Below are 82,409 nucleotides of genomic sequence, written 5' to 3' on the forward strand. Positions count from 1 at the left end.
ATATTGATTCACTTGTTGTTTAGACCATTCATAATCTTCACGATTGCATATGACAAATTTAATCTGATCATGTTGAGTTAAATGGTCTAAATTACTCATTAAATTACGTGAGTCTTCACCTGAAGTTGGTGTTTTTAAATCTAAGACTTTAGAAACTCTACGATCCACTTTTGAAACATCTAGCGCTCCACTCGTTTCAAGTGAAACTTCACAGCCTAAATCTGCTAGACGCTCCATGAGCGGTAATGCATTGGGTTGGGCTAATGGTTCACCACCAGTAACACAAATATAAGGTGTTTTAAAATCAAGCGTGGTCTGGATAATATCCTCTAAAGACTGACGTTCACCGCCTTCAAAAGAATAGGTGGTATCACAATAAGTACAACGCAGTGGACAACCTGTTAAGCGTATAAACACTGTAGGTAAGCCTGAAGTGTTGGCTTCACCTTGTAATGAATAGAAGATCTCCGTAATACGTAACCCCGCAGACGGATCAGAAACAGGAATAGCGGAAGATCGCAAATTACTCATATCGACAAAACCAAACTAAAATAGAGATTATATAAAAGAAAAATCTCTACGATTATTACTAACCGTAGAGATGGGGAGTGTAACTCCAAATACTATAAAGTATAAAAAAATTAGTCAGCGCGTAATAAGTCGTTCAAACTTGTTTTAGCACGAGTCTGAGCATCGACTTTTTTCACGATAATTGCAGCATACAAGCTGTATTTACCGCATTTAGAAGGAAGGCTACCAGAAACTACCACTGAACCAGCTGGAACACGACCGTAGTGAATTTCACCTGTTTCACGGTCATAAATCTTAGTTGATTGACCAATGTAAACACCCATTGAAATCACTGAACCTTCTTCAACGATTACACCTTCAACGATTTCAGAACGTGCACCGATAAAACAATTGTCTTCGATGATCGTAGGGTTCGCTTGAAGAGGTTCGAGTACACCGCCAATCCCAACCCCACCAGAAAGGTGAACATTTTTACCAATTTGCGCACATGAACCTACAGTCGCCCATGTATCAACCATTGTACCTTCGTCAACATAAGCTCCAATATTGACATAAGATGGCATAAGCACAACATTCTTAGCTTGATAAGAACCTTTGCGTGCAACTGCAGGCGGTACAACACGTACACCAGCTGCTTTAAATTGCTCTTCAGTCCAACCTGTAAATTTAGTGTCTACTTTGTCATAGAATTGGAGATCGCATGATTCGATTGGTTTATTATCATTGAGTTTGAATGACAATAGAACAGCTTTTTTTAACCATTGATGAACAACCCATTCACCATTAATCTTTTCAGCAACACGTAATGAACCATTATCTAAGCCAGCAATTGCTTCCTCGACTGCTTGGCGGATTTCAGCAGGGCAATCTGTAGCTGTGAAGTTTGCACGATCTTCAAACGCTTGTTCGATGATTGACGAAAGCTGAGACATAATCTTCTCTTCCAAAAAAAATTTCCAAGATTTTACACTAAATTGATTATAAAAATTACAATTAATCCTGAAAAAATGTCCGACAATAATGACTATTCTTTATAAGTATGTTAATAAAAGTTAATAAAAGACTTAAGTGCAAATTATTTATAAAACAACAACTAAATCAAAATTGTATCAAAAAATAACAAAAAAGCATCAATTTGAATATTAACCAGCTTTGAAATCTCCATTAAGATGCTTCCGAGTCGAACACATTAATGATTAAAGAACAACTCATTTCTTTGAGGAGAAAAAAATGAAAGTGTTAAAATTACTCGCTGTTACAACAGCATTATCTGTTTCAGGCTTCGCTATGGCGGACACTCAAGTAGTACGTACAGGTAATGTATTTGAAGCTAATCAATTAATCCCTACTGGTGTTCGTGCTGAAGTTGGTACAACTGGTTACGGTGGTGCATTACTTTGGACTGCTAACCCATACGTTGGTCTTGCTTTAGGTTACAACGGTGGTGATATCTCTTGGTCTGATGATTTATCAATCAACGGTACTAAGTATGATGCTGAAATGGATAATAATGTAGCTTATTTAAACGCTGAAATTCGTCCTTGGGGTGCGAGCGAAAATCCATGGGCTCAAGGCTTATATATGGCAGCGGGTGTGGGTTATGTTGATACAAAATACGATCTAGATAAACGTAATAAAAATGCACAGGGCTCAATCGAGGTTAACAATGTTGCTTACGTTGGTAACGGTGGTGTGAATGGTAAATTATCTTATGATAATGAAATTGCTCCATATGTAGGTTTTGGTTTTGCTCCTAAAATCAACAAAAACTTCGGTGTGTTTGGTGAAGTTGGTGCCTTCTATACTGGTAATCCATCTGTTAACTTAACCTCGTATGGTAATTTGACTGGTGCGGCTGGAGCTCCAACAATTGAGCAATCTATTGCAGCCGAAGAAGATAAAATCCGTAATGATGACAAATACGAATGGCTTCCAGTTGGTAAAGTGGGTGTGAGCTTCCACTGGTAAGATCCATTTAAAAAAACGAGCTTCGGCTCGTTTTTTTATGCAAGTTAATGCAAATAATAAAGGCGCTATAGGCGCCTTTATTATTTGTAGCTTGTTAATCTTCAGGATAAGCCACACGCTTTAACGCTTTGATATCAGCACTAGGTGCACATAGCGAAATAAACTCGTAACCATATCCACGTAACAAATGACCTTTACGTACAGCAATCCAAGTGGTATTCACCCCGAATAAATCAGTATCAATTTGTTTTAAGCGATGATCTCGTTCTGTATCGTAGGCTACATCGTTGACAATCCCAACACCCATACCTAATTCCACATAAGTTTTGATTACATCAGCATCAAGTGCAGACATCACTAAATCAACATCAAGTCCTGAGTCTTCAAAAGCTTTATCAATCTTTGAACGTCCCGTAAAACCACCGTGATAGGTAATAATCGGATACTCTGCCAAATGTTCTAAGGTAATCTCTCGTGATGCTATTTGAGTAAGTGGATGACCTTGAGGCGTAATAATACTGTGTTTCCAGTTATAAAAAGGAACACTTGCTAAATTTTCTTCAGTAGTCAGATTCTCAGTAGCAATACCAATATCAGCATCGCCTAAAAGTAACATTTCAGTGATTTCAGTTGGGCTTGCTTGTTGCAAAATCAAATGAACTTTCGGAAATAATTTTTTGAATGAATTTACAATTGGTGGTAATACATATCGCGCTTGAGTATGAGTGGTTGCGATGGTTAATGTACCTTCATCTACACGATTAAAATCATCGGCTAATCTTTTAATATTGTCTGCATCGACCAGCATGCGCTCTACGATACCGAGCAAAGCTTGACCAGGTTCAGTTAACCCTAATAAGCGTTTACCTTTTCGGATAAATAGTTGAACACCTAATTCATCTTCTAAATCTTTAATATGCTTACTTACGCCTGATTGAGACGTGTAAAGGGCAGCGGAAGCTTCCGTTAAATTAAAATTTTGTCTGACGGTTTCTCGAATAATTCTTAATTGTTGAAAGTTCATAGTCTTTGTTACCTTTAAAATGATGGGGCTATATAAAAGCCCCATCTACACATTTTTATGCGTTTTCTTGTGCAAATAAGTGCAATGTATTAGTCGTTAACCAAACCGATTGATTTGGGCGGAATTGATGCAGTTTAGCTTCATCTGGAGTGAGTAGAATTTCAATGAGATTGCCATCTTGACCTTGAAGTTCGGCAACCACTTTTCCTGCAATCCAAACTTCACGTAAGAACGTTGCTTGAATTGCATTGTCTGTAGGTTGAGCATGAATTTGGAACTCATCTGGTCGAATGAAGGCAATCACTTTACCTTCAGGTGCATCTTTAGCTAAAGGCAGTTGAATGCGATCATTTCCGATCTGTACGATTCCCGCTTGATTATGACCTTCGAACTTATTGGCTTGACCTAAGAAGTCAAATACAAAAGGCGTTGCTGGTTTTTCATAAACTTCACGAGGTGAGCCAATTTGTTCAACATTACCTTTATTCATTACAATGATTTGATCTGCAACTTCAAGCGCTTCTTCTTGATCGTGAGTTACAAAAATCGAGGTGATGTGGAGTTCATCATGTAAAGTTCTCAGCCAGCGACGTAACTCTTTACGAACTTTTGCATCAAGTGCGCCAAATGGCTCATCCAGAAGTAGTACACGAGGTTCAACTGCAAGCGCACGTGCAAGTGCAATACGTTGACGCTGTCCACCAGACAATTGTGCTGGATAACGATCTGCTAAGAATCCTAATTGAACTAAATCCAGTAGTCGTGTAACTCGTTTTTTGATTTCAGATTCTGAAGGGCGTGTTGAACGTGGACGAACACGTAAACCAAAAGCAATATTGTCAAATACTGTCATATGACGGAATAAAGCATAGTGTTGGAATACGAAGCCGACTTGACGTTCGCGAACATGAACATTCGTTGAGTCTTGACCTTCAAGGATCACTTGACCGCTGTCAGCAGATTCAAGACCAGCAATAATGCGAAGTAAAGTCGTTTTACCGCAGCCTGAAGGTCCTAACAATGCAACGAGTTGACCATCAGGAAAATCTAGGGAGATATTATTTAGTGCATGGAAAGCACCAAAGTGTTTTTCAATATTTTTAACTTGAATACTCATCGGATACTTCCTTTAAACTGTAGAATCTTCATTACGTTTGCTTAATTTCTCTTGGCGAATTTCGACCCATGTTTTAAGAATCAATGTCACAATCGCCAATAAAGCCAAGAGGGATGAAACAGCAAATGCTGCACTAAAGGTATATTCGTTGTAGAGAATCTCTACATGCAGTGGCAATGTATTGGTCTCTCCACGAATATGACCCGATACTACAGAGACTGCCCCGAATTCACCCATTGCACGTGCGTTACAAAGAATAACCCCGTATATCAAGCCCCATTTAATATTTGGAATCGTGATTTTCCAAAAAGTTTGCCAGCCTGAAGCACCCAAAACGATTGCCGCTTCCTCTTCTTCTGTACCTTGAGCTTCCATCAGTGGAATGAGCTCACGCGCCACAAAAGGAACTGTAATAAAGATGGTTGCTAGTACAATTGCTGGAACGGCATATAGAATCTTAATGTCGTTATCCATCAGCCATCCGCCGAACCAACCTTGAGTACCAAACATCAATACCAACATCAAACCTGCGATTACAGGTGATACTGAGAAAGGCATATCAATAATCGTGGTTAATATGGATTTACCACGGAAATTAAATTTCGCAACAGACCAAGCCGCCGCTACACCAAATACTACGTTGAGCGGTACAGCAATTGCAGCTGTTAGTAAGGTGAGCTTTACAGCTGACAACGTGTCTGGATGAACTAAAGCTTGCGCATAAACGCCGATACCCTGTTTGAATGCTTCAACAAAAACTAAAATCAAAGGCAGGATTAAGCAACTGAGGAAGAAAATCATGGCAACGACAATGAGTGTATAACGAACCCAAGTCGGTTCTCGCGTCGCATCACGAGATTGCAATTTTTCAGCTAGAGCATTGCTATTTGTATTCAAACTCATTGTGCAGTTCTCCCTGTACGACGACTCGCCCATGCTTGTAACAAGTTAATCAAGAACAAGATAGCGAATGAAATAAGGAGCATGACAACGGCGATCGTCGTTGCACCTGCATAGTCATATTCTTCCAATCGAGAAATAATCATTAATGGCGCAATTTCAGTTTCGAAGGGTTGGTTACCTGCGATAAAGATGACCGAACCATATTCACCCACGCCACGGGCAAATGCGAGAGCAAATCCTGTGATTAATGCAGGGAAAAGAATCGGTAAAATCACTTTGGTTACAATTTGCAGTCGATTCGCACCCAATGCTGACGCTGCTTCTTCAAGTTCAGTCTCTAAGTCACTCAGTACAGGTTGTACTGTACGAACTACAAAAGGTAAGCCAATAAATATCAGGGCTAATGTAATCCCAATAGGACTATAAGCAACTTTAATTCCTAAGGGTTCAAGATATTGACCAATCCAGCCTGTCGGAGCATATAAAGATGTTAATGCAATCCCAGCAACAGCTGTTGGTAACGCAAAGGGTAAATCAACCAATGCATCAACAATTCGTTTACCAGGGAAACTATAGCGCACGAGACACCAAGCAAGTAATAAGCCAAATACCACATTAATGAAGGCAGCAATAAGTGCAGCACTGAAACTTAGTTGTAATGATTTTAAGATACGCTCAGAGCTTAAAATCTCCCATAAACCTTCCCAGCCAATACCTAAAGACTTAATAAAAACAGCCGACAAGGGTATGAGCACAATTAAAGATAAATACGCTAGGGTAAAGCCTAGAGATAGACCAAATCCTGGCAGCACTCGGGATCGCTGCGACATGACTACTCCTCAAATGAGAGAAAAAGCTTACCGAAATCAATAAGCAATTGAATTAAAAAATTTATCAAGAATAAGTGGCGAACTTTAAATTGCAAATTTGTAATACAACTTGCCATTATCAATACTATTGATATAGTTCGACAGCTTATCATGAATCAAAAAATCGAAGATCTCTGGAAATGGTCCAAATCCTGAATCAACATTAATATGACCAACTTGACCTAAGTTAATCGGTTTTACACCCCATGATTTTGCTAGTTTTTTTGCATCCTCAAAACCTAACCACGGATCATTTTCACTGATGAGCATTTTTGTGGGAACGCTAATCTTAATTTGATGAAAGTAAAAACTATAATCAGTCAAACTCAAACGAGCAAAACCATTCTCACCAAAACGACTTGGATTGGCTGGTGCAACTAAAACCAGTTGTTTAACTTTCTGTGCTATTTCTGGGTGCTGATGCAGAGCAGCGACAGACGTTAAACAGCCAAAACTATGTGCAACAATCTGTACGGGTGCATCTATCTGCGAAATTTTTTCTACAAAACGATGGATCCAATCTGAGAGTAAAGGAAAGTTCCAATCATCTAGTTGAACACGTGAGCATGGCATGACTTGACGTTGCAACCATGATTGCCAATGATTTTCATCACTTCCGCCGACGCCGGGTACAATGAGTGTATGTATCATGTCATGCTCCATTGGTTATTTTTTTGTGTTATTTGTTTTGGTAATTTGGTCAAAAATACCATTATTCTCAAAATGAGCTTTTTGTACTTTCGCCCAGCCACCAAACTCTTGATCAATTGTGACCAATTTCAGTGGCTTAAATGTTGATGAATATTGTTTTAATGCAGCTTGATTACGCGGACGATAGAAATTCTTCGCGGCAATATGTTGTCCCTTAGGAGAATAAAGGAAATTCAAATAACCTTGCGCCAAATATTTATTGCCTGATTTTGCTGCATTTTTTTCAACGATCGCTACAGGTGGTTCAGCAAGTATAGAAAGTGTTGGCGTCACAATTTCAAATTTACCTGGTTGTTCACGCAGTGCTAAATGAGCTTCATTTTCCCAAGCAAGCAAAACATCGCCAATACCACGTTCAGCAAAAGTTGTAGTTGAGCCACGAGCGCCCGAATCTAAGACCTTGGTTTGTTTATAAATTTGTTGAACAAATTGTTGCGCTTTGGCGTCATTTCCACCTGGTTGGTGTTTAGCCCACGCCCAAGCCGCTAAATAATTCCAACGTGCACCACCTGACGTCTTAGGGTTTGGTGTAATAATGTCCACACCCGGTTTTACTAAATCACCCCAGTCTTTAATATTTTTTGGATTTCCTTTTTTGACGAGGAAAACAATTGTGGAAGTGTAGGGTGTCGAGTTATGTGGGAATTTCTTCTGCCAATCCTTTGGTAATAAATTGGTTTTTTCAGCAATCGCATCAATGTCAGCTGCAAGTGCGAGAGTCACGACATCTGCATTTAAACCATCAATGACTGCACGCGCTTGTTTACCTGAACCGCCATGTGACTGACGAAAGTTGACGTTTTGCCCAGTCCGAGATTTCCAATACGCACCAAATTCTTTATTTACTTCTACGTAGAGTTCACGAGTAGGATCGTAAGAGACGTTTAATAAATCTTTAGCGGAAGCGCTAAGCGAAGCAGCCAAAACAAAAGCTGCGAGAACCCCAAGTTTTAATTTAGCTGAAAAGCGCATGGCAACCTCAAAAGAAAATATTCTGTTACATGGCGCTAGAATAAATCTAATCTTTATGCATAAAAAATAATTAAAAATGAATTTTATATGAAAAAAAAAGATTTAGATGTGTTGTTAAAAAAATGCCGATCATGAATATGATCGGCACGTCATAAGTTAAAGCTTAAATCTTAATTTTATTTATTACTGTTTGCTTTGACAATTTGATCGAATATCCCGCCATTATCAAAATGTTGTTTTTGGACTTTTGTCCAACCTCCAAACTCTTTATCAATCGTGACTAATTTCAAAGGTTTAAACACGGATTGATATTTTGAAAGTACCGTTGCATTTCGTGGTCGATAAAAGTTTTTGGCAGCAATAGTTTGACCAGCTGGAGAATACAGATAATTCAAATAGGCTTTTGCTACATTGAGGTTGCCATCTTTTTGCGCATTTTTCTCAACAATTGCTACAGGGGGCTCAGCAAGAATGGAAAGTGTTGGTGTAATGATTTCAAATTTTCCAGGTTGTTCACGAAGAGCTAAATGTGCTTCATTCTCCCAAGCCAGGAGTACATCTCCAATGCCACGCTCTGCAAAAGTTGTTGTTGCACCACGTGCACCAGAGTCTAGCACTTTAGTATTTTTATAAATTTTTCGTACAAATTCTTGTGCTTTAGCATCGTTACCGCCGGGTTGGTGTTTTGCCCAAGCCCATGCTGCTAAGTAATTCCAACGCGCACCACCTGATGTCTTAGGGTTTGGCGTAATAATTCCAACATCATTTTTAATCAAGTCTCCCCAGTCTTTGATCCCTTTGGGATTGCCTTTTTTGACTAAAAACACGATGGTTGAGGTATAGGGTGTAGAGTTCTGTGGAAATTTTTTCTGCCAGTCTTTTGGTAATAAATTGGTTTTTTCAGCAATCGCATCAATATCTGCTGCGAGTGCGAGAGTCACGACGTCTCCATCTAGGCCATCAATGACCGCACGCGCTTGTTTACCAGATCCACCATGAGATTGTTTAAAATTCAAATCTTGACCAGTCTGCTTTTTCCAATATGCTCCAAACTCTTTATTAAAGTTGTCATAAAGTTCGCGAGTTGGATCATATGAAACATTTAAAAAATCTTTTGCGAGTGTAGAAACAGAAGTGACTGAAAGTAAAGCTGCAATGACCCCAATTTTAAAAGAACGCATCATTATTCCTATGTGTTTGTCGTTTTTTGATGATTTGAGCATAGGGAAATTTTTTAAAATAAAAAAATAAGAAGAAATGAAAAAGTTATGATCAAAACAGCTATTCATTTTGTGAGTGACTTTTTACACTATGAGAACGGAATGAGGTTGCTTGAAATGATCTGTTTAAAAAATGCCAAGCCAATGGATGCAATATCTATTTTGGATCGTGGCTTCCATTATGGGGATGGCTGTTTTACCACGGCGAGAATTCGAAATAATAAAATTGAATTATTTGAACGTCATTTAAAAAGATTGAATACCGCCATTGAGCGATTGTCACTTCAAGCTAATCTTGACTATATTTCTGAGTCTATCCAGTGTTTACAGCAAAAGTATGATCAATTAAACGGGACCATTAAAATTGTACTGAGTCGAGGCGAGGGGCAACGAGGATACAGTTTACCGCATCATTCAGCAGATCTTTGGCTGTATTATTATCCGCAAAACGTGACTGATCATCACTATGAAGTCATTGCGAGTGGTTTACTTGAGCGAGCAATGGGTTTAACCATGCCACAATTGGTGGGAATTAAATCACTTAATCGGTTAGAACAAGTGTTACTAAAGCAGGAAGCCGATGAGAAGGGTTTTCAAGAAGCCTTAGTTACAGATGTGCAAGGCTATATTGTTGAAGGAATCAGCAGTAACTGCTTTATACGATTGAATGATACGTGGATTTGTCCTGAACTTCGTTATAATGGCATTCATGGGGTGATGCGTGCTGAAATTTTGGAGCGTATGAATCATTATGGTATAACGTTCCAAAAAAGAGTAATTGATTTGAATGAGCTTCCTCACATTCAAAGTGTATTTTATTGTAATGCGCTCCACCCAATGAAAATCGCCTCTTGCCTTGATGATCGTCGATTAGATACACAAGCGTGTATTGATCTTTTTCACCACCTTCAACTTAATCAGATTTAAAGCTTATGTCCTCTCCTCAGAAATCAACAAAGAAAAAGAACAGCAAGACATCCTTTAAACCTAAAGCACTTTTACTCATTATTGCAGGCCTTATGTTGCTTGCAACCATGATTCTATCTACAAGTCTATGGAAGGATTATCCTGTAGAGGGTAAAAAGCAAATGCTCGCGATTAATCATGGTGATACTTACTCACAATTTATTGATCGTTTAGCTCAAAATAAACAAGTTTCATTTCCCATTATTTTAAAGATTTATCAACGATTGATGATTCATGACAGCATGAAAGCTGGAGTTTATGAAGTTAAAGAGGGAATGAGTGTCCGTCAAGTTCTAGACATGATTTCGAATTCTGAAAATGCACAACTGAATCGAATTTTGGTCATTGAGGGTACAACATTTAAGCAGTTAAAAAATGCACTCAAAAATGATGAATTGGTGACGAAAGAGCTGGTTCATTTGAGTGATGCAGAAATATTAAAGGAATTGAATATTCCATTTTCACATCCAGAAGGTTTATTTGCGCCTAATACTTATTTTTTTGCGAAGGGTGAAACAGATCGTAAAATTTTAACTGATTTGTATCAACATCAGATGAAGGCACTAGATAAAGCCTGGGAAAATCGAGCTTCTGATTTGCCTTATAAAAATAAATATGAAGCGCTCATCATGGCATCAATTATTGAGAAAGAAACCAATGTTGATCATGAGTTAGATAAAGTCTCGGGCGTATTCGTTCGTCGATTAAAAATAGGTATGCGTTTACAAACTGATCCAACCGTAATTTATGGCATGGGCGATCAATATACGGGCAACATTACCCGTAAAGATTTAAGAACGCCGACACCATATAACACATATACGATTTACGGATTGCCACCAACACCGATCGCATTACCAAGTGATAAAGCGATCGAAGCGGCAATGCATCCAGATCATTCTGACTATATTTATTTTGTGGCGACTGGAAATGGAGGTCACAAATTCAGTACCAATCTAGATGACCATAATCGCGCTGTTCAAGAATATCTTGCTGTGATTCGATCTAAAAAATAAGGGGTAAAATAGACGTGTTTATTAGCTTTGAAGGCACAGAAGGTGTTGGTAAAACGACATTGATCCATAAAATTCGTGACTACTTCCTTGAGCAATCAAAGCAAGTTGTTCTAACTCGTGAACCAGGTGGTACTCCGCTCGCTGAGCAAATTCGTTCCGTACTTCTGACGGTGAATCATGAAGAAAGAATGAGTAATGATACTGAACTATTATTGATATACGCAGCTCGAGCGCAACATTTGCAACAAGTCATAATACCTGCACTTGAAAATAGTTCGATCGTGTTATGCGACCGTTTCTGTGATAGCAGTTTCGCGTATCAGTGTGCAGGTCGTGGGTTAAGTCGTGAAAAATTAGCACTTTTAAACCAAAACTTTGTCCTAAAAATGCCAGACCTGACATTTTGGTTGGATGCTCCGACTGAACTTGGAATGCAACGAGCACGAGCGCGTGGAGCATTGGATCGGTTTGAACAAGAAAAAGCAGCTTTTTTTGAAAAAGTACGTGCAGGATTTGATGAATTGCATCAGTTAGAGCCGAATCGTGTTAAGCGTATTGATGCAACACAAAGTCCTGAGCAGGTATTTAATGATGCAATTGAACGAATTAATTCATGGAAAGCTGAGCATAAGTGCTAAGTAAAAAAGCAAATTTGATTTATATTGAGTCATTGTTTATGGAAAAACGATTAGACTCAATATGATTAGTAATAAAGAAGAAATACTCAAATTCCTACAAACCGAATTTCCACAAAGTCTCCAAAAATGTGAAATAGTGTCAGTAGAGCCACGTGGTGCTACAGTCATTTATCATGTTGATGAAAATGATTTAAGACCTGGAGGGACAGTTTCAGGTCCGACTATGATGACAGCAGCCGATTATGGATTGTATATCGCAATACTGGGAGAAATTGGTATTGTAGGTCTTACAGTGACGACCAATATGAATATAAACTTTCTTAAAAAACCGAAAGGTGGTTGTGACATCAAGGGTGTTTGTAAATTAATGAAAGTTGGCAAAACTCTGGTTGTCGGAGAGGTTTACTTGTACTCTGTTGGGAATGATGAGCCGATAGCTCACGTTACTGGAACTTACTCAATTCCTCCCAAAAGGGCATAAAAAAAGCGAGTATGAACTCGCTTTTTTTATTTTGAACTTAAACCTCAACTAAAGGTGTTTCCACTTCAAAATTTGGTGGGGTGAGTACGGTTTTTCGTAATTCTTGCGAAGGCTCAGGATAGTCCAAAGTGTAATGTAATCCGCGTGATTCTTTTCTTTGCATCGCACAACGAATAATCATTTCAGAAACGAGCACAAGGTTACGAAGCTCAATTAGATTTTTACTGACATGATAATCTTGATAATATTCGGTAATTTCATGTTTCAGCATTTCAACGCGGTGTAATGCACGTTCTAAACGTTTGGTCGTTCGTACAATACCTACATAGTTCCACATGGTCTGACGTAACTCATCCCAGTTTTGTAAAATGACAACGTCTTCATCAGGATTCATGACTTGAGAAGCATCCCATTCAGGGACTTCATAGTGATCTATAATATTTTGATGTTGATCTTGAATATGCTTTGCTGCACTCATGCCATATACAAAACATTCTAAAAGTGAGTTACTTGCCATACGGTTAGCGCCGTGTAAACCTGTATAAGACGTCTCACCAATCGCATATAGACCTTGAATGTCCGTTTGACTATGTTCATCGACTACGACACCACCACAGGTGTAGTGCGCTGCTGGCACAACTGGGATCATATCTTTGGTAATATCAATACCCAGTTCGAGTAGGCGAGCATACAACGTAGGGAAGTGCTCTTTAATGAACTCAGGGGTTTTGTGGGTAATATCTAGCCATACATGTCGTATACCCAATCGTTTAATTTCGTAGTCGATAGCTCGAGCTACAATATCACGTGGTGCTAACTCTGCACGTTCATCGAAACGAAGCATGAAGCGTTCGCCATCAGGTAAACGAAGATAAGCGCCTTCACCACGCATTGCTTCAGTAATTAAGAAGGAACGTGCTTGAGGATGATATAAACAGGTTGGGTGGAATTGATTAAATTCCATATTGGCGACGCGGCATCCAGCACGATATGCCATTGCAATACCATCGCCTGTAGCGATATCAGGGTTAGAGGTATATAAATATGCTTTCATGGCACCGCCACATGCCAGTGCAGTAAATGGTGCTAAGAAAGTATGCACTTGCTCGGTTTGCTCATCTAAAGCATATAAGCCTAAAGCACGATTTTCCTGATTCAAATGCCCCAGCTTATGCGCTGTAATGAGGTCAATCGCAATGTAATTTTCAAAGATGTGAATATTGTTTTTTTCTTGTGCCCGTTCAACTAAAGTGGTTGAAATTGCTTTCCCTGTTGCATCTGCGGAATGAATAATGCGGCGCTGAGAATGCCCACCTTCACGTGTGAGATGCAAGTTATCTTCATCATCTAGTGTGAATTTAACACCTTGTTTCAGTAAAAAATCAACAGAGGGTTTTCCTCCTTCAACCGTGTGTTGAACAGCTTGTTTTTCACAGAGATAAGCACCTGCAATGAGCGTGTCATCAATATGTTGTTGAATAGAATCAGCCTCATCAAGAACAGCTGCAACGCCTCCTTGTGCATAATACGTGCTGGCATCTTTCAAATGAGATTTTGCTAACACTGCGATATTAAAATGATCAGGTAATGAGAGTGCTAGACTTAAACCCGCACCGCCACTGCCCACAATAATCACATCAAATTGATGCGCACTTGTATTTTTCGGCATTTCCATTCGCAAACTGAATTTTAAAAGTGCGTTAATATGGCTCTTTTTCAAAGCAAAATTCAAGAGTTTGATTGATCAAATTTTTTTTTATGCACTTGAACTAATAGTTTTTAATCATATTTTAAGTAAAGTATTGTTTTCTATTAATATAGAAACATTTATTTACGCACAGAGAATTTTGATTGTGCTAAAAATTATTTTATCCAAGAATCATAAATGAGAGTTCACTTAACATGAAAAATCGCGTTATAGCATCAGGACTTTTTGCTGCAGTCTTTACTGCGGCAGTGCAAACTCAAGCGGCGGCTACTGTTGACTTTTCAAATCTTGTAGAGCGAGTAAGTCCGGGTGTCGTCAGCGTGAATGTTGTTAAGAAAATGACACAAGAAGAAATTCTTCAACAACAAGTACCTGAACTACTGAAACGATTCTTCGGCAATCAAATTATTATTCCGCAGCGCCAAGCTCCTCAAGAGAAAACGGGTTTTGGAAGTGCATTTTTTATTAGCCGTGATGGTTACCTGATTACCAACCATCATGTTGTAGAAAATGCTTCACAAATCACCATCATGTTAAATGATCGTCGCGAGATTGATGCCAAAGTTATTGGTAGTGATGAACGTACTGATGTGGCATTACTGAAAGTTGAAGGTACGAACTACCCAGCACTTTCGACTGGGAATATCGACCAATTAAGAGTTGGAGAACCTGTTCTTGCCATTGGCTCACCGTTTGGTTTTGAGTACTCGGCATCTGCGGGGATTGTCAGTGCCAAATCAAGAAATATGTTGGGTGAAACATCAGTTCCGTTTATTCAAACTGATGTCGCATTAAACCCTGGTAACTCTGGGGGACCATTGTTTAATCAACAAGGTCAAGTGATTGGTGTGAATTCTCGTATTTTCAGTGGTACTGGCGGATATATGGGATTGTCATTCTCCATTCCAATCGATGTGGCGATGGATGTGGCGGATCAATTAAAGAAAAATGGTAAAGTCAGTCGCTCATATCTTGGTGTTCAATTACAAGAGATTGATCGTAACCTCGCAGAAGCTTATAAATTACCAAAACCTGAAGGTGCTTTAATTACAGAAATTGCGCCAAATTCCCCAGCAGAGCGCGCTGGCTTAAAGCAAAATGATATTATTTTGAAATACAACGGAACTGCAATTTCAAGAACGAGTGAGCTATTAAATTACTTAAATAGAACACAGCCAAATCAAAAAATTCAGTTAGAAATCTTGCGCGATGAACGTGTACGTACGATTTCAGCAACACTTGCATCAGCACCAGATGAAACACCTGCACAAGCGCAAAATGTAAGTGAAGCTAAAAAACGCGGACCTACATTAGGTGTTGCGATACGCGAACTTGCACCTGTTGAAAAAACACGCCTTGGTGTTAAAGGTGGTGTCTACATTCAAGAGGTTGTACGCGGAGGTTTGGCGGCACAATCTCGTATTATGGCTGGTGATGTGATCACCTCGATTAATGGTAAGAATGTAAGTACAACACAAGATTTTGTGGAAGCGGTGGCTAATCTTAAAACGAATACAGTTGCACGAGTGGGTATCATCCGTGAAGGGCGAAATGCCATGATCGGATTAAGAATCAAATAAACATAAATTGAATAAAAGGCCTTGCGACAGCAAGGTCTTTTTTATTTAACCCTAAAATTATATTAAACTCTTTTCGAATGTTGATGATGAATACGCAATACAAGGGAATACAGTGAGTACAATCTTTGACCTTAAAATAAAAGCAACAGCACAAGACATTGATATTTTAGGTCATGTGAATAATGTGGTGTATGTAAAATGGATGCAAGATGTTGCAACAGCACATATCGAACAACTGGGTTTGGGGGTTGAGCAATATCTAGAACTCAAACATGCCATGGTTGCAGTTGAGCATCACATGAATTACAGAAAGGCGTGTTTTGAAAATGATGAAATTATTTTAAGAACTTGGCTTAATGATTTGAATGCGATGTATTCATTCCGTCAGTACGCTTTTTTTAGACCTTCAGACCAATCATTATTATTTGTGGGAAATACCAAATGGGCCTGTGTAGAGATTGCGACAGGCAGACCTAAACGATTATCGCCAACATTTACTCAAGCTTATCAGCCTATTTCTGAGGTATTAAATCCTTTGGATTTCACTCAAGATTATTCTTTACCCGCTAATTAAAGAATTGCTTGAGTCGGACGAATTAAATATTTCACCACATGGTGTTCATTATTATGAATACTTTGAAAAATCCATCTGCTATAATCGTCCGCAATTTGTTAAACAGCTTTTGCTATGTAGTTTTTATTTCATGCATAGCGCAATTTATTGTTCAAGGTAACCCATGGCGCAAGCTAAAAAATCCGTAAATATCAAAAATATACGTAACTTTTCGATCATTGCTCACATTGATCACGGGAAGTCAACTTTAGCTGACCGTTTTATCCAGACCTGTGGTGGTTTGCAAGATCGCGAAATGCAAGCGCAAGTTCTAGACTCAATGGAGCTTGAGCGTGAGCGCGGGATTACCATTAAAGCTGCATCTGTGACGCTTTATTATACACACCCTAATGGCGAAGAATATCAACTGAACTTTATTGATACACCTGGGCACGTTGACTTCTCATATGAGGTTTCGCGCTCGCTTGCTGCTTGTGAAGGTGCACTTTTAGTTGTTGACGCAGCTCAGGGTGTTGAAGCTCAGTCAGTTGCAAACTGTTATACAGCTATTGAGCAAGGTCTTGAGGTTCTTCCAGTACTTAATAAAATTGATTTACCTCAAGCTGAACCAGAGCGTGTTATTCAAGAAATTGAAGACATTATCGGAATTGAAGCAACTGAAGCACCTACGTGTTCAGCTAAAACTGGATTAGGAATCGAAGGTGTTTTAGAAACACTTGTGAATACCATTCCTGCTCCGACGGGTGACCGTGAAGCGCCGCTTCAAGCTTTAATTATTGACTCATGGTTTGACAACTATCTAGGTGTTGTATCCTTAGTTCGTATTAAGCAAGGTCGTGTGCGTAAAGGCGATAAAATGTTGATGAAATCAACAGGTCAAACGCACATCATTACCTCTGTCGGTATTTTCAATCCTAAACATACAGAAACTGATATTTTAGAAGCAGGTGAAGTCGGCTTTGTGATTGCTGGTATCAAAGATATTTTTGGTGCGCCAGTTGGTGATACGATTACACTTGCTACAACGCCGGAAGTAGAAACTTTACCTGGGTTCAAAAAAGTTAAACCACAGGTATATGCTGGTTTATTTCCAATTGATTCGAGTGAATTTGAACCTTTCCGTGAAGCATTACAAAAACTGCAAATTAACGATTCAGCATTATTCTTTGAACCTGAAAGTTCAGATGCATTAGGATTTGGTTTCCGTTGCGGTTTCTTGGGTATGCTGCACATGGAGATTGTTCAAGAGCGTTTAGAGCGTGAATATGATCTAGACCTGATTTCATCGGCACCGACTGTAATTTACGAAGCTGTCATGAAGAGTGGTGAGACAGTTTATATCGACAGTCCATCAAAAATGCCAGATGGATCTACTGTAGAAGACCTTCGTGAGCCGATCGCAGAATGTAATATCCTTGTGCCACAAGAATATCTTGGCAATGTAATGACGTTGTGTGTTGAGCGACGTGGTGTTCAAAAAGATATGAAGTTTATGGCAAACCAAGTAGCCATTACATTTGAGATACCAATGGCTGAAGTCGTGATGGATTTCTTTGATAAATTGAAATCATGTTCACGTGGTTTTGCATCATTAGATTATAACTTCATCCGTTTTGAGTCTTCTTCTCTTGTAAAAGTAGATGTCTTGATCAATGGTGAAAAAGTTGATGCATTGGCAATGATTTGTCACCGTCAAGATGCGCGTCATCGTGGTATTGCACTTGTAGAAAAAATGAAAGATTTGATTCCTCGTCAAATGTTTGATGTGGCGATTCAAGCTGCGATTGGTGCTCAAATTATCGCGCGTTCAACAGTAAAAGCAATGCGTAAGAACGTATTGGCAAAATGTTATGGTGGTGACGTTTCACGTAAGAAGAAACTTCTCGCTAAACAGAAAGAAGGTAAGAAACGTATGAAGCAGGTGGGTAGTGTAGAGATCCCACAAGAAGCTTTCTTAGCTGTTTTAAAAGTAGAGCGATAACAACAAGGAATATCCCATGGATTTTGATTTTAACCTCATTCTCGTACCTGCAACCCTAATCTTTTTTGGATTATGGTTGCTGGATAAATTGGTGCTCAAACAAAGAGCAACCAAAGGAAAAGGGAATGAAAATTTCATTATTACATGGGCATATGATTTTTGGCCTGTACTTGCAGTTGTGTTAGTGCTGCGTTCATTCTTCTTTGAACCTTATAATATTCCTTCTGAATCCATGGTTCCGGCATTGGAAACGGGTGATTATATCTTGGTGAACAAATATCAATATGGTGTTCGTTTACCGATTAGCAACACCAAAGTCTTGAATGTCAATGAGCCTGAACGTGGTGATGTGGCGGTATTTAGATATCCACCAAACCCATCAATTAGCTATATTAAGCGTATTATTGGTTTACCTGGTGATCATATCGTTTTTGAGAATAATCAATTAACCATCAATGGTGAAAAAGTTGTAACGGAACCGGCTGAATTTAATCGTGAAAAAGATGTTTCAGACACGCCAAATTCAATTTATCATTATGAAACTTTAGGTGATCATAAGTATTTGGTTCGTAATTTGGAAGGTCAAAACCCGATTATTGCGCATTTCAATTATGCACAAACCAAACAAGATCTTCCTTATGTTGCCACTGCGAATGATCGCTTTGTGAGAACAAATGGTCAAAGCTGGGAAGTAACTGTTCCGAAAGGATATTATTTTGCCATGGGTGACAACCGTGATCAGAGTGCTGATAGTCGAATCTGGGGATTCGTACCTGAGGCAAATTTAACAGGACAAGCAATTTATGTATGGATGCATAAAGAAGCTGGTTTGAAATTGCCATCATTCAGTCGTAATGGTCAAATTCAGTAATCTTCAAATATATGGATAATAAAAAATGCGTAACACTCAACGTGGTGCATCGTATACAGCGATTTTATTAGGGGTAATTGTTGCGGCATTTGGACTTAAAGTGCTCGTAGCATTGTGGCAGCCTTATTGGGATGACCGACTAATCAATCAATTGATTGAAGAACAAGTTGCAATCAGCTCAAAGGCGACAACACCACAACAGTTTGCTTCAACAATGGGGCAGAAATTTAGCATGAACAATATCCGTGACATTGAGTTTAAAGATATTGCGACTGTCAAATCTAAACAAGGTTTACAAGTGACAAAGAAATATGAAGTAAGAAAGCCATTCTTATTTAATATTGATTTAGTCCTCACATTCGAGAAAAGTTTTGATCAAAGGTCAGTTCAAAGTAAGTGATTCTCGCTTACTGAGTCGCATCGGTTATCAGTTTAAGAAAATTGAATTACTTCAACTTGCATTGACACACCGATCGGTTAGCCATAAACATAACTATGAACGCCTAGAGTTTCTAGGCGATTCATTGTTAGGTATGATTATTGCCAATTACCTTTATCATGCTTATCCACATGAAAACGAAGGTCGTCTGACGCGTATGCGAGCTACTTTGGTTCGACAAGAAGCGTTAGGCAAAATTGCAACAGATTTGAAACTTAGTCAGAGTTTAATACTCAGTACTGGTGAATTAAAATCTGGTGGTCATCATAGAGAGTCGATACTCGCTGACACAGTCGAAGCGATTATTGGTGCAATTTATACTGATAGCCAAGATTTAAAGTTGTTAGAATCAATTGTGTTGAAATGGTATGAACCTTATTTAGATCATATTGAACCAACAGATCAATTGAAAGACCCTAAGTCCCGTTTACAAGAGTATCTTCAAGCTCGTAAAAAACCTCTCCCAGTGTATGAGGTTGTTGATATTCAGGGTGATGCACCAAACCAACATTTTAAAGTGGAGTGTATGGTTGAAGGCTTGCCAAAATGTATGGGTGAGGGTTCAAGTCGTCGTTTTGCTGAGCAAGCAGTAGCGGCGGAAATTTTAAAATTTTTGGAGCAAAAGTCTTCATGACTACTCATTCCGATCACATCGATGCTGATCACGAGTCGCAAGACAGCGGCAATGATTTAATCAATCAATTTTTTAGTTCTCAAGGTACTACAATTCCCTCAGACTACAAAAGTGGCTTTGTAGCAATTGTAGGTCGTCCGAATGTAGGTAAATCTACATTAATGAACCATATTTTGGGTCAGAAGCTTTCGATTACGTCTCGTAAGCCTCAAACAACTCGACACAAGATTGTGGGTATTGATACGCGTGAGAAATCTCAGGCAGTATTTGTTGACACCCCTGGAATGCATAAGAAAGAAGTCCGTGCTATCAATAAAATGATGAATCGTGCAGCTCATTCAGCCTTGCGTGATGTAAATCTTGTACTGTTTGTTGTAGACGCTGACAAATGGACTCAAAATGATGAATTAGTCCTTGAGAAGCTCAAAAATGCCGAAATGCCTGTCATCTTGGTCATTAATAAATTGGACACATTTGAGAATAAAAATCAGGCATTACCACTAATTCAAGAACGTACTAAATTAATGAATTTTGCTGAGATCGTTCCGGTATCGGCATTGCGTGGCGCTAACCTTGATCATCTTCGAGATACGATCGAAAAATACTTACCGTTTCAACCACCATTGTATGCACTAGATCAACTCACAGATCGTTCTGAACGCTTCTTAGCTTCTGAAATTATTCGTGAAAAAATCATGCGTCAACTGGGTGAAGAGCTTCCATATGATTTAACGGTTCAAATTGAATCGTTTAAAACAGAAGAAGCGACTTTAAATGAGAAAACTGGTCGTATGAAGCCTGCTTGTACCTATATTGATGCTACGATTTTTGTTGATCGCCCTGGGCAAAAAGCCATTGTCATCGGTGAAAAAGGATCAAAGTTGAAAAAAATTGGTATGGATGCACGTGCTGATATGGAAAAAATGTTCGAAGAAAAGATCATGCTCACCCTTTGGGTTAAAGTCAAAGGCGGTTGGTCTGATGATGAGCGTGCATTAAAAAGCCTAGGGTATAGTGATATCTAAGGATTAAACGGTTATAGGAGCTGATGATGATGAAGATGGTTGCGATAATTGTATGTGCTTTGGTTTTACAAGGTTGCATTCATAAAGTTGTCACAGTTCCTGTAAAAGTTGCGTATAAAACCACCAAAGGAGTCGTCAAAGGTACTGCAGCAGTAGTTGGGGCTGTTATTCCCGATGGTGATGACGATGATGAAAAAGAACTAAAGAAAAATAAATAATAAGATTAGTCGATGCGAAATGAACTTTTGCATGGATACTTAATCCATCATCGAAAGTATCGAGAGCGGAGTCATATTGTCCATTTATTCACTGAAGAGTATGGACGAGTTGACGGCATACTAAGACAACCTCCACCACCGCAATATCAGCCTATCGCACTCCAAGCGACAGGTAAGTCTGAATTAAAAAATTTCACAAAATTAGAAATTGTTAATCATCCTATTTTTTTTCATGGAAATGCATTCTTTTCAGGATTTTATTTAAATGAAATCTTATTGAGATTATGTCCATTAGAAGAGGCAATGCCAGATACTTTTGCACAGTACCACAAGACATTAGAAAGTTTACAAAAATTAGCTCAACATTCAAATCCTAACAAATTCTTGAAGCAAATTCTTCGTCAATTTGAATACGTACTTCTAGAAGAGCTTGGTTATGCGATTGATTACTCGATAGATGCACACCAAAATGTAATTTTAACTTCACAAAAATATCAATTTCAATTAAACGAAGGCTTCATACCAGTTCAGTATTCAAGTGCCGCTACACTGACAGGCGAGCAAATTCTCAGCATGATAAATTATGAAAATGGTACAGATTTCAACGCTGAACAGTTACAATTGTTGAATAAATTATATCGTCAAATGATTACTTCATTATTGGGTGATCGCCCACTAAAAAGTCGTCAATTGTGGATTCAAAACGCTCAATCAAAATCAAATTAGGAAAATGTTATGGCTGCATTGCTTGGTGTGAACATTGATCATGTTGCAACTCTAAGACAGGCTCGAGGCACACGCTACCCGGATCCAGTACAGGCAGCACTAATTTGTGAAGAGGCAGGGGCTGAAGGCATTACATTACATTTACGTGAGGATCGTCGTCATATTCATGATGATGATGTCCGTCGCATGCGCCCTGTACTTAAAACACGCATGAACCTTGAAATGGCAGTGACAGATGAGATGGTGGCATTTGCTAAAGAAATAAAGCCGCATCATGTGTGTTTTGTGCCTGAAAAGCGTCAAGAAGTCACGACCGAAGGTGGCTTAGATGTTGTTGGTAATTTTGAGGCTGTTAAGTCTGCTACACAGGAATTAGCAGCGATTGGATGTGATGTATCGTTATTTATCGATGCTGATATTGAACAAATTGATGCTGCAATTGCCTGTGGTGCGCCAACTATTGAGATTCATACAGGTGCTTATGCAGATGCTGAAACAGAAGAAGCACAGCAGGTGGAGTTACAACGTATTATCCGTGGAACAGAATACGCTGCTGCTAAAGGTTTGGTCGTAAATGCTGGGCATGGACTTAATCTTGACAATGTTGCTCCTATTGCAGCAATTCCTCAAATACACGAATTGAATATTGGACATTCTCTGATTGCCGATGCTGTTTTCAAAGGACTTACGCAAGCAGTTCAAGATATGAAAGCAGCAATCAAAGCTGCACGATAAGATTGATGAGTACTATGTCAAATATTGATTATGATGAATTAATGAAGCCTGTCATAAGCTTCCTTGGTTGCGAAACTCCACAAGCTTGGTTAGATGAGGCTGTAAATAATCTTGATATTTTGATGCAAGATCATGCGAACTGTGAAAAGAAAGCAGCCAGTACAGCCATGAATCTCATGTTTAGATACAGCTTTTTTGTAGATTTACAAGTTAAGCTCGCTCAATTAGTGCGTGAGGAAATGCTGCATTATGAGCAGGTTTTAGAGTTTATGAATAAGCGCGGGCAGCAATGGGTCGGTTTAAGTGCTGGGCGTTATGCGGGTGGCTTACGCAAAGAAATTCGGACGTATGAACCAGAAGCGCTAATTGATGTTTTAATTATTGGTGCGTTTGTGGAAGCACGCTCATGTGAACGTTTTTATGCATTAGCGCCTAGAGTCGATGAGGAATTAGGGCGCTATTATCGCTACTTACTAAAATCTGAATCACGCCATTACGAGGATTATTTGGCTCTAGCTCTGGATGTGGCTAAAACTGCGAAATTGAAAGATCCTGAGGAGGATATTCAAAGTCGTATAGAGCACATTCGTGAAGTTGAAAAGCAACTCATCTTAACACCTGATGAAACCTTCCGTTTTCACAGTGGAGTTCCAGCAAAAGCAGCTTAAAATATGGTAGAGAAAATCCTCCCAAGTGGGGGATTTTTTTTGCATAAAAAAAGCCCAAGTCTTAAATGCTTGGGCTTTTTAGTATTTGGCTCTCCAACCTGGGCTCGAACCAGGGACCTGCGGATTAACAGTCCGTCGCTCTACCGACTGAGCTATTGGAGAATCTGAATGCGATTATAAGGGGATTTAAGATTGGGTCAAGTGTAAATTGCCATACAATTGTCACTTTTGAGCCGCATGTTGTTTATTTGCTCAAATAAAATGTTTTTTTTTAATTTACTTGCCAATTTAGAATGAGCTTGTTAGATTTATTTAACAACAGAGCGCTTGAAACAGAGTTTTAAGCAGTGTGGATTTATACCAACTTGCCAGCACTAAATGGCTAAAATAGGAGAAAGCGAATGAATACGCTTACCATTTCTCAGATCTTTTCCAATCTTGAATTCTATAAACAAAATTACCTGTCTATCTTGAATTCGCCTAGTTCTTATTTTATTGAAGTAGAGGGCGCGGTAATTGATGTATTTCCTTTTAAAAAACATCATCTGGTTTTGGGTGAGCTATTACAGCTGTGGTTTTCTGAAAAATGGTCTGTTGATTACGATCAATCATGCACGCTTGAACAATATTTGGCAGCAAATGACTTAACACCTAACGTAAATAAACTCTATATCTACTCCATAAAAGGGAATGCCATTCTTGGCACGAATAAATCGTTTGCTTGGGTAAATGAGTCGAATGCGGTGAGCGAGATTTTATTAAAGTCACCACTTAAATATTATGTTGAATGCCTAAGTTGTTCTTGTCCTTCAAAGCATTTGTTTAATAAGCAGCTTGCAGTTTAGGCAAATTTTCACAAGTCAAATCTGAAATTGTTGAATGAATTGATTTTTTTTAAATATAGTCCAAGTTAGCCTGTGTCATTTTATCTTCTTTAGTAGGGTGAATTGGTGTTTCTAGAAGTTTTTTTTATTAATTAAATCCTATATTGTGGTTGCTTAGATCGGTTTTATCTTCTATATGATGGTGCAAAGCATATCTATAAATGGGATTTTTCAGTGATAAATATGATCTTTCAGATTGAGCTATCGATACTATGAATAGTGTTTAAATTTCAATATTTTCAATATTCTATTTGGATCACTGATGGATCATGTTTGGATAGCTTTAAAAAAACCTCCGACGTTTATCCAATCCTAAAAGCACACTTTGTTCGATTCAGTGAACGAGCGTATTAACCAAAAGGTTTTATGTTGCGTATTGGGTTAAGTAGGTGCATGAAGGGTTTAGATTTAATAAAAAAAACCCGCGAAAATCGCAGGTTTTTGATCTGATTAATTTATCAGATTATTTTTCAGCTGCGATAGAAGCAATTGCTGCATCTACGCCTTCGATTGAGTCAGCTGCTTTTTTGATACGTGCAAGCGCATCAACCAATACTTCATCTGCTGTTGCATATGAAATACGCATATAACCGCCTAAACCGAATGCATCACCAGGAACAACCGCAACACCAGTTTCTTCCAATAACCATGCAGAGAATTCTGTGCAAGATTTTAAACCTTTTGCACGGATCAATGGACGAATGTTTGCATAAGCATAGAATGCACCGTCAGCAGGTAAGCATGTAATGCCTTTGATATCATTCAAGCCATTAACAACCAAATCATGACGGCGTTTGAAAGCTTCAATCATTGGTTTAAGTACATCTTGAGGACCATTCAATGCAGCTTCTGCCGCAACTTGCGAAATTGAAGTTGGGTTAGAAGTAGATTGTGATTGAATTTTCTTCATTGCGCCGATTAATTTAGCAGGACCTGCTGCATAGCCGATACGCCAACCTGTCATTGCATATGCTTTAGATACACCGTTGAGAACGATTACGCGATCGTAAAGATCTGGTGCAACTGTAGCAATGTTATAAAACTCGTCGTCCCAACGAATTGGTTCGTACATATCATCAGAAGCAACATATACTTCAGGATATTTACGAAGAACTTCAGCTAATGCTTCTAATTCTTCTTTGGTATAAATCATACCTGTTGGGTTAGAAGGGCTGTTTAAAACAACTAGGCGAGTTTTATCAGTAATTGCAGCTTCTAATTGAGCTGGTGTGATTTTGAAACGTTGTTCTTCACCACATTTAACAATAACTGGCACACCTTCTGCGATGATCACCATATCTGGATAGCTTACCCAGAATGGAGCAGGGATGATTACTTCATCGCCTTTATTTAACAATGCAAGCGCAAGGTTAAAGAATGATTGCTTACCGCCACAAGAAACGAGAATCTGGTTAGCAGCATAATCAAGGTTATTATCACGTTTTAATTTAGCGATAATTGCTTTTTTAAGACCTGGCGTACCGTCAACTGCGGTGTATTTAGTAAAACCGTTGTTAATCGCTGCAATTGCTGCATCTTTGATGTGTTGTGGTGTATCGAAATCCGGTTCACCTGCACCTAAACCAATAACGTTTTTACCAGCAGCTTTAAGTTCTGCAGCTTTATTGGTCACAGCAAGCGTTGGGGACGGTTTGATGGCATTGACACGATCAGAGAGACGTACGTCCACGGCAGTATTCCTTCTTATAGGGATTAAAAAATAAAAAGCACACTATCTTAGCTTAAATTGAATGTTTTAGTCGTCCAATATCTAGGCAAATTAGCAAAAAATCACGAAATTCATCGAATTTTAATGCAATGATACATATCCATATTAAACAACGTGGGTCGCATAAAAAAACAAATTTCCGTACAATAGCGTTAGATTGAAATGAGTGGTCTCAAATGAGTTCGGAAAATTCTCCCAAAAAGAAGCCTGTAGTGAATCTTCCATTTCCTATCAAGCAAGTGAATGACGCAAAGCAAGCTGATGAAGAAATCGAAGATCTACGTCCAAAGCCTCAGCGCTATGCTGATCGCACATGGATGCCGCCACGTGGTACACGTCGCTCAATGGGTAAAAGATAAAAAAATAGGTGCTTTAAGCACCTATTTTTTTGCGGGAAAGAATTACACGTAACTTAAGCTTTGATCTAGAGTCAGTAAGTTGAATGTAGAACCGTCTTTAAATACGATTGATTCAACTTGATGTGCTTCACCTTTTGCCCAATCTTTAATAGTGATTTGATCAGAAGAATCTTTAAGTTTGATGATACGATCATTCCCAGAGTCTTGAACGAGTAAATCATCAATTGAGATACCAGCACCAAATTGAATGGTATCTTGACCACCTTTTTCATAGATTGTATCTACTCCAAAGCCTTGATCAAAATAGTATGTCTCGTTACCAAGATCGCCATACAATTTGTCATTACCAATACCACCATTTAAGATGTTAATCAGACCACCATTTGCGATTAAGGTGTCATCTCCGGCGAGGCCTTTTAATTCGTTATTTACGAATTTGCTACCTGTGATAATGTTGTCAGATTGGTTACCCGTACCACTTTGTTGAATTTCTGATCCAGCAATCAAAAGTTCTTTGATTGGATTGATCAGCGTAAGGTTTTCAACATTTTCAGTTAATTGATACTGATCTGCAGAACTTATGACGGTGTCTGTACCTTCATAGTTGTGTTCAAGTACGAAGTCATATTTTGATTGTACATAATAGGTATCGTCACCACGACCACCTACGAGGACATTGATGCCTTCACCACCTTTTAGAATGTCATTGCCCCAACCACCAAAGAGCAAGTCATCACCTTTACCACCTACAAGCGTATCGTTGCCGACACCGCCTTTAATGATGTCATTACCATCTTTACCGTTTAAGGTACGTCCGAAAACTGAGTAAGTGGTAATAATGTTGGTGTTAGGGTTAAATAAGTTTGTCGCTACTGCTACAGAACCAGCCAAATCACCTGCATATGCGTAAGCAAGTTGAGTCAATGTATTTACAAGTTGATCACGTGAAGAGAAGCCATCATCAAATATTTCACCTTTGATGAATTGTCCAACGAAGTTTAAGCCCTCAGTCACGATCTGATTCACAACATCAAAGATACTCGCACCAGCTTTTAAGTTGGCTTTAACTACATCACCCAATAGCTCTAAATACCAAGTAAACGGACGGCTATCACCACCATTCAATTGTGAAGTATCCACACCTAAATAGTGATCAAGAATACTTAATGGTGTGATACCTGTCCAATCACCTAGCTCGCCACCCAAGTTTTCAAGAGCTTGCGTTGCATCCATAAGTACCAATCCAAACTTACCATCAGAGCTTGGTAAATATCCTGCTGGAACAACAGTCTCGCCATCAGCATTTTTAACGCCATTCAAGAAATTGTCAGCTAAAGTTTTGATCAATACATTTGATGCTTGCCAGAATTGTTCATCCGTAATATAGATGCCTTTATCTGCGAGTGATTTACCTGTTCCTAAGCGAACATATTGATAAAGGAAGCTCTGAGGATCAGCTATTGCAACAGCTTCAGCAACTTTTAACCAGTTTTTAGTACCCTGATCAACTGCGTCATTTGATGCTAAATCTTCTTTGATCACGGTATAAATAGGGCGCCAGAAATTTTTACCTTGTAAAGAACCAGTTGAGATAAACTTGTTATATAGTTCTTGAACTTGTTTAAATGCAGATTCACTTACGCGGTAACTGAATTGATTGTCAATTTTGTAGAATTTAGGACGACCGTCATCTGATGGATTAGATTGATCTGGTTGTTTTGGTTGCCCCCATTCTCGATCAAAATGTGAGTCTGAAGGTGGAAGAGTAGCACCAATATCCTTACCAATATTTACGATAATGTCTGAAATTTGATCAATAATTGCATCACCGGCTTTATGAATTTCTTCGAAACCAGGAATGAATTTATCACCAACTTTAACCAATGGCGCAACGCTATCTAATAAATCATTCACGATGCCATCTTTGCCGATAATCAAATTACCAACCAGCTCACTTGGAATTTTTAAAATTGAATCAAGGCTAAGTTCGCCATCTTTCCATTCATTTTTGTGGTGTGTATCTTTTGCTTCTACATTTGAGCCGAGGGCCTCACCAGCACCACTGAGTAAATTCGATGCTGCATCGATAATGCGGTCACCTAACTCATGAACAACTTCAAATGGTTTACCAAGTAGAGCATTACCTGCTAGGCCAATAGGCGAAGCCACATCTAAAACTGTATTGACTAAATTTGCTGTCGTGACTAAACCATTACCTAGTAACTGAGCTGGAATAGAAAGTACTGAGCTAAATTTGAAATCAGGAACATAATCGAAAATAGGTTCAAGTGCATTTTCAACTTGATTTGTAACTGTATTCACAATTGATTTTAGGTTTTCAGTAGCTGATGGAAGCTCTTGAGACCATTCATTATCATAATGCGTATCTTTAGGTTCAATAGTCCCGCCAATCGCTGAGCCAATGTCATGAGCCACATCAGAGACAGCATCAATAATCGTATCACCTGCTTTATGAACAACATCAAAACCAGGGATTAGTGCATTTCCTGCAATAGCAATCGGTGCAGCAGCATCAAGAATATCATTGGCAATATTGGTTGCACCGATAATGGTGTTTCCAATTAAATCCCCAGGAAGGCTTAAAATGTTATCTAAGCTGAGTTCTTTGTCTTCCCACTCATTTTTATGATGAGTGTCATTCGGTTCGATGGTTGCATCAAGTGCTTTACCCACTGAATTCACTGCATCTGAAGCTGCATCAATAATTTTATCACCAAGTTCGTGCACTGCTTCGAAAGGTTTGCCAAGTAAAGCATTACCTGCTAAACCAATAGGAGAAACTACATCAAAAACAGTATTCACAGCATTGGTGGCAGCGATTAGACCATTACCAACGAGTTGAGCTGGAATTGAGAGAACTGAACTTAATTTAAAGTTAGGTAAGTAATCGAATGATTTATAATTGAACAAAGCCATTGTTATAGTCTCTTATAAAAATAAAGTGTTTTTAATCATTGTTCGTGATTAAAGTGTGATGAGAATCACATTTTATTAATTTAAAATCAATTTCTTTTGTTAGACAAGATCATGAATTTTTTGTCATAATTTAATGAAAAATATAGTAAAGCTTATATGAGAACTGAATAAGATTGATTTTTTTCAAAAAAAACACCAGTGCAAAGACTAGTGTTTCAAGAGTAAATAAAATGTATGATCTAAAAATATAAATATTGTAAACTATTGATTTTTATTGGATAAATATTTGTAGTATTGTCTCTTGTGATCATACATGGATTGGTCTGCACGCTTTAACATATCCTCAATTGTTTCATTCTCAAGGCTTGTAGCAAATCCCATTGATGCACTGATGATATGGTTAGAATAATATTGATTATCGATATTCAATAATTCTTGAATGGTCAAAATCGTCGACTGAACGGTAGTTTCATTTGCACCTTGCATCAGGATAACAAATTCATCACCTCCAATTCGAGAGGCTGTATAACTGGTATTTTGAATCGTTCTACTTAAGATATTACCCATTCTGCGTAAAATCTCATCACCTACATCATGACCAAATTGATCATTAATCGGTTTAAGGCCATTCATATCTAGAAAAATTGCAGAAACTGGGCGAATAAGTGCGCGTTCCAATCGATGGATTTCTTCAGTGTAGAACGAGCGATTTTTGAGTTTTGTTAAAACGTCGTGTTTACCTAAATATTCTAAATAGCTCTCAGCTTTTTTTCGCGCTGTAATGTCCGTTAGGGCAAGTTGTACAAGTCCCCAATCTTCTTCATAACCTGGAAACACAGTGAATTGAAGTAAAACATAACGAATTGAACCATCCAAAGCATAGTTGATCGCTTCACGACTATGATGAATTTTCCCATTCCATAGTTCGATCAATTGTTCCTTAAAAGTTTGATGCATTTCTTTCGAGAAAACTTTTTTTAGATTTTGAAATAAATCTGATTTCGTCGATGCCTTGAATAAATCCAATGTTGCTTGGTTGACGTCTAGTAATACAATGTCTTCAATGCATTGTTTTACGAAATCCTGATGGACATCTAAAAAAATTCTGAAATCATCAATACCAATTGATTTAAGATGATCGAGTCTTAATTTAATGCGACTAAAGTCTTCAACCCATAATGATGTGGGTGAATAACTAAATCTTGCTTCAGCTAATCGACGATTTTTTTCTTCTAAACGCCGAGCTTGCATATAACCACTAATATCTTCTGTAGTAAGCAAAATACGGTCTAAACTTTGTTCTGAACCAGGTAAAACGACAGCTCGCAGTTTTATGTCTAAGGGTTGACCACTCAGGGTAAAATTAGTGGTTGTACTTGTAAACTCTAATTCACCCTTCCAAAGTGCAACTAATTCCGCTACATGTGCATCAAACATTTGATGTTGGAAAATGGTGCTTAAATTTTGTGTGAGATGTTTAAGGCTTTGTGCTTCAAAAAGATCGAGAGTTTTTTGATTTACTTTAACAATCTTAATTTGATGTGCGCATAAAGTCACAAGATCTGGATTTTGCTGCAGATGTAAAGCTAAATCAGTGACCCCATCACTACGCCATTGGTTAAAGATGGTTTGAATGGCACTAAAATCTTCCAACCACATTGGGATAGGAGATAAATCAAAAATTGATGAATCAAGTATCTCCATAACTATCCTTGAACTTTTCTTTTAAAACAATAAATTGTGGATAATATAGCACTAAATTATTTTGATATAAAATTCAAATTTTTTGTTATTTTTGTGATTTAAGGCACTTTTTTGAGCTAAGCTAACGTTGAGCTAAATCCTATGCTCAATTCGTTAGATTTTTATTTTGATAAAAATGATGCTTGTTAATATACATGCATTTATCTGCACGGCGTAACATATCTTCTAAGGTTTCGCCTTTAAGTCTTGTGGCATGTCCGAGTGAAACGCTGATAGAAAGATGAGGGTGATCTAGATTATGTTGATGTATTTGAGTTTCAAGATCATGAACAAGGATTTTAACTTGCTCACCATCGGCATGAGGCATCAATAATACAAATTCATCGCCACCTATTCTAGAAATTGAAAAATCTTTTTTGTGGGTGACAAATTGAAGAATTTCGGCAAAGTTTTTTAGATACTGATCACCGACATCATGTCCGAACTGATCATTGATGATTTTTAAACCGTTCATGTCAATGTAAATACAAGACACTGGATAGAGATCAAGTTGCTCAATCCGTTCAATTTCTTCGTTAAAATAAGTTCTGTTATGTAAATCAGTTAAAATGTCATGTTGACCCAAATAATGTAAGTGATTTTCTAATTTTTTTCGCTCAGTGATATCTGTAAGGGCGACTTGTATCACCGCCCAATCATCTAAATTATGTGGAAAAATATTTAACTGTTCTAAAACGAAGATTTGTTCTCCATTCGCGTTGTAGAAACTACTTTCACGCTGTTGATATTCTTCATGATTCCACAATTGAAGTAGCTGACTTTTAAAATTTTCCAAACGTTTAATATCAAATAAATCATGGGAATGATGTAAAAATTGAGATTTATCTTTCACAGCAAAAAGTTTGAGCGCCGCTTCATTAACATCAATGAATTGTATTTGCTCGAAGCATTCCACAACAAATTCTGGATGTTGATGAATGTGTTGATCTAAATTTTCAATGTTTTGCATACGGAGCAGCTCAAATCTTTTTTTAATTTGGCTAAAATCCATGATCCATAGTGCTGTTGGATTATAAGTAAATAAGGATTCGGCAAAATGACGTGCTTTTTGATATTGGGAAATATCTTCGGTGGTCATGAGTAGGCATTTCCAATTATCCTCATAACCTTTTAATTTCATACCGCGTAATTGAACATCTAAACGCTTTCCATTGGTCGTATAATTGATCACTGGAATATGATGTTCAGTATTTTTCCAAAGTGATACGAAAAATTGGATTTGGAAAGTGCTGACTTCAGGATGAAGGAACTTCTGAAAACTTTCTAAAATTTCTTCTAAGTTTTTTGCTTCATACAGTTTAAGCGTACTTTGGTTAACACGTAAGGTATGAATCGTACTCAAGCAAAGGTGGAGACGACTGTGATCCTCCATCAAATATGCTTCAATATCTTCAATACCTTCAGCAGTCCATTGTTCAAAAATTTGTTTAACACCGCTGAAGTCTTGTAGCCACATCGCAATTGGAGATAAATCAAAGATGGTCAGATCTAAATGATCCATAGATGCGAGCCTTGGTGTTTAAAATTCATTCATTTATACAATATAAGTGAATGAATCTTATAAAATCAACATCTTATTAAACTGATTTTTTTGCTCGATGCTCAGGTTTTGGCGCAGAAATTGACTTAAGCCCTTGCCAAACATCAACAAAATCTTGTTCATTCATTTGGTAGAGTTCAAGTAAAGCCAATACCACACCACCCATCATGAATGCACGATCGGACTTAGGTTCATATTGGAAGGTTTGATCTTTTAGATGATAGAGGATATCTTCGATTTCAAATATGCGTTCACGTCCATTACTGTCCACGGGGAACATTGGCGTTTCGATCAAAATATTGGCTAGTTTCTTTTCAGATTCATTTAAATTAAGTTGCTCAAATGCCGTTTCTAAAGAATCTGCGAACAGTAGTTCGGAAGAAAAAATGGCATGTAATAAAGGTTGGCTTAATTTAGGAAAGGTTCGTTCAACGAAAGGTTTAAATGAAATCGGGAAAATCACATTTTTTGATATACCTTTGAACATGGGTGCTATTTCAGCAACTTTGTAACCTGCTACACCACAACCAACTGCTGTAATAAAATACTTAATCTTGGGGTGGTTTTTTGTATAGATCTTAAAATCATTGATGTAGTGTTCAATCTGGGATAGAGGCATTTGTTGCAAATGCTCATTCATGGTGGGTATTGCATAGCTCTGTCCAGCCCAGCCGCGGCCAGCACCTTTAACCGCACCGAAATGTTGAAGTGCAATTTTTGCAGCACCACCTGCATGCGTGCCTGCTAAATTACTACCAAATACAAATACTGTATCTTCATTTAAACTGTTGATAATCGTTTCATCGTGATATTGGTAAGTCATAGTTTTTTACATCAACATGCAATTTAAGTTCATGGTGCAATTGATTGCTGTAAGGGTCAAGTAAAATTGATTGAATTTATGGTTTTCACCCTCATCATCAGATGAGTAAATCATAAAGATTTGAGCAAGCAAGCCATGCATTACCAGTGTTATTGCATATTTTTATCATCTGTATAGCGAGAATTATCGAGTGAGTGACAGTCGTCCATTTGAATTAGTAACTAATTACGAGCCTGCAGGAGATCAACCTCAAGCAATTGAGAAACTTGTTAAAGGAGTACAACAAGGTTTTAAGGATCAATTGCTATTAGGGGTAACAGGCTCTGGTAAGACCTATACGATGGCGAATGTGATTATGCAATTACAACGTCCTACTATTGTAATGGCACACAACAAAACCCTTGCGGCTCAACTCTATGGAGAATTTAAAGCTTTTTTTCCACATAATGCTGTTGAGTATTTTGTAAGTTATTACGATTACTATCAGCCAGAAGCATACGTACCGTCATCTGATACTTTTATTGAGAAGGATTCTGCTATTAATGATCACATCGATCAGATGCGGTTGTCCGCAACGCGTGCTTTGCTTGAGCGTAAGGATGCCATTATCGTTGCTTCGGTGTCCGCCATTTATGGTTTAGGTGATCCTAACGCATATATGAATATGCTCTTACATATTGTGACAGGTGATCGAGTCAGCCGTGATGAGTTGATTCGTCGATTGGTAGAAATGCAATATACGCGTAATGAACTCGAATTTTTACGAGGTACTTATCGAATTCGTGGAGAAATTCTTGATATTTTCCCCGCAGAGTCAGAACAAAATGCAGTGCGGATTGAGCTATTTGATGATGAAGTGGATTCGATCCGCTGGTTTGATCCTTTGACTGGAAAAATGATTCGTAAAGTCCCACGAATCACGATTTATCCTAAAAGTCACTATGTGACGCCTAAAGATAACTTGCAGCGTGCCATCGAAACGATTCGTGAAGAACTCAAAGAGCGCTTGGCATATTTCAGAGCTGAAGATAAATTGCTTGAAGCTCAACGTATTGAACAGCGTACTCGATATGACCTTGAGATGATGCAACAGCTTGGTTATACCAATGGTATTGAGAATTACTCGAGACATTTATCAGGTCGACCAGCTGGAGAGGCCCCGCCAACGCTTTTCGACTACCTGCCTGAGGATGCATTACTTATTATTGATGAATCGCATGTTACGGTTCCTCAAATTGGTGCGATGTATAAAGGCGATCGATCACGTAAAGAAAATCTAGTGAATTATGGTTTCCGCTTGCCAAGTGCATTGGATAATCGACCAATGAAGTTTGAAGAGTGGGAACGTATTATTCCTACTACAATTTATGTCAGTGCGACGCCTGCAAATTATGAATTAGAAAAATCAGAACAAATTGCTGAGCAGGTGGTGCGTCCAACAGGGTTGATTGACCCCGTCATTGAAATTCGACCAGTATTGACTCAGGTGGACGATGTCCTTTCGGAGATTAATCAACGTAAAGATAAAAATGAACGCGTCTTGGTCACAACGTTAACCAAACGTATGGCTGAAGATTTGACGTCATATTTAAAAGAGTACGGGATCAAAGTAGCTTATTTGCACTCTGATATCGATACTGTCGAACGTGTGAAGATCATTCATGAATTACGAACAGGTGTCTACGATGCATTGATTGGAATTAACTTACTCCGTGAAGGTTTAGACATGCCTGAGGTATCTTTAGTTGCAATTTTAGATGCCGATAAAGAAGGCTTTTTACGCTCAGAACGCTCACTTATCCAAACCATTGGTCGTGCTGCTCGAAATGTTGAAGGAAAGGCTATTTTATATGCAGATCGGATTACGGATTCAATGCAAAAAGCAATTGATGAAACGGAGCGTCGCCGTACCAAACAAATTAATTTTAACTTAGAACATGGCATCACTCCGCGTTCAGCAGTCCGCCAAGTCATCAAAGAAATTGATACTGGTGAAGTGTATGATGATGAGTCAATTGATGAGAATGTATCAGGACAAGCACGTGCATTAAGTGCGGATGAGCGCCATATAGTTTCCGATCCAAAACTATTGGCAAAACATTTGGCTAAATTGGAGAAGGAAATGCTCAAAGCTTCGAAAGAGCTTCAGTTTGAGCAAGCAGCGCGTTTCCGTGATGAGATCGTGCGTTTAAAAGCACAGTTAATTCAGTGATTTAATTTACAGAAAACACTGTAAAATCATCACATAACGTAACATTAAGCCGAAAAATAACCGTTATTGTTCAAGAGTAAATGAATACTCACAAACAAATTCAATAAATAGGGGTTATTTAGATGATCAAGAATCTCCCATCTGCTGGTTTCAATGTTAGCAAGATTGTATTGGGTGGTGCCTTATTGGTTGGTTTAGGGGCAGCAACGATGGTTTATGCTCAGGACAAGCCACTCAATACTGTTGAAAAAGTTGAACTCGATAAATACTTAGGTGTTTGGTATGAAGTAGCACGTAAGCCACTTTATTTCCAAAACAAGTGTGATCGTGATGTGACTGCGACATATACATTAAATGAAAATGGTAATGTCAATGTTGATAACCGTTGTTTTACTGCTGACGGTAAAGTGACACAGTCAGTGGGTGAGGCATTTGTACAAAATAAGCCATTTAATACAAAATTGAAAGTTAGTTTCTTGCCGAGTGCTATTCGATGGTTACCAGTTGGTCGTGGAGATTATTGGGTGCTGAAACTGGATGAGGATTATCAAACTGTACTTGTGGGTGAGCCTAAACGTAAGTATATGTGGGTGCTTTCTCGCACGCATAATCCTGATCAAGCAGTTGTGAATGAGTATCTTGATTATGCTAAATCCGTTGGTTATGACTTAAGCGATGTGATACGTACAAAGCAAACGGGTCAAGCACCTGGTTCAACAAAATAATGTTGAAAATGATGAGAACCACGCTAAGGCGTGGTTTTTTTATGCATCAACATCTATTGCTACGAATTCTAGCTATAATATCGTTTGGTAAAATTTAGGTTCAGATATGTTAAAAGGTATAGCATTGTCAGTTATGGCATCAGTGACATTTGGGGTGCTATATTTTTATACGTATTTTCTTAGACCACTAGACAGCGAGCAAACCTTTGCTTGGCGAATGTTAGCCACGTTACCTTTCTTAACGCTGTTTATGTGGTGGTCGGGTGATCTAAAATATGTTCGAGAAATTTATAATAAAATTTGCAAACAACCATCTATTTTAATTTGGCTCTTGATCAGTTCATTTTTGTGTACAACTCAACTCTGGTTATTTTTGTGGGGGCCAATCAATGGTCGGGGGCTTGAGGTTTCTTTAGGATATTTTTTGTTGCCTCTGGTGATGGTTCTCTTTGGTTGCGTTCTTTACAAAGAAAAGCTCTCAAAGTGGCAAATTGCAGCAGTGTTTTTTGCAATTCTTGGTGTTAGCCATGAAATCTGGCGCATCGGTACTGTGGCATGGGAAACCATGTATGTTGCTGTGGCTTATCCGATCTACTTTTTTTTAAGAAGAAAATTTGGAACAGATCATTTAGGTGGATTCTGGTGGGATTTATTGCTGGTTATTCCAGTTGCTGTTTTTCTAGCATTTTTTTATTCAAACACATTGCCCCTGATCATTGAGTTTAAATATCTCATTTTAGCCGTACTGGGTCTAGGTTGCTTAAGTGCCTTAGGGCTTGGAAGTTACATCTTGGCGAGCAGATATCTTCCATTTGTGATTTTTGGGTTATTGAGTTATTTAGAGCCGATTTTGTTGGCAGGAGCATCAATGGCAATGGGTGAACGGGTGGAATCAGGAGAATGGTTGACTTATATTCCAATTTGGTTTGCTGTATTGCTCCTTATTTTGGAAGGTGCAATTTATCTCTATCGTCAAAGAAGAACTGAAAAGTTACTTCAATATCAACATAAGAAACTACAATCGCGTCTAGCCCAAAAAGATGAGCACTAAGTTTCATGTAATTACATAAGGATGAGTTGTACATAAGAGTTTTTGACTGAATGATAAGAATAATTACTTATTCTTTAAAAATATTTGTGACACAATTAACTAAAACATAAAAATGTGGTAAATTTGTTAAATCAATAATAATTCTAATTTAACAATCATGATTCAGTACCAAACAAGAGCAGCATTATTACAGATGGAGCCTAGTCTGGATTTAAACTGGCAAAGACTCTTAGAGCGTATATTTCAACATTCAGATAGTGACGTTCGCGAAGAAATTGATCGTCAAATTCTCAAACCTAAAGATATATTTTGGAATCGTGTGAATAACACATTCGAATATAAAGTCACGACGTCGCTGGGAATTTTAAAGCATAGTTTTTCTAGTGAAAGAATGCGCTCCATTGCAGCAAAGTTATGTCAATCTATCCAATGGTTGAAGGAGATGACGGATTGCGTACAAGTGGCAGACTATTTAGAAAATGCGCTGTATCAAATTGACCAGATTGCTGTTGAGGATAATTTAAAATTACAACGCGAAAAAATGCTAATGCGTCGGGTTTTTTTGCAAGATGTTGCTAAGTTAATTCGTGAATTAAATCTTGAAACACCAGTTGGAACTCGTCAGTTAACTTCAGCTCAGATTAAGAGCTTTATGATAGAAGTATTTATTAAGCAACAATTATTGGGGTATTGGTTTAAACCCCTTCTACCTAGAAGCTCATCGATCATGGAGCATCCTTTTTTTGCACAATGGTTGTTGAAAGAACAGTCCATTCGACACTTTGATATTGTTAAAACCTCTGAATTTCTATTCGTCATCGCACCAACCAGTCAGTTTGAACAAAATCCATTTTCGATCCGTCGTTTTTTATTTGAAGATCGAATGGAATACAACCAGCAAATTTATCTCAATGGGTTGGTTTTGGATATGCGCCGTTACAATGAAGAGGGGTATATCAAACAGTTTATGGAACACGTGCAGATGATGGTTACTATTCAGCATCAAGTGCATAAAGATGTCATTCAAATTGTGCAAGAATTTGAAGATGTTGCTGAACAGAAGATATTACCGCTTTTGACACAAAATTTAGGGATGGCTGGAAGTAATAGTGATTTTGTAGCCAAACAGCATTTACGGAAGATTGAGCAAGCATTGACTGTCGAATTGCTACAACCTCTCGTGGTGGCTTTAGAACAGCATTTATCACATATTGAAGAATATGAGCATCTGTTTAAAAGTGTGCATCGCATATTTTCAGATATTCTGGCGAATTATAAAGATTTTAAACAACAGCCTTCATTATTTTTTAATTCCTCAGTCCAATTGTTTGAATACAAGTTGTTAGCCTATTTAAAACTACTTGAAAAGCGTAAAGATGAAATATTTGTACCATTGAATATGTATGAGCGTGGAGTCATGCATGAGCGCTCCAAGAAACCGTTAAATGCATTACAAGAAGATTTAAGCCAACATATTCAAGATTACCGAGAAATGCTGTCTCATACGATGCGTTTGAAACGAGATTATGCTGAAGTTCAAGGCTCATTTTTAAAAAGAATGGTGGCTGGAGAAAAGTTAGAAAAAGAACTTCAACAAACTTCATTGGCCATGGTGAAAATCAAGAAGCAGGCTTATCTAGATATTTTAAGTGTGCCTAAAAACTATCGAAAATATAGTGTATTTATTGAATTTGAAAGTTTTTCAGCTACAAGTGAGTTTGAACGACATTATGCATTCCCTTCGGGGCAAAATGGTTTAACTAAGCTTCCAGTATTGGTCAAACTCCCAGAAAACTTAGAAGATTTCAATTTAGAAGATTTAAATATGATGTTGAGTCAGGATATTTCGGCTTCACCAGTATTTAGTTGAACAGGCTGTAACTCAGTGACGAAATTGGATTTGTAGGCTTAATGATCAGTATTTGATATCTAAATGAAATCATTTACTCAAAAAATTATATTGTAATTCAATTGCTAAAATATATTTTTTACAAAGAGAAAATTGCTTTAGTAAAAAATAAAACGAGTTTTCATTTCAACTCTGAGTTAATTCCTTTACAATTATGGGGTTTTGAAATTTATGCTTAGATTTACAATTAATTAGAGGACGTATCTGTGAGCAAAGACACTATCGTTGCCCTACATGCAGAGCACCAAGGTCGCTGGAAAAACCGTGAAGAACTCGCGGAACGTATGATTGCCCTTGTTGGTCAGTTATACCGTGAAAAAAACATCGTAGCTACAGTATACGGTCGCTCTTTAATTAACCGCTCGGTTATCCAAATTCTTAAAGCTCATCGTCGTACACGTGTTTTAGACGTTGAACTTTCTGCTGTAGATACTTTCCCAATCCTTGAAGCATTGGTTAAAGTACAAAATATCGGCACAGCTGAAATCGATTTAGGCAAACTTGCTGTAGAATTTAAAGCAAAAGGTGGCGATGTAGATGCATTCGTTGCTGACGCTGTTAAATCACTACAAGGCAATGCCGCATCTGTTGAGCATAAAGATGTTGTGCTTTATGGTTTTGGTCGTATTGGTCGTATCCTTGCACGTCTTATGATTGGTCAGTCTGGTCTTGGTCGTGGTCTAAACCTTAAAGCGATTGTTGTTCGTAAATCATCTGATGGTGATTTAGAGAAACGTGCTTCTTTACTTCGTCGTGACTCTATTCATGGTCCATTTGCAGGTACGATTTCTGTAGATGAAGAAAACGAAGCAATTATTGCGAATGGTCAATTCATCAAAGTGATCTATGCATCTAACCCATCAGAAGTGGATTACACTGCATATGGTATTGAAAATGCATTGGTGATTGATAACACTGGTAAATGGCGTGACGCTGAAGGTCTTGCTCAGCACCTTAAATGCCCAGGCGCTGCACGTGTAATCTTAACTGCACCTGGTAAAGGTGATATGAAGAACGTTGTGTTTGGTGTTAACCAAGCTGACATTCTTGATGAAGATACAATCATCTCTGCTGCAAGCTGTACTACAAACGCGATTACACCGACGTTGAAAGTACTTCATGACAAATATACAGTGATTAATGGTCACGTTGAAACAGTTCACTCATTCACGAACGACCAAAACTTGATCGATAACTACCATAAAGCTGACCGTCGTGGCCGTGCTGCAACGTTGAACATGGTGATCACTGAAACGGGTGCTGCTAAAGCAGTTGCTAAAGCACTTCCAGCGCTTAAAGGCAAATTAACTGGTAACTCTGTACGTGTTCCAACACCTAACGTGTCTTTAGCAATCCTTAATCTGACTTTAGATAAAGAAGTTGATCGTGATGAAGTGAACGAATATATTCGTCAAATTTCTATCAACTCTAATCTACAAGGTCAAATTGGTTATACAAACTCTACTGAAGTTGTATCATCTGACTTTATCGGTTCACGCACTGCAGGTGTTTTTGATGCGCAAGCAACAATTACGTCTGGTAACCGTTTAACAGCATATGTATGGTACGACAACGAAGTAGGTTATAGCTGCCAAGTTCTGCGTATCGCTGAACAAATGGGCGGCGTAAGCTATCCAAAAGTTCCTGCTGAAACAAATGCATAATTTGTAAGGCATAAAAAGAGCCTCTTTCGAGGCTCTTTTTTATTTGCCTAAATTTACGTAATTAAGACTTTAGAGCAATATGGTTTCTTCAAAATAAGTGGTTTAATATTGAAAAATTGTGTATTTGTTCACATAAAATATGGATTGTGAGCAGGTGATTAAAAAAAATAAGTGTTAAAGGATTATATTTTTGCGCATCAAATATCTTGTCATTGGCTTCGTGCTGATTGCTTTGGCTGCCGCGAGTGGTATAGCAATTGCCTTATGGGTTTTTCAACATTTTAAAATTTACATTCCACTTGAAGATCAAGCCGTGAATATTGATCTTCAGGAGCCATTGCAAGCGAAAGTTCAAATCCATGATGCTTTGGATGTGAATGTGACAGGTCGTGTGAAAACGACCATTCCTATACGTGAAAATCTTTCTATTCCTGTACAACAAACATTGAATCCTATTGTTCATTTCGACAATCAAGTACCAATTAAAACGGTTATTCCAGTCCGTGAAAATTTGATTGTGGATCAAAATTTAGCAGTAGATACTAAAGTTAAGGTTCGCATTTTGGGCAAAGATATTACACTGCCATTGAAAGGGACGATTCCAATTAAACTTGATGTACCTGTTGAAATGGATGTTCCCTTAGATCAAATGGTTCACTTGAAATTTCAAGCACCTGTTCAAGCGGATTTAAAAGAGAATCTACGCATCCCATTAAATAAGGATTTAGATGTGGATATACCAGTACAAGGTCATTTGAATGCACCAATTAAAACTGCGTTAGAGGCTTCAGTCAACGTACAAAATACTTTGCCAATTAAAATACAAAAAGGTGAGTTGGTTATCCCACTCAATACCTTAACATTACAAAAAAATCAAAAAGTGGAAGCAGCATCACCCATTAAAGTTCAGAAGGATGATCAATCTGCTGAATCGGTGAAAGCCCAGTGAGCTCGAGAAGCATGAGTGCTAAAAAAATCGTGGGATATGGTTCGCTCTTGTTTATTATCGTGGCAAGCATTGTCGCCGTAGGTTTTTGGCTATATCTCAATATTCAAGCATCCATTCAAGTCACTGCGAAGAATGCAAGTGTACAATTATCAGAATCATTGCCGACAAAAATTGATGTTGGGAATTATCTTGAGGTACAAGCGATTGGCGCGCTAAATACACAAATTAAAGTGCAGGAAAATATTGATTTAGATTTGCAGGGTAAATACAAAACCAATCTCAAGTTTAAAGTCGAAGTCCCTGTTTCTGTGAGTGTGGATTATCAAACGAAAGTAAAAATCGATCAAACGATTCCAATTAGTGCAACAACAGATTTGGTTTATAAAACACGATTTTTACCTAAATTTCCGTTAAATTTAGATTTGCCTATTCAGCTTGAAGTTCCATTTCATTTGAAGCGTACTTATCAGGTTCCGATTACGATTGATTTTGATGGTCCTGTCTATTTAGATTTGCATGAGCAGCTTGATGTGGATATTGATCATGTTTTCAAACCTGTATTGCATTTAAATGATCCAATTTTGATGAAGGATGTATCTAGTTTTAGAGCAACAATGTACAACTTGGAGCGTGAGACAAAAGCAAATTTAGATATGAACTTGGATTTACCTCTGCGCAATATTAAAAAGTAAAAACTCCCCTTTAAGGGGAGTCTATTCTCTAAGCATTCAGGGCTTGCTGAATGCTTTCACGAATCGATGTGGTTTTTCGACCAATTAAATGTTCAAGATCTTTGCTTACACTGTACATCGCACCATGGGCGGTGTGAAGATCTGCATCTACAATGACGTCAATGAGACCTAGTGGTAAACCAGCTTGAATTAATCCTTGACGATAATCTTCTGGAGATAAGTTTTGATATTTCACAGGCTGTTGTGAAAACTCAGAAAGTAGGGTTGCAAAATTATTTAAGCTAAAGCTTTCGCTACCAGCAAGCTCGTAAATTTTGTTCAAATGTTGAGCTGATTCATCATTTAATATTTGAGCTGCAGCAGTGGCATAATCCAAACGAGAAGCTGAACTAATTAAACCATCTTGAGCAGCTCCGTATACGATGCCTGTTTCGATTTGATGGGTGAGGGCAGATAAATAGTTTTCGCTATACCAATTATTTCTTAAAAAGGTGTAGGTAATAGAACTTTCTCGTATTAGTTTTTCTGTTTCTCGATGTTCATTGGCTAAGCCAAGCGGAGAGTGATCTGCGTTCAGTAAGCTGGTATAGATCAAGTGAGGAACTCTAGCTTGAATCGCAGCATCAATAACAGCCTTGTGTTGTGGAGTGCGACGACCAATTTCATTGGCAGAAATGAGCAGGAGTTTATCAACATCCTGAAGGGAATTTGCGAGATCATCTGGCTGATCATAATCAAATTTGCGTACTTGAATATCTTCAGAAAATAAAATTTTAGCTTTTTCTGGGTTGCGAACCAAAGCAATAATTTCATGCTTGCTATGAAGTTTTTTAAGTTCTTGAACAACTAAACGACCTAATTCACCAGTTGCACCTGTAATCGCAATTTTCATTTTAATTTCCTCTCATTGTGGCTAAAAAATAAACTTGATGAAGGCATATTAATCTGTTAACTTACTTAATGAAAGTACGTACCTAAAAGTAAGTTATTAACTGTTAAGAGAAAAATGATGAATACATATGCGCATAGTGATTTATTAGGTCAAGTTTTATCCAGTGAATGTCCTTCTCGTGAAATTTTGGAGCATCTCACCAGTAAATGGTCAGTTCTCGTCCTAAGTTGCTTGAGTGATGGTGTGCATCGTTTTAGTGAGCTAAAACAAAGAATTGAGGGGGTGAGCGAAAAAATGTTGGCTCAGACACTAAAAACCTTAGAAAAAGATGGTTTTATTTTGCGCACTGTCTATCCAGTAGTTCCTCCAAAGGTGGAGTATCAACTCACTGTATTGGGTTCAAATGCAGCGATGAAATTAAATGAGTTGATCCATTGGATTGAGCGAAATTTACCCGAGATTTTGGAAAGTAAGGCAATTATTACGCGATAGTTATATTTCATCATTTCGTTATCGCTCAGTTTAAAGTGTGTACTGAGCGAGATGTTTATATGGTTTTCATGATCTTAAAATCATAACGATCAATACATAAAATTAAAATTGAGAAAAACAATCCCAAAGCAACGCAACCAATCCATGCATAATGTTCCCAAGCATAGACAGCACCTAAAGAACCTAATGCAGCGCCTGAAAAGTAAATGGTCATATATACAGCATTAATTCGTGAGCGTGCTTGACCATCAATACGATAGACTAGATTTTGATTCAAAACATGAAATGCCGTGAGACCAAAATAGCTCATCAATACGCCAAGTGCATAAATGAAGATGTTCTGTTGCGCGAAATATAATGGAATACAAGAGAACAGCATCAAGGTGATACATAATTGAGCGACAAATTCTTCTTTCCCTTTGCCAACCGTTTTACCAGACCAACTCGAGGAATAAATTCCGATAATACCTAACAGACCAAATAGACCAATTTGAAAATCAGTAAATTGATATGGGGCACTCCCTAAAACAAAAGTCATCGATGTAAACACCATTGAGAGAATGCCAAATCCTAGGGCACCCGCGCAGGCACGGCGTATGAGATGCGGATTATGCTTTGCGATGCTCCAAAGTGATTTGTAAATATCGGTGACTTGTAAATGCGAAGCAGGTTGAGTGTTGGGGAGTTTTTTCCACATTAAACATGCAAAACATAAAGTCAAAATACCACTAATGAAATAAACGCCTTCCCAAGACCAATAAGTTGAAACAAAGCCGGCAAATGTCCTAGATAAAATAATCCCCATGACCAATCCGCTCATGAGTTTACCTACAACTGCCGAGCTTAATTCCGGTGGGCTAATGGAAGAAGCAAATGGAATTAATACTTGTGCTGATATGGCTCCAAATGTTGCACAAAGGGTAAAGATATATAAAGTGCTAATATCTGAGCTGAAAGACAAAAGGATCTGCGAAATTGCCGCAAATATCATTAAACTCACAATGAGTTTTCGTTTATTAAAAAAATCTCCAAGGGGTACCAAAAGCATGAGTCCGAGCATATAACCCACTTGAGCGATAACCACGGTAAATCCAGCTTGGCTGGTCGAAATTTCTAAACTTCTTTCGATTGAATAAATCAGTGGTTGATTGAAATAGGCTGAACCTGCACAGACACCACAGGCCAAAGCCATAATAAGCACGAATTGTGAGGATAAAGGGGTAGCAGAGCGATCCATGTCAAAATCTTAGAGTGCAATTTAATGCACTATAGGCATTATTTTGTGGTTTCAGAAATAAATAAAACCAATGATGTTATTTGATAAAACAATGAGTAATGAATAAATCAAATTTAATGCAGTGATACACCAAAATATTAAAGACTCAATTTATGAAAAAAGTCGCTAACTTATTCTCAACCAGCATAAATATAGTCGAGAAATACTTTAAAATATGGCAGAATAGGCGGTTTTAAAGTTTTTAGAGGATTGGCATTATGCGCTTTGTTGATGAAGCAGTCATTACCGTAGAGGCTGGCGACGGTGGCAATGGCGTAGCCAGTTTTCGCCGTGAAAAATTCGTACCATTTGGTGGTCCAGATGGTGGTGATGGTGGTCGTGGTGGCAGCGTATATATTCAAGCTGATGACAACACCAGTACGCTTGTAGATTATCGTTATACCCGTAGATTTCGTGCTGAACGTGGTAAAAATGGTGCTGGCGCAAACTGTGCAGGTCGCGGTGGTGAATCCGTAACACTATATGTTCCAGTAGGAACAACAATTGTAGATACTGAGTCTGGCGACATCATTGGTGATTTAATTGAAAATGGTCAACGTGTTCTTGTTGCTCAAGGTGGTGACGGTGGTTTAGGTAACACTCACTTTAAGTCATCAACGAACCGTGCTCCACGTAAATGTACACATGGTAACAAAGGTGAGTTCCGCGAAATTCGCCTAGAGCTGAAAGTTTTGGCAGATGTTGGCTTATTAGGTATGCCAAATGCGGGCAAATCAACATTTATTCGTGCTGTCTCTGCAGCAAAACCAAAAGTAGCAGATTACCCATTTACAACTATGGTACCTAATCTTGGTGTTGTAGATGCAGATCGTCACCGTTCATTTGTAATGGCTGATATTCCAGGTTTGATCGAAGGTGCTGCAGAAGGTGCAGGTCTTGGTATTCGCTTCTTAAAACATTTGGCGCGTACTCGTATTCTTCTACATATCGTGGATGTACAGCCAATTGATGGATCAGATCCAGCTTATAATGCTAAGGCAATTTTAAATGAACTTTTAAAGTTCTCTCCAACATTGTCAAAACTCCCAGTGGTGTTGGTTTTAAATAAAGTAGATCAGTTGCCTGAAGACTCAAGAGATGAGTGGTGCAATCACATCCTTGAAGAGTTGAAATGGGAGGGTCCAGTATTTAAGACTTCAGGCTTGATGTCTGAGGGAACCAAAGAAGTCGTTTATTATTTAATGGATCAAATTGAACAACAGCGCGAACGCGAAGTTGAAGATCCAGAGTATGCAGCAGAAATGCAAGCATTCCGTGATCAGCTTGAAGCTGAAACACGTGAACAAACCATTGCAGCTAAAGAGGCTTATCGTGAAATGCGTCGTAAACAACGTCTTGCCAGTCAAGAGGATGACGATTTTGACGATGATGAAGATGATGGCGAAATGGAAGTGTACTACGTACGTTAATCTCTTTATATAAGAGACAGAGGACAAGATGATAGAAGTGGTAGATGGGCAACGTCAGCTCAAGGGTTGCAAAAGAATCGTTGTTAAAATCGGATCATCTTTACTCACAGCAAACGGAAAAGGTTTAGATATAGATGCAATCTCGCATTGGGCGGGGCAAATTGCAGATCTACACAATGCAGGGCATGAGATTATTCTCGTGTCTTCCGGTGCTGTGGCTGAAGGTATGGTTCGAATGAAACTTGAGAATCGACCCACGGATCTACCCAGTCTTCAAGCTTGTGCTGCCATTGGTCAAATGGGGCTGATACAAACTTGGTCTAGTGTATTGTTGAATCACAATATTCAGTCTGCACAAGTTTTATTGACTCATGATGACTTGGCTGACCGTCGCCGTTATTTGAATTCTTGTGATGCTTTACAACATTTAATCGATTGGAAAGTGATTCCAGTGATTAATGAAAATGACACTGTATCTACTGATGAGATTCGATTCGGAGACAATGATACTTTAGCTGCAATGGTTGCAGGCCAAGTTCATGCTGATTTATTGATTATTTTGACAGACCAAGAGGGGATGTTTGATTCAGATCCTCGCTCAAATCCTAATGCGAAGTTGTTTCATACAGTTCGCGCATTAGATGAAAGTTTGTTTGATATGGCAGGTGGTGGTGGTAAGTTTGGTCGAGGTGGAATGCTGACCAAAGTACGTGCTGCTCGTTTAGCTGCGAAATCAGGATGTCCTACACTGATTGCCAGTGGAGACAGTAATCATGTGTTAACTCGATTAATGTCGGGTGAGATGCTAGGTACGTTGTTTATCACTGATAATGATCGAATCACTGCTCACCAACAATGGTTAGCTGCGCATTTGCAGACTGCAGGGCGATTGGTGATTGATGATGGTGCTGTGAAAGCGATCAAAGAAAATCATCGGAGTTTATTGCCTGTAGGTGTGAAAGCAGTTGAAGGGCATTTCGAGCGTGGTGATGTGGTGGAGTGTGTGGATCAGCAACGGCATCGCGTCGCAGTTGGTCGTGTCAACTTTAGTTCACGTAGCGCTGAAATTGTCAAAGGCTTACCCTCAGATAAGGTACACCAAGTTCTAGGTGAAGCACGTTCATTAGAAATGATCCATCGCAATCATATGGCGATCTATTAATTTCTTATTTAATAAAAGCTCGCTTAGGCGAGCTTTTTTTGTGGGTCAAGATCGGGTAATTGATGAGATGATCCGACCATATAAGGATAATCAGCCATATCCAACATCGCTTGATCCTCATAAGAATTTCCATAAGCATAAATTGATTGAAATTGGTCTACATCATATTGCTTGAGTATGCGCTGTCTTTTTTCTTCGCCACTACAATCAGGAGAAGAATAATGACCCGTATAAAACTGATTGAGCACTTCAGTTTCAGTACAAATCAAATCTACATTTAAAATCTGAGAAATGGGTTTTAAATAAATATCAATGGATGCAGAGACAATCGCAATGCGGTCACCACGGAGTTGATGCTTGATCAATTGTTCATAAATGGGTGAGTTTAAGTGTTGTTGTAATGAATGGGCGTATTCAAGTGCAATCGGATCTGCATCAGACCTAGAAAATCCAGTAAACATTGCCTTGAATAGCTTAGGGCGCATTGCGTGCGCGGGGTAAATATTTAAAAAATAGGCTTGAATCCAAGGCAGGGTTTTTAGTCCTTGCTTAACAATATGTCGTTTTGATAAGGCGTAAAAGATAAAGCTCGTAAAACTATCTTTTTCACACAGTGTTCCATCAAAATCAAATAACGCTAGGTTTTGATTCTTTTTGCTTTCTGCATACATGTTTGATATCGACCGTTAACTCGCGTAGCAAACCAGTTGGTATTGTAGTCGCGACTAAGCTTAGGACCTGAAATAACCACTTCAGGCATAATGGCATAAAATTTTTCTTTTCCAATTTTCTTTTCGTAAAGCTCAGTCACAGCTTTATAGGTTTGCGTATCTTCAAACTTTTTCTCTTTTTCTTTCTTTAAATCAGCTCGAATTTGACGAGGTGTAATAAATACATTATTTGCGGCAAATACATTGATAAGTTCTTGTTCAGATTGACTCTTTTCAGCTTTTGGATTGCCATTTTTATTGTACAGTAATAAGTCTCCATCAAGCGTTAACTCCGCTGCTGTTAATTCATTGAGCATGCTTTGGAAAGCGGCGTTACGACTTGAATACATGCCTGAATTGTAGTCTGCAAAGCGATATATGGGTTGATCATAATCTGCTGGATACATCATCAGGCGGTGAATACCATAATAGAGTCCGCCATATTGACTATAAAGGTCTGATCTTAGATCTGCGATACTTCCACCTTGGCGCTTATGATCTTTTGCATAGCTAATATGAACTTGCATAGAGCCTAAAGTGGTAATGGGATTTAGTTTTTCACCAATATCTTGACCAACGAGTTTAGCTGCACCAGTGAGTGCACTGACATGGTAGTGTTTTGCCATGTGAGCAAAAATCTCACGATACAATTCATCTAATTCTCGTTCGGTGGAGACTTTTCGCATTTGTTTTAGATAATTGTCTTCAGGTGTTGGTTGATTTTTTAAGACTTCTTGGAAATACCCCGCAACGGTGCCTCCGATACTATCTCCTAATTTATCTTTAAATTTTTCATCTAAACGATCTTCAATTTCTTTAACTGCTTTGGCACCTAGTCCGGGTACATGGGGATCTGCAACAAAATTAGATTCTTGATCGACTACAGCAATAATGGTACACACATTTTCTTTCGTTTGGGGTATACCGAGTTGCTCGGTTATTTTATAAATATCCTCGGCCCATGAACCACGATTATTAACGCGGCCAGGAATGAGTTTTGAGATTTGTTCTGCATCAATCGTTTTATCTTGTGTGTTCCACCATGATGAGTCACCACAAGCACTCATGAATAAACTTAATGTAGCAACACTACAGGCTTTAAAAATTACATTAGAGCGAAAGCTATTTTTCATAAATGCAAAGTATCAGGGATAAAGATTCTAGCGAAGTATACTATTTCATTCACGATTTGTGAGAACTTATATGTATACAAGATAATGGCAGCATGCTTCAAATATAAATCTAAGTGTTGAGCTTAAGTTCATCCATTAACATTCAAGCAAAATGAGATAAAACATATTTTTAGTTTCAAACGTTATATAATTTAATGTTTGTATCTAATTTCAATCTCTCAATGAGTGCAGATTTAAAAAGTTAAGCATTCTGAAACTGTTTCATCATCATTGGTATTATTCATGTCTCAACATCCTGTGATCCGTGATTTATTTGATCGCGAAAAAACAACTCCTGTTTTTGTAGCACCCATGGCAGGTGTAACGGATCGACCATTTAGAACCTTGTGTAAATATTTTGGTGCAGGACATGCAGTTAGTGAAATGATGACTTCTGACAAAACGCTGCGTATGAGCAAGAAAAGTCTCTACCGAGCCAACTTTGATGGTGAAATTGCTCCAATTTCAGCACAAATAGCAGGATCAGACCCACGGGATTTAGCTGAAGCTGCACGATATCAAGTGTCAAATGGTGCTCAAATCGTTGACATCAATATGGGTTGTCCAGCGAAAAAGGTGTGCAATAAATTAGCAGGTTCTGCACTGCTACAGGATGAAGACTTGGTAGCCAGAATTTTAGATGCGGTGGTCGAGGCAGTGGATGTCCCTGTAACACTTAAAACGCGCTTAGGATTTTTAAACGGACATGAAAATATTATGCGTGTGTCGAAGCGCGCAGAACAAGCGGGTATTGCAGCTTTAGCATTGCATGGTCGTACACGGGAAGATATGTATTTAAATACTGCACGTTATGATCTAATTAAAGAAGTGAAGCAAAATATCTCTATTCCAGTCATTGCAAATGGAGATATTGATAGCCCAGAAAAAGCCAAGTATGTATTAGATCATACTGGTGCTGATGCCGTGATGATTGGCCGAGCAGCACAAGGTCGTCCATGGATTTTTAGAGAAATTGCTCATTATTTAAAAACGGGACAGCCACTTGCAGCGCCATCGATTGCTGAAGTGAAAGAAGTTCTATTGGGACATCTGAATGAGCTATATGAATTTTACGGTGAGTATTCAGGCTGTCGCATTGCACGTAAACATATCGCGTGGTACACCAAAGGTCTCCACTCAAGTAATGAATTTCGTCAGAATATGTACAAAGTAGAAAGTACAGTGGAACAAGCCAAAGTCGTAGCCAATTATTTCGATTTACTTTTGTCAGAAGGGCAAATTATGAGTGATGTTCAAGTGGAATCTGTGGATTTATTAAAATCAGGTTGAGTTTCTATATGTCAGCACTCAACTGAGATAAGTTATTCATACATTCTACTGTTGAGATTCAAGAGGTTGTAAATTTACTTGAGAATCCGATTTTTTCTCTTCAGGAGATTGTTATTGATCTTAATTTAAAATTTGAGCATCTAACTGCTCAACATTATGTTGAGTGGACTGATCTTTATCTTGAGCATGTGAATAGCTGTCTATTCCAAATCCAATCGCCACAAGTGCTAATAATACAAAACCCATACTTTTCGCTACATAATTTAACAATTCATTGTAAATAAAAAAACTTCAGTTCGGTATGGGTTTTATCGATTATTTAAGCATCATATTGATCAATTTCTAATATGATTTGATTGATTAAATCAGGTGCTTCTAAAACTCTGATTTGATTTACATTACTTCCTGCCCAGAATGCACCAAAACTTTCATCTTTGTTGGTTAATGCTGCTGCATTTAGTTGTTTACCTAAATCATATGCATAAGGGTAGGGAGCAACTAACTCACGCTGAGGTAAATCTACGAGAGTTGACCAACTGTTGATTATCCCTCTCGCTGGTCGCCCAGAGATGCTTGATGTAATTTGAGTTAAAGGCTTACTTAATAATGCATTACGATAAGCTGCATTTGCAGCTGAACTCTTGCATTGTACAAATGCAGTACCGAGTTGTACGGCTGAAGCTCCGAGATTCATCATATATTTAGCTTGAAAGCCATTCATGATTCCACCAGCTGCTACGACAGGTATCTTGCAGGTAGGAACAAGTAATTTTATTAAATCTGCTGTTTTGATTGCACTGTCAAAATGCTCATTAAAAATACCACGGTGTCCTCCCGCTTCAATACCTTGTGCAATGATGATATCAATCCCAGCGTCTTCAATTGCTCTAGCTTCCGCTAAGTTCGTTGCTGATACCATCGTAATAATACCAGCCTCTTTGAGGGCAGCTATTTGATGTGCATGAGGTATCCCAAAGTGAAAACTCACCGCCTTAGGTCGAGTTTCTAAGACTAAATCTAAAAAATCATCATTATCTAAAAAACTGGGGTAAATACATTTTAATTCTTTGGGTGGTTCAGTATTAAAGTTATCAAAGTGGGGTTTTAGATAATTTATCCAGTTTTGATTACGTTCAGAATCAAGTTGAGCTGGTTTGTGGCAAAAGAAATTAACCTGAAAGGGTAAATCTGTTAATTTTTGAGTTGCAAAAATTTGTTGTCGAGCACTTTCGATACTGGCAGCACCTAAACCAAGAGACCCTAAACCACCTTGATTGGATACTTCAGCTGCCAGTTCTGGTGTGGATACCCCAGCCATTGGCGCCAAAAAAATGGGATGCTGAATGGATAATTGTTCGAGTAAAGACATAATCAAGCTCCATGATTTAATTTCACTTTGCACAATCATGATCGGAGAATCAAATTATATTCATTATTTAGTGCGAAAATGCAAAGCGTCAAACTGTGTCGCATGAATGATCAGCGACATTTAGTAGAATAAATAAACAATTATAATATTCGAAATCTCATTGTTTCCCCTTACATATATGTCTGATCGTATCCGTGAAAAATTACAGATTTTAGCTGATGCTGCCAAATATGATGTGTCTTGTTCCTCAAGTGGTAGTAACCGCAAGAACAAAGATAAAGGTCTTGGTAATACAGGTTCCGGAATTTGCCATAGTTATACCGAAGATGGTCGCTGTGTTTCATTATTAAAAATTTTATTCTCAAATGTCTGTATTTATGATTGTGCGTATTGTGTCTCTCGCCGTTCAAATGACGTAAAGCGAGCAGCATTTACCGTCCAAGAAGTGGTAGATCTGACCATTAATTTTTATCGTCGAAACTATATAGAAGGGTTATTTTTAAGTTCAGGAATTTTTAAATCCGCGGATTACACCATGGAGAGAATGCTTCAAGTCGTAAAAAAATTAAGACTGGAAGAAAATTTTAATGGGTACATTCATCTCAAAACTATTCCGGGCGCTTCGCAAGAAATTATTCATGAGGCTGGACTGTATGTCGATCGGATGAGCATTAACTTAGAAATGCCGACAGAAGAAGGCTTAGTGAAATTTGCACCTGAAAAGTCGCATGCAGAAGTGCAGAAAGATTTAGGTATTGTGAGAGACCGTTTGATTGAATTGAAAGATGAGAGAAAACTAATCAAGTCGGTTCCTAAATTTGTGCCTGCTGGTCAGACAACACAAATGGTGGTCGGTGCGCATCACGAAACAGATCGTGATGTAATCTTGATGGCTGACAAGCACTATAAAGATTTTAAATTAAAACGGGTGTATTACTCAGGATATATACCTATCAATCCAGAAGAGTCTGCTTTACCTGCTGTAGGTTCTGCACCGCCGTTATTGCGAGAAAATCGCTTATATCAATCAGATTGGTTAATGCGTTTTTATGGATTTGAAGCCAACGAAATTGTGGATGAAGCACATCCCAATTTAGATTTAGAGGTTGATCCTAAATTAGGTTGGGCTTTAAGACATCCAGAGCAGTTTCCAGTGGATATTAATACTGCTGAGTATAAAATGATTTTACGTGTTCCTGGCATTGGTGTGAGATCTGCTAAGAAAATTGTACAGGCTCGCCGTTTTGGAAAAATTCATATCGATCAGTTAAAGCGCTTAGGCGTTGCTTATAATCGTGCTCAACATTTTATTCGATGTGCTGATACACCTAAGTTTAAAAGAGAACAGCACGCTCATCAGATCCGCCAGCAAATTTTACAAAGTGGGCAATCAAAATATGTGAAACAACTGTCACCTCAACTAGGATTTGGGTTTTAAATGGCTGTGTATGTTTTTGATGGTACCATGACTGGGTTGCTGTGCTGTGTTTTTAGAGCTTTTCAATTCAAAGAGTTCGACGTAAAAGTTCAAACTGAAGGAAACGCTCACCAGAATTTATTTGATGAGTCAGTCCGAGTTTACAGTGAAGAAAAGCAAGCTGAACGAGTCTGGCAAGGTTTAAAATCTAAAATTTCTGCTTCAAGTTTGCGTAATTGGTATTTTACTTTTTTGTCTGAGCAGGAAGTGGCATATCAACATCTATTTGATTATTCCATTTATATCTTTAAGCACCAATATGCCGTTGAAAAAAATTTCGGTCATCGTGATGTTTTAGCGCTTGCACAATGGGCTAAACAAGTTGGTCGTGAAAAGCACCGAATGGAGGCATTTGTTCGCTTTAAAAAGTGTAAGGATGGTTTATTTTTATCATTAGTAAGACCAGATTTTAATGTTCTGCCTTTAATCTCTAAGCATTTCAAAGCACGTTATCAAGACCAGCGTTGGTTAATTTATGATGAAAAGCGACGCTACGGAATTTACTATGATTTGAAGCAAGTCCATCAAGTTAATTTGAATGCAGCCGAAATTGATCAAAATATCCATATAGGTTCTAGTCAATCATTCATGATTGAACTCGATGATCAAGAAGAGCTATATGATCAACTTTGGAAGGATTATTTTAAGAGTGTAAATATAGTGGCACGTGATAATCCTAAGTTGCATGTTCAATACGTACCTAAAAGGTATTGGAGATATATGAATGAAAAGCAGGTTTAGTACGATTTTCTAAAAATAAGTTATTGAATTTATTTGATAAAATATAATAAAAACAATTTTGTAAGAGTGTTTTAAATTTATACTACTAAAATGATTAATATTTTTTGATTATATTTCTTTAAGGGTTATTTACATAAGATATTGAATTATATATTTATATATATTGTTCTTAGATTGCATTGAAATTTAATTATACTTTATAGGTATATATTGGGTCATAAAATAAAATTATTTGTATTTTTAATATTCAAAATTAACTTATGAATTTTTAATTTTCATTTTTTTTTCTAAAAATATCAAAACTTAATTTTATATGAGTTAATTTTTATGACGATTCATATTTAGTCATCTCAGCCCAATTGAACTCTATAGATCTTTTTTTCTTAGACTAATAGTTAAGCCCGACTTTTTCATTCAAAAAGTGAATGTCACTAGAATTTCGACCTTTGAAATTATTTAACGCGCAATTCATTTTTGAGTGTGAAATTTATTGCATTTAACAATGGATTCACTTTTTTGAATTAGAAGGGTCTTCCATGGATATTCACGTTGATGAGCAATCTCAACCACCTAAGAAGCAAAAGTTTTATCAAATTTTATATGTTCAAGTCATCTTTGCAATTATTGCGGGTGTCACACTTGGACATTTTATGCCGGAGTTGGGGGCAAGTTTAAAACCTCTTGGCGATGCTTTTATTAAAATCGTCAAAATGATCATTGCACCCGTTATTTTCTTGACTGTGGTCACGGGTATTGCTGGTATGACGAATATGGGCGCAGTGGGGCGAGTGACGGGTAAAGCAATGGCTTACTTTTTAACTTTCTCTACGCTTGCGCTGATTGTGGGCATGATTGTTGCCAATCTTATTCAGCCGGGTAAAGGTCTTAATATCGATCCTGCTGCTTTAGAAGGTGACAAAGTTTCAACTTATGTTGAAAAAGCTCAGGATGCCTCTATTGTTGACTTCTTCATGAATATCATACCAAAGACTTTAATCAGTCCTTTGGCGGGTGGTGAGATTCTTCAGGTTTTATTTGTTGCTGTTCTATTTGGTTTAGCGCTTGCAGCGGTGGGTGAAAAAGGGAAACCAGTTACAGACTTCTTAACGACACTGACCGCTCCGGTATTTTACCTTGTCGGTATGTTGATGAAACTAGCTCCAATTGGTGCATTTGGTGCGATGGCGTATACGATTGGTGCTTTCGGTATTTCGAGTATTGGAAATTTACTATTATTAATCGTAACGTTCTATATTACTTCACTTTTATTTGTTCTGCTTATTCTGGGAGCAGTTGCACGATACAATGGATTTTCTATCATTGATCTCATCCGCTATATCAAAGATGAATTATGGTTAGTATTAGGCACGAGCTCTTCTGAAGCTGCACTGCCAACGCTGATGAATAAAATGGAAAAAGCGGGTTGTGAAAAGTCGGTCGTTGGTTTGGTCATTCCAACTGGATATTCATTTAATTTAGATGGTACAAATATCTATATGACGATGGCTGCTCTTTTTATTGCTCAAGCCTGTAATATCGATTTGACCATTTGGGAACAGCTCACAATTTTGTTGGTTGCGATGATTAGTTCAAAAGGGGCTGCAGGTGTAACGGGTGCGGGCTTTATTACTCTGGCAGCTACATTATCCGTCGTTCCAGCATTACCTGTTGCAGGGATGGCACTTATTTTAGGTATCGATCGTTTCATGTCTGAATGCCGCGCATTAACTAATCTTGTTGGCAATGCTTGTGCAGCAATCGTTGTAGCACGTTGGGATAATGCATTAGATAAAGAACAATTAGATGCAACTTTGAAAAAGAAAGTAGAGGCTTGACTTCACTTTTAATATCTAAATCTTAAGCCCATCTTCGGATGGGTTTTTATATAGATGATGCAGCATTTAACAAACTCAAAGTAAGCACATTAAGACTTATTATAAGAACAAACTTTGGTGACTTAGCTGATTTCAATCGGCTGAAATTTAATACTCCTTTCTTTTTCTTATTCTATTAAGTGGTTGTAATTGCACTATAGAAAGATAAAAACGCCCAATTGAAATTAGGCGTTCTCAAATATCGATATTTGCTGATTAGCAACCTGTAAGTTTTTCAGGCTGAGGCTTTTCATTCGGGAAAAATAGTGGACGAAGTTTCACACCTATACCATTACCAATAAAAGCGAAAATCAGCCATAACCACCCATGTAGACTGCCTGATGCAATGCCGCTGAAATAAGCACCGATGTTACAACCGTATGCTAATCGAGCGCCATAACCCAACATGATCCCCCCAATGACTGCTGCTAGAATTGAGCGTTTAGGGATATTGAGACTCGGTGCAAATTTTCCAGCGAGACCTGCTGCAAGTAAAGCGCCGAGCATGATGCCAAAATTCATCATAGAGGTGATATCAAACCACAACGAATTTGCTAAAGCTTTAGCATTTCCAGGTTGTTGCCAATAGTCCCAAGCTGTTACATCAATTCCGACTAATGTTGCACCTTTCGCTGCCCATACTGCGAGTGCAGATGTGACACCCCATGGGCGACCAGCCAATGCAAGCGTGGCGAAATTAAGCAGGGTGAGAATAATACCACCCCAAATTAAAGGCCATGGTCCCTTTAAGAAACGTTTCCAGCCTTGATGTGCTGCAACAGGTTCTTGTTCAAGCTGACCGTGGCGTTTTTTCTCGAAGTAGACTGTTGCTAATGCGATCAAACCAAATAGCACGAAATTGAGTATTAGCGCTGGAATAACACCAAAGCTTTGTACTACTGAAATAGGGGCTAAGTGTGGCAGTGCAAACCACCATTCAATATGTGAAGTAGCGATCAGTGAGCCTAAACAGAAAAAGAATAGAGTGATCAGCATACGTGAGCTTCCACCACCGACTGTATAGAGCGTCCCAGATGCGCAACCACCACCCAGTTGCATGCCAATTCCGAAAATAAATGCACCAATCATCACGGACATCGATACGGGATTGACGTTGCCTTTAACGGGTTGACCAAATAATTCACCTGCACCTAAAGCTGGGAAGAAGAGCAGCACTGCCAGTGCGAGCATAATCATTTGTGCACGTAAACCACGACCTTTGCGTTCTTTAATAAAAACGCGCCAGCTCGATGTAAAACCAAATGATGCATGGTAGAGCGTCATACCAAGCGCACCACCAATAAGGAATAACAGGGCTTGATTAATTCCCACAATTTGATAAGCACCAAGGGTGCCTACAATCAATAAAACAATAGCGATCCAGACCGATGAGTGTGATCGGTCAGATTGAGCTGCAATAATGGACATGAAGATAAGAAAAGCTGATAAAACACATCAGTATTTTAATTGATTGATTGTGGGTTGATAGTCCTACACTGCATTTATGCATTAAATGCTGATGAGTAATATTGATTTTATATATTTGTAATTCTTATATGTTAGCCGACATGTACATTAAACAGTGAGCCAATCCAACTTGAAAATGCCATCGCTGCGATTCCCCAAAGCGTAATTCGCAATGCAGATTTTACTTTAGACGTTCCAGCAAAATATCCAGATAAAGCCCCTAGAATAAATAACGCTAAAATGCAAAAAAAGGCAACACTGTATTCTAAATATGCAGGAGGACTGATCAGTATAGCGATCATAGGGCAAGCTGCACCTATTGAAAAGGCGGTGGCAGAAGACCAAGCGGCTTGAAAAGGTTGAGCTGTTGTATTTTCATGAATACCAATTTCATCGCGTGCATGTGCAGCTAACGCATCATGCTCGCTCAGTTGTATAGCAACTTGATGAGCAAGTTCGGGTGATAATCCTCTTTGTACATAAATATGCGTTAATTCTTTCAGTTCGATTTGTGGATTGCGTGCTAACTCACTTGCTTCAAACTTTAGATCAGCTTCTTCAATATCAGACTGAGATTTTACCGAAATATATTCACCAGCTGCCATGGACGTTGCGCCTGCAATCAAACCAGCAATACAAGTGATTAAAAGGGTATGTTGATTCGCGCCACTTGCTGCCATCCCCATGATTAAACTAGTGACTGAAATTATACCGTCGTTGGCACCAAGAACAGCAGCTCTTAACCAACCAGTGCGATGTATATAATGTGGTTCTGTATGATGTGAATAGCTCATAGGATTTTGTCTTATTATCTGAAAATGTTATTCAAAAAAGAGTTGTTATTCATACAGTATAGGCTTGATTCGTATCTTGGGGCTGTAAAATTGCTCTGTTAGAGAAAAAATTAAAGCCTCTAAAGAGGCTTTAATTGGTAGAACTCAAATTATTGTTGAGCTTTTTCTTTTACATTCGCTGCACCTTCTTCTACAGCTGCTGCTGCATTAGCAGTTGCTTCTTTAGCCGCTTCTGAAGCGTTGTGCGCAGCATTTTCAGCATGTGCAGCAGCATTATCTGCAGCTTGCGCTGTCGCATCAGCAGCATTGTCGACTGCAGTTGCAGTTGATTGAGCTGCATCTTCAGTCGCATTCTGAATATCTGCACCTGCTTGTTCAGCGGCATTTTCTAAATGTTCACCAGTTGTCGCGCCAGTTTCAGGAGCTTTATCCTTATTACACCCAACCAAAGCAACTGTAGCAGCAAGACCTAAAGCAACAAGAATCTTATTCATTTTATCTTCCTTTTTTAATTCAATGATTATCCAAGTAGCATGGATGAGAACAATATAAGCAGATTTTAAATAAAGTTTTATTCAAAAATTGTAAAGATAATATTGGCTTATAAAAAAGCCCCGAGAAAGAGTTTTCTCAGGGCTACACTTTAATGCGGTATGTTAAGGCTGAAATTACTGTCCAGAACGAATAATGTAATCAAACGCTGACAGTGATGCTTTCGCGCCTTCACCAGTGGCAATGATGATTTGTTTATAAGGTACTGTTGTACAGTCACCCGCAGCAAATACACCTTTTACATTGGTTTCGTTGCGATCGTTAATCACAATCTCACCACGGTTGGTTAACTCAACTTGGGTTTCTTTTAAGAAATCCGTGTTGGGTAACAAACCGATTTGTACGAAAATCCCCGCCAATTCGACAGTGTGTTCTTCATCCGTCGCACGATCTTTGTATTTCAGTGCAGTGACTTGTTTGCCATCACCCACAACTTCTGTAGACAACGCATTTTTGATGACAGTCGTATTTGGCAAGCTGTTGAGTTTGTCTTGTAATACTTGGTCAGCACGCAGCTTAGTATCAAACTCAACTAAAGTGACATGCTCAACAATACCCGCAAGGTCAATTGCCGCTTCAACACCAGAGTTACCACCACCGATCACAGCCACACGTTTACCTTTGAACAATGGGCCATCACAGTGTGGGCAGTACGCAACACCACGTGTTTTGTATTCTTGCTCACCTGGTACATTCATTTCTCTCCAACGTGCACCTGTAGACAGGATGACCGTTTTCGATTCAAGTTTTGCACCATTCTCTAAAGTCACTTCGACTAAACCGTTGGCAGTTTCATCTGCACCTTTAATGTCAGACACACGTTGTAGGTTCATGATGTCGACACCGTATTCACGAACATGTGCTTCCATTTCAGCCGCAAACTTAGGACCTTGCGTCTTTTGCACTGATGTAAAGTTTTCAATATCCATGGTGTCCATGACCTGACCACCCATGCGCTCAGCAACGATCCCCGTACGGATACCTTTACGAGCGGCATAGATTGCAGATGTGTTACCTGCAGGACCACCACCGATCACAAGCACGTCAAATGCGTCTTTGGCATTGAGCTTTTCAGCATCTTTCGCAGCAGAATTAGTATCAAGCTTCGCAACAATCTCTTCCAATGTCATACGACCTTGACCGATATGTTCGTTGTCTTGGAACACCATTGGTACAGCCATGATTTTGCGTTCTTCAACTTCGTCTTGGAAGAATGCACCATCAATCATGGTTGCTGTTGTGCCAGGGTTGTAGATTGCGATCAAGTTAAGTGCTTGAACCACATCTGGACAGTTATGACAGCTTAAAGATACGAATACATCAAAGTCAGATTTGATTTCTAAAGCTTTGATGGATGCCAATACTTCATCAGATACTTTTGGTGCATACCCAGAAGTTTGTAGCAATGCCAAAATCAAAGAAGTGAACTCATGACCCATTGGTAAACCTGCGAAGAAGACACGCGGCTCTTCACCTGCTTTTGCAATACCAAAGCTCGGCGCACGTTTATTTTGACCATCAAAACGAGCTGTGACGAATGGAGAAAGTGCAGCCACCTCTTCCACAAGTTCTTTGATTTTTGCAGATTTGTCTGAATCATTTAAAGTCGCAACCAATTCGATTGGACCTTCAAGGCGTTCTAAAAGCGTTTTTAATTGAGCTGAAGTATTTTGATCTAACATTGCTAACGTCTCCAAAGGAGTAATAATTCATTCGATACAGGTATACTAAGATAACTGATTGAATAGATAAAACAGTTTGTTTTTATAAATTCAATCGGAAAAATAAATTTTATCAAGATCATTGATGTTGATGTATGAAAATATTGAGTTAAAACTTGAATTTTCAAGTATAAAAGCAATTTAAATTCAGATATTTACATTGAAATTATTGTAATAGATATGAGCGAGGACCAATTATGACCTTAGAAAGAGGTATTTATAAACACTATAAAGGACAACTTTATCAGGTTCTTCATGTAGCGACGCATAGTGAAACTCAAGAAAAGCTTGTGGTCTATCAATGCCTTTATGGAGATTATTCAATATGGGTAAGGCCATTATCGATGTTTACGGAAAGCATTTATCTAGAAGATGATGATCGTGAAATTGAACGTTTTAAAATGATTCAAAAATTATGATGATTGTCATAGTAAAGACTTTATCTTTGATTAGTTTATAGAAATCGATTCAATGAGAATATGTCATGAATGCTGAATTTCTAAGTCAAATGCAAAGTTTATATCAGCAGTTAATTCAACATGATGCATATCAAACTGATCGCGATCTGAGATATCGAAATATAAAACCAGAATCTGCCCATTATATTTCGATGCTTATTAAGATCCAGACCTCTAAACGAATTCTTGAAATAGGAACTTCGACAGGATATTTAACATTATGGATGGCGGAGTCGGTTTCGGATCATCAGGGTCGAGTGACGACGGTTGATATAAACTCAAAAAGAACAGCACTTGCGACTCAGTACGCCAAACAGTTTAGTTTAGGTCACCTTATTGATTTTATCAGCAGTGATGCAATTGATTTATTAATTAATGAAGGCGATGTGTATGACTTAATTATCTTAGATGCGAATCGACATGCATATCCTGATTATTGGCAATATTTAAAAAAGGTACTACATCCTGAACATGGCGTAATACTTGTAGATAAAGTGATTTCCCATGCTGCTGAAATACAAAGCTTTTTAAAGGATGTAAAGGCTGATCCTGATTTTTGCACGATGACGCTGAATATTGGGTGTGGATTATTGATGATTACGCGGAATTGATGGTGATTGAGAATTTGATGGATTGAACACAAAAAAACCACGCAAAGCGTGGTTTTTTTAGTGCTATCTAATAAATTAGATTTTACCAACTAGATCGATTGAAGGAGCAAGAGTTGCATCGCCTTCTTTCCATTTAGCAGGGCAAACTTCGCCTGGGTGAGCGTGAACGTATTGAGCTGCTTTAACTTTACGAAGAAGTTCTTGAGCATCACGACCGATACCACCAGCGTTGATTTCAACGATTTGGATTTTACCTTCTGGGTCGATTACGAAAGTACCACGGTCAGCAAGACCAGCAGATTCGATTAGAACTTCGAAGTTTTTAGAAAGAGTCCAAGTTGGATCGCCGATTAATGGGTATTGGATTTTACCAATTACGTCAGAAGTGTCGTGCCAAGCTTTGTGAGTGAAGTGAGTGTCAGTAGAAACACCGTAGATTTCCACGCCTAATTTTTGGAATTCAGCGTAGTTGTCAGCAAGGTCACCAAGTTCAGTTGGGCAAACGAAAGTGAAGTCAGCAGGGTAGAAAAATACTACAGACCATTTGCCTTTAAGATCAGCTTCAGTCACGTCTACGAATTGACCGTTGTGGTAAGCTGTAGCTGCGAATGGTTTAACTTCAGTATTAATTAAGCTCATCATTGTCTCCATGATTGAGGTTAGTCTTTAATTTTCAATTAGAGTATCGAACTTTCGTTCTGTGCTGAAATGGTATTTTTACATTACAAAAATCGGAAAAACCGAATTATGTAAATTGATTGCCATTTAAGTTTGTCATCTGTCTTCCTTGTAACACATCAAAATGATGTATTCGTGACAGGATGAGAAAATTTCACATGCCTACCAACATGAAGACACTGAAGTGAAAATTCAAGGGTAAATATTAAAAAAAACATCATTATTTTGGATTTAGTTTTTCAAAAATATAAAAAGCCACATGAAAATTTCAAAAATTGTATGAATTGTCACATAACGCGGCTGACTTGTTTCTATTTCAACATAAGATCATTTTAAGCTTTATATTCTCATTTAATCTAAAAAAATAGTCCGATTCAGATTTGGGATAATCTTTGAAAATGAGTAGAATAAAGCGTTTCGTAATTGGTATAGGGCTAAAACTTGGCGACGATAGGGTTAAATGTAGAACAAATGGTGATGGCACGAGATCTTCATCGTTTAAATCGACTACGCAAAGGAAAAGATGCCAATGAAAAGCAATATCAAGAACTTTTTGAAAAATCAAATTTAAAAGTACAACAGCGTATTCAACGCATTCCTAATATCAAACTTAATCAAGATTTACCTGTTACCCAATATGCAGACAAATTGATTGAGGCCATTCAAAAACATCAGGTCATTATCGTTGCGGGTGAAACAGGTTCAGGTAAAACAACTCAGCTTCCTCAGATAGCCATGCTTGCGGGGCGTGGTTTAACAGGGTTAATTGGTCATACCCAGCCACGACGATTAGCTGCGCGCAGTGTATCGCAACGTATTGCAGAAGAGGTGGGTGAAAAACTCGGTGAGTCTATTTCATTTAAAGTAAGGTTTAACGAACAGGGTTCACAGGACTCTATCGTTCGTTTAATGACAGATGGTATTTTGCTGGCTGAATTGGCTCATGATCGTTTCTTAACCAAATATGACACCATTATTATTGATGAAGCACATGAGCGCTCGCTCAATATTGACTTCATCATGGGCTATTTAAAACAGCTCTTGCCACGTCGTAAAGATCTTAAAGTCATCATCACATCTGCAACTTTAGACGTTAATCGTTTTTCAAGTTACTTCAATAACGCACCGATCTTTGAGGTTGAAGGTCGTAGTTTTCCTGTAGAAGTGCGTTATCGTCCGATCTCTGAAATGAGTATTGTAGGGAGTGATGATGATGAGTTTGATGACTTTGAAGAAAACCTACCGCGCGCAGTAGTATCAGCTGTTGAAGAATGTTTCAAAGATGCACAGGAAAAAGGTCATCCTGAACACGCAGATATTTTGATTTTTGCCAGTACGGAACAAGAGATTCGTGAGCTACAGGAAACTTTAATCAAACATGGACCTCGTCATACAGAAGTTCTACCTTTGTATGCGAGACTAGCGTTATCTGAACAACAAAAGATTTTTAATCCTGCTGGTGGTGGAAGGCGTATCATTATTGCCACCAACGTTGCGGAAACTGCATTGACCGTTCCAAACATACGTTACGTCATTGATAGTGGCTTTGCACGTATCTCTCGTTATAACTACCGTTCGCGTGTTCAGCGTTTACCGATTGAAGCGATTTCTCAAGCAGCAGCCAATCAGCGTAAAGGTCGTTGTGGTCGTATTGCACCGGGTGTGTGTATTCGACTGTATTCAGAAGAAGACTTTTTAAGTCGTCCCGAATTTACTGAACCTGAAATCAAACGTACTAATTTGGCATCTGTTATTTTGCAGATGCAGAGTTTAGGTCTTGGAACACTCGAAGATTTTGACTTTATTGAACCGCCTGATCATCGTCTCGTCAATGATGGTCGTAAACTGCTGATTGAACTCGGGGCGATGACGGAAAAGAGTAATCCTTCTCGTGTGGCTAAAACAGCCTCATCTTTAGATAAAGGTGGACTTCAAGGCAAAGGCGATTCTCTCACCAAAATTGGTCAACAAATGGCAAAAATGCCAATTGATCCAAGACTCGCACGTATGATTTTGGGGGGTGCTCATTTTGGGGCGCTCAATGAAGTATTGATTATCGTGGCAGCGTTAGCTGTTCAGGATCCAAGAGAGCGTCCTGCTGATAAACAAATGCAAGCGGATCAGAAGCATGCCTTGTTTCGTGAAGCCGACTCTGACTTTCTATTCTATCTCAAATTATGGGATGCGTTGGTTGCAAATCGGGAGATGAGTGAAAATAAGCGTCGCACATTTGCACGTAATCATTTCTTGAGTTGGTTACGCTTGAGAGAATGGAAAAAAACACATGAGCAACTGGTTGATCTTGCTCAAGGCTTAAAGCTTTCTTTTAATGAAAAGAAAACCAGTTACGAAAATCTTCACAGAGCTTTACTCACGGGACTATTGTCATTCATTGCAAATAAAACAGATGAACGCAATGTATTCATGGCAGTGCGTCAACAAAAGGCACGTATATTTCCTGCATCAACCTTACACAAAACCAATACACCATGGGTCATGGCATTTGAGATGGTAGAAACCTCTCAGGTGTATTTACGAACACTGGCAAAAATTGAGCCTGAGTGGATTTTGCTAGCTGCACGTGATTTAGTGAAACATCATTACTTTGAACCGCATTGGTCGAAAAAAGCAGGTGTAGTTAACGCATATGATCAAATTTCACTGTTTGGTTTGATTATTGAACCTAAGCGTCAAATCAATTATGAAAAGGTCGATCAAACTGCGGCGCATGAAATTTTCCTTCGCGATGCTTTAACGACGGGTCATCTGGGGATTACACCACCATTTTTAAAACATAACTTGCTTAAACTAGAAGAAGTTGAGCGAGTTGAAGACAAATTGCGTCGTCGTGATTTGGTGGTAGACGAAGAGACGATTTATCAGTTTTATGCAGCAAAAGTGCCTGAAGATGTCGCGAGTCGGCGTAGTTTTGAAGATTGGCGTGCAACAGTTGAGCCTCAAAATCCACGTTATTTGTTCATCGATGACGATGCTTTGTGGCTTAACGATCGTCCAACCACCCAACAGTTCCCTGATTACTTACGTAATGGGGACCTTCGTTTAGCGGCAAGTTATCGATTTGACCCAAGTCATGATGAAGATGGTGCGACGGTCAAGATTCCACTACAGGCCCTGCCACAAGTAGATGAAAACTTATGGTCATGGGGCATTCCAGGTTGGCGTCTTGATTTGATTGAAGCACTATTAAAAGCTCTTCCAAAAGATAAGCGTCGTGGCTTGGTACCTATACCAGATAATGCGCGTAAACTGATGTCCAAAATAGATGCGCAAGATTTACAAAAGCATATTTTTAGTTTTTTAGCTTTTCAATTGAGAGGCGAACAGATCACTGAAAAAGATTTTAATGTAGATCGAATTGAACAATATCTTTTACCGCTCATTAAAGTCATCGATGAAAAAGGACGAGTGATTGAGCAAGGTCGCGATTTATCTGAATTAAAAGCACGCTGTCGTACTGAAACGCATAGTCCAGTCAAGCAGTTAAAAGGTGAGTATCAAACTTTCCCTGAGCATTTTGTGTTTGAAGCATCGCAAAAAGTCACAGGTGTCGTCGTCAAACAATATCAAGCACTTGTACCAAGCAAGGAATTTTCTAAGCTTGAGCAAAAGGATGAGTCAGGTGTTGTCATTCAAACGTTTAATGATCAGCACGAAGCAATACGCCATCATCGTGCTGGTATTATTCGCCTGATTCATATGCAGCTAGGTGATTTGATTCGACAGCTTAAAAAACAAATCTCTAAACCACTCGCATTAGCCTATTCCCCTTTAGGTGATAAAGCTCAGTTAGAACAAATGTTAGTTTACGCAACATTGCAAATAGCTTTAGAGAAAGAGCCTGTAGATGCGCAAGATTTCCAAACCATTTTACAAGCTGTTAAGCAGTCTTTCTTGACGCATGGTCAAAAGGTCTTGGCTGCCTTTAATGACATTTATGTACAATGGCAACAAATTCGACGCGAGTTGATGATGATTGATGCCAATGTATTTGGTAAAAATATCGATGATATTGAAGATCAACTTGATCTAATGAGTTTAGCGGATTTTGCTTATAGTAAATCTGTAGACGTGTGGATTGAATTTCCACGCTATCTTAAAGCTTTATTGATCAGGATTGATCGTTTGCCTCATAATCTCAAACGAGATGATGATGCGATTGCTCAAGTCGATCCTTGGATGGATAAATTATTTAAATATAAAAATGATCAGAAATTGAAAGAGTTATATTTTATGGTTGAAGAACTGAGAATCTCATTATTCTCTCAACCGATGAAAACCAAGATGCCAATTTCGCCAAACCGTATTCAAAAAGTATGGGAACGTCTCGGAATCAGTTAATATAGCTCTAATTTGAAATATTGAGTTACTCAAAAAAGGAGTTTTGCATGGGCATTCGTATTACAGGCACTGGCTTATTCCATCCTGAACATGTCATCACCAATGAAGAATTGGTTGAAAGTTTAAATGCTTATGTAGAAAAGTTTAATCAAGAGAATGCTGAAAAAATTGCTGCGGGCGAAATCGAAGCACGCCGTGGTTCAAGTGCAGAATTTATTGAGAAGGCTTCAGGTGTTAAAGCACGTTATGTTGTAGAGAAGGAAGGCGTATTAGATCCTAATCGTTTACGTCCAAACTTAGCAGAACGATCAGATGATGAAATTTCACTTCAAGCTGAGTGGGGTGTGATCGCTTCAAAACAAGCAATGGAAAATGCCGGTGTAACTGCTGAAGACATTGATGTTGTAATATTGGCTTGTTCAAATATGCAACGTGCATATCCTGCGGTTGCTATTGAAATTCAAACTGCATTAGGCATTCAAGGTTATGCTTATGATATGAATGTTGCTTGTTCTGCTGCAACATTTGGCTTAAAACAAGCTTATGATGCGATCAAGTCTGGTGCTCGTCGTGTGCTCTTGGTCAATGTGGAAATCACATCAGGTCATACAGATTATCGTTCACGTGATTGTCATTTCATTTTTGGTGATGTAGCGACAGCTTCAATTATTGAAGATACAGATTCTAAAACTGGATTCGAAATTTTAGATACGCAATTGTTTACGCAATTCTCTAATAACATTCGTAATAATTTTGGTTTCTTGAATCCAAGTGAAACAACCAACGCGGATGATAAACGCTTCCGTCAAGATGGTCGTAAAGTGTTTAAAGAAGTATGTCCATTGGTTGCGAAAATGATTACAAAGCAACTTGAGAAAAACCAAATCGAACCGACGAATGTTAAACGTTTCTGGTTACATCAAGCCAATGCCAGCATGAACGAGTTAATTTTAAAGCTGGTTGTGGGTAAAGCTGCTGCTGAAGCAGATCCGGACTTAGTTCCAATCATTTTAGACGAGTTTGCAAACACTTCTTCAGCTGGTGTCATCATTGCGTTACATCGAACTGCTGATCAAGTGAATGATGGTGAATACGGCGTATTATGTTCATTTGGTGCGGGTTATTCTGTTGGTTCGATACTGGTTCAGAAGCGAGTAGCTTAATTAGATAAAGAGATGTTCAATGGAAAATAAAGCATTGCAAATCCAACACCATTCTAAAATGATCCGATATGGTAGTTTATTGCAACGTTTTTATTTTAAACCGACCTTTCTTGGTGTTGAACATCTCAATGCTGATCGACCTGCCATGTATGTGGGTAATCATACAATTTATGGCGTATTTGATACGCCAATTTTGATTGATTATCTATATACAGAGCACAAAATTAAAATTGTGAGTTTAGGTGATCACATTCATTTCAAAATACCGTATTGGAAAGATATGGTTCATAAAATGGGTGCAATTGAGGGTCTAAGAGAATACGCCAGAGATGCAATGCAACAAGGATACTCTATCCTAGTGTTTCCAGGTGGTGGACGTGAGGTAGTAAAGCGCAAAGGGGAAGAATATCAACTCATATGGAAAGAGCGCTACGGATTCTTAAAGTTAGCTCAAGAATTTGACTACGACATTGCACCTTTTGTAGCTGTAGGTGGTGATGAAGTATTCGATTTGGCACTTGATGCCAATTATTTGCTTGAAAAAAAGTGGTTTAAAAAGCTTTTAGCTGTACCTAAAATTGGCAAATTACTCCGTCAAGGTGATGTCTTGCCTTCAATACCCAAAAATATTATTCCTAAAAGAGTCCCATTCTATTTCAAGTTTTTACCACGACAATCAATCTCAAATATCAAAACAGAAGAGGATTTGATTGAATTCAGAGATCAATTGCAGCAAACGATTTACGAAAATATTGCATCAACGCAGTTGATACGAGATAGACAAGATTAAATCCTAGAAAATTATACTTGTTAATCTAATTATATTGTTGATTATAAAAATATTTTTAAAATAATATAAAAAAAATAAATTAGTGCTTTCTATTTTATATCAATTAGGTATATTATTTTAATGTAAATATTCAGTTTACTAAGCCCAAAGATTGTACTCCTCCTTGGGCTTTTTTTTATCTCAGAATAATAATAGGCGTATGAGCGCGATTTTCACTTTTTTAAATTCACACAAATTAAGATTGAAAATCAAAGTTGATTTTTTGGAACAAAATGCAACTATAGTTGGTTTTTGAAAAATTAATAAAAACAGAATGTTATTTATATTTTTCAGCATGCTATCAAAATAATTCTAATTTTGTAATTGCAAAATGTATGCTTCTACGACTTAGAGGTTCATAAAGAAATTTTGCATAAGTGCTTTTTTTTTGTACATTTAAAACTCAAAAACAAAATAACACAGAGGGATTATGTCACTACAAGGAAAAACACTGTTCATTACAGGTGCAAGCAGAGGTATCGGTCGTGAGATTGCACTTAAAGCTGCAAAAGATGGTGCAAATATTGTGGTTGCTGCAAAAACGAGCACTGAACATTCGAAACTCAGTGGTACGATTCATTCTGTTGCAAAAGAAATAGAAGCAGCTGGTGGGAGAGCATTAGCGATCCAACTTGATGTACGAGATCAAGATGCTGTCGCAGCCGCAATGAAACATGCTGCTGAACATTTTGGTGGTATAGATGTCCTCATTAATAACGCTGGTGCGATTAATTTGAGTGGGGTTGAAACGCTTGATCCAAATCGTTTTGATCTTATGTATCAAGTTAATACTCGAGCCGTTATGGTCTGTAGTCAAGCTGCCTTGCCTTATTTAAAACAAAGTCAAAATCCACACATTCTTAGTCTCTCTCCACCTTTAAATTTAAAAGAATCGTGGTTTGCGGTTCATTCTCCTTACACCATCAGTAAATATGGCATGAGTATGTTGACCATGGGAATGAATCAAGAATTCGAACGTTATGGGATAAGTGTTAATGCCTTGTGGCCTAGAACCATTATTGCAACTGCAGCGATTGAGTTTTCTCTCGGTGGACGTGAGTTATTTAGCAAGGCTCGGATACCGGCAATCATGGCTGAAGCAGCCTATGCAATCTTGACGAGTGAGAAACGTTCGATCACGGGTCGTATGATGATCGATGAAGAGATATTAAGAGAGAAAGGTGAAACTGATTTCGAAAAATATCGAGTTGAGCCATCAGATGAGGAATTGATGGTCGATTTATTTGTTGATCCATAAATGAGAAAGCCCAACATTGTGTTGGGCTTTATTATTTATACTAGATTATCGTAATGCAGTAAGGTTGACATCCTTTTGATACATCTCGATCTGCATGACTTGTTCAGTTAAGAATGCTTTACGTTGGTCATTGCTCGGATGACTTGCGAATAAGGTTGATTGATCTTTATTCATTTTACGTTTGTTGAGATTAGCTTCGAATTTATCCCAAAATGAGAGTGCTGCATTGTGATTGTAGCCCGCTCTCACCATCAAATCTAAACCAATCAAATCAGCTTCTTCTTCTAGATGACGGTGATGAGACATATTGGTTTGATTGCCTGATAAACCACTTGCAAGCCCGATGGCAGCCCCAGTTCCCATGGTTGCACCCATTAGACCTAAATTCATTGCTGCGAAACGAGAAGCCTTTTCACGACTATGATTACGGATAATGTGTGCCATTTCATGCGCAATTAGGGTGGCTAACTCGTCATCAGATAAGTTTTCAAACATATATACAGCCGAATTAACTACAATTTGCCCACTTTGAAAGGATTGGGCATTCGGTTTGCTGCTGAGCACACCGTTAATTCGCCATTGAATTGGTTGACGACCTTCACGTAAATATTGATTAGCATGTGGGATTAAACGTGCCAAAATTTGATTTAAGCGTGGATCTTCAAGATATAAAGACTTAGTCTTCGCTTTCTTTTCAAATTTATTATAGCTACGATTTGAAATTTTATTCCAAGCTGATTCCGGAATAATCATGAGTTGTTTACGTTCGGAAGCTACAGTGCCTAATGATGTGGTTGAAACACAGCCAGTCGTGATTAATGCAATTGAACTTATAATACCAAACGCGAAGGATTTCATAATTACACCTTAATGATGGGATATTATTTGAGATCTAACTTGATTTTTAATAGCTAGATTTTGTGTTTAATTATTGTTCAATATTTAGATTAATTAAACAAACATTATTTTAACTATTAATTTGAACGAATTAATATCATGGTGGTTATAATGAGATTTTAGTCACATTAATATTTATTAATTCGTTATTTTATTATTTAGATAAATTATTTTATTTATATATATTTTGTATTTTATTATACTTTAATTATATTATTGGTGGTTGGATTAATATTTATTAAAATTAATAGTATATATAAATCAGTAATTTATGTTTTATTATTGTTTTTTTAAATATTTAAGTGTGATTCTGTTTCTTAATTTAATTTAATATGAGAATAAATTCTCACTATTTTAGTTGAATATTGACAAATAACTCATAACGAAATATTTTGGAATTCCATTCAAGGCTATTAAAAATTAATTCTTATATTGTGAAGTTTTTCTTACATTGAGTTGGTGTATTTTGTGATTTAATTCTCAAATATTATCGTTGGGTATTTTAATTAAATTTGGGTGGATTAATTATGTGATTTATAACCACGAATTTTTTTGATCACAGTGTTATAAGGCCTGTTTGATTTTTGATAAGGTCTGAGCATCATTAATATGCGCATGCTGCTTATCCTAGCCAATCGATACAACAGAACACTTTAAGATAAATTCCTCTAAACTTATTTTGTCTTCAGTCAATATGAGTGTATTAATTCGCTCAATTTTAAAGGTGTTTAACCTGAACTTGAGTTTTCAGTACTCGTCATTCAATCGCATCGTACTTTGAAAGAATGATTAATCTTGATGTTGAGTACTCGGTGAATCAAATGAGGGTTTCTTTCGTGGTTCGAGTAAAGTCTCAATCACAAACGGTGTGCCAAGGTGATCAACAGAAATATTTAAAGAATTCCAACGGAATAATGAGATTTTTTGCGATATAAAGTTCATGTTAGTGCGAGTACAAATGTATGAGCGATCTCGAGTGACGATTGGCGTTGAAGCGGCATTTGTTTTATCACGCTTTCTTAATTCATTCTTTGAACTTTGAACGACTAGACAGGAACTGATACAGTCAATATGAATAAGTGGTTTAAGGGTAGTTTATTGCTTGGTTCTTTGGTGAGTAGTTTTGCATTTGCAGATTTTCTACCACCAGATCAAGCATTTCAATTTGAGGCAGTATCAGTCAGTCATCATCAAGCTGAACTAAAATGGAAGATCGCAGATGGTTACTATCTCTATCATGATCAAATCAAAGTTTCAGACATTCAAGGTCCTGTAAAGTTATCTCTACCACGCCCAAAAGAGAAAGATGATCCAAACTTTGGTATGACCCAAGTGCATTATCAGGATGTAATCAGCAATATTCCAGTCAAACCAAATCAAGAATTTAAGATTCAATGGCAAGGATGTGCTGAAAGTGGTTTATGTTATCCGATTCAAAGAACAACGATAACAACTGACAGCACAGGTTTATTCCCAGCGCAGCAAACTACACAAGCTAAGAAAGTTTTAAATCTCAAAGAAATTTCAGCGGCATCTAATGGAGTTGTAAATACTCGAGATGCACAAGAAAATGCTTCACCAAAAACAGAAACACAACTCATTTCAAAGGATAATAATACATTCTCAGATCGTAAAAATTTTAACGCTACTGCGCTTGAGCGAGATAAAACCGAATTTGGGGAAAATAATTTAATCAGTGAGGATCAATCCACACTAGATGCAAATTTATCTAAAGAAAATCTGAATAGGCCAGCGAGCTTTTCGAGTGTATGGAACAACGATCAATTTTTTTTAAATTTGCTCTCTCAACAAAGTGTATGGCTTAATTTATTGGTGTTTTTAGGACTTGGAATATTGTTGGCATTCTTGCCTTGTTCATTGCCCTTAATTCCGATTTTATCAGGCATTCTTGTGCAAAATCACAGAGGTTATCGTGCCGCGGTAATAGCTTTTATTTTTGTCACAGGGATGGCTATCGTTTATGCGTTAATGGGATTCGTTGTTTCTCAACTGGGCTATAGTTTTCAGCGTTGGTTTCAAAGTCCGATCTTCATCAGTATTTTTAGTCTCCTGTTTATTATTTTTGCCCTTAATCTTTTTGGTGCATTTCAAATCTCTTTACCTCAAGGAATGTTACAACGCTTAGATCTTTGGCAACAAAAACAAAAAGGCGGAACATTGATCGGTGCAGGACTCATGGGGATGATTTCTGCACTGATAGTTGGACCCTGCATGAGTGCTCCGTTGGCTGGAGCATTGATATTTGTCTCACAGATGAACCAACCTTTATTAGGGGCGACTTATCTTTTTGTTTTGGGCATTGGGATTGGTTTGCCGCTTTTTATTGCGGCAGTTTTCGGGACGCATTTTTTACCTAAACCTGGGGTATGGATGGATCGACTCAAGGTCTGTTTTGGTTTCGTGATGTTGCTTGTGGCCATTTATTTTGTACGGCCACTTATTCCAACCAGTATTTATCAAATTCTGATGGGTCTTTTACTTCTTGGATTCGCTGTATATTTACTCTGGAAAATGCGACCTTATGTCGAAAAAATAGTGGTTAAAAGCATCATCATATTACTCAGTCTTGGCATGATGTTTTTAGGAGTGAATTATGTGCAGCAAGGGTATACGCACTCGCTTGTAACGCAGGCCAAAACATTACATACATGGCATAAAGTCAACTCTGCCGCGCAGCTTTCAAATGTTTTGAAAGCAAATCAAAGTAAAGCCGTAGTAATTGATGTTTACGCAGATTGGTGTGTTGCATGTCAACCGATAGAAAAAGAGGTACTTCCGCGTGAAGATGTTCAAGCCAAACTCAATGAGTTGGTTTTAATTAAATTAGATCTCACTCATTTTGAACCAAGCCAAGATGAACTGTTAAAAAAATGGCAAATTTTAGGACCGCCTACATTTATTTTTTTAAATACGCAACATGATGAAATACGTGATCTGCGCTTAACTGGCACTTTTACTGCAACGCAGTTATTAAATCGATTGCAGGAACAATCTGTCGAGATGGTTCAGTAATGATTTCATTTGATGGGATTCAACTTGGATCATTCATGTTTCCATGGGTTTTATTGATTCTATTCAGTGGGATACTGTTCATCAGTATCCTGATCAATGTTTTAGGTTATCACTATAAATGGACAGATACCCAAATCAAAATCAGTAAAGATTCAGTGTGGACAAGCATCATTATTGGAGCAGTTGCCGCTAGAGTCATCTTTGTTATGTTCTATTGGGAGATTTATATTGAAAATCCTTTAGATATACTCAAAATCCAAGATAAAGGATTTAGCTTATGGAGTGGATTATTCTTCGGTGGGCTAAGCTATATCATTCTCAATCGAAGCTTACGAACAAAAATGAAAATCATTTTAGTTGGGGTGTTTTTATTTTGGGTAGCGATTGGTGTAATGATAAAAACTCAATACAAGGTTGAAAGTTATTATCCTGATCTAAGTTTTCAGATACTCCCAACTGATCATAGTGAAAATAAGAATGAAGGGTATTTCACAGATTTTTTGGGTCAGCCTACAGTCGTTAATTTGTGGGCGAGTTGGTGCCCGCCATGTCATAGAGAGATGCCAATACTTTTTCAAGCACAAAAGGCTCATCCCAATATTCATTTTGTGATGCTCAATCAAGGTGAAGATATCACAACGGTTCAAAACTATTTACAAAAACACAGCTTCAACTTTAAAAATGTCAGACTTGATGTAAATGGGGAAATGCCCAAGCAGAGCAATAGTTTTGGCTTGCCAACTACATTGTTTTACGATGAAAAAGGTAAATTGGTGGATAGACATATGGGTGAGTTAAGCGCTGCAAAATTGCAAGAATATTTAATTAAAATGACAGCTGAGTAGAGCTAAAGGTTATGAAAGATATAAATAAATTAATATTGTTGTCTAGCGTATTTTTAATAAGTAGCGTCAGTTATGCGGATTTAAAAAAGCAGATTTCAGCAGAGGGCTTTGAGTTTGTAAAAGAAATTCCAGCACCAGCAGGTATGACAGGATGGGCAGGGCATATGAACCAACATCCAGGCACGGTTTTTATTTCTAATGATTAGAAATATTACATTATGGGTGATTTATATAATGCTCAAGGTGAAAATATTTCTATTGAAGCATTAAATACACATGTCAAAGATGCCGTATTAGATGATGTATGAAAGAGCATTGAAAAGTCGACTTGGATTCAAGATGGTGAAAATACAGCAGCACGCGTTGTTTATGTATTTTCAGATCCTAACTGCCCATATTGCCATCAATTTTGGGAAGCTGCACGACCATGGGTAAACTCGGGAAAAGTTCAACTTCGACATATACAAGTTGGTGTAATTCGAGAAGAAAGTCGAGGGCAGATTGCCACCATACTTAACTCAAGTGATCCTGCTAAAGTATTTAATGACTACAATAAAAAGAAAGGTAAAGAGCGATTAGTTGTTACGCAAAATATATCAAAATCTTTACATGAAAAAAACGACTATAACGAGTCACTCATGGATAAATATGGATTTTTTTCCACGCCAGCTATGGTATGGAAAAATCAACAAGGAGAGTTCAAGTCTATGCAAGGAATGGCAAAAGACTTGCAAGAAGTTTTTGAAAAATAGAATTTTTTGGTCTTTAGTACTCTTGAATACAAAACTTTAAAATTTAATACATGGTCATTTACATGGAGAATATGATCGTATTTGAGTCTCATATCCACAACTGAAAGAATTGCAAGATTATGAAGTAGGATCGCAATATAAGTGATAAAGCGTTTGCATAATGGTGAGGACTTTAGGATCACTCACTTGATAAAAAATTTGTTTACCTTCACGACGAGTCACCACCATTTCAGCTTTACGTAATACGGTTAACTGTTGTGAAAGCGTGGGTTGAAAAATTTGAGTTCGATTCTCAATTTCCTGAACGTTCAATTCACCATCTACTAAAATACAAAGTATCTTTAAGCGATCAGGATTCGACAGGACTTTAAGTCGATCGCTGACTTGATCAACTTGTGAAAAATCCATTTGATTGAATTCAACATCAGACGGCATTGGATGTTCCTTTGAAACTGAAGGATGCGTATGTTAAAGCATCTTGATTATTTTTCAAAATTATATAATATAAAAAAATATATTGTAAATAAGTAAATTGTTATGCATGATTTTGTGATTGCTTTTTTAGGTGGAGCACTACTCGGTTTATCTGTGGTTGGATACTTATATGTGAATGGTCGAATAGCAGGGATTAGTGGTTTAATCGGTCAAGTACTAAATCCGCATAAAGTTTTCAAAACACCAGCATTGTGGTTTTTAATGGGTCTCATCATCACACCGTTTATCTATGGTATTTGGGTTCAGCCTGAAATTGAACTCGAATCAAGTCCATTCATGATGATCGTGGCAGGTATCTTAGTTGGATTTGGAACACGTTTAGGTTCTGGCTGTACAAGTGGGCATGGCATTTGTGGTTTAAGTAGATTGTACAAAAGATCTATTGTGGCAACACTAAGTTTTATGCTGACAGGCTTTATAACGGTTTATTTAATTCGACATGTCACAGGAGCATTCTAAATGAAAAACCTTTTTGCTTTTTTGTTTGGCTCACTTTTTTCCGTGGGGCTCATGTTATCTGGAATGTCGAACCCTGAAAAAGTTCTTAATTTTCTTGATTTATTCGGTGAGTGGGATGCAAGTTTGGCATTTGTCATGATGGGTGCCATTGTCGTGGCATTCATACCCTTTCAGATCGTAACCAGAAGTGAAAAACCTTTAACTCTATTCAATGAGACTATTGATCTACCAAAGAGCAATCAGCTTGATAACAAGCTCATTATAGGTGCTAGCTTGTTTGGGATAGGCTGGGGCATCGCAGGTATCTGTCCAGCACCAGGATTAACATTGATTGGTTTAGGGCATTATCAATCACTCTATTTTGTGATTGCGATGTTGATAGGAGTTTTAATTCACCGTAAATGGATGGGGGCATAGTTATGAAACTAGTGATGAAAGACGCCACTCAAGATCAAATCAAGCCGCTAATTAAAGATTTTTTTGATCAAAATACCAATACATTTAGTTATGTCGTGGCTGATCCTGTGACATTAAGTTGTGCCATTATCGATAGTGTTTTAGATTTTGATGCTGCTTCTGCGACAACAACGACGGAACATGCTAACCAGATTATTCAATACATACATGAACAGCATTACAAGGTTGAGTGGATTTTAGAAACACATGTGCATGCTGATCATTTGACCGCTGCGCAATATTTAAAATCAAAGCTAGGTGGCAAAATTGCCATGAGTCATCATATTGGAATTGTACAAGAAACATTTGGCTCAATTTATCAATTGGATATTAAGGCAATAAACGCACAGCAACCATTCGATTATTTATTTAAAGATCATGAGTGTTTCAAAATTGGAGAAATTGAAGCCTACAATATTCCAACGCCTGGTCATACACCTGCTTGTCTTAGTTATGTGATAGGTGATGCAGTTTTCGTGGGTGATACTATATTTATGCCAGACTATGGTACAGCACGATGTGATTTTCCACGGGGCAGTGCAGCAGAATTATTTGATTCAGTTCAGAAGCTTTATCAACTGCCTGATCATATGCGTGTATATCTATGTCACGATTATTTACCAGAAAATCGACACCAGTATATGTGTCAAACGGATATAAGAACGCAAAAAGCATCGAATATACACATTCGAATTGATTCAAAAAAGAATGATTTTGTGGAAATGCGCAATAGCCGTGACGCGACATTGGGGATGCCAAAGCTCATTTTACCAGCCATTCAAATCAATATGAACGGTGGCAAATTTCCGCCCACTGAACACAATGGAGTATCTTATTTGAAAATCCCTTTAAATTTTTTCAAATCTTAAAGGTTAGCTACTTTTATTATTATAAATATTATAAATACATGTTATGTAAAAAATTGAAAAATGCTTTAAATACAAGTTAAATAGGCGTATAGTTAAGTATGAAAGTTGATCAGCCTAGTCGGTTATTAACTTGATTTTTTCTATGTTTCTAAACACTCTTTATCGATAAGAGTTGAGAGGAAATTTTGCTAAGATCTAGTGGACTCATCATTGCATTTGCAACGGTGTTATTACAACTAGCGGTTTATTTACAACCGATCTTACCGGAGAAATTTCATATCGCTCCGGTATGTATGTCTATTATGCATAATTTACTTTCTCCAGAACGCCATCAGCATGTTCATGAGACTTATCACGATCTCGTCCACCATTTGAGTGAACACGAACATCATCACGACCATAATCAAATTACTCACCAATGCCAATATTGCACTGTTTATGGAGACCTCGTCTTACCATTTGATTTTGGTGTAAAAGAAATTTTTGATCGCTTACAAGTTAAGCTGAGTTTCTACCGCAATTCTTTTTGGCACGTTTATTTTTCTCTACAGAAGCTCTATCTTCTGCCTCAAGGCCGAGCGCCACCTTTTGGACTCTAATTGATTTAAACCTTGGATCATTTTGATCTTAATCAATTTATGTAGAGTTCAATATTATGAAAAAAATCTTTAAACAGTCTGTAGCCAACAGACGGTATTCACTCATCCTCAAAAAAGTGAATTTAAAATCGCGTGTTATCGGAGTGATACATGACATCTACAATGTAATTCTAACTGTAGTTTTAAACTCAGTGAGGAACAACATTCACCACAAAACTCAACGATAAGGTGACGTCATGGATCTAGGACTAACAGCGCTCGAATTGGCGCGTATTCAATTCGCATTCACTGTTTCATTTCACATTATCTTTCCAGCAATTTCGATTGGATTGGCAAGTTTTTTGGCTGTGCTCGAATGGCGTTGGCTTAAAACGAATGATCCTGTTTATCGAGATCTGTTTAAATTTTGGATAAAAATATTCGCACTTTCATTTGGTATGGGTGTCGTTTCAGGCGTGGTGATGAGCTATCAGTTTGGAACCAACTGGAGTGAATTTTCACGTATAGCTGGTAGTGTCACTGGACCATTGCTAACTTATGAAGTACTCAGTGCGTTTTTCTTAGAAGCTGGTTTCCTCGGTATCATGTTGTTTGGCTGGGGGCGAGTTGGACCAAAGACGCATTTTTTTGCAACCTTAATGGTGGCAATAGGAACATGTATATCCATGTTTTGGATTCTGTCTTCTAATAGCTGGATGCAAACACCTCAAGGCTTTGCATTTGAAAATGGAATAATCGTTCCTCAAGATTGGTTCGCGATTGTCTTTAACCCATCCTTTCCTTATCGATTAGCGCATATGGCACTGGCCGCTTTCTTGGTTTCAGGCTTATTGGTTGCCGCAACTGCTGCATGGCATCTACTCAAAGGACGCCGTGATGCGTTAGTTAAAAAGTCATTCTCGATGGCAATGTGGATGATCCTTGCTTTAGCTCCACTACAGATGTTCGTGGGTGATTTACATGGATTGAATACCTTAGAACATCAGCCTGCTAAATTAGCTGCAATCGAAGGTCATTGGGAAACCAATAAAGATCATGGTATGCCGTTGTATCTATTTGGTATTCCAGATATGGAAGCTGAAGAAACTAAATATGCGATTGGTATTCCAAATCTGGGTAGCCTGATCATGACACATACCCTTGATGGTGAGGTTAAAGGCTTAAAAGAATTCGCACCTGAGGATCGACCTAATTCAACCATCGTTTTTTGGAGTTTCCGAATCATGGTGGGTATGGGCATGCTCATGATCTTACTGGCTGTATTTGGTCTATGGCTACGTAAGACAGGCAAATTCTATGATTCTAAATGGTTGCACAAGTTTGCTTTGTGGATGGGGCCTTCAGGTTTTATTGCATTATTGGCAGGCTGGTTTACCACAGAGGTGGGACGTCAACCTTGGATTATCTATGGCGTAATGCGTACGAAAGATGCGTTATCTCCTGTCTCTGCGGAACAGGTTGGACTTACGCTAATTATTTTTGTTGTGGTGTACTGCATCGTATTTGGTATCGGTATCTTTTATATGTTGAAAATGATGGTAAAAGGACCAGAATTTATTTATTCAACACCACATTCAGATGGCGAAGTGATCCGAGCGTCTAAACGCCCGATGAGTACCATTGATAATGAACAACAACTTGAAGCATCAAACAGGGTGAATGATCAGGAGAATTTGAAATGATTGATTTATCATTGATTTGGATTGTGATCATCGCACTAGGTGTGTTGATTTATGTCGTTCTTGATGGTTTTGATTTGGGAATTGGTATTTTATTTCCATTTGTGAAAGATCGCCAAGAGCGTGATGTCATGATGAATACTGTAGCACCCGTATGGGATGGCAATGAGACTTGGATGGTACTTGGTGGAGCTGGTTTATTTGCCGCTTTTCCACTGGTCTATTCGACTGTATTGTCCGCATTATATATGCCCATTACCTTAATGGTGATCGCGCTTATATTTCGTGGAGTCGCTTTTGAGTTTCGTTTTAAGGCTAATCGGACTAAAGCACTTTGGGACCAAGCATTTATTTGGGGTTCAATTTTAGCTTCATTTTTACAAGGTGTGATTTTAGGCGCTTATATTCAAGGAATACAGACCACCAATGGTGTGTTCACGGGTGGTGGTCTGGATTGGCTCACTCCATTTTCACTCTTTACAGGTTTAGGCGTTGTTGTGTTATACGCGACACTCGGTTGCGGATGGTTAATTTTTAAAACGGATGAGCGTGTACAAGATCATATGTACCGTCTGATGCCGAAGCTTATGATCGCGTTATTTCTAATATTTGGCGCTGTCAGTATTTATACTCCCCTTGTACATGACGATATTGCACAGCGTTGGTTTAGTCAGCCACAAATGTGGTATTTCAGTCCCGTACCAATACTGGTATTGATTTTCACTTTCCTAGCGCTCAGAGCTTGTAAACGTCGTCAGGAGTTTGCGCCTTTCATCTATACATTGGCTTTGGTATTTCTTGCGTATACGGGCTTCTTAATTAGTTTATGGCCTAATATCATTCCGCCAAGTGTAACGATTTGGCAAGCTGCTGCACCTCAAAGTAGTCAATTATTTGCTCTCATTGGTGCACTCATTCTAATCCCAATTATATTGTTTTATACCGCTTTATCTTATTGGGTATTTAGAGACAAGGTCCGTGTTGGTGACGAAGGTTATCACTGAGGAGAATGATAATGAAACTGAATCAAGCAGGGTGGTTTATTGTTTTATGGCTCGGTGGTTTTTTAAGTCTATTATTGATTGCTGGTCTATTTCGATTGCTCATCCAGTGGGCGTATTAATCTAAATCTTTAGACATCAACAATTAACCCATCATCTAGGTGATGGGTTTTTAATTTAAATACTAACGACTAATCGTTGTTGATCATAATTGGGTAATATAAACTATGATATAGGCACAATTAAGCGGATTTTAGCTTCTAAAATAACGCTTTAAAAAGTTTACTTAAACAATTAAATTAAGATCAAATTAGAAGAATCATCTGAATCTTTGAGAATGATGAATGACATCCTTTCAATCACTTATGACATAACTATCGCCGTTTTAAGGTATCACGAGACTGATATTTAATTGTCGTTGTCCATGGTCTAATTACTGTGAAAAAAAGCCAGACTGGTGGAGCAATCTGGCAAAGCGTCAAGATGAGTCACCCGTGACAAGTGATGTTTCCTGAGTTCAGGTTTGAGTTGTTCCGAACTTAAGCCTGAATAAATTCAGCCACAGCTCGGTTAAACGCCTGTGGTTGTTCAACATTAGAAATGTGCGAAGCATTAATCTCAACAAGTTGACTACCCGCAATCGCGGCTTGCATAAACTGACCATCTGCCACAGTGGTCACAGGGTCTTGTTGACCTGCAATAATCAATACAGGAATCGAAATCTGTTTGAGTTGTT

The 82,409-nt window shown here is 38.1% G+C and carries 76 protein-coding genes, 1 tRNA gene and 1 pseudogene (1 of these 78 only partly in view); 48 read left to right on the plus strand and 30 right to left on the minus strand.

The annotated features are described in order from the left end of the window. On the minus strand, positions 1–531 hold the 5' portion of the coding sequence (gene queE / locus AC1M9B_RS06815) for a 7-carboxy-7-deazaguanine synthase QueE (RefSeq protein WP_092767073.1). It extends 180 nt beyond the left edge of the window; the window shows 531 of its 711 coding nt (coding positions 1–531); the start codon lies at positions 529–531; its stop codon lies beyond the left edge, outside the window. Between the two features lie 110 nt (positions 532–641). Further along, positions 642–1,463: a 2,3,4,5-tetrahydropyridine-2,6-dicarboxylate N-succinyltransferase gene (gene dapD / locus AC1M9B_RS06820; protein ID WP_035267212.1), complete on the minus strand. Its 822-nt coding sequence runs from the start codon at positions 1,461–1,463 to the stop codon at positions 642–644. A 298-nt stretch (positions 1,464–1,761) separates the two neighbouring features. Between dapD and carO the strand changes: the two genes are divergently transcribed. Further along, the gene (carO, locus tag AC1M9B_RS06825; protein WP_481591411.1) at positions 1,762–2,499 is read left to right on the plus strand and encodes an ornithine uptake porin CarO; all 738 of its coding nucleotides are present in this window, start codon (positions 1,762–1,764) and stop codon (positions 2,497–2,499) included. A 94-nt stretch (positions 2,500–2,593) separates the two neighbouring features. Here the strand turns inward: carO and AC1M9B_RS06830 are convergent, their stop codons facing one another. The 7 genes from AC1M9B_RS06830 to AC1M9B_RS06860 form a co-directional block, all read right to left on the minus strand. After that, positions 2,594–3,523, minus strand: a complete 930-nt coding sequence (locus AC1M9B_RS06830; protein WP_481608829.1) for a CysB family HTH-type transcriptional regulator — start codon at positions 3,521–3,523, stop codon at positions 2,594–2,596. Between the two features lie 55 nt (positions 3,524–3,578). After that, entirely contained in the window at positions 3,579–4,640 is a 1,062-nt protein-coding gene (locus tag AC1M9B_RS06835; protein ID WP_035267206.1) for a sulfate/molybdate ABC transporter ATP-binding protein, read from the minus strand. Positions 4,641–4,652: 12 nt separating this feature from the next. Continuing rightward, on the minus strand, positions 4,653–5,543 hold the full coding sequence (cysW, locus tag AC1M9B_RS06840) for a sulfate ABC transporter permease subunit CysW (protein WP_035267204.1): 891 nt from the start codon (positions 5,541–5,543) through the stop codon (positions 4,653–4,655). Then, entirely contained in the window at positions 5,540–6,373 is an 834-nt protein-coding gene (gene cysT / locus AC1M9B_RS06845) for a sulfate ABC transporter permease subunit CysT (RefSeq protein WP_035267202.1), read from the minus strand. Before cysT ends, cysW begins: the two co-directional genes overlap by 4 nt. Positions 6,374–6,457: 84 nt before the next feature. After that, entirely contained in the window at positions 6,458–7,063 is a 606-nt protein-coding gene (locus AC1M9B_RS06850; RefSeq protein ID WP_481591413.1) for an alpha/beta hydrolase, read from the minus strand. Between the two features lie 15 nt (positions 7,064–7,078). After that, on the minus strand, positions 7,079–8,095 hold the full coding sequence (locus tag AC1M9B_RS06855; protein ID WP_481608830.1) for a sulfate ABC transporter substrate-binding protein: 1,017 nt from the start codon (positions 8,093–8,095) through the stop codon (positions 7,079–7,081). A 176-nt stretch (positions 8,096–8,271) separates the two neighbouring features. Beyond that, the gene (locus AC1M9B_RS06860; RefSeq protein ID WP_481595967.1) at positions 8,272–9,279 is read right to left on the minus strand and encodes a sulfate ABC transporter substrate-binding protein; all 1,008 of its coding nucleotides are present in this window, start codon (positions 9,277–9,279) and stop codon (positions 8,272–8,274) included. A gap of 153 nt (positions 9,280–9,432) precedes the next feature. Here AC1M9B_RS06860 and pabC point away from each other — a divergent pair, with 153 nt between their 5' ends. From pabC to AC1M9B_RS06880, 4 genes are all read left to right on the plus strand, one after another. Next, positions 9,433–10,242 carry an aminodeoxychorismate lyase gene (gene pabC / locus AC1M9B_RS06865; RefSeq protein ID WP_481608861.1) on the plus strand — a complete coding sequence of 270 codons (810 nt, stop codon included), beginning with the start codon at positions 9,433–9,435 and terminating at the stop codon, positions 10,240–10,242. Positions 10,243–10,247: 5 nt separating this feature from the next. Next, positions 10,248–11,297 carry an endolytic transglycosylase MltG gene (gene mltG, locus AC1M9B_RS06870; protein ID WP_481595968.1) on the plus strand — a complete coding sequence of 350 codons (1,050 nt, stop codon included), beginning with the start codon at positions 10,248–10,250 and terminating at the stop codon, positions 11,295–11,297. 14 nt (positions 11,298–11,311) lie between these two features. After that, positions 11,312–11,935 carry a dTMP kinase gene (tmk, locus tag AC1M9B_RS06875; RefSeq protein ID WP_481608831.1) on the plus strand — a complete coding sequence of 208 codons (624 nt, stop codon included), beginning with the start codon at positions 11,312–11,314 and terminating at the stop codon, positions 11,933–11,935. A 61-nt stretch (positions 11,936–11,996) separates the two neighbouring features. Beyond that, positions 11,997–12,416 (plus strand): PaaI family thioesterase, encoded by a 420-nt coding sequence (locus AC1M9B_RS06880; RefSeq protein ID WP_481590302.1) that lies wholly within the window; start codon positions 11,997–11,999, stop codon positions 12,414–12,416. Positions 12,417–12,453: 37 nt separating this feature from the next. On the opposite strand, the gene nadB is transcribed toward AC1M9B_RS06880, so the two are convergent. After that, complete coding sequence (gene nadB, locus AC1M9B_RS06885) at positions 12,454–14,085, minus strand: L-aspartate oxidase (protein ID WP_416224321.1); 1,632 nt, start codon at positions 14,083–14,085, stop codon at positions 12,454–12,456. 233 nt (positions 14,086–14,318) lie between these two features. Here nadB and AC1M9B_RS06890 point away from each other — a divergent pair, with 233 nt between their 5' ends. From AC1M9B_RS06890 to AC1M9B_RS06940, 11 genes are all read left to right on the plus strand, one after another. Next, entirely contained in the window at positions 14,319–15,704 is a 1,386-nt protein-coding gene (locus AC1M9B_RS06890) for a Do family serine endopeptidase (protein ID WP_481591417.1), read from the plus strand. A 112-nt stretch (positions 15,705–15,816) separates the two neighbouring features. Then, on the plus strand, positions 15,817–16,278 hold the full coding sequence (locus AC1M9B_RS06895; protein WP_481595972.1) for an acyl-CoA thioesterase: 462 nt from the start codon (positions 15,817–15,819) through the stop codon (positions 16,276–16,278). 163 nt (positions 16,279–16,441) lie between these two features. Beyond that, positions 16,442–18,259, plus strand: coding sequence for a translation elongation factor 4 (gene lepA / locus AC1M9B_RS06900; protein WP_035267184.1), 1,818 nt, complete (start codon positions 16,442–16,444; stop codon positions 18,257–18,259). Between the two features lie 16 nt (positions 18,260–18,275). Beyond that, complete coding sequence (gene lepB, locus AC1M9B_RS06905) at positions 18,276–19,130, plus strand: signal peptidase I (protein ID WP_481608832.1); 855 nt, start codon at positions 18,276–18,278, stop codon at positions 19,128–19,130. Between the two features lie 25 nt (positions 19,131–19,155). Continuing rightward, positions 19,156–19,530: a DUF4845 domain-containing protein gene (locus AC1M9B_RS06910; protein WP_035267180.1), complete on the plus strand. Its 375-nt coding sequence runs from the start codon at positions 19,156–19,158 to the stop codon at positions 19,528–19,530. Then, positions 19,502–20,203 (plus strand): ribonuclease III, encoded by a 702-nt coding sequence (rnc, locus tag AC1M9B_RS06915; protein WP_035267179.1) that lies wholly within the window; start codon positions 19,502–19,504, stop codon positions 20,201–20,203. The genes AC1M9B_RS06910 and rnc overlap by 29 nt, the downstream gene beginning before the upstream one ends. Then, positions 20,200–21,228: a GTPase Era gene (gene era / locus AC1M9B_RS06920; protein ID WP_035267178.1), complete on the plus strand. Its 1,029-nt coding sequence runs from the start codon at positions 20,200–20,202 to the stop codon at positions 21,226–21,228. Before rnc ends, era begins: the two co-directional genes overlap by 4 nt. A gap of 26 nt (positions 21,229–21,254) precedes the next feature. Next, entirely contained in the window at positions 21,255–21,446 is a 192-nt protein-coding gene (locus AC1M9B_RS06925) for an NF038104 family lipoprotein (protein ID WP_481608833.1), read from the plus strand. Between the two features lie 12 nt (positions 21,447–21,458). Continuing rightward, the gene (gene recO, locus AC1M9B_RS06930; protein WP_481608834.1) at positions 21,459–22,172 is read left to right on the plus strand and encodes a DNA repair protein RecO; all 714 of its coding nucleotides are present in this window, start codon (positions 21,459–21,461) and stop codon (positions 22,170–22,172) included. 9 nt (positions 22,173–22,181) lie between these two features. Then, positions 22,182–22,907 carry a pyridoxine 5'-phosphate synthase gene (pdxJ, locus tag AC1M9B_RS06935; RefSeq protein WP_035267175.1) on the plus strand — a complete coding sequence of 242 codons (726 nt, stop codon included), beginning with the start codon at positions 22,182–22,184 and terminating at the stop codon, positions 22,905–22,907. 14 nt (positions 22,908–22,921) lie between these two features. Then, complete coding sequence (locus tag AC1M9B_RS06940) at positions 22,922–23,575, plus strand: MiaE family protein (RefSeq protein WP_180028430.1); 654 nt, start codon at positions 22,922–22,924, stop codon at positions 23,573–23,575. A gap of 86 nt (positions 23,576–23,661) precedes the next feature. Here AC1M9B_RS06940 and AC1M9B_RS06945 read toward each other — a convergent pair. Beyond that, positions 23,662–23,737: transfer RNA gene (locus AC1M9B_RS06945), tRNA-Asn, on the minus strand. 239 nt (positions 23,738–23,976) lie between these two features. Between AC1M9B_RS06945 and AC1M9B_RS06950 the strand changes: the two genes are divergently transcribed. After that, on the plus strand, positions 23,977–24,420 hold the full coding sequence (locus AC1M9B_RS06950) for a hypothetical protein (RefSeq protein ID WP_481608835.1): 444 nt from the start codon (positions 23,977–23,979) through the stop codon (positions 24,418–24,420). A gap of 502 nt (positions 24,421–24,922) precedes the next feature. Here AC1M9B_RS06950 and AC1M9B_RS06955 read toward each other — a convergent pair. After that, a complete protein-coding gene (locus tag AC1M9B_RS06955; RefSeq protein WP_035265512.1) occupies positions 24,923–26,149 on the minus strand; it encodes a pyridoxal phosphate-dependent aminotransferase in 1,227 nt (408 codons plus the stop codon). Positions 26,150–26,364: 215 nt separating this feature from the next. Here AC1M9B_RS06955 and AC1M9B_RS06960 point away from each other — a divergent pair, with 215 nt between their 5' ends. Next, positions 26,365–26,547, plus strand: coding sequence for a hypothetical protein (locus tag AC1M9B_RS06960; protein WP_179997905.1), 183 nt, complete (start codon positions 26,365–26,367; stop codon positions 26,545–26,547). A gap of 42 nt (positions 26,548–26,589) precedes the next feature. Here the strand turns inward: AC1M9B_RS06960 and AC1M9B_RS06965 are convergent, their stop codons facing one another. From AC1M9B_RS06965 to AC1M9B_RS06980, 4 genes are all read right to left on the minus strand, one after another. Further along, positions 26,590–29,484 carry a calcium-binding protein gene (locus tag AC1M9B_RS06965; protein ID WP_481608836.1) on the minus strand — a complete coding sequence of 965 codons (2,895 nt, stop codon included), beginning with the start codon at positions 29,482–29,484 and terminating at the stop codon, positions 26,590–26,592. Positions 29,485–29,745: 261 nt separating this feature from the next. Further along, complete coding sequence (locus AC1M9B_RS06970) at positions 29,746–31,188, minus strand: sensor domain-containing diguanylate cyclase (RefSeq protein ID WP_481608837.1); 1,443 nt, start codon at positions 31,186–31,188, stop codon at positions 29,746–29,748. Between the two features lie 145 nt (positions 31,189–31,333). Then, positions 31,334–32,749, minus strand: coding sequence for a diguanylate cyclase (locus AC1M9B_RS06975; RefSeq protein WP_481597356.1), 1,416 nt, complete (start codon positions 32,747–32,749; stop codon positions 31,334–31,336). A 76-nt stretch (positions 32,750–32,825) separates the two neighbouring features. After that, a complete protein-coding gene (locus tag AC1M9B_RS06980) occupies positions 32,826–33,611 on the minus strand; it encodes an A1S_2505 family phage non-structural protein (RefSeq protein WP_481608838.1) in 786 nt (261 codons plus the stop codon). Between the two features lie 190 nt (positions 33,612–33,801). Between AC1M9B_RS06980 and uvrB the strand changes: the two genes are divergently transcribed. From uvrB to AC1M9B_RS07015, 7 genes are all read left to right on the plus strand, one after another. Next, a complete protein-coding gene (gene uvrB, locus AC1M9B_RS06985; protein WP_481608839.1) occupies positions 33,802–35,823 on the plus strand; it encodes an excinuclease ABC subunit UvrB in 2,022 nt (673 codons plus the stop codon). 122 nt (positions 35,824–35,945) lie between these two features. Beyond that, complete coding sequence (locus tag AC1M9B_RS06990; protein ID WP_481608840.1) at positions 35,946–36,548, plus strand: lipocalin family protein; 603 nt, start codon at positions 35,946–35,948, stop codon at positions 36,546–36,548. Between the two features lie 106 nt (positions 36,549–36,654). Beyond that, complete coding sequence (gene rarD / locus AC1M9B_RS06995; RefSeq protein WP_481608841.1) at positions 36,655–37,599, plus strand: EamA family transporter RarD; 945 nt, start codon at positions 36,655–36,657, stop codon at positions 37,597–37,599. A gap of 157 nt (positions 37,600–37,756) precedes the next feature. Beyond that, the gene (locus AC1M9B_RS07000) at positions 37,757–39,469 is read left to right on the plus strand and encodes a hypothetical protein (protein ID WP_481608842.1); all 1,713 of its coding nucleotides are present in this window, start codon (positions 37,757–37,759) and stop codon (positions 39,467–39,469) included. Between the two features lie 245 nt (positions 39,470–39,714). Continuing rightward, a complete protein-coding gene (locus AC1M9B_RS07005) occupies positions 39,715–41,172 on the plus strand; it encodes a glyceraldehyde-3-phosphate dehydrogenase (RefSeq protein ID WP_180028420.1) in 1,458 nt (485 codons plus the stop codon). 190 nt (positions 41,173–41,362) lie between these two features. After that, positions 41,363–42,121, plus strand: a complete 759-nt coding sequence (locus tag AC1M9B_RS07010; RefSeq protein WP_481595982.1) for an MFS transporter — start codon at positions 41,363–41,365, stop codon at positions 42,119–42,121. 11 nt (positions 42,122–42,132) lie between these two features. After that, positions 42,133–42,813: a hypothetical protein gene (locus AC1M9B_RS07015; RefSeq protein WP_481608843.1), complete on the plus strand. Its 681-nt coding sequence runs from the start codon at positions 42,133–42,135 to the stop codon at positions 42,811–42,813. Positions 42,814–42,841: 28 nt separating this feature from the next. Here the strand turns inward: AC1M9B_RS07015 and AC1M9B_RS07020 are convergent, their stop codons facing one another. Further along, positions 42,842–43,705, minus strand: coding sequence for an SDR family oxidoreductase (locus AC1M9B_RS07020; protein WP_481608844.1), 864 nt, complete (start codon positions 43,703–43,705; stop codon positions 42,842–42,844). Positions 43,706–43,822: 117 nt separating this feature from the next. On the opposite strand from AC1M9B_RS07020, the gene AC1M9B_RS07025 reads away from it, so the two are divergent. Next, on the plus strand, positions 43,823–44,197 hold the full coding sequence (locus AC1M9B_RS07025; protein WP_092767041.1) for a winged helix-turn-helix transcriptional regulator: 375 nt from the start codon (positions 43,823–43,825) through the stop codon (positions 44,195–44,197). Positions 44,198–44,252: 55 nt separating this feature from the next. Here AC1M9B_RS07025 and AC1M9B_RS07030 read toward each other — a convergent pair whose 3' ends face one another. Next, complete coding sequence (locus tag AC1M9B_RS07030; protein ID WP_092767040.1) at positions 44,253–45,434, minus strand: MFS transporter; 1,182 nt, start codon at positions 45,432–45,434, stop codon at positions 44,253–44,255. Positions 45,435–45,691: 257 nt separating this feature from the next. On the opposite strand from AC1M9B_RS07030, the gene cgtA reads away from it, so the two are divergent. Together cgtA and proB are read left to right on the plus strand one after the other, a co-directional pair. Next, a complete protein-coding gene (cgtA, locus tag AC1M9B_RS07035) occupies positions 45,692–46,903 on the plus strand; it encodes an Obg family GTPase CgtA (RefSeq protein ID WP_092767039.1) in 1,212 nt (403 codons plus the stop codon). 28 nt (positions 46,904–46,931) lie between these two features. Beyond that, complete coding sequence (proB, locus tag AC1M9B_RS07040; protein WP_035265485.1) at positions 46,932–48,065, plus strand: glutamate 5-kinase; 1,134 nt, start codon at positions 46,932–46,934, stop codon at positions 48,063–48,065. A gap of 23 nt (positions 48,066–48,088) precedes the next feature. On the opposite strand, the gene AC1M9B_RS07045 is transcribed toward proB, so the two are convergent. Beyond that, complete coding sequence (locus AC1M9B_RS07045) at positions 48,089–48,736, minus strand: HAD-IB family hydrolase (protein WP_481587802.1); 648 nt, start codon at positions 48,734–48,736, stop codon at positions 48,089–48,091. Next, positions 48,703–49,908 carry a DUF1615 domain-containing protein gene (locus AC1M9B_RS07050; protein WP_035265483.1) on the minus strand — a complete coding sequence of 402 codons (1,206 nt, stop codon included), beginning with the start codon at positions 49,906–49,908 and terminating at the stop codon, positions 48,703–48,705. Before AC1M9B_RS07050 ends, AC1M9B_RS07045 begins: the two co-directional genes overlap by 34 nt. A gap of 282 nt (positions 49,909–50,190) precedes the next feature. On the opposite strand from AC1M9B_RS07050, the gene dusB reads away from it, so the two are divergent. After that, the gene (gene dusB, locus AC1M9B_RS07055) at positions 50,191–51,237 is read left to right on the plus strand and encodes a tRNA dihydrouridine synthase DusB (RefSeq protein WP_481608845.1); all 1,047 of its coding nucleotides are present in this window, start codon (positions 50,191–50,193) and stop codon (positions 51,235–51,237) included. Between the two features lie 120 nt (positions 51,238–51,357). On the opposite strand, the gene AC1M9B_RS07060 is transcribed toward dusB, so the two are convergent. Then, positions 51,358–51,483, minus strand: coding sequence for a hypothetical protein (locus tag AC1M9B_RS07060; RefSeq protein ID WP_481608846.1), 126 nt, complete (start codon positions 51,481–51,483; stop codon positions 51,358–51,360). Between the two features lie 73 nt (positions 51,484–51,556). After that, positions 51,557–52,606: an NAD(P)H-dependent flavin oxidoreductase gene (locus AC1M9B_RS07065; protein ID WP_092767188.1), complete on the minus strand. Its 1,050-nt coding sequence runs from the start codon at positions 52,604–52,606 to the stop codon at positions 51,557–51,559. A 178-nt stretch (positions 52,607–52,784) separates the two neighbouring features. Between AC1M9B_RS07065 and AC1M9B_RS07070 the strand changes: the two genes are divergently transcribed. From AC1M9B_RS07070 to AC1M9B_RS07080, 3 genes are all read left to right on the plus strand, one after another. After that, entirely contained in the window at positions 52,785–54,044 is a 1,260-nt protein-coding gene (locus AC1M9B_RS07070; RefSeq protein ID WP_180028409.1) for a putative DNA modification/repair radical SAM protein, read from the plus strand. Continuing rightward, entirely contained in the window at positions 54,045–54,824 is a 780-nt protein-coding gene (locus AC1M9B_RS07075) for a TIGR03915 family putative DNA repair protein (protein ID WP_481597344.1), read from the plus strand. It begins immediately after the preceding gene. Positions 54,825–55,360: 536 nt separating this feature from the next. Next, complete coding sequence (locus AC1M9B_RS07080) at positions 55,361–56,659, plus strand: dicarboxylate/amino acid:cation symporter (protein ID WP_481608847.1); 1,299 nt, start codon at positions 55,361–55,363, stop codon at positions 56,657–56,659. A 255-nt stretch (positions 56,660–56,914) separates the two neighbouring features. Here the strand turns inward: AC1M9B_RS07080 and AC1M9B_RS07085 are convergent, their stop codons facing one another. From AC1M9B_RS07085 to ahpF, 4 genes are all read right to left on the minus strand, one after another. After that, complete coding sequence (locus tag AC1M9B_RS07085; RefSeq protein ID WP_481608848.1) at positions 56,915–58,126, minus strand: YeeE/YedE family protein; 1,212 nt, start codon at positions 58,124–58,126, stop codon at positions 56,915–56,917. Positions 58,127–58,257: 131 nt separating this feature from the next. Continuing rightward, the gene (locus AC1M9B_RS07090) at positions 58,258–58,959 is read right to left on the minus strand and encodes a VIT1/CCC1 transporter family protein (protein ID WP_180028406.1); all 702 of its coding nucleotides are present in this window, start codon (positions 58,957–58,959) and stop codon (positions 58,258–58,260) included. A 149-nt stretch (positions 58,960–59,108) separates the two neighbouring features. Further along, on the minus strand, positions 59,109–59,453 hold the full coding sequence (locus AC1M9B_RS07095) for a hypothetical protein (RefSeq protein WP_035265393.1): 345 nt from the start codon (positions 59,451–59,453) through the stop codon (positions 59,109–59,111). 174 nt (positions 59,454–59,627) lie between these two features. Beyond that, positions 59,628–61,193, minus strand: coding sequence for an alkyl hydroperoxide reductase subunit F (gene ahpF / locus AC1M9B_RS07100; RefSeq protein ID WP_481590248.1), 1,566 nt, complete (start codon positions 61,191–61,193; stop codon positions 59,628–59,630). A 236-nt stretch (positions 61,194–61,429) separates the two neighbouring features. Between ahpF and AC1M9B_RS07105 the strand changes: the two genes are divergently transcribed. Both AC1M9B_RS07105 and AC1M9B_RS07110 read left to right on the plus strand, forming a co-directional pair. Next, a complete protein-coding gene (locus tag AC1M9B_RS07105) occupies positions 61,430–61,651 on the plus strand; it encodes a DUF1653 domain-containing protein (RefSeq protein WP_481608849.1) in 222 nt (73 codons plus the stop codon). A 65-nt stretch (positions 61,652–61,716) separates the two neighbouring features. Next, positions 61,717–62,301, plus strand: coding sequence for an O-methyltransferase (locus AC1M9B_RS07110; RefSeq protein ID WP_481608850.1), 585 nt, complete (start codon positions 61,717–61,719; stop codon positions 62,299–62,301). Positions 62,302–62,376: 75 nt separating this feature from the next. Here the strand turns inward: AC1M9B_RS07110 and ahpC are convergent, their stop codons facing one another. After that, on the minus strand, positions 62,377–62,940 hold the full coding sequence (gene ahpC / locus AC1M9B_RS07115) for an alkyl hydroperoxide reductase subunit C (RefSeq protein ID WP_035270191.1): 564 nt from the start codon (positions 62,938–62,940) through the stop codon (positions 62,377–62,379). A gap of 510 nt (positions 62,941–63,450) precedes the next feature. Here ahpC and hrpA point away from each other — a divergent pair. The 4 genes from hrpA (at position 63,451) to AC1M9B_RS07135 (ending at position 70,588) form a co-directional block, all read left to right on the plus strand. Further along, positions 63,451–67,338 (plus strand): ATP-dependent RNA helicase HrpA, encoded by a 3,888-nt coding sequence (gene hrpA, locus AC1M9B_RS07120; RefSeq protein WP_481608862.1) that lies wholly within the window; start codon positions 63,451–63,453, stop codon positions 67,336–67,338. Between the two features lie 47 nt (positions 67,339–67,385). Continuing rightward, entirely contained in the window at positions 67,386–68,501 is a 1,116-nt protein-coding gene (locus AC1M9B_RS07125; RefSeq protein WP_035270185.1) for a beta-ketoacyl-ACP synthase III, read from the plus strand. Positions 68,502–68,520: 19 nt separating this feature from the next. Next, positions 68,521–69,291, plus strand: coding sequence for a lysophospholipid acyltransferase family protein (locus AC1M9B_RS07130; protein WP_481608851.1), 771 nt, complete (start codon positions 68,521–68,523; stop codon positions 69,289–69,291). 469 nt (positions 69,292–69,760) lie between these two features. Continuing rightward, positions 69,761–70,588 carry an SDR family oxidoreductase gene (locus AC1M9B_RS07135; protein ID WP_481608852.1) on the plus strand — a complete coding sequence of 276 codons (828 nt, stop codon included), beginning with the start codon at positions 69,761–69,763 and terminating at the stop codon, positions 70,586–70,588. A gap of 45 nt (positions 70,589–70,633) precedes the next feature. Here the strand turns inward: AC1M9B_RS07135 and AC1M9B_RS07140 are convergent, their stop codons facing one another. Next, complete coding sequence (locus AC1M9B_RS07140) at positions 70,634–71,446, minus strand: M48 family metallopeptidase (RefSeq protein ID WP_481608853.1); 813 nt, start codon at positions 71,444–71,446, stop codon at positions 70,634–70,636. A 1,110-nt stretch (positions 71,447–72,556) separates the two neighbouring features. Between AC1M9B_RS07140 and dsbD the strand changes: the two genes are divergently transcribed. The 3 genes and pseudogenes from dsbD to dsbG all read left to right on the plus strand — a co-directional run bounded on the left by dsbD (position 72,557) and on the right by dsbG (position 76,115). Further along, a complete protein-coding gene (gene dsbD, locus AC1M9B_RS07145) occupies positions 72,557–74,518 on the plus strand; it encodes a protein-disulfide reductase DsbD (protein WP_481608854.1) in 1,962 nt (653 codons plus the stop codon). Then, positions 74,518–75,363: a prolipoprotein diacylglyceryl transferase family protein gene (locus AC1M9B_RS07150; protein WP_481608855.1), complete on the plus strand. Its 846-nt coding sequence runs from the start codon at positions 74,518–74,520 to the stop codon at positions 75,361–75,363. The genes dsbD and AC1M9B_RS07150 overlap by 1 nt, the downstream gene beginning before the upstream one ends. Before the next feature lie 20 nt (positions 75,364–75,383). Then, positions 75,384–76,115 (plus strand): annotated as a pseudogene (gene dsbG, locus AC1M9B_RS07155) (thiol:disulfide interchange protein DsbG). A 117-nt stretch (positions 76,116–76,232) separates the two neighbouring features. Here the strand turns inward: dsbG and AC1M9B_RS07160 are convergent. Next, positions 76,233–76,550 (minus strand): metalloregulator ArsR/SmtB family transcription factor, encoded by a 318-nt coding sequence (locus tag AC1M9B_RS07160; RefSeq protein WP_481608856.1) that lies wholly within the window; start codon positions 76,548–76,550, stop codon positions 76,233–76,235. Between the two features lie 102 nt (positions 76,551–76,652). On the opposite strand from AC1M9B_RS07160, the gene AC1M9B_RS07165 reads away from it, so the two are divergent. The 7 genes from AC1M9B_RS07165 to AC1M9B_RS07195 all read left to right on the plus strand — a co-directional run bounded on the left by AC1M9B_RS07165 (position 76,653) and on the right by AC1M9B_RS07195 (position 81,795). Then, positions 76,653–77,069 (plus strand): YeeE/YedE family protein, encoded by a 417-nt coding sequence (locus AC1M9B_RS07165; RefSeq protein ID WP_481608857.1) that lies wholly within the window; start codon positions 76,653–76,655, stop codon positions 77,067–77,069. Continuing rightward, positions 77,070–77,486, plus strand: coding sequence for a DUF6691 family protein (locus tag AC1M9B_RS07170; RefSeq protein ID WP_179997938.1), 417 nt, complete (start codon positions 77,070–77,072; stop codon positions 77,484–77,486). A 14-nt stretch (positions 77,487–77,500) separates the two neighbouring features. Continuing rightward, complete coding sequence (locus tag AC1M9B_RS07175) at positions 77,501–78,394, plus strand: MBL fold metallo-hydrolase (protein WP_481608863.1); 894 nt, start codon at positions 77,501–77,503, stop codon at positions 78,392–78,394. A 185-nt stretch (positions 78,395–78,579) separates the two neighbouring features. Further along, entirely contained in the window at positions 78,580–78,993 is a 414-nt protein-coding gene (locus tag AC1M9B_RS07180) for a DUF2946 domain-containing protein (RefSeq protein ID WP_481608858.1), read from the plus strand. A gap of 236 nt (positions 78,994–79,229) precedes the next feature. Next, a complete protein-coding gene (locus AC1M9B_RS07185) occupies positions 79,230–80,675 on the plus strand; it encodes a cytochrome ubiquinol oxidase subunit I (protein ID WP_180028991.1) in 1,446 nt (481 codons plus the stop codon). Next, positions 80,672–81,676, plus strand: coding sequence for a cytochrome d ubiquinol oxidase subunit II (gene cydB / locus AC1M9B_RS07190; RefSeq protein ID WP_180028990.1), 1,005 nt, complete (start codon positions 80,672–80,674; stop codon positions 81,674–81,676). Before AC1M9B_RS07185 ends, cydB begins: the two co-directional genes overlap by 4 nt. Before the next feature lie 11 nt (positions 81,677–81,687). Then, the gene (locus AC1M9B_RS07195; protein ID WP_155757002.1) at positions 81,688–81,795 is read left to right on the plus strand and encodes a DUF2474 family protein; all 108 of its coding nucleotides are present in this window, start codon (positions 81,688–81,690) and stop codon (positions 81,793–81,795) included. 417 nt (positions 81,796–82,212) lie between these two features. Here the strand turns inward: AC1M9B_RS07195 and AC1M9B_RS07200 are convergent. Continuing rightward, positions 82,213–82,409, minus strand: a 197-nt coding sequence (locus AC1M9B_RS07200) for an alpha/beta fold hydrolase (RefSeq protein WP_481608859.1), incomplete at its 5' end; no start/stop codon positions are given.

The sequence above is a fragment of the Acinetobacter sp. ANC_7513 genome, assembly GCF_056779915.1.

Coding starts and splice junctions, on each gene's coding strand:
- AC1M9B_RS06975 (WP_481597356.1), bottom strand. CDS start 32,749: ATGGATCATTTAGATCTGACCATCTTTGATTTATCTCCAATTGCGATG.
- AC1M9B_RS07125 (WP_035270185.1), top strand. CDS start 67,386: ATGGGCATTCGTATTACAGGCACTGGCTTATTCCATCCTGAACATGTC.
- AC1M9B_RS06855 (WP_481608830.1), bottom strand. CDS start 8,095: ATGCGCTTTTCAGCTAAATTAAAACTTGGGGTTCTCGCAGCTTTTGTT.
- AC1M9B_RS07045 (WP_481587802.1), bottom strand. CDS start 48,736: ATGTATGCAGAAAGCAAAAAGAATCAAAACCTAGCGTTATTTGATTTT.
- AC1M9B_RS07175 (WP_481608863.1), top strand. CDS start 77,501: ATGAAAGACGCCACTCAAGATCAAATCAAGCCGCTAATTAAAGATTTT.
- AC1M9B_RS07000 (WP_481608842.1), top strand. CDS start 37,757: ATGATTCAGTACCAAACAAGAGCAGCATTATTACAGATGGAGCCTAGT.
- cysT (WP_035267202.1), bottom strand. CDS start 6,373: ATGTCGCAGCGATCCCGAGTGCTGCCAGGATTTGGTCTATCTCTAGGC.
- rarD (WP_481608841.1), top strand. CDS start 36,655: ATGTTAAAAGGTATAGCATTGTCAGTTATGGCATCAGTGACATTTGGG.
- AC1M9B_RS07130 (WP_481608851.1), top strand. CDS start 68,521: ATGGAAAATAAAGCATTGCAAATCCAACACCATTCTAAAATGATCCGA.
- AC1M9B_RS07090 (WP_180028406.1), bottom strand. CDS start 58,959: ATGAGCTATTCACATCATACAGAACCACATTATATACATCGCACTGGT.
- AC1M9B_RS07095 (WP_035265393.1), bottom strand. CDS start 59,453: ATGAATAAGATTCTTGTTGCTTTAGGTCTTGCTGCTACAGTTGCTTTG.
- AC1M9B_RS07060 (WP_481608846.1), bottom strand. CDS start 51,483: ATGGGTTTTGTATTATTAGCACTTGTGGCGATTGGATTTGGAATAGAC.
- pabC (WP_481608861.1), top strand. CDS start 9,433: ATGATCTGTTTAAAAAATGCCAAGCCAATGGATGCAATATCTATTTTG.
- AC1M9B_RS07080 (WP_481608847.1), top strand. CDS start 55,361: ATGGATATTCACGTTGATGAGCAATCTCAACCACCTAAGAAGCAAAAG.
- AC1M9B_RS07195 (WP_155757002.1), top strand. CDS start 81,688: ATGAAACTGAATCAAGCAGGGTGGTTTATTGTTTTATGGCTCGGTGGT.
- AC1M9B_RS07135 (WP_481608852.1), top strand. CDS start 69,761: ATGTCACTACAAGGAAAAACACTGTTCATTACAGGTGCAAGCAGAGGT.
- AC1M9B_RS07025 (WP_092767041.1), top strand. CDS start 43,823: ATGAATACATATGCGCATAGTGATTTATTAGGTCAAGTTTTATCCAGT.
- nadB (WP_416224321.1), bottom strand. CDS start 14,085: ATGCCGAAAAATACAAGTGCGCATCAATTTGATGTGATTATTGTGGGC.
- hrpA (WP_481608862.1), top strand. CDS start 63,451: ATGGTGATGGCACGAGATCTTCATCGTTTAAATCGACTACGCAAAGGA.
- mltG (WP_481595968.1), top strand. CDS start 10,248: ATGTCCTCTCCTCAGAAATCAACAAAGAAAAAGAACAGCAAGACATCC.
- AC1M9B_RS06860 (WP_481595967.1), bottom strand. CDS start 9,279: ATGATGCGTTCTTTTAAAATTGGGGTCATTGCAGCTTTACTTTCAGTC.
- AC1M9B_RS06835 (WP_035267206.1), bottom strand. CDS start 4,640: ATGAGTATTCAAGTTAAAAATATTGAAAAACACTTTGGTGCTTTCCAT.
- carO (WP_481591411.1), top strand. CDS start 1,762: ATGAAAGTGTTAAAATTACTCGCTGTTACAACAGCATTATCTGTTTCA.
- AC1M9B_RS07185 (WP_180028991.1), top strand. CDS start 79,230: ATGGATCTAGGACTAACAGCGCTCGAATTGGCGCGTATTCAATTCGCA.
- AC1M9B_RS06850 (WP_481591413.1), bottom strand. CDS start 7,063: ATGATACATACACTCATTGTACCCGGCGTCGGCGGAAGTGATGAAAAT.
- AC1M9B_RS07160 (WP_481608856.1), bottom strand. CDS start 76,550: ATGCCGTCTGATGTTGAATTCAATCAAATGGATTTTTCACAAGTTGAT.
- dusB (WP_481608845.1), top strand. CDS start 50,191: ATGTCTCAACATCCTGTGATCCGTGATTTATTTGATCGCGAAAAAACA.
- AC1M9B_RS07020 (WP_481608844.1), bottom strand. CDS start 43,705: ATGAAAATTGCGATTACAGGTGCAACTGGTGAATTAGGTCGTTTAGTT.
- AC1M9B_RS06830 (WP_481608829.1), bottom strand. CDS start 3,523: ATGAACTTTCAACAATTAAGAATTATTCGAGAAACCGTCAGACAAAAT.
- pdxJ (WP_035267175.1), top strand. CDS start 22,182: ATGGCTGCATTGCTTGGTGTGAACATTGATCATGTTGCAACTCTAAGA.
- cydB (WP_180028990.1), top strand. CDS start 80,672: ATGATTGATTTATCATTGATTTGGATTGTGATCATCGCACTAGGTGTG.
- AC1M9B_RS07050 (WP_035265483.1), bottom strand. CDS start 49,908: ATGAAAAATAGCTTTCGCTCTAATGTAATTTTTAAAGCCTGTAGTGTT.
- AC1M9B_RS06880 (WP_481590302.1), top strand. CDS start 11,997: ATGATTAGTAATAAAGAAGAAATACTCAAATTCCTACAAACCGAATTT.
- AC1M9B_RS06990 (WP_481608840.1), top strand. CDS start 35,946: ATGATCAAGAATCTCCCATCTGCTGGTTTCAATGTTAGCAAGATTGTA.
- lepB (WP_481608832.1), top strand. CDS start 18,276: ATGGATTTTGATTTTAACCTCATTCTCGTACCTGCAACCCTAATCTTT.
- era (WP_035267178.1), top strand. CDS start 20,200: ATGACTACTCATTCCGATCACATCGATGCTGATCACGAGTCGCAAGAC.
- AC1M9B_RS07170 (WP_179997938.1), top strand. CDS start 77,070: ATGAAAAACCTTTTTGCTTTTTTGTTTGGCTCACTTTTTTCCGTGGGG.
- AC1M9B_RS07070 (WP_180028409.1), top strand. CDS start 52,785: ATGTCTGATCGTATCCGTGAAAAATTACAGATTTTAGCTGATGCTGCC.
- AC1M9B_RS07110 (WP_481608850.1), top strand. CDS start 61,717: ATGAATGCTGAATTTCTAAGTCAAATGCAAAGTTTATATCAGCAGTTA.
- cysW (WP_035267204.1), bottom strand. CDS start 5,543: ATGAGTTTGAATACAAATAGCAATGCTCTAGCTGAAAAATTGCAATCT.
- lepA (WP_035267184.1), top strand. CDS start 16,442: ATGGCGCAAGCTAAAAAATCCGTAAATATCAAAAATATACGTAACTTT.
- AC1M9B_RS07150 (WP_481608855.1), top strand. CDS start 74,518: ATGATTTCATTTGATGGGATTCAACTTGGATCATTCATGTTTCCATGG.
- AC1M9B_RS06940 (WP_180028430.1), top strand. CDS start 22,922: ATGTCAAATATTGATTATGATGAATTAATGAAGCCTGTCATAAGCTTC.
- AC1M9B_RS07015 (WP_481608843.1), top strand. CDS start 42,133: ATGAGTGCTAAAAAAATCGTGGGATATGGTTCGCTCTTGTTTATTATC.
- AC1M9B_RS07085 (WP_481608848.1), bottom strand. CDS start 58,126: ATGTCCATTATTGCAGCTCAATCTGACCGATCACACTCATCGGTCTGG.
- AC1M9B_RS07030 (WP_092767040.1), bottom strand. CDS start 45,434: ATGGATCGCTCTGCTACCCCTTTATCCTCACAATTCGTGCTTATTATG.
- AC1M9B_RS06970 (WP_481608837.1), bottom strand. CDS start 31,188: ATGGAGATACTTGATTCATCAATTTTTGATTTATCTCCTATCCCAATG.
- AC1M9B_RS07140 (WP_481608853.1), bottom strand. CDS start 71,446: ATGAAATCCTTCGCGTTTGGTATTATAAGTTCAATTGCATTAATCACG.
- ahpC (WP_035270191.1), bottom strand. CDS start 62,940: ATGAGCTTAATTAATACTGAAGTTAAACCATTCGCAGCTACAGCTTAC.
- recO (WP_481608834.1), top strand. CDS start 21,459: ATGCGAAATGAACTTTTGCATGGATACTTAATCCATCATCGAAAGTAT.
- AC1M9B_RS07075 (WP_481597344.1), top strand. CDS start 54,045: ATGGCTGTGTATGTTTTTGATGGTACCATGACTGGGTTGCTGTGCTGT.
- AC1M9B_RS06950 (WP_481608835.1), top strand. CDS start 23,977: ATGAATACGCTTACCATTTCTCAGATCTTTTCCAATCTTGAATTCTAT.
- AC1M9B_RS06980 (WP_481608838.1), bottom strand. CDS start 33,611: ATGACTTACCAATATCACGATGAAACGATTATCAACAGTTTAAATGAA.
- cgtA (WP_092767039.1), top strand. CDS start 45,692: ATGCGCTTTGTTGATGAAGCAGTCATTACCGTAGAGGCTGGCGACGGT.
- AC1M9B_RS06960 (WP_179997905.1), top strand. CDS start 26,365: ATGAGTTCGGAAAATTCTCCCAAAAAGAAGCCTGTAGTGAATCTTCCA.
- proB (WP_035265485.1), top strand. CDS start 46,932: ATGATAGAAGTGGTAGATGGGCAACGTCAGCTCAAGGGTTGCAAAAGA.
- AC1M9B_RS06925 (WP_481608833.1), top strand. CDS start 21,255: ATGATGAAGATGGTTGCGATAATTGTATGTGCTTTGGTTTTACAAGGT.
- AC1M9B_RS06910 (WP_035267180.1), top strand. CDS start 19,156: ATGCGTAACACTCAACGTGGTGCATCGTATACAGCGATTTTATTAGGG.
- AC1M9B_RS07065 (WP_092767188.1), bottom strand. CDS start 52,606: ATGTCTTTACTCGAACAATTATCCATTCAGCATCCCATTTTTTTGGCG.
- dsbD (WP_481608854.1), top strand. CDS start 72,557: ATGAATAAGTGGTTTAAGGGTAGTTTATTGCTTGGTTCTTTGGTGAGT.
- AC1M9B_RS07165 (WP_481608857.1), top strand. CDS start 76,653: ATGCATGATTTTGTGATTGCTTTTTTAGGTGGAGCACTACTCGGTTTA.
- ahpF (WP_481590248.1), bottom strand. CDS start 61,193: ATGTTAGATCAAAATACTTCAGCTCAATTAAAAACGCTTTTAGAACGC.
- AC1M9B_RS06965 (WP_481608836.1), bottom strand. CDS start 29,484: ATGGCTTTGTTCAATTATAAATCATTCGATTACTTACCTAACTTTAAA.
- AC1M9B_RS07105 (WP_481608849.1), top strand. CDS start 61,430: ATGACCTTAGAAAGAGGTATTTATAAACACTATAAAGGACAACTTTAT.
- AC1M9B_RS06890 (WP_481591417.1), top strand. CDS start 14,319: ATGAAAAATCGCGTTATAGCATCAGGACTTTTTGCTGCAGTCTTTACT.
- dapD (WP_035267212.1), bottom strand. CDS start 1,463: ATGTCTCAGCTTTCGTCAATCATCGAACAAGCGTTTGAAGATCGTGCA.